General features: G+C 60.0%; 117 protein-coding genes, 2 tRNA genes and 1 pseudogene (2 of these 120 running past the window's edge). 65 read left to right on the forward strand and 55 right to left on the reverse strand.

Going from position 1 to position 111918, the window contains the following annotated elements; translation table 11 throughout:
- Positions 1–426 carry the 5' portion of a methylated-DNA--[protein]-cysteine S-methyltransferase gene (locus tag KUA11_RS07920; protein WP_217409780.1) on the reverse strand. The gene continues 27 nt to the left of window position 1, outside the view, so 426 of the gene's 453 nt are visible here — the first part of the coding sequence; the start codon lies at positions 424–426; its stop codon lies off the left edge, out of view.
- A 117-nt stretch (positions 427–543) separates the two neighbouring features.
- Between KUA11_RS07920 and mnmE the strand changes: the two genes are divergently transcribed.
- From mnmE to KUA11_RS07960, 8 genes are all read left to right on the forward strand, one after another.
- Positions 544–1881, forward strand: coding sequence for a tRNA uridine-5-carboxymethylaminomethyl(34) synthesis GTPase MnmE (gene mnmE / locus KUA11_RS07925; protein WP_368040971.1), 1338 nt, complete (start codon positions 544–546; stop codon positions 1879–1881).
- Positions 1882–1900: 19 nt separating this feature from the next.
- Complete coding sequence (gene mnmG, locus KUA11_RS07930; RefSeq protein ID WP_217409782.1) at positions 1901–3769, forward strand: tRNA uridine-5-carboxymethylaminomethyl(34) synthesis enzyme MnmG; 1869 nt, start codon at positions 1901–1903, stop codon at positions 3767–3769.
- 4 nt (positions 3770–3773) lie between these two features.
- On the forward strand, positions 3774–4376 hold the full coding sequence (gene rsmG, locus KUA11_RS07935) for a 16S rRNA (guanine(527)-N(7))-methyltransferase RsmG (RefSeq protein WP_217409783.1): 603 nt from the start codon (positions 3774–3776) through the stop codon (positions 4374–4376).
- On the forward strand, positions 4369–5202 hold the full coding sequence (locus KUA11_RS07940) for a ParA family protein (RefSeq protein WP_217409784.1): 834 nt from the start codon (positions 4369–4371) through the stop codon (positions 5200–5202). Before rsmG ends, KUA11_RS07940 begins: the two co-directional genes overlap by 8 nt.
- The gene (locus KUA11_RS07945; RefSeq protein ID WP_217409785.1) at positions 5199–6122 is read left to right on the forward strand and encodes a ParB/RepB/Spo0J family partition protein; all 924 of its coding nucleotides are present in this window, start codon (positions 5199–5201) and stop codon (positions 6120–6122) included. The genes KUA11_RS07940 and KUA11_RS07945 overlap by 4 nt, the downstream gene beginning before the upstream one ends.
- 79 nt (positions 6123–6201) lie before the next feature.
- A tRNA-Lys gene (locus KUA11_RS07950) sits at positions 6202–6277 on the forward strand.
- A gap of 178 nt (positions 6278–6455) precedes the next feature.
- Positions 6456–6992 carry a heme NO-binding domain-containing protein gene (locus tag KUA11_RS07955; RefSeq protein WP_217409786.1) on the forward strand — a complete coding sequence of 179 codons (537 nt, stop codon included), beginning with the start codon at positions 6456–6458 and terminating at the stop codon, positions 6990–6992.
- Entirely contained in the window at positions 6989–8155 is a 1167-nt protein-coding gene (locus KUA11_RS07960) for a GGDEF domain-containing protein (RefSeq protein ID WP_217409787.1), read from the forward strand. The genes KUA11_RS07955 and KUA11_RS07960 overlap by 4 nt, the downstream gene beginning before the upstream one ends.
- 16 nt (positions 8156–8171) lie before the next feature.
- Here the strand turns inward: KUA11_RS07960 and KUA11_RS07965 are convergent, their stop codons facing one another.
- Positions 8172–8735 (reverse strand): NifU family protein, encoded by a 564-nt coding sequence (locus tag KUA11_RS07965; RefSeq protein ID WP_217409788.1) that lies wholly within the window; start codon positions 8733–8735, stop codon positions 8172–8174.
- Positions 8736–9100: 365 nt separating this feature from the next.
- Between KUA11_RS07965 and KUA11_RS07970 the strand changes: the two genes are divergently transcribed.
- The 3 genes from KUA11_RS07970 to KUA11_RS07980 all read left to right on the forward strand — a co-directional run bounded on the left by KUA11_RS07970 (position 9101) and on the right by KUA11_RS07980 (position 13775).
- The gene (locus KUA11_RS07970; RefSeq protein ID WP_166315902.1) at positions 9101–9625 is read left to right on the forward strand and encodes a YjjA family protein; all 525 of its coding nucleotides are present in this window, start codon (positions 9101–9103) and stop codon (positions 9623–9625) included.
- 112 nt (positions 9626–9737) lie between these two features.
- Positions 9738–12179, forward strand: coding sequence for a helicase-related protein (locus KUA11_RS07975; RefSeq protein ID WP_217409789.1), 2442 nt, complete (start codon positions 9738–9740; stop codon positions 12177–12179).
- A 336-nt stretch (positions 12180–12515) separates the two neighbouring features.
- The gene (locus KUA11_RS07980; RefSeq protein WP_217409790.1) at positions 12516–13775 is read left to right on the forward strand and encodes a class I SAM-dependent methyltransferase; all 1260 of its coding nucleotides are present in this window, start codon (positions 12516–12518) and stop codon (positions 13773–13775) included.
- Positions 13776–13847: 72 nt separating this feature from the next.
- Here KUA11_RS07980 and rimI read toward each other — a convergent pair whose 3' ends face one another.
- From rimI to hmpA, 4 genes are all read right to left on the reverse strand, one after another.
- Positions 13848–14321, reverse strand: coding sequence for a ribosomal protein S18-alanine N-acetyltransferase (rimI, locus tag KUA11_RS07985; RefSeq protein WP_217409791.1), 474 nt, complete (start codon positions 14319–14321; stop codon positions 13848–13850).
- Complete coding sequence (gene tsaB, locus KUA11_RS07990; RefSeq protein WP_217409792.1) at positions 14318–14998, reverse strand: tRNA (adenosine(37)-N6)-threonylcarbamoyltransferase complex dimerization subunit type 1 TsaB; 681 nt, start codon at positions 14996–14998, stop codon at positions 14318–14320. The genes rimI and tsaB overlap by 4 nt, the downstream gene beginning before the upstream one ends.
- Positions 14995–15576 carry a malonic semialdehyde reductase gene (locus KUA11_RS07995; RefSeq protein WP_217409982.1) on the reverse strand — a complete coding sequence of 194 codons (582 nt, stop codon included), beginning with the start codon at positions 15574–15576 and terminating at the stop codon, positions 14995–14997. The genes tsaB and KUA11_RS07995 overlap by 4 nt, the downstream gene beginning before the upstream one ends.
- 91 nt (positions 15577–15667) lie before the next feature.
- Positions 15668–16879 (reverse strand): NO-inducible flavohemoprotein, encoded by a 1212-nt coding sequence (hmpA, locus tag KUA11_RS08000; protein WP_217409793.1) that lies wholly within the window; start codon positions 16877–16879, stop codon positions 15668–15670.
- A gap of 186 nt (positions 16880–17065) precedes the next feature.
- Here hmpA and KUA11_RS08005 point away from each other — a divergent pair, with 186 nt between their 5' ends.
- The 3 genes from KUA11_RS08005 (at position 17066) to KUA11_RS08015 (ending at position 20084) form a co-directional block, all read left to right on the forward strand.
- Complete coding sequence (locus KUA11_RS08005; RefSeq protein ID WP_217409794.1) at positions 17066–17515, forward strand: Rrf2 family transcriptional regulator; 450 nt, start codon at positions 17066–17068, stop codon at positions 17513–17515.
- A gap of 132 nt (positions 17516–17647) precedes the next feature.
- Positions 17648–19327: a Hint domain-containing protein gene (locus KUA11_RS08010; protein ID WP_217409795.1), complete on the forward strand. Its 1680-nt coding sequence runs from the start codon at positions 17648–17650 to the stop codon at positions 19325–19327.
- Positions 19328–19361: 34 nt separating this feature from the next.
- Positions 19362–20084: a helix-turn-helix domain-containing protein gene (locus tag KUA11_RS08015; RefSeq protein ID WP_217409796.1), complete on the forward strand. Its 723-nt coding sequence runs from the start codon at positions 19362–19364 to the stop codon at positions 20082–20084.
- 292 nt (positions 20085–20376) lie between these two features.
- Here the strand turns inward: KUA11_RS08015 and KUA11_RS08020 are convergent, their stop codons facing one another.
- The 4 genes from KUA11_RS08020 to KUA11_RS08035 all read right to left on the reverse strand — a co-directional run bounded on the left by KUA11_RS08020 (position 20377) and on the right by KUA11_RS08035 (position 24862).
- Complete coding sequence (locus KUA11_RS08020; RefSeq protein WP_217409797.1) at positions 20377–20973, reverse strand: hypothetical protein; 597 nt, start codon at positions 20971–20973, stop codon at positions 20377–20379.
- A 187-nt stretch (positions 20974–21160) separates the two neighbouring features.
- Positions 21161–23089 carry a threonine--tRNA ligase gene (gene thrS, locus KUA11_RS08025; protein ID WP_217409798.1) on the reverse strand — a complete coding sequence of 643 codons (1929 nt, stop codon included), beginning with the start codon at positions 23087–23089 and terminating at the stop codon, positions 21161–21163.
- An 83-nt stretch (positions 23090–23172) separates the two neighbouring features.
- Positions 23173–24111, reverse strand: coding sequence for a glycosyltransferase family 9 protein (locus KUA11_RS08030; protein WP_254454774.1), 939 nt, complete (start codon positions 24109–24111; stop codon positions 23173–23175).
- Complete coding sequence (locus KUA11_RS08035) at positions 24095–24862, reverse strand: tetratricopeptide repeat protein (protein WP_217409799.1); 768 nt, start codon at positions 24860–24862, stop codon at positions 24095–24097. The genes KUA11_RS08030 and KUA11_RS08035 overlap by 17 nt, the downstream gene beginning before the upstream one ends.
- A 265-nt stretch (positions 24863–25127) precedes the next feature.
- Here KUA11_RS08035 and KUA11_RS08040 point away from each other — a divergent pair, with 265 nt between their 5' ends.
- Both KUA11_RS08040 and KUA11_RS08045 read left to right on the forward strand, forming a co-directional pair.
- Positions 25128–26315 (forward strand): glycosyltransferase family 4 protein, encoded by a 1188-nt coding sequence (locus KUA11_RS08040; protein WP_217409800.1) that lies wholly within the window; start codon positions 25128–25130, stop codon positions 26313–26315.
- A 105-nt stretch (positions 26316–26420) separates the two neighbouring features.
- Positions 26421–27152 carry an SDR family NAD(P)-dependent oxidoreductase gene (locus KUA11_RS08045; RefSeq protein ID WP_217409801.1) on the forward strand — a complete coding sequence of 244 codons (732 nt, stop codon included), beginning with the start codon at positions 26421–26423 and terminating at the stop codon, positions 27150–27152.
- A gap of 137 nt (positions 27153–27289) precedes the next feature.
- Here the strand turns inward: KUA11_RS08045 and KUA11_RS08050 are convergent, their stop codons facing one another.
- Positions 27290–29305 carry a prolyl oligopeptidase family protein gene (locus KUA11_RS08050; RefSeq protein WP_217409802.1) on the reverse strand — a complete coding sequence of 672 codons (2016 nt, stop codon included), beginning with the start codon at positions 29303–29305 and terminating at the stop codon, positions 27290–27292.
- A 280-nt stretch (positions 29306–29585) separates the two neighbouring features.
- Here KUA11_RS08050 and KUA11_RS08055 point away from each other — a divergent pair, with 280 nt between their 5' ends.
- Both KUA11_RS08055 and KUA11_RS08060 read left to right on the forward strand, forming a co-directional pair.
- On the forward strand, positions 29586–30782 hold the full coding sequence (locus tag KUA11_RS08055; protein ID WP_217409803.1) for a tyrosine-type recombinase/integrase: 1197 nt from the start codon (positions 29586–29588) through the stop codon (positions 30780–30782).
- A gap of 549 nt (positions 30783–31331) precedes the next feature.
- On the forward strand, positions 31332–31610 hold the full coding sequence (locus tag KUA11_RS08060) for a hypothetical protein (RefSeq protein WP_217409804.1): 279 nt from the start codon (positions 31332–31334) through the stop codon (positions 31608–31610).
- Positions 31611–31696: 86 nt separating this feature from the next.
- Here KUA11_RS08060 and KUA11_RS08065 read toward each other — a convergent pair whose 3' ends face one another.
- From KUA11_RS08065 to KUA11_RS08075, 3 genes are all read right to left on the reverse strand, one after another.
- Positions 31697–32065, reverse strand: a complete 369-nt coding sequence (locus tag KUA11_RS08065) for a hypothetical protein (RefSeq protein ID WP_217409805.1) — start codon at positions 32063–32065, stop codon at positions 31697–31699.
- 27 nt (positions 32066–32092) lie between these two features.
- On the reverse strand, positions 32093–32608 hold the full coding sequence (locus tag KUA11_RS08070; RefSeq protein ID WP_217409806.1) for a plasmid recombination protein: 516 nt from the start codon (positions 32606–32608) through the stop codon (positions 32093–32095).
- Positions 32609–33065: 457 nt separating this feature from the next.
- Positions 33066–33314: a helix-turn-helix domain-containing protein gene (locus tag KUA11_RS08075; protein ID WP_368040972.1), complete on the reverse strand. Its 249-nt coding sequence runs from the start codon at positions 33312–33314 to the stop codon at positions 33066–33068.
- 130 nt (positions 33315–33444) lie between these two features.
- Here KUA11_RS08075 and KUA11_RS08080 point away from each other — a divergent pair, with 130 nt between their 5' ends.
- The 20 genes from KUA11_RS08080 (at position 33445) to KUA11_RS08175 (ending at position 43367) form a co-directional block, all read left to right on the forward strand.
- Positions 33445–33615 carry a hypothetical protein gene (locus KUA11_RS08080; RefSeq protein WP_217409808.1) on the forward strand — a complete coding sequence of 57 codons (171 nt, stop codon included), beginning with the start codon at positions 33445–33447 and terminating at the stop codon, positions 33613–33615.
- Positions 33612–33893 carry a hypothetical protein gene (locus tag KUA11_RS08085; RefSeq protein WP_217409809.1) on the forward strand — a complete coding sequence of 94 codons (282 nt, stop codon included), beginning with the start codon at positions 33612–33614 and terminating at the stop codon, positions 33891–33893. Before KUA11_RS08080 ends, KUA11_RS08085 begins: the two co-directional genes overlap by 4 nt.
- Before the next feature lie 44 nt (positions 33894–33937).
- Entirely contained in the window at positions 33938–34285 is a 348-nt protein-coding gene (locus KUA11_RS08090) for a hypothetical protein (RefSeq protein ID WP_217409810.1), read from the forward strand.
- A complete protein-coding gene (locus KUA11_RS08095; RefSeq protein ID WP_217409811.1) occupies positions 34239–34589 on the forward strand; it encodes a hypothetical protein in 351 nt (116 codons plus the stop codon). Before KUA11_RS08090 ends, KUA11_RS08095 begins: the two co-directional genes overlap by 47 nt.
- A 65-nt stretch (positions 34590–34654) precedes the next feature.
- On the forward strand, positions 34655–34849 hold the full coding sequence (locus tag KUA11_RS08100) for a helix-turn-helix transcriptional regulator (RefSeq protein WP_217409812.1): 195 nt from the start codon (positions 34655–34657) through the stop codon (positions 34847–34849).
- Positions 34850–34990: 141 nt separating this feature from the next.
- Positions 34991–35278 (forward strand): hypothetical protein, encoded by a 288-nt coding sequence (locus KUA11_RS08105; protein ID WP_217409813.1) that lies wholly within the window; start codon positions 34991–34993, stop codon positions 35276–35278.
- Positions 35275–35694: a hypothetical protein gene (locus KUA11_RS08110; protein ID WP_217409814.1), complete on the forward strand. Its 420-nt coding sequence runs from the start codon at positions 35275–35277 to the stop codon at positions 35692–35694. The genes KUA11_RS08105 and KUA11_RS08110 overlap by 4 nt, the downstream gene beginning before the upstream one ends.
- Positions 35691–35924 carry a hypothetical protein gene (locus KUA11_RS08115; RefSeq protein ID WP_217409815.1) on the forward strand — a complete coding sequence of 78 codons (234 nt, stop codon included), beginning with the start codon at positions 35691–35693 and terminating at the stop codon, positions 35922–35924. Before KUA11_RS08110 ends, KUA11_RS08115 begins: the two co-directional genes overlap by 4 nt.
- Positions 35921–36736, forward strand: coding sequence for a bifunctional DNA primase/polymerase (locus KUA11_RS08120; protein ID WP_217409816.1), 816 nt, complete (start codon positions 35921–35923; stop codon positions 36734–36736). Before KUA11_RS08115 ends, KUA11_RS08120 begins: the two co-directional genes overlap by 4 nt.
- A complete protein-coding gene (locus KUA11_RS08125; protein ID WP_217409817.1) occupies positions 36733–37971 on the forward strand; it encodes an AAA family ATPase in 1239 nt (412 codons plus the stop codon). Before KUA11_RS08120 ends, KUA11_RS08125 begins: the two co-directional genes overlap by 4 nt.
- 867 nt (positions 37972–38838) lie before the next feature.
- Positions 38839–39057, forward strand: a complete 219-nt coding sequence (locus KUA11_RS08130) for a helix-turn-helix transcriptional regulator (protein WP_217409818.1) — start codon at positions 38839–38841, stop codon at positions 39055–39057.
- The gene (locus KUA11_RS08135) at positions 39044–39262 is read left to right on the forward strand and encodes a hypothetical protein (RefSeq protein ID WP_217409819.1); all 219 of its coding nucleotides are present in this window, start codon (positions 39044–39046) and stop codon (positions 39260–39262) included. The genes KUA11_RS08130 and KUA11_RS08135 overlap by 14 nt, the downstream gene beginning before the upstream one ends.
- Entirely contained in the window at positions 39262–39777 is a 516-nt protein-coding gene (locus KUA11_RS08140; protein ID WP_217409820.1) for a hypothetical protein, read from the forward strand. Before KUA11_RS08135 ends, KUA11_RS08140 begins: the two co-directional genes overlap by 1 nt.
- Entirely contained in the window at positions 39762–40367 is a 606-nt protein-coding gene (locus KUA11_RS08145; protein WP_254454775.1) for a hypothetical protein, read from the forward strand. Before KUA11_RS08140 ends, KUA11_RS08145 begins: the two co-directional genes overlap by 16 nt.
- Entirely contained in the window at positions 40360–41133 is a 774-nt protein-coding gene (locus tag KUA11_RS08150; protein ID WP_217409821.1) for a terminase large subunit domain-containing protein, read from the forward strand. The genes KUA11_RS08145 and KUA11_RS08150 overlap by 8 nt, the downstream gene beginning before the upstream one ends.
- A gap of 40 nt (positions 41134–41173) precedes the next feature.
- Positions 41174–41557, forward strand: coding sequence for a hypothetical protein (locus KUA11_RS08155; RefSeq protein WP_217409822.1), 384 nt, complete (start codon positions 41174–41176; stop codon positions 41555–41557).
- Positions 41557–42273, forward strand: a complete 717-nt coding sequence (locus KUA11_RS08160; RefSeq protein ID WP_217409823.1) for a hypothetical protein — start codon at positions 41557–41559, stop codon at positions 42271–42273. Before KUA11_RS08155 ends, KUA11_RS08160 begins: the two co-directional genes overlap by 1 nt.
- The gene (locus KUA11_RS08165) at positions 42270–42743 is read left to right on the forward strand and encodes a RuvC family protein (protein WP_217409824.1); all 474 of its coding nucleotides are present in this window, start codon (positions 42270–42272) and stop codon (positions 42741–42743) included. The genes KUA11_RS08160 and KUA11_RS08165 overlap by 4 nt, the downstream gene beginning before the upstream one ends.
- Positions 42744–42783: 40 nt before the next feature.
- Positions 42784–43038, forward strand: a complete 255-nt coding sequence (locus tag KUA11_RS08170; RefSeq protein ID WP_217409825.1) for a type II toxin-antitoxin system HicA family toxin — start codon at positions 42784–42786, stop codon at positions 43036–43038.
- Entirely contained in the window at positions 43035–43367 is a 333-nt protein-coding gene (locus KUA11_RS08175) for a type II toxin-antitoxin system HicB family antitoxin (RefSeq protein ID WP_217409826.1), read from the forward strand. Before KUA11_RS08170 ends, KUA11_RS08175 begins: the two co-directional genes overlap by 4 nt.
- 124 nt (positions 43368–43491) lie before the next feature.
- Here KUA11_RS08175 and KUA11_RS08180 read toward each other — a convergent pair.
- Positions 43492–43567 (reverse strand) — tRNA-Ala (locus KUA11_RS08180).
- Between the two features lie 93 nt (positions 43568–43660).
- Positions 43661–44269, reverse strand: coding sequence for a Maf family protein (locus KUA11_RS08185; RefSeq protein ID WP_254454776.1), 609 nt, complete (start codon positions 44267–44269; stop codon positions 43661–43663).
- Between the two features lie 435 nt (positions 44270–44704).
- Here KUA11_RS08185 and hemE point away from each other — a divergent pair, with 435 nt between their 5' ends.
- The 4 genes from hemE (at position 44705) to KUA11_RS08205 (ending at position 47575) form a co-directional block, all read left to right on the forward strand.
- Complete coding sequence (gene hemE, locus KUA11_RS08190) at positions 44705–45793, forward strand: uroporphyrinogen decarboxylase (protein WP_217409828.1); 1089 nt, start codon at positions 44705–44707, stop codon at positions 45791–45793.
- The gene (locus tag KUA11_RS08195; protein WP_217409829.1) at positions 45793–46491 is read left to right on the forward strand and encodes an HAD family hydrolase; all 699 of its coding nucleotides are present in this window, start codon (positions 45793–45795) and stop codon (positions 46489–46491) included. The genes hemE and KUA11_RS08195 overlap by 1 nt, the downstream gene beginning before the upstream one ends.
- Positions 46488–46937 (forward strand): protoporphyrinogen oxidase HemJ, encoded by a 450-nt coding sequence (hemJ, locus tag KUA11_RS08200; RefSeq protein ID WP_217409830.1) that lies wholly within the window; start codon positions 46488–46490, stop codon positions 46935–46937. The genes KUA11_RS08195 and hemJ overlap by 4 nt, the downstream gene beginning before the upstream one ends.
- 146 nt (positions 46938–47083) lie before the next feature.
- The gene (locus KUA11_RS08205) at positions 47084–47575 is read left to right on the forward strand and encodes a Spy/CpxP family protein refolding chaperone (protein ID WP_254454777.1); all 492 of its coding nucleotides are present in this window, start codon (positions 47084–47086) and stop codon (positions 47573–47575) included.
- Between the two features lie 136 nt (positions 47576–47711).
- On the opposite strand, the gene KUA11_RS08210 is transcribed toward KUA11_RS08205, so the two are convergent.
- The 8 genes from KUA11_RS08210 to KUA11_RS08245 all read right to left on the reverse strand — a co-directional run bounded on the left by KUA11_RS08210 (position 47712) and on the right by KUA11_RS08245 (position 54588).
- Positions 47712–48020 carry a hypothetical protein gene (locus tag KUA11_RS08210; RefSeq protein WP_217409831.1) on the reverse strand — a complete coding sequence of 103 codons (309 nt, stop codon included), beginning with the start codon at positions 48018–48020 and terminating at the stop codon, positions 47712–47714.
- A 108-nt stretch (positions 48021–48128) separates the two neighbouring features.
- Positions 48129–49157 carry a CorA family divalent cation transporter gene (locus tag KUA11_RS08215; protein ID WP_217409832.1) on the reverse strand — a complete coding sequence of 343 codons (1029 nt, stop codon included), beginning with the start codon at positions 49155–49157 and terminating at the stop codon, positions 48129–48131.
- A gap of 161 nt (positions 49158–49318) precedes the next feature.
- Positions 49319–50590 (reverse strand): ATP-binding protein, encoded by a 1272-nt coding sequence (locus KUA11_RS08220; protein WP_217409986.1) that lies wholly within the window; start codon positions 50588–50590, stop codon positions 49319–49321.
- Positions 50591–50679: 89 nt separating this feature from the next.
- Positions 50680–51468: a response regulator gene (locus tag KUA11_RS08225; RefSeq protein ID WP_217409833.1), complete on the reverse strand. Its 789-nt coding sequence runs from the start codon at positions 51466–51468 to the stop codon at positions 50680–50682.
- A gap of 97 nt (positions 51469–51565) precedes the next feature.
- A complete protein-coding gene (mnmA, locus tag KUA11_RS08230) occupies positions 51566–52645 on the reverse strand; it encodes a tRNA 2-thiouridine(34) synthase MnmA (protein WP_217409834.1) in 1080 nt (359 codons plus the stop codon).
- 42 nt (positions 52646–52687) lie between these two features.
- Entirely contained in the window at positions 52688–53002 is a 315-nt protein-coding gene (locus KUA11_RS08235) for a ferredoxin family 2Fe-2S iron-sulfur cluster binding protein (protein ID WP_194303360.1), read from the reverse strand.
- A 14-nt stretch (positions 53003–53016) separates the two neighbouring features.
- On the reverse strand, positions 53017–54192 hold the full coding sequence (locus KUA11_RS08240) for a cysteine desulfurase family protein (RefSeq protein ID WP_217409835.1): 1176 nt from the start codon (positions 54190–54192) through the stop codon (positions 53017–53019).
- Between the two features lie 189 nt (positions 54193–54381).
- Positions 54382–54588 carry a hypothetical protein gene (locus KUA11_RS08245; RefSeq protein ID WP_217409836.1) on the reverse strand — a complete coding sequence of 69 codons (207 nt, stop codon included), beginning with the start codon at positions 54586–54588 and terminating at the stop codon, positions 54382–54384.
- Between the two features lie 309 nt (positions 54589–54897).
- On the opposite strand from KUA11_RS08245, the gene KUA11_RS08250 reads away from it, so the two are divergent.
- The 5 genes from KUA11_RS08250 to KUA11_RS08270 all read left to right on the forward strand — a co-directional run bounded on the left by KUA11_RS08250 (position 54898) and on the right by KUA11_RS08270 (position 61239).
- Positions 54898–56091 carry a hypothetical protein gene (locus KUA11_RS08250; RefSeq protein WP_217409837.1) on the forward strand — a complete coding sequence of 398 codons (1194 nt, stop codon included), beginning with the start codon at positions 54898–54900 and terminating at the stop codon, positions 56089–56091.
- Positions 56092–56450: 359 nt separating this feature from the next.
- Positions 56451–57407 carry an alpha/beta hydrolase gene (locus KUA11_RS08255; protein WP_217409838.1) on the forward strand — a complete coding sequence of 319 codons (957 nt, stop codon included), beginning with the start codon at positions 56451–56453 and terminating at the stop codon, positions 57405–57407.
- Between the two features lie 181 nt (positions 57408–57588).
- Entirely contained in the window at positions 57589–58215 is a 627-nt protein-coding gene (locus tag KUA11_RS08260) for a sugar dehydrogenase complex small subunit (protein ID WP_217409839.1), read from the forward strand.
- Between the two features lie 23 nt (positions 58216–58238).
- Positions 58239–59876, forward strand: coding sequence for a GMC family oxidoreductase (locus KUA11_RS08265; RefSeq protein WP_217409840.1), 1638 nt, complete (start codon positions 58239–58241; stop codon positions 59874–59876).
- A complete protein-coding gene (locus KUA11_RS08270; protein ID WP_217409841.1) occupies positions 59869–61239 on the forward strand; it encodes a c-type cytochrome in 1371 nt (456 codons plus the stop codon). Before KUA11_RS08265 ends, KUA11_RS08270 begins: the two co-directional genes overlap by 8 nt.
- 65 nt (positions 61240–61304) lie before the next feature.
- Here the strand turns inward: KUA11_RS08270 and KUA11_RS08275 are convergent, their stop codons facing one another.
- From KUA11_RS08275 to guaA, 6 genes are all read right to left on the reverse strand, one after another.
- The gene (locus KUA11_RS08275; protein WP_217409842.1) at positions 61305–62561 is read right to left on the reverse strand and encodes a dicarboxylate/amino acid:cation symporter; all 1257 of its coding nucleotides are present in this window, start codon (positions 62559–62561) and stop codon (positions 61305–61307) included.
- 136 nt (positions 62562–62697) lie between these two features.
- Positions 62698–63615 (reverse strand): transporter, encoded by a 918-nt coding sequence (locus tag KUA11_RS08280; protein ID WP_254454778.1) that lies wholly within the window; start codon positions 63613–63615, stop codon positions 62698–62700.
- A gap of 99 nt (positions 63616–63714) precedes the next feature.
- The gene (locus KUA11_RS08285; RefSeq protein ID WP_217409843.1) at positions 63715–64806 is read right to left on the reverse strand and encodes an asparaginase; all 1092 of its coding nucleotides are present in this window, start codon (positions 64804–64806) and stop codon (positions 63715–63717) included.
- Between the two features lie 100 nt (positions 64807–64906).
- A complete protein-coding gene (locus KUA11_RS08290) occupies positions 64907–66496 on the reverse strand; it encodes a bifunctional aspartate transaminase/aspartate 4-decarboxylase (RefSeq protein ID WP_217409844.1) in 1590 nt (529 codons plus the stop codon).
- A gap of 26 nt (positions 66497–66522) precedes the next feature.
- A complete protein-coding gene (gene aspT, locus KUA11_RS08295) occupies positions 66523–68217 on the reverse strand; it encodes an aspartate-alanine antiporter (RefSeq protein WP_368040974.1) in 1695 nt (564 codons plus the stop codon).
- 358 nt (positions 68218–68575) lie between these two features.
- The gene (gene guaA, locus KUA11_RS08300; protein ID WP_166314275.1) at positions 68576–70171 is read right to left on the reverse strand and encodes a glutamine-hydrolyzing GMP synthase; all 1596 of its coding nucleotides are present in this window, start codon (positions 70169–70171) and stop codon (positions 68576–68578) included.
- A 178-nt stretch (positions 70172–70349) separates the two neighbouring features.
- On the opposite strand from guaA, the gene KUA11_RS08305 reads away from it, so the two are divergent.
- Both KUA11_RS08305 and nagA read left to right on the forward strand, forming a co-directional pair.
- On the forward strand, positions 70350–70769 hold the full coding sequence (locus KUA11_RS08305) for a hypothetical protein (RefSeq protein WP_217409845.1): 420 nt from the start codon (positions 70350–70352) through the stop codon (positions 70767–70769).
- A gap of 43 nt (positions 70770–70812) precedes the next feature.
- Positions 70813–71928 carry an N-acetylglucosamine-6-phosphate deacetylase gene (gene nagA / locus KUA11_RS08310; protein ID WP_217409846.1) on the forward strand — a complete coding sequence of 372 codons (1116 nt, stop codon included), beginning with the start codon at positions 70813–70815 and terminating at the stop codon, positions 71926–71928.
- A 12-nt stretch (positions 71929–71940) separates the two neighbouring features.
- Here the strand turns inward: nagA and KUA11_RS08315 are convergent, their stop codons facing one another.
- On the reverse strand, positions 71941–74091 hold the full coding sequence (locus tag KUA11_RS08315) for a M1 family metallopeptidase (protein WP_408744172.1): 2151 nt from the start codon (positions 74089–74091) through the stop codon (positions 71941–71943).
- Between the two features lie 233 nt (positions 74092–74324).
- On the opposite strand from KUA11_RS08315, the gene KUA11_RS08320 reads away from it, so the two are divergent.
- The gene (locus tag KUA11_RS08320) at positions 74325–75911 is read left to right on the forward strand and encodes an adenosine deaminase family protein (RefSeq protein ID WP_254454779.1); all 1587 of its coding nucleotides are present in this window, start codon (positions 74325–74327) and stop codon (positions 75909–75911) included.
- Complete coding sequence (locus tag KUA11_RS08325; protein WP_217409847.1) at positions 75908–77005, forward strand: purine nucleoside permease; 1098 nt, start codon at positions 75908–75910, stop codon at positions 77003–77005. The genes KUA11_RS08320 and KUA11_RS08325 overlap by 4 nt, the downstream gene beginning before the upstream one ends.
- Positions 77006–77027: 22 nt before the next feature.
- Here the strand turns inward: KUA11_RS08325 and KUA11_RS08330 are convergent.
- Positions 77028–78051: pseudogene (locus KUA11_RS08330) on the reverse strand (NAD(P)-dependent alcohol dehydrogenase).
- Positions 78052–78262: 211 nt separating this feature from the next.
- Here KUA11_RS08330 and KUA11_RS08335 point away from each other — a divergent pair.
- Together KUA11_RS08335 and KUA11_RS08340 are read left to right on the forward strand one after the other, a co-directional pair.
- The gene (locus tag KUA11_RS08335) at positions 78263–78910 is read left to right on the forward strand and encodes a peroxiredoxin (RefSeq protein ID WP_217409848.1); all 648 of its coding nucleotides are present in this window, start codon (positions 78263–78265) and stop codon (positions 78908–78910) included.
- Positions 78907–79332 carry an ArsR/SmtB family transcription factor gene (locus tag KUA11_RS08340; RefSeq protein WP_217409849.1) on the forward strand — a complete coding sequence of 142 codons (426 nt, stop codon included), beginning with the start codon at positions 78907–78909 and terminating at the stop codon, positions 79330–79332. The genes KUA11_RS08335 and KUA11_RS08340 overlap by 4 nt, the downstream gene beginning before the upstream one ends.
- 18 nt (positions 79333–79350) lie before the next feature.
- Here KUA11_RS08340 and KUA11_RS08345 read toward each other — a convergent pair whose 3' ends face one another.
- The 7 genes from KUA11_RS08345 to KUA11_RS08375 all read right to left on the reverse strand — a co-directional run bounded on the left by KUA11_RS08345 (position 79351) and on the right by KUA11_RS08375 (position 86567).
- Positions 79351–80292 carry a hypothetical protein gene (locus KUA11_RS08345; RefSeq protein ID WP_254454780.1) on the reverse strand — a complete coding sequence of 314 codons (942 nt, stop codon included), beginning with the start codon at positions 80290–80292 and terminating at the stop codon, positions 79351–79353.
- A gap of 108 nt (positions 80293–80400) precedes the next feature.
- Positions 80401–81468, reverse strand: coding sequence for a hypothetical protein (locus tag KUA11_RS08350; RefSeq protein WP_217409850.1), 1068 nt, complete (start codon positions 81466–81468; stop codon positions 80401–80403).
- A gap of 46 nt (positions 81469–81514) precedes the next feature.
- The gene (hslO, locus tag KUA11_RS08355) at positions 81515–82489 is read right to left on the reverse strand and encodes an Hsp33 family molecular chaperone HslO (protein WP_217409851.1); all 975 of its coding nucleotides are present in this window, start codon (positions 82487–82489) and stop codon (positions 81515–81517) included.
- A gap of 47 nt (positions 82490–82536) precedes the next feature.
- Positions 82537–82872, reverse strand: coding sequence for a hypothetical protein (locus KUA11_RS08360; RefSeq protein WP_217409852.1), 336 nt, complete (start codon positions 82870–82872; stop codon positions 82537–82539).
- The gene (gene argF / locus KUA11_RS08365; RefSeq protein ID WP_217409853.1) at positions 82869–83876 is read right to left on the reverse strand and encodes an ornithine carbamoyltransferase; all 1008 of its coding nucleotides are present in this window, start codon (positions 83874–83876) and stop codon (positions 82869–82871) included. The genes KUA11_RS08360 and argF overlap by 4 nt, the downstream gene beginning before the upstream one ends.
- Positions 83873–85078: an aspartate aminotransferase family protein gene (locus KUA11_RS08370; protein ID WP_217409992.1), complete on the reverse strand. Its 1206-nt coding sequence runs from the start codon at positions 85076–85078 to the stop codon at positions 83873–83875. The genes argF and KUA11_RS08370 overlap by 4 nt, the downstream gene beginning before the upstream one ends.
- Before the next feature lie 172 nt (positions 85079–85250).
- Positions 85251–86567: an Nramp family divalent metal transporter gene (locus KUA11_RS08375; protein WP_217409854.1), complete on the reverse strand. Its 1317-nt coding sequence runs from the start codon at positions 86565–86567 to the stop codon at positions 85251–85253.
- A 75-nt stretch (positions 86568–86642) separates the two neighbouring features.
- Between KUA11_RS08375 and KUA11_RS08380 the strand changes: the two genes are divergently transcribed.
- Positions 86643–87707: a cellulase family glycosylhydrolase gene (locus KUA11_RS08380; RefSeq protein ID WP_217409855.1), complete on the forward strand. Its 1065-nt coding sequence runs from the start codon at positions 86643–86645 to the stop codon at positions 87705–87707.
- Positions 87708–87716: 9 nt separating this feature from the next.
- Here the strand turns inward: KUA11_RS08380 and KUA11_RS08385 are convergent, their stop codons facing one another.
- The 5 genes from KUA11_RS08385 to KUA11_RS08405 all read right to left on the reverse strand — a co-directional run bounded on the left by KUA11_RS08385 (position 87717) and on the right by KUA11_RS08405 (position 93495).
- Entirely contained in the window at positions 87717–88688 is a 972-nt protein-coding gene (locus KUA11_RS08385) for an Lnb N-terminal periplasmic domain-containing protein (protein WP_217409856.1), read from the reverse strand.
- Positions 88685–90637 carry an esterase/lipase family protein gene (locus tag KUA11_RS08390; protein WP_217409857.1) on the reverse strand — a complete coding sequence of 651 codons (1953 nt, stop codon included), beginning with the start codon at positions 90635–90637 and terminating at the stop codon, positions 88685–88687. The genes KUA11_RS08385 and KUA11_RS08390 overlap by 4 nt, the downstream gene beginning before the upstream one ends.
- Before the next feature lie 121 nt (positions 90638–90758).
- Positions 90759–91979 (reverse strand): O-antigen ligase family protein, encoded by a 1221-nt coding sequence (locus tag KUA11_RS17850; RefSeq protein ID WP_217409858.1) that lies wholly within the window; start codon positions 91977–91979, stop codon positions 90759–90761.
- Entirely contained in the window at positions 91976–93022 is a 1047-nt protein-coding gene (locus KUA11_RS08400) for a glycosyltransferase family protein (protein ID WP_217409859.1), read from the reverse strand. Before KUA11_RS08400 ends, KUA11_RS17850 begins: the two co-directional genes overlap by 4 nt.
- Positions 93023–93153: 131 nt before the next feature.
- Complete coding sequence (locus KUA11_RS08405; protein ID WP_217409860.1) at positions 93154–93495, reverse strand: hypothetical protein; 342 nt, start codon at positions 93493–93495, stop codon at positions 93154–93156.
- 96 nt (positions 93496–93591) lie between these two features.
- On the opposite strand from KUA11_RS08405, the gene KUA11_RS08410 reads away from it, so the two are divergent.
- From KUA11_RS08410 to KUA11_RS08420, 3 genes are all read left to right on the forward strand, one after another.
- Positions 93592–95049, forward strand: a complete 1458-nt coding sequence (locus KUA11_RS08410) for a sodium:solute symporter (RefSeq protein ID WP_217409861.1) — start codon at positions 93592–93594, stop codon at positions 95047–95049.
- 54 nt (positions 95050–95103) lie between these two features.
- Positions 95104–95355 carry a GNAT family N-acetyltransferase gene (locus tag KUA11_RS08415; RefSeq protein ID WP_217409862.1) on the forward strand — a complete coding sequence of 84 codons (252 nt, stop codon included), beginning with the start codon at positions 95104–95106 and terminating at the stop codon, positions 95353–95355.
- Between the two features lie 239 nt (positions 95356–95594).
- The gene (locus KUA11_RS08420) at positions 95595–96095 is read left to right on the forward strand and encodes a GlcG/HbpS family heme-binding protein (RefSeq protein WP_217409993.1); all 501 of its coding nucleotides are present in this window, start codon (positions 95595–95597) and stop codon (positions 96093–96095) included.
- Positions 96096–96170: 75 nt separating this feature from the next.
- On the opposite strand, the gene KUA11_RS08425 is transcribed toward KUA11_RS08420, so the two are convergent.
- Both KUA11_RS08425 and KUA11_RS08430 read right to left on the reverse strand, forming a co-directional pair.
- Positions 96171–96833 carry a helix-turn-helix domain-containing protein gene (locus KUA11_RS08425; protein ID WP_217409863.1) on the reverse strand — a complete coding sequence of 221 codons (663 nt, stop codon included), beginning with the start codon at positions 96831–96833 and terminating at the stop codon, positions 96171–96173.
- Complete coding sequence (locus KUA11_RS08430) at positions 96830–97048, reverse strand: hypothetical protein (RefSeq protein ID WP_217409864.1); 219 nt, start codon at positions 97046–97048, stop codon at positions 96830–96832. The genes KUA11_RS08425 and KUA11_RS08430 overlap by 4 nt, the downstream gene beginning before the upstream one ends.
- Positions 97049–97172: 124 nt before the next feature.
- On the opposite strand from KUA11_RS08430, the gene ahcY reads away from it, so the two are divergent.
- The 4 genes from ahcY to KUA11_RS08450 all read left to right on the forward strand — a co-directional run bounded on the left by ahcY (position 97173) and on the right by KUA11_RS08450 (position 100139).
- Complete coding sequence (gene ahcY / locus KUA11_RS08435; protein ID WP_217409865.1) at positions 97173–98474, forward strand: adenosylhomocysteinase; 1302 nt, start codon at positions 97173–97175, stop codon at positions 98472–98474.
- 69 nt (positions 98475–98543) lie between these two features.
- Positions 98544–98936, forward strand: coding sequence for a DUF3597 domain-containing protein (locus KUA11_RS08440; RefSeq protein ID WP_217409866.1), 393 nt, complete (start codon positions 98544–98546; stop codon positions 98934–98936).
- A 121-nt stretch (positions 98937–99057) separates the two neighbouring features.
- Positions 99058–99408, forward strand: coding sequence for an ArsC family reductase (locus KUA11_RS08445; protein ID WP_302480877.1), 351 nt, complete (start codon positions 99058–99060; stop codon positions 99406–99408).
- A 161-nt stretch (positions 99409–99569) separates the two neighbouring features.
- A complete protein-coding gene (locus KUA11_RS08450) occupies positions 99570–100139 on the forward strand; it encodes an NADPH-dependent FMN reductase (RefSeq protein ID WP_217409868.1) in 570 nt (189 codons plus the stop codon).
- A 144-nt stretch (positions 100140–100283) separates the two neighbouring features.
- On the opposite strand, the gene KUA11_RS08455 is transcribed toward KUA11_RS08450, so the two are convergent.
- The 9 genes from KUA11_RS08455 to queA form a co-directional block, all read right to left on the reverse strand.
- On the reverse strand, positions 100284–101801 hold the full coding sequence (locus KUA11_RS08455) for a complex I subunit 4 family protein (RefSeq protein ID WP_217409869.1): 1518 nt from the start codon (positions 101799–101801) through the stop codon (positions 100284–100286).
- A 204-nt stretch (positions 101802–102005) separates the two neighbouring features.
- Positions 102006–102635 carry an MlaC/ttg2D family ABC transporter substrate-binding protein gene (locus KUA11_RS08460; RefSeq protein ID WP_166314196.1) on the reverse strand — a complete coding sequence of 210 codons (630 nt, stop codon included), beginning with the start codon at positions 102633–102635 and terminating at the stop codon, positions 102006–102008.
- A 32-nt stretch (positions 102636–102667) separates the two neighbouring features.
- The gene (locus KUA11_RS08465; protein ID WP_254454806.1) at positions 102668–103390 is read right to left on the reverse strand and encodes an MlaA family lipoprotein; all 723 of its coding nucleotides are present in this window, start codon (positions 103388–103390) and stop codon (positions 102668–102670) included.
- A gap of 335 nt (positions 103391–103725) precedes the next feature.
- The gene (locus tag KUA11_RS08470) at positions 103726–104553 is read right to left on the reverse strand and encodes a TerB family tellurite resistance protein (protein ID WP_217409871.1); all 828 of its coding nucleotides are present in this window, start codon (positions 104551–104553) and stop codon (positions 103726–103728) included.
- A 52-nt stretch (positions 104554–104605) separates the two neighbouring features.
- Positions 104606–104788, reverse strand: a complete 183-nt coding sequence (locus KUA11_RS08475) for a hypothetical protein (protein ID WP_217409872.1) — start codon at positions 104786–104788, stop codon at positions 104606–104608.
- A 193-nt stretch (positions 104789–104981) separates the two neighbouring features.
- Complete coding sequence (locus KUA11_RS08480; protein WP_217409873.1) at positions 104982–105251, reverse strand: ribbon-helix-helix domain-containing protein; 270 nt, start codon at positions 105249–105251, stop codon at positions 104982–104984.
- Positions 105248–106318, reverse strand: coding sequence for a tRNA epoxyqueuosine(34) reductase QueG (queG, locus tag KUA11_RS08485; RefSeq protein WP_217409874.1), 1071 nt, complete (start codon positions 106316–106318; stop codon positions 105248–105250). Before queG ends, KUA11_RS08480 begins: the two co-directional genes overlap by 4 nt.
- Positions 106318–107481 (reverse strand): tRNA guanosine(34) transglycosylase Tgt, encoded by a 1164-nt coding sequence (gene tgt / locus KUA11_RS08490; protein WP_217409875.1) that lies wholly within the window; start codon positions 107479–107481, stop codon positions 106318–106320. Before tgt ends, queG begins: the two co-directional genes overlap by 1 nt.
- 97 nt (positions 107482–107578) lie before the next feature.
- A complete protein-coding gene (gene queA / locus KUA11_RS08495; RefSeq protein WP_217409876.1) occupies positions 107579–108637 on the reverse strand; it encodes a tRNA preQ1(34) S-adenosylmethionine ribosyltransferase-isomerase QueA in 1059 nt (352 codons plus the stop codon).
- 127 nt (positions 108638–108764) lie between these two features.
- On the opposite strand from queA, the gene KUA11_RS08500 reads away from it, so the two are divergent.
- The 4 genes from KUA11_RS08500 to KUA11_RS08515 form a co-directional block, all read left to right on the forward strand.
- Complete coding sequence (locus KUA11_RS08500; RefSeq protein ID WP_166314180.1) at positions 108765–108983, forward strand: hypothetical protein; 219 nt, start codon at positions 108765–108767, stop codon at positions 108981–108983.
- Between the two features lie 30 nt (positions 108984–109013).
- Complete coding sequence (locus tag KUA11_RS08505; RefSeq protein ID WP_217409877.1) at positions 109014–109514, forward strand: kinase inhibitor; 501 nt, start codon at positions 109014–109016, stop codon at positions 109512–109514.
- Between the two features lie 89 nt (positions 109515–109603).
- Positions 109604–110398, forward strand: coding sequence for a DUF2076 domain-containing protein (locus tag KUA11_RS08510; RefSeq protein ID WP_217409878.1), 795 nt, complete (start codon positions 109604–109606; stop codon positions 110396–110398).
- A 154-nt stretch (positions 110399–110552) separates the two neighbouring features.
- A protein-coding gene (locus KUA11_RS08515; protein WP_217409879.1) for a hypothetical protein crosses the window boundary here: on the forward strand, positions 110553–111918 show its 5' portion. The gene runs 929 nt beyond the window's last position; only the first 1366 of its 2295 coding nucleotides appear in the window; its start codon is at positions 110553–110555; its stop codon lies beyond the right edge, outside the window.

A 111918-nucleotide genomic window follows, 5' to 3' on the forward strand; every position in this document is an offset into this window, starting at 1 on the left:
TTCCAGCAACCACACCTTGTCGTCCACGCCGCCGTCACCGGAATAGCCTCCCAGTCCGGCCGCCGCCACGACACGATGACAGGGGATGAGGATGGGAACGGGATTACGCCCTACGGCCTGCCCCACCGAACGGGGAGAGCCCCCCACTTCGGCGGCGATCTGCGCGTATGTCCGGGTCTCGCCCACCGGAATGCGCAGCAGGGCGTCCCAGACCTTTTTCTGATAGGTCGTGCCGAACGGCGCGAGCGCGAACGGAAACTGTCCCTTTGGAGTGTCGAACCACGCATCCAGCCAGTCCCGCGCCTGACACAGCAGCGGCGTTTCCGTCTGATCGCGGCCCCAGCCCCAATCGAGCGAAATGATCGCACCGTCCTCTTCGGTGAGCGTCAAAGGCCCGAGTGGTGAATGAAGCGAAAGTTGCGGCATGACGGAGTCCTCATTACGCGCGAACAGCCTGCTGACGTGCTACACGCTGTTCCAGCTTGCCTGAACCGTCCGCACTCTGCGGATGACAGCCCCGCCACTAACCGGAAACGCAAGACCGTGTCCACGCCGTCCGCCCTTCGCACCCAACCCCTTGAGCCGATTTTCGCGCTCGCCACCGGCACTGCTCGCGCCGCCATCGCCGTGATGCGCGTCAGCGGAACCGGCAGTGATGCGATCCTGCGCCGTCTTCTCGGCACACTCCCCGCCCCCCGCAAAGCCAGCCTGCGTCGTCTGTGGCGCGATGCCGCGCACCGCACGGATGCGCTGGACGATGCACTGGTACTGTGGCTCCCCGGTCCCGCCAGCTACACGGGTGAAGACAGCTTCGAGCTTCATTTGCACGCCGGACCTGCCATCGTCTCGGCCGTGGCAAGCGCATTAGTGGACGCCGGAGCGCGTCCCGCCGAACCGGGGGAGTTCACGCGGCGTGCCTTTCTGCATGGCCGTATCGACCTGACGGAAGCCGAAGGCATCGCCGACCTGATCGAAGCCGAGACCGAAGCGCAGCGGAAACAGGCGCTGGCGCAGTCCGAAGGCCGACTGGGCACGCTCTATCGCGGCTGGGCCGACCGTCTGCGTAACGTGCTGGCGCGACAGGAAGCGCTGATCGATTTTCCCGACGAGGATTTGCCGCCGGAAGTGGAAGCCGCCCTTCTGTCCGAAACCACCGCCCTTCGTGACGAGATCAGCACCCATCTGGCGGATGGCGAACGGGGCGAGCGCATCCGGCGCGGCCTCACCATCGCCATTGTCGGACCGCCGAACGCGGGCAAATCCACGCTGCTCAACCATCTCGCCGAACGTCAGGCCGCCATTGTCTCGCCCGTGGCAGGTACGACGCGAGATGCCATCGAGATCGTCACCACGCTGGCCGGCGTACGCGTGACGCTGGTGGACACGGCGGGACTGCGCGAGACCACCGATCCGATCGAGGCGGAGGGGGTGAAACGGGCGATGTTTCACGTGGAACATGCCGACTGCGTGGTGCAGATGTTCTCCGCCGAAGACGTGCCTGACCATCTGCTACCGGGCGCCTTGCCCGTATGCAATAAGATCGATCTTGCTCCAGCCCCTCTCTCCATCGAAGATGTGCCCGTGCTCGGCATCAGCCTGCACGATGAAACCGGGCTGGCCGCCCTGCAGGAAAATCTGGAACGGCGCGTGCGGGAACTGACAGCCTCCAGCAGCAGCGCCCCTCCATTGACCCGCGCCCGCCACCGTGCGGCCGCCGTGGCCGCGCACGAGCATCTCGATGCCGCGCTCGCTGTTGACTGGCCGGAAATGCGCGGCGAGGAACTGAGGCTTGCCATGCGCGCGCTCGGTCGCCTGACCGGTGAGGTGGGTGTGGAAGATCTTCTGGACACTGTTTTCGGACAGTTCTGCATTGGAAAATGAGAAAAAGGGAGGCCGCGTCATGAAGAATCAGTTCGATGTCATCGTTGTGGGCGGCGGCCATGCCGGATGCGAGGCCGCCGCCGCCGCCGCCCGTTGCGGCGCGCGGACAGTGCTGCTCACGCACCGGATGGAGACCGTGGGCGCGATGTCCTGCAATCCGGCCATCGGCGGGATTGGCAAGGGTCATCTCGTGCGTGAAATCGATGCGCTGGACGGTCTGATGGGTCGGGCGGCTGATGCGGCGGGCATTCACTTCAAACTGCTCAACCGCTCCAAGGGGCCAGCCGTGCATGGCCCCCGCGCACAGGCTGACCGGGGACTGTATCGAAACGCCATTCACGCCCTTCTCCACGCCACAGAAAACCTGACACTTCTTGAGGCTGCCGTGGACGATCTGAATCTCGCACCGGATGGCAGCGTCAGCGGCGTAACCTGCGAAGATGGACGCACATTCACCGCACCATCCGTCGTCATCGCCGCCGGCACGTTCCTGCGCGGCGTGATTCATTTCGGACACGATATCCAACCGGCCGGTCGTGTGGGCGACCGACCAGCCAACGCGCTGGGACGTCGACTGGAAACCCTCGGTCTGCCTATGGGTCGATTGAAAACCGGCACGCCCGCGCGCCTCGATCGCGCCAGCATCGACTGGGAATCTCTGGCTGAAGACGCAGGCGACGCGCAGCCCGAACCCTTTTCGCGTCTGACGGAACGCATCACCAACCCGCAAATAAGCTGCCGGATCACGGCCACAAATGAGCGTACTCACGACATCATTCGTGACAGCCTACATCTTTCCGCAGTCTATGGCGGCGCCATCGCCGGACGCGGACCGCGCTACTGCCCATCGATCGAAGATAAGGTCGTGCGCTTTGCGGAGCGTACATCGCACCAGATTTTCCTCGAACCCGAAGCTCTGCCGGGCAATCCGGGTGGCGATCTGGTCTATCCCAACGGGATTTCCACCAGCCTTCCTCCAGTGGTGCAGGAACGCATGATCCGCACGATGGCAGGGCTGGAAAACGCCCGTATCGTACGCCCCGGTTATGCCGTGGAATATGACTACATCGATCCGCGCGCGCTCACGCACTCCCTGGAACTGCGTGCTATTCCCGGTCTGTTCATGGCCGGCCAGATCAATGGCACAACGGGCTATGAAGAAGCCGGTGCGCAAGGACTTCTCGCCGGCGTCAACGCCGCGCATCGTGCGGCAGGAAATGCGCCCGTTACGCTCTCACGCAGCGATGCCTATATTGGCGTCATGATCGACGATCTGGTGACGCAGGGCGTTTCCGAACCCTACCGCATGTTCACCTCCCGCGCGGAATATCGCCTGACCCTTCGTGCCGATAACGCGGATCTTCGCCTGACACCCATTGGAGAGACATGGGGATGCGTGGACACCATGCGCGCCACCCTGTTCGAGCAAACCCGCGCGGCAATCCAGAATGCGACGGAGCGTGCCGCGCAGGAAACATGGCTTCCCGCACCTTTAATAGCCGTGGGCGTCTCCGTCTCACCCGATGGGCGACGCCGCTCCTTGCTGGATGTGTTGGCAACGGGAGCAAAAGCCGACGCAATCGGACAGCTTGCGCCATGGTTTACGACGCTACCTCCACGTATTCGGCAGCATGTGGAAACAGAAGCCCGTTACAGCGGCTACCTCGCCCGCCAAGAGCGCGAGATCCGGCAGCTTCACAATGAATCCTCCATTATCGTGCCGGAAGATTTCGATTTCAGTCGCGTCGGCGGCCTGAGCGCGGAAATGCGTGAGCGTTTCGAGCGGGCACACCCTGCCAACTTCGCGGCCGCCCAACGTATTCCGGGCGTCACACCCTCCGCGCTGATGGCGCTTCTCGCTCACCTGAAACAGCAGCAGGCCGCCTGACCCAATGCCGACTCCTCCACACCCCACATCGCTGCCTGATGTTCCACGTGAAACATTCGAACGCCTTACCTGTTTCGCGGACCTCCTCACGCGCTGGACACAAAAGATCAATCTGATTTCACCGCACGACCTTCCGCATCTATGGCCTCGCCACATCGAAGACTGCCTCCAACTCGTGCCTCTGGTGGAACGCGGAACGCACATCACCGATCTGGGGTCGGGAGGCGGATTTCCCGGTCTGATCCTCGCCATCGCGGCCGACGCGGACGTCACGCTGGTGGAATCGGATCGACGGAAAGCCGCGTTCCTGCGTGAGGCCAGTCGCACAACGGGTTGCCGCACGCGCGTGATCGACCAGCGCATCGAAACGCTTGATCTGCCGCCCGCCCCCGTCGTGACAGCGCGGGCTCTGGCACGCCTCGATCAACTGCTGGACTGGTCCGCTCCCCTGATCGCTCCGGGCGGTTTCGCCTTCTTTCTGAAGGGGCAACATGCGCCCGATGAGTTGACCGACGCGGAGCGCCACTGGCACATGACGGTTGAACGCATTCCAAGCCGCACACCCGGCGGCACCATCCTCAAGATAAGTGACATCCGGCGTGTCTGAATCGCAGAAAATCACTCGTAAAAACCGAGGCAGAGGGCGAGGCCCCATCGTCCTCGCCATTGCCAACCAGAAGGGTGGCGTGGGCAAGACCACAACGGCCATCAACCTCGCGGCGGCCCTTGCCCAGAATGGCAGCCGCGTCACACTGATCGACCTGGACCCGCAGGGCAACGCCTCCACGGGGCTGGGCGTGGACTACAACGCCCGCACACGCGGCTCCTACACGCTGCTCATGGGCGAAGCCCCGGCGCAGGATTTGTTGCAGGAAACCGCGGTGGACAATCTCGACGTCATCGTCGCTAGCACGGAACTGGTGGGAGCCGAGATTGAGCTGATCGCGGAAGAAGGGCGCGAGCAGCGTCTCAAGACGGCCATTGCGGGGCTGAGCGATCAGGCGGATTACATCATCATCGATTGCCCACCCAGCCTCGGACTGTTGACGCTCAACGCGCTGGTGGCGGCAGACGGGGTGGTGGCACCTCTCCAGTGTGAGTTCTTCGCGCTGGAAGGCATCAGTCATCTCACGAAAACCATCGAGCAGGTGCGTCGCCAGTTCAATCCCGCGCTGTCCACCGCGGGCATCGTGCTGACCATGTATGACCGCCGCAACAACCTGTCCGAACTTGTCGCCGCCGATGCCCGAAGCTTCTTCGGCGATGCAGTGATGCAGACTGTCATTCCCCGCAACATCCGCATTTCGGAAGCGCAGAGCCATGGCACGCCGGTCATGACCTATGACCCGCGTTCGAGTGGCGCCGCATCCTATACGGCGCTTGCCAAGGAATTGCAGACACGTCTGGACAACCACAAGGGAGGCACACCGTGAGCACGAAGAAAAAGGCCGCCGCACGTCCCCGCCTCGGGCGCGGTCTGGCCGCTCTTCTGGGCGAACAGGCGCCTGTGCAGCATTCGACACCCAACACAGACGCGACACCGGAGGCTCCTCGCAAGCTGCCCGGGACGCATGTCAGTTCGCTGCCCATCGAAACCTTGGAGCCAAGCCCCTTCCAGCCCCGGCAGAACATGGAGCCGGAGGCTCTGACGGAACTAGCCGAATCCATCCGTGCCCGCGGCATTCTCCAGCCCATCCTTGCCCGCCCTCATCCGGACAAGCCCGGCACATGGCAGATCATCGGCGGAGAGCGTCGGTGGCGCGCCGCGCAGCAGGCGGGCCTGCACGAGATTCCCGTGCTGGTGCGCGAACTGGACGACACCAACGCCATGGCAGCAGCACTGGTGGAAAACCTCCAGCGCTCCGATCTCAACCCCATGGAAGAGGCCGAAGGCTTCAGTCGTCTGATCGAGGATTACCACCTCACGCAGGACGAGTTGGCGCGCGCAATCGGCAAATCACGCCCTCACATCACCAACACCTTACGCCTGCTGCGGCTGCCCGCGCCTTTGCGCCGGGACGTCACGGAAGGCAAACTGTCGGCCGGTCACGCCCGTGCCCTTCTCGGTCATCCTGACCCTGTGGCAGCCGCACGCGAGGTCATGGCGCGGGATCTTTCCGTTCGTCAGACAGAAGCCCTCGTGCAGCGTGCGGCGAAAACAGCGACCACAAAAACGGAAGGCAAGCCCGTCCGCGAAAAGCGCGATCCGGAAATCGCCATGCTGGAGCGCGATCTCTCTGCAAAGCTTGGACTGCGGGTTCAGATCAAGTTTGACGGACGGGGCGGTGCGATCAGCTTCAATTACAACTCACTCGACCAGTTCGACGCTCTTCTGGCTCTCCTGAACAGATAAGGCGATTAACCCTCTTGCACCTGTAACTCTCCCCTGCTAAAAGGCGCCCATCGCGACACGGTCGTGATCCTGAAATCCTGGGCGCATAGCTCAGTTGGTAGAGCAGCTGACTCTTAATCAGCGGGTCCAAGGTTCGAGCCCTTGTGCGCCCACCAGGATTTCCTCTTCTTCCCAGAAATCTCGAGTATCTCTCAGAGCGCAAAATCTTGTCTCTGACGTGTTTGAGCATCACTCAAGCGAGAATACCCGAGAAGCTCGGCTCCACTTAACGGCTTGTGAAGACAATCGGATTACCCACATTCAAAGTGTCATCGCGGTCAGATCGGAAGCATCATGAAAGGCATAGTCTTCAATCTTCTGGAAGACGTGGTCAGCGAACAGTTCGGCATCGAGACCTGGGATCTTCTTTTGGAAGACGCCAAGGTGGATGGTGTCTACAGTTCTCTGGGCAACTATCCGGATGCGGACATGCTGGCCCTCGTAAAAGCGGCCTCACAACGCCTGAAGCTGCCTGAGGGTGAAGTGTTGCGCTGGTTTGGTGAGAAGGCGATGCCCCTTCTCAAGCAAACCTATCCTGAACTGTTCGAACAGTTCCCCACTGCGCGGACGTTCATCCTGTCCGTCAACACGATCATCCATCCCGAAGTGATGAAGCTCTATTCCGGAGCATGCTGCCCGTATTTTCATTTCACGGAACAGCCGGACGGCGCGCTGGAAATGCGCTACCAGTCCTCCCGTCATCTTCTCGATCTCGCACATGGCTTCATTCTTGGAGCCGCCGACATCTGGCATGAGAACATCTCCGTGGAGCGTTATCCATCCGGCTCCCCGAAAGAGAATGACATGACCATCCGCTGGCAGGGTCCATGAACGACCCAACAGCAGACGAAACAGACATCGACTACAAGGCCCTCTACCTCCAGTTACGCAAACGCTTCGAGAGGGAAAAACGCATCCGCCGCGAAGCGGAGGCGATTGCCGAACGTGGGCTGCGCGAACTCTATGGCCTGAATAACCAGCAGAAACTGCTGGAAACGATCGTCAGTTGCGCCAACACGACCTCCTCTGCCACCCGCGTGCTTGAGGTCACGCTGGAGGAAACCTGCCACCGCATGGGGTTCATGGGCGGTGTTGCCTTCACTCGCCGCGAGGATGGAACCTATGATCGGATCAATCCGACGCTGTGCTTCCCGGACACACCTCCCTCACGTCAGATACTGCTCGCCGCCTGCCGCGCTTCGCGACTGTTCGAGCCGGACGGATTGGCCTTTCAGATCAAACGCCAGCAGAAGATCGTAAGCTGGAAGATCGACCCACAAGAACATGCAATCGGAGCCAGTCTGCACCATGGGCTGGGCCTGCCTGTCATCGCGGGAGGCTGCGTCGATGTCGTTCTGCTGTTTTTCTCATGTAAGGAAGTAAAGGCGGAAGAACCGATCGTCGGCCTGTGCATGAATATCGGCGGCCATATCGCCCGCGTGATCGAACGTGAAAAAGCCGAGCGTAAACTTCGGCATGACGCCACTCACGACGCCCTGACCTGCCTGCCCAACCGCACCCTTTTCAGTCAGACCGTCACCGACGTTCTGGCAGCATGGAAAAACACCGATACGCCGCCAGCGGTCTGCCTCATCGATCTCGATCATTTCAAGCACATCAATGACACGGCCGGTCATCTGATGGGCGATCGGGTGCTGTGTCAGGCAGCGCACCGTCTGACCCATACGCTCGCGAAACATCCCGCGCATATGGTGGCCCGTCTGGGCGGCGATGAGTTCGTGATCCTCTTTCACGGCACGGAATCACCAGACGAGGTGATGACCATCACCGAACGTCTGTGCGATGCGTTTCGACAGCCTTTCGAAACGGAGGGCCATCACCTGACCTCCACCGCCAGCATCGGCCTTGCCTTCTGGTCCCCACGTCATGAAAGCGCCTCCTACATGCTGAAGGAGGCCGATCACGCCATGTATGAAAGCAAAAGGGCAGGTGGAGGCCGTGTGACCCTCGCCCGCCCTCTGCACGCAGCCTAATAGGGCCGCTTCTCCGTCAGGCCATGACCTGTTCCACAGAGACGATCTCCGGCACATAATGGCGCAGCATGTTCTCCACACCATGCTTGAGTGTCGCGCCTGAGGACGGACAACCCGAGCACGCTCCCTGCATGCTCAGCCGCACAATGCCGTCACGGTAGCCACGAAACACGATATCGCCGCCATCGCTGGCCACCGCCGGACGGACGCGGGTCTCAAGCAGTTCCTTGATCTGCTTCACGATCTCTTCATCACCCGGCATCACCGGATCTTCCTGCACGGCAGCACCTTCCGTCACGACCGGACGGCCCGAGACGAAATGATCCACCAATGTGGAGAGCACGCGCGGCTTGAGTTCGGCCCAGTCTTCCGCATCCGTTTTGGTGACGGACACGAAGTCCGACCCCATGAACACACGCGCAACCCCCGGCAATTCAAACAGGGCGTCCGCCAGCGGCGAGCGTCCCGCGACACCATCCGCGTCGATGAAGTCGATCGTGCCGGCCTCTCCCGTCACATCCCGCCCCGGCAGGAACTTCAGCGTGTTCGGGTTGGGTGTACCTTCGGTCTCAATGAACATTGTGGCCCCACTCCATCAAAGGCATCGGTCCGCGCCTTACGCAAACCCAACACCGGCCATCGTCAAAAGAGGACGCAAGCGGTCCTGTATGGATTCAGGAGATGAGGCAGGTGCGCCCGAAAGACAAGCCCCCCGGCAGAATGTCAGGGCTCCGTCTCCTTCACACCCGGCCCATGCCCTACGCGCTCATCGTGCCACGGGATGCACCCAGAAGTAACCATCGCACCGAACCCCAGAAATAAACGACAGGGAACTTTCCATTGTCGTGCGCTTTGTTAGGGCACGACGGTCATGACCGTCAGCAAAGGGTCATGTTCCTTCAATAGGGAGCATGCAGACCTTTGGCTTTTGTGAAAGGTTATTCAATGCTTGGTAACAGAACTCTCGCGCTGGTCGCCACAACGGGTCTCGCTCTCGCCTCAATAGGCGCTGCCCACGCCCAGACCGCAGCCCAGCAGATTCCGGCCGGCACCACCATGTCCGCGCCGCCGCCGGGCGGTATCCCCGTGACGAATCCCGCCGATCAGGCATCCGCTCCCACGCAGGGCGCACAGGTTGTTCACGGCATCACCGGCGCGACGACGGCCGCAACACCGGGCGCACTGGGTGAAAACGGCCTGCCGCCCATCGACAATGCAACACCGGGCAATGTGGCGGGACTGCTCTCCTACTGCATCCACAAGGACTACACCTCCGGCACGACGCCGCGCAGCGTGGCCCGCAAGCTCGCCAAGCGCGCGGATGTGAAGAGCGATCAGGCCTATTCGCTGGGCGGTCAGGGTCTGCTGACCAATGGCACATCGACGCCGTTCGACGTCTCCACGCTCAAGAAGTCCCAGCGCGTCAAGCTGTGCAGCGACCTGACCAAGAAAGGCCAGTCACTCGACTGATCCCTCACTGACCAGTGCCGTCGAGTAAGAAAGACCGTCCGGTGACAAACCGGGCGGTCTTTCCGTTGGTGTGGGGATTGTTCCATCACGGCCAATCGCGCACACTTGGGGCATGAAAACGCCAAGCGGCTCCCGCCTGACACGTTCTTCTCCAGCACCTCTGCCGGAGAACGCTTCCCACGCCCCGTCCTCTCCCGCGCGAGCCGCCCTCGAGGCGGTTCTTGCGCGTACGGGCCTGTCCATCGAACCGCGCGAGGAATCCGCCCTCCTGCGCCGCATCGGCCGCGCCTTGGAGCCCGGCGCGCGCGATGTGCCCGATGAGGTGTTCCGGACAGCCCTGTGCGCGGTGCGCCGCAAACGCTGGACCTCGCGGCTGATGGACCTGACGCGCCGTGAAGGGCGCATCTGGATCTCACGCGAAGACATGGAACAAGCCACCGCCGCCATAACGGACCCGGTGGCACCCGATCCGGTTCTTCTGGGTGCTCTTGAGACCGTCATGGCGGCGCGTTTTCGCGAACTAGGCGACACGCCGCAGGCCGCACTCGACGCCATGCAGGCCGACGTTCTGGACACGGGCCGCGTGCTGTCCGCAGCCCAGACAGCACGGCTCGCCGAAGCGATCGCGGACGCTTTCGATGTGCGTGAGCGCGAGCGCTTCATTGGCGGTGCACGTGAAACGGAGGAAAGCCGCGCCCGCCGCGAGGAATCGCTGGCCCGCACAGCCCAGTCCCGCCGGGAAAACGAAGAGCAGCGCCTGCGCGCATGGGAAGCCAGCCTCGTGCGGTTTGCCGACGTGCCACGCCTGCTGCACTGCTCTCACCGTGAGGCCCTGCGCTGGATCGCGGAAAACCGCATCCCCGTCGCTCGCCGTATCCGCCAGAAGGACGGGCAGGAGCTTTGGGAGTTCGATCCGACCGAACTCGCCAGCCTGCGTCACAATCTTTCCGAATGGCGCAAAGGCAGCGCGGAAGGGTTCGAGCGTGGGGAGAAGCGCGGACGGGACCGCCGCGACGCGCACGAACTGCCGCCGCCGCCCAAGGTCGGCAAGAATGTCGCCAACTCCGTCATTGCTCGCGTGGCGGCACTGGACCGCTATGCCGGACATTTCCGCACCGCGCGCGCGCTGGAACGTCGCATCACACTGGTGACGGGACCGACCAACAGCGGCAAGTCGCACACGGCACTCGACGCCCTTGCCCGCGCCGAAAGCGGGCTGGCGCTCGCTCCCCTACGGCTTCTGGCGCATGAGTTCCGGGAATCCCTCGCAGCCCGTGGTGTGGAGGCATCGCTCTCCACGGGTGAGGAGCGCATCAAGGTGCCGGGAAGCCGGCATCTGGCTGCAACCGTTGAAATGTGCCCGTTTTCCAACCCCGTCGATGTCGCGGTCATTGACGAAGCGCAGATGCTGTTCGACCCGGATCGTGGCGCTGCTTGGACCGCCGCTATCATGGGCGCGCCCGCCCGCCATCTGTACATCCTCGGCGCACCCGAATGCATCCCGATGGTGCGCCGCATCGCTGAACTGTGCGGCGACCCGGTGGATGAAATCTCTCTTCAGCGCAAAAGCCCGCTCAGAGCCGCGTCATCCTCTGTACGCCTGCACGACCTGAAAGCGGGGGACGCGCTGATCGCCTTCTCACGACGCGAAGTGCTGGATCTGCGCGCGGCTCTGATGGAGCGCGGACGCCGCGTGGCCGTGGTTTATGGAGCACTCAGCCCGGAGGTGCGGCGTGCCGAGGCCCAGCGCTTCAATGACGGACAGGCCGATATCCTGATCGCCACGGACGCCATCGGCATGGGGCTTAATCTCTCCATCCGGCGTGTGGTCTTTGCAGCGCTTCGCAAGTTCGACGGGCGCCAGACCCGCGATCTGACCGTGCAGGAGGTCAAGCAGATCGGAGGACGGGCCGGACGTTATGGCAAGCACGAGGACGGCATCGTGGCCGTGCTGGCTGACGCCGGGAGCCCGCGCTTCATCCGCCAGCATCTTGAGGCCGACCCGGTGGCGCCCGATGAACTCAGACCGCTCGTACAGCCCGATGCGGACATCGTGCGCGCCATTGCCGAGGAAATCGGCTCGGACAGCCTGTACGGCGTTCTGGCGCGCATAAAACGCGCCGTCCTGCGCCCCGATGACCCGAACTACCGTCTGTCCGACATGGAACAGCCCTTCGCCATCGCCTCGGCGCTGGAAGGCGTGGAAGGACTCGATCTCAGCCAGCGCTGGACCTACGCCATGTGCCCCGTGGATGACCGTGACAACGGTATCCGCCGACTGGTGGGTTGGGCTGCCGATCATGCAATTGGTGTGCGTGTGCTGCCACCCGGCACGGGCCGACTGCCGCCCCCCGAGCGCGCAGGGCGCGAAGAGTTGGAACGGGCGGAGAAACGCCACAAGCGGCTAGTGGCATGGCGCTGGCTGTCCCTGCGCTTTCCGGAAATCTACCCAGACCGTGAGGAAGCCGAGGACACCACACGCCGTCTCAACGACTGGATTGAGAGCGTGCTGCGCCAGCAGAGCCGAACACGCACGCGCAAGCGGGGGGAGTGAGGGCTTTTATCGAGCATTGGGAGGAAGCTTCGGGCTCTGCCCGAACCCGGAAGGGATCGCAGATCCCTTCACCCTGTTGCGTTGATAACTTATTCCGTCTTGTGGCCTCAATATATCGGACTCAAGGCCCAGTGTACTGATAATAAACGGTTTCCAAAGGCGCGCCTTTGGCGGGGTTCGGGGCAGCGCCCCGCTGGACCACCGTCTGGCAAAGTCAATCATAAGGGGCGCAGGTATAAGGCACCGCGGGAAACAGTCCTGCCGGATGGGAAATGGACATGAGAAACATCCCGTCGCATAGGGAAAACCTTACATCCCGCGATTGAGGAGCCCATCATGACCACGCCATCCGGCACCGACGCCCGGGATACGGAACTTGCCGCCCAGTACGAAGCCTATCCCTACCCGGAGCGCGACCCACGCGATGAGGCAAAGCGGCTGCTGATCGGCAGTCCCAGCCATCTGCGTGAAATCGATTACTGGGTGTTCGGCGCGCGGCGTGCGTGTCATCAACCGTTGAAGGCATTGGTGGCCGGGTGCGGCACGGGCGATGGCGCGATCATGCTCGCCGTACAGATGGCACGCGCCAACCGCCCCGGAGAAGTGGTGTGCGTGGACCGTTCGCGTCATGCTCTCGACATTGCACAGGCACGAGCGAAGGCTCGGGCGCTTTCCAACATCCGCTTTATCGAGGGTTCGATCACCGATCTCGAACGTCTGGATCTTGGACTTTTCGATTACATCGACTGTTGTGGCGTTCTCCACCACCTGCCCGACCCGGATGCAGCACTCAAAGGGCTGGAGGCGCATCTTGCGCCCGGTGGCGGTATGGGACTGATGGTCTATGCACCCTATGGTCGCACCGGCGTGTACATGATTCAGGAAGCCCTTGAAGAGCTCACGCCATTTTCGGATTCTCCTGCGACACGTCTGGATGTGGCCAAACGTGTGATGCGACATCTCCCCGTCACGGCGTGGCTGCGCGAGAATGGCAATTTCGGAGATCACCTGAGTGGCGGCAATGCCGGTCTGTATGACCTGCTGCTGAATCCACGCGATCGGGCCTATGACATCGGGGCATTCCTCGATCTGATCGACCGGGCCGGACTGGAATCCTCCTGTCTCATGGAACCTGCCCGCTACGATCCTGAGTTTTTTCTTCCCGACCCAAAACTGCGCGCCCGTGTGGAAGGTCTCGACTGGCGCGAAAAAGCAAAGGTCGCTGAGTGTCTGACCGGCAACATGGCAACCCATGTGGCCTATGTCGTACGCAAGGGAGAACATGTGACACCGCCGGATTACATGGCGGCCGATGCCGTTCCGATCATGCGTGAGATTCCCGGCGCCGAACTTGCGAAACATATTGGCCCGGACGGCATTCTTCCATTCTCGTTTGGAACACTGGTCGTGCCGGTTCCGCTTCCACAGCAGTCCCGAAGCATTCTTCCCCTTATCGACGGTGAACGAACGCTGGGGGATATTGCTGCGTGCATGGCGGAACGGGGTTTATCGGAAAACCGTTTTCACAAGACATGGTCGAAGATATTCCCCATCCTCGAACGCCTCAACCGGGTGCTGCTTCGTCCGCCTGCGTAATACCAACAGTCCTTCTTCTGGGCGACAGATAAGCGGGACTCTGTCCCACCACTGGTATAAAAGGCCGTTTCGTCAGAGCGTTGGCGTAATCTCAGCCGCCATGACCTCCGCGTCCGACCCGTCCGGGTAATACCGACGCCGGAGGCCCATGGTGACAAGGCCTGCCGCCACGTACAGAGCGCGTGCTGCCTCATTTCGTACAGAAACCTCAAGGAATACCCGGATTATTTCCTGTTCGCGGAGAACGTGAAACAGTTTTCCCAAAAGCGCTCGCCCCACACCTCTGCGCTGAAAAGCCGGATCGACGGCAAGGGTCAGAATCTCCGCCTCATCGAGAACCGATCGCACAAGAACGAAACCAACGGGCATTTCATCATGACAGGCGAGAAGAGCCGATACTCCTGATGAGCGAAGAAGATTTTCAAACACCTCGGCATTCCACCGCTCTTTCACAGGGAACGCGCGCTCATGGAGAACTTCCAGCACGGAAGAAAAGGCTTCACCAACTTCCGTAATACTCAGACGCTCACAGGGAAAATCCGTCATACCGGTTCGGAGCGAAGACCGGCTGCCGGTAGTTTTGCCTCGGGTGCATCCACATAAAGAGGGAGCGCCGCACGCCATGGCACACTCCCCTCTCCGCGCGCCCATCCATAGCGTGCGATTTCCGCAAGCGATGCCTCACCAGCGGCAGCTTTCACTACACGATCGGGAGCTGCGAGAGCCGCATCTTCCGCAGCATCCCCCGCCAGAAGCCAGCGTCCTTCCGGTGGCTGCCAATGCGCGCTTGCAACAGCCTGCACATTCCCACTTGCATCTTCCACGAACCAACGCCCCCGTCGCGCCGTGGTCACACACAGCCAGCCAGTCAGCCTGTCCACCCGCACCCGTTCGTCCAGTGTGCGCGACAGTGCCTCCCCACGCGTCACGCCAACGGCCGGGCAATCAAACCCGAAGGCCAACCCGGCCGCGAGAGCGCAGGAGGTCCGCAATCCCGTGAAAGAACCCGGCCCCACAACGGTCACGACCAGATCCGGTGCAACCCAACCCGTAGCAGCAAGGCACCGTTCCGCCATGACCGCCATCGCCGCGATGCCATCGTGGCCGTCCGCCTCTTCCTGAGTCACAACGTGTAGATTGCCGTCCACGCACTGAAATGCGCCCACGCGGGCGCGCACTGCTGCAGGAGCCGCATCGAGCACGAGAAGACGCGAGATGCTCACAGCACGCGGCACGCTTCGTCAAAGGACAGGCGCGGCGCCCGTGGGGTTTCCACCGGCTCGCCATGTCCCAGACAGATGAGAAAATTCGCCCGCCAGCCTTCGCCCAGAAGGAAGGTGTCCTCCACCAGCGTCGCATCGAAGCCCGACATCGGTAGCGCATCCAGCCCCAGTGCGCGGGCGGCCAGGATCATGTAGCCGCCTTCCAGCGTGCCATTCCGAAAAGCGGTCTCTTCCGCCAGCCCGACATCGGCGGCAAACCACGAGCGCAGGTCGGGCTCGGGATTGAGCTGCGCGAAACGGTCGAAAAACAGGGGATCGTGCGCCACGATGACCACCACCGGCGCGGTCATCGCTTTTTCGACATTACCTTCCGAGAGGGCCGGGCGAAGCCGCTCCTTCGCATCCTGTGTCGAGAGAAACACAAACCGCGCGGGTGAGCCATTGCCCGAAGTCGGGCCGAGTTTTACCAGATCGTAAAGCGCGCGCACTGTGTCGAGATCCACCGGCCGGTCTGTCCAGCGCTCCGGTGTCCGGGCCGTGTGGAACAGGCAATCCAGTGCAGTTTCATCAAGCGGCATGACGCACCCCCTCGCGGTCTTCATGCCGTTCCTACCGCGCCATGTGGTGGCGATCCAGAGCGGATCGCCATCTCACAGCCACGAAGACGGATCAGGCCGCCGCCAGTTCCGCGTCCGCCGCCGAGCCAAAGAACTCGAAATGGATACGGTTTTCCGACACACCGCTGGCTTTCAGCGTTTCGATCATATCGCGCATGAACCCATCGGGGCCGCAGACATACCATACGGCGTCCGGATCGACCTGAGCCGCCAACCAGTCTTTCGTCACGCGGCCTTTGTGAACCGTCACACCCGGTGTGTGCGCATCAGCGGGCAGTTCGCCTTCGGTGTAGAAGACATCCGCACTGATCTTCCCGGTACCTGCCAGCGCGCGAATATGCGTGCCGAATGCGTCCATCTGCGGATTATGCGCCCCATGGATGAAACGGATATCAGGCACCCCTTTCGTCGTCAGGGGACCGAGAGCTGCAATGAAGGGTGTGAGGCCGATGCCCGCGCTGAGAAAGACGATTTTCTTCGCATCCTTGGGCGCGATGGTGAAATCTCCCGCAGGCGCCGAGACAGAAAGCCTCTCACCTTCCTTCACCGTGTCATGCAACCAGTCGGAGACGACACCGCCTTCGGCGCGACGCACGCTGATGCGGTAGTGATCGCAACCCGGCTCGGACGAGATGCTGTAATTGCGGCGCTGCGAGCCATGACCGGGCACCTCCAGCCGGAAGCTGAGATATTGCCCCGGCGTGTGCATCATGATGGCCTTGCCATCCATGGGCACCAGTTCGAAGGACTTCACAACGTCACTTTCGCGGAGGACACGGTGCACCGTGAAGTCCCGCCAGCCTGTCCAGCCGCCCGGCGCGTGGGCGTGCTCTTCATAGATCTGATGCTCGCGTCCGATCAGCACATCCGCGAGGAACCAGTAGGCTTTCCCCCACGCATCCAGAATCTCAGGAGTGGCCGCATCCCCCAGAACATGCGCGATGGCGCCCAGAAGGGCGTCCGCCACGTAAGGGTAATGCTCGGGCAGGATGTTCAGGCCGACATGCTTCTCGGCAATCCGCTCGATCATGCCAGCCAGCGCGCCCGGATTGTCGATGTGACGGGCATAGGCCAGCACCGCGAGCGCGAGCGCCTTGGGCTGCTCGCCATCCTTCTGATGCGACATGTTGAAGAGATCGCGGATTTCAGGTTTTGCCAAAAGGCGTTGATACATCTCCCGTGTAATGTCGAGGCCATGGGCCTCCAGCGCGGGGATGCAGGCTTTCACGATGGAGCGGGTCGCGTCAGTGAGCGGTTCGGCCATGCGTCTTGTCCTTCTCTCGTCAGATTAAGGTTAACACATCTTAACGACCGGACAAACAAAGGTGTCAATGACACACATCTTTATTCGTCGCACAATCTTCGCATGGCTGTTTCCCTGTAATGGCTCCTCGGATCACAGATCACCGTTCTGCTGGAAAAAATGGCTCCCCCGGCTTAGGTTCCGAAAATGCAGCTGACCCTCCACACCGACTATGCACTCCGCACACTTGTCTTTCTGGCGTGCAACCCGGAGCGATTGGCCTCCATTCGCGAGATTGCGGAAGTCTACGGCATCTCGGAGAATCATCTCATCAAGATCATCCACCGGCTGGGTCAGGGCGGCTTTATCGAGACAATCCGAGGGCGTAACGGCGGCCTGCGTCTGGGACGGCCAAGCGAGGACATCCGATTGGGCGATGTCGTGCGTTACACAGAGGAGGAACTCGGGCTGGTGGTGTGCATGCAAACGGCCAAGGAGAAGGGGAGCACCTGCCGCCTGATGCCCAACTGCCGTCTGCGCGGCGTGCTTGGCACGGCGCTGTCGGCCTTCATGAATGTTCTGGACCAGACAACACTGGCCGATGTCGTGTCATCGGATGAGTGGCAGGCGCTGCATGCGTCCCCCATCACACCGTGACATCCTCTTCGTTGTTTTTCTTGTCTGTTACTTTCTGGAATCATTGGATGTAATTGGAAAGAAAATCACATATTTGCGTCAATTCTTAATGATTATGATGGGGCACCATATCTTAATCATTAAGAGGCTTCGATGAGCTCAACCACAACGTGGACGGGTGCCGTTTCCAATGACTGGGACAATGCCGCCAACTGGACCAATGGCGTTCCCACTTACGACATAACCCCGGTCATCGATACAAGCAGCGGCAACGTGTCCATCGACCTCGATGGATCGGAAGCCAGCAACGCGTTGACGGTCAACGGAAGCGGCACTGTCACGTTAACGGGTGGAACGCTGGCTCTCAACGGCACGGCGACACTTGCCAGCAGCAGCACCGTAACCCTAAACGGCTCAACACTGACCGCCAGCTACGTCAACGGAGGTTCGGTCACACTGACAGATGGCGCCACCATGACAGTGGGTTCCACCACTTCGGCCATCAATTTTGGCAGCACGTCTCAGGGCGCCAACACTCTGTCGATCACCTATACTGGCTACAGCGTCCCGAGTGTCACCAATCTTGCTCCGGGCGACGAGATCGTTTTCCCCAACGACAGTTGGAACACAGGCATCCAATGGGTGGAAAACTCGGACGGTAACTACACCATCTACGATGCCTTTTCGACCACCAACAGCGGAGACGCTCTTGTCAAAAATGTTACGCTGGCACCCGGGGTTTCGACATCGGACTTCAGCTGGAACAACACTGGTTACGCCATCGTCTGTTTCCTGAGTGGCACAATGATCCGCACTCCCGATGGTGAGAGGGCTGTGGAAACACTGGAACTCGATGACATCATCACCGTGCTCGACCCCGGAACCTCCACCGGCACCGCAGGGAAAATCACATGGGCGGGCCATCGGCACGTCACAGTCCGGCGCGATTTGCCAGACGATGAGGCGGGATATCCCGTGCGCATCCTTGCCGATGCGATCGCGCCCGGCACACCTCGCATGGACCTTCTGGTCACACCAGAGCATTGCCTGTTTCTCAACGAACGGTTCGTACCCGCCCGCATGCTGGTGAACGGTTCCTCCATTTTCTACAATCATGCCATTACGCAGTACACCTGCCATCATGTCGAAACGGAGCGGCATGCCGTCATCTGGGCCAATGACATGCCCACTGAAAGCTATCTCGACACGGGCAATCGCCGTTTCATGGAACGGGAAGGGAAAATAAGCCGGCTGACGACCACGCCCCCACGCTCATGGGAGCAAGACGCCGCCGCTCCTCTTGCGGTATCGCGTGAACAGGTCGAGCCACTTTTCCGACGGATTGCGGAGCGGGCAAAAGTTGCCGGTCGCACGTCCCGTTACATAGCACCGGAACTGACCGAAGACCCATGTCTTCAAATTCTGACGGATAAGGGAGTCTCCCTAACCGTAAAGGATATAGGCCATGGTTGGTTCCAGTTCCCGGTGCCCGCTGGAACACAATCCGTACGCCTTCTTTCCCGCTCCAGTCGCCCCTGCGACGTCATTGGACCGTTTGTGGATGACCGTCGCGCCTTGGGAGTGCTCGTTGGCGATGTCCTGCTTCATGTCGGCGCCATGAAAAAGCGTCTCACACCTCATCTGAGAACAGACGATCTTTCCGGCTGGCATGATCGCGAGCAGGGAGAGCATCGATGGACAACAGGAAGTGCCGTTTTTCCTCTTTCCGAGAAAACAGATGAAGAGGGCGTAATGTTCGTGAAAATTCTCTCCTCCGGCCCCTATATCCTTCATGCGGGACACGGAGCGGAGCAGCTTCCCCTGTCGGCCTGAAAACAGCCGTCATGCCCGCAGCCCTGTAGCGGGCATGACTTCCGATTTCAGGATCGGAGAGTGTCTTATAAAACATGCAGATTTCATAATCTGGAACAGACCTCTTCAATTACCGAACAAAATGAAACAAAAAATACAAAAATATCATGATGGTATCGTTATCTTTCATCCGATCCGACCTCAGGTTACGTGGGAAATGAATACCCCACCCAGCACACAGCTCTTTCCCGGCCAAGTATGGTGTTCTTCTCGGGCACACATGCGTCAACGCATCATTGTATCCGTGGATAAAACCTCCATCACATTCCGGCTGGAAGGAGAGTCGGAAGACAGTCCGCTACATTATTCAGAAACAAGCCTGTTTCTTGCGTGGGTCCGACGGCATAACGCCTCTCTACTTTCCTCGACTTTCATTTCTGTGGAGAAGCGAATATCCGATCAGGAAACCGGATTACGCCTCCGACAAGCGCGTCTGGCAGCCAATCTTTCGCAGGTCGAACTTGCACAACGCGCCAATATCTCGCGCTCTGCCATTGCTCTATGGGAAACTGGAAGAAAAGGGTGCTCTCTCAAACGCCTCACTCAGATCGCCCATGCGCTCAATCTCGATATCGCGGATCTGATTTCCAAAGACCCCTCATTCGTTGAGAAAAATCCCCGAAAAAGTGAGGAACATTACCTTCTGTCCCTTTTTCGCAAGGCTGATGAATGCTCACGCCATGAAATACTGCGATGGCTGTCCACGCGAGTTCGTTGAAATATTTCTGAATTTTTCAAATATTTTCACAATAGACAAACATCCATAGATGCAAGAATTGTTCACTGTCCACATGACGTGAATAATCATATCCGAATTCACGATGAGACGTTTTCGAAAGAGAAAGGTCTCGGAAAAACGAATGATTTTTATAATCTTATTGAAGCATATTAAAAAGACGATGATAGAAATGAACCTTTCAGGATAATATCCCGAAAGGCTCATCACAGATCGAAATCTGCAGGTGATCTTCACAGAACGCTATGTCCCGGAAGATCATTGACAATTTCTATTACTTTTTCTGCGGAGCAACCGATGCAGCAGCCCCGGTCGCAGCAGGTGTAGCGGCTGGGGTTGTGTCTGTCGGAGCCGTTACAGTCGGTGTTGCCGTAGTGTCCGGCTGAGGCTGCCTGAAAGCGGATACCCAGCCCTTTGTCGACGATTCAGTGGGAACAGAGCGACGGACACAGCCACGAATGATGGTGGAACAGACACCATCCGTGCCAACCAGCATGTCGTTGTCACCGCTGTAGTAAACGTCATGTATTTTTCCATCGACAAGTCGGAAATCCGCCACACAACTATTGCCGGCGCCACCACCGATGTCCTTGACGATGTTTACGATCGGTTCCACCGGGATGAGAGTGGAACCCGACGAGGTCTCGATGTTACGGCCACGCTGATATTCAGCAATCGTTACATGATCGTTGACCTTCTGGGTCTTGGTCGGAATGCCGGCACAGGCCTGCATGTCCTCTTCCGTCATCCCGATCATGGTTTGCTGCGCCTTATGCGCAATGCGCGATGCGTAATACCCGCATCCACTCAGTCCCAGCAGTGTTGAAAGCGCACCGACCCGCACAACGGAGACGACAACCGACATATTCATCCACAAAACCCTTTCTGCTTCTGGCTATGCTTCTAACAGATCGATGCTCTTCTGTCATAATTGACATAAAGTAACAGAGAAGAATATTCGTCAATTCCTATTCTTCTCTGAACATCACTTGCACAAAAAGAAAACCCGGCACGAAATCTCATGCCGGGTTTTCTCATATTCTACATTCTGGAGATATTCAGGCTCGCCGGATATCCGGCGCTTTGGCCTCTTCACTCAGTCGTGTCACAGCCTCATCCAGCGTCAACATTTCCTGATCCGCCCCGCCAAGACGACGCATGGCGACAGTGCCCGCCTCCGCTTCCTTGCGGCCCACCACCAGAATGACCGGCACACGCGCCAGACTGTGCTCGCGGATCTTGGCGTTGATCTTGTCCGCGCGCGTATCGGCCTCAACCGTGAGACCGGCCTTGCGCAGCCGCGTCACAACCTCTTCCGCATAGGGTGCCGCATCGCTCACGATACTGGCCACGACCACCTGCGTAGGTGCCAGCCACAGCGGGAACTTACCGGCGTGCTGCTCGATCAGGATACCGATGAATCGTTCGAACGAACCAAGAATGGCACGGTGCAGCATGACAGGACGATGTCGTGCGCTGTCCTCACCGATATAGGTGGCGTCTAGACGCTCAGGCAGCACAAGGTCCACCTGCAACGTGCCGCACTGCCAGTCACGCCCGATGGCGTCACGCAGTACAAATTCCAACTTGGGACCATAGAACGCGCCTTCGCCGTGGTTGTATTCATACTCCACGCCCGCGATCTCGCACGCCTCTTTGAGCGCAGTCTCAGCCTTGTCCCAGACCTCATCGGAACCGGCACGCTGTTCCGGACGGTCCGAGAACTTGATACGGAAATGCTCAAAGCCGAGGTCTTTATACACCTCCGAGAGCATGGCCACGAAGCGCACGGTCTCGTCGGCGATCTGGTCTTCGGTGCAGAAGATGTGCGCGTCATCCTGCGTGAAACCACGCACCCGCATGATACCGTGCAGCGAGCCCGACGGCTCGTAGCGGTGACACGCGCCGAACTCCGCCATACGCAGCGGCAGTTCGCGATAAGACCGCAAGCCGTGGCGGAAGATCTGCACATGGCACGGACAGTTCATCGGCTTGAGAGCGAGGGTTTTGTCCTCGTCCTCCACGGTCGCGATGAACATGTGGTGACGATATTTGTCCCAGTGACCGGAGGCCTCCCACAGAGCACGATCCACAAGCTGCGGCGTGCGCACCTCTTCATAGCCCGCGCGTGTCTGGGCACGACGCATGTAATCCTGCAATGCCGTATAAAGGCGCCAACCCTTGGCGTGCCAGAACACCTGCCCCACAGCTTCTTCCTGAATATGGAAGAGATCCATCTCCTTGCCGATACGGCGATGGTCGCGGCGCTCTGCTTCCTCAAGCTGGTGCAGATGCGCTTCCAGTTCCTTCTTGTCGCGCCATGCCGTGCCGTAGATACGTGTCAGCATCGGGTTGCGATGATCACCGCGCCAGTAAGCACCCGCCACTTTCATCAGCTTGAAGGCATTACCGACATCGGCGGTGGTGCGCAGATGCGGGCCACGGCAGAGGTCGAGCCACTCCCCCTGACGGTAGATCGAGATTTCCTCGTCCTCGGGCAGATCGCGGATCAGCTCGGCCTTGAAGCGCTCGCCGCGATCCTCAAAAAACCGGATTGCCTCATCACGCGGCCAAGCCTCACGGGTGAACGGTGTCCTGGCCGCCACGATCTCGTGCATCCGCTTTTCGATCGCCGCGAAATCCTCGGGCGTGAAGGGTTCGTTGCGGTAGAAATCGTAATAGAAACCGTTCTCGATGGATGGCCCGATGGTCACCTGTGTGCCGGGAAACAGTGACTGCACGGCTTCCGCCAGCACATGGGCGGCATCATGACGGATCATCTCCAGCGCTTCTTCATCCTTGCGGGTGATGAAACGGATGGAGGCATCGTGCTCGATAGTGCGGTCCATGTCGCGCAGCTTGCCATCCACCTCGATGGCAAGAGCGGCCTTGGCCAGACCGGGGCCGATGGACGCGGCAATCTCCGTGCCCGTCACCGGCCCATCAAACGGGCGAACGGAACCGTCGGGCAGGGTGATGGCAGGCATGGGAGCACTCCACAGCAGGGGTAGGGTGTGAACAGGCAGCCCTCATTGGCTGTCCTTGAAGGAAAAAGCCGATCTTAATGGCGTCAGCCAAGGATCGAGACAACCCTGTCCACGCAAAGAGTTGCCATATCGTGTACCCGTATCACGTCCACCTGCCCTGCCGCGAGACCAAGGGGGGCGGTCAGAGCCGGATCGCTCTCGGCTGAAAACAGCACCACGCAGCGACAACCCATAGCGGCGGCCATATGCATGGGGCCGGTATCGTTGCCCACGGCCAGTGCCGCGCGGGCGCACAGACCGCCCAGATCGAGCAAGGACGTGCGCCCCGTCAGATCCAGCGCCTCGGGACAATTGGCGCGGATCACGGCCGCCAGTTCCGCATCGCCCTTCGCGCCGACCACCACAGGCCGTATCCCACGTCCGGCCAGTCGCGACGCCAATTTTCCGAACTGCACTGCAGGCCAGCGCTTGGCCGGGCGATGAGGTGCCGCCCCCGGAACGAGCAACGCATAAGGAGCATCGAGAACCGGACCGCCTGCCGTGAGCCATGTCAGATCCGCGTCCGGCACGGTGCCAATCCCCGCCATGCAAAGCTGATCGCGCTGACGCATGCGCGTGTGCATTTCATCGCGCCACGGATTGGCGTGCGGCAGAGAGGCGCCTTTCGCAATGCCGGACCAAGCGGGTTTTCGGGCCACGCGATAATACCAGCTCGAACGACTGGAGGTCTGGAGATCGTAGACAAGATCATACCCACGCAACTGCGCCCGCAGACGTTTCATGCCCGCAAGATCCGTCAGACGTGGGCGTGCATCGATCTCCACGCGGTCGAACCACGGGCTGGCTTCGGCCAGTTCGCGAAAAGGTGCCGTGGTCAGCAGTGTGATCTCTGCTTCGCAATGGTGAGCGCGAATGGCCGCGAAAGCCGGAAAACTCTGCACGAAATCGCCCAGTGCCCCCAGTCGGATGACCAGAACACGCCTCGGATGAGCCTTCATGCGCGTATCACGGCGTGGCCGCATGAGCGGCTGCCGCCATGCCTGAGGACACCGTTTCATGACTGGGCGGCAACGCATCCGGATCGGCGGCAAGCACGTCCAGATCCTGCCGGGCAAGATCCGCTTCATGGGAATCCGGAGCGAGGTCGATGACGCGCTGCCAGTCGGCCTGAGCGCCCACCAGATCGTTCAAGCGCTGCCGGATGATGCCTCGATCGAGCAGGGCTGCCGGATCATCCGGATCGGCCGCCAGTGAGAGGGCCACATCACGATTGGCCTGCTCAGGCTGGTTTAGCGCCAGTTCGGCGGAAGCGCGCAGGCGATGCGTCTCGGACGCGAGGATTGGATCGTTGCCAAGAGCGGACAGAACCCGCAAGGCCTGTTCCGGTTCTTTCAGACGCAGGAACGCACGGGCTTTCAGGAGATGCAGGACAACCGACTCAGGCTCAAGTTCCAACCCGTAATCGCTGGACGCCAAGGCCTTCCCGGGCTGGTCTGCCGCCAGCCATGCGCGTGCGGCATCGGCGGCCACATCGGCCCGCTCTTCGGGTGAACTGTCTTCCGTTTCCTGCGGTCCCCGTCTCCTATCCCGCGCCAGCCGGTCAAGCTCTTCCGCAGCCAGCGGCGCATTGCCAAGCAGCACGTTCGAGAGGGCCGAGCAATGGCGAACTGCCCGTTCATCGCCCGCAGAGGCGTGCGACGCCACATAGTCCTCCACGTCCGACGGATCCTCATCCAGCAATGCCAGACATTCGGAAAAGGAGAAGGACGGCAAGATGTTTCGCGTGTCTGCCGGCTTGCTGGAAGTCCGTGCCGCCCATCCCGGTGAATTGGACAAAAAGAGGCCCAGAGTCAGGAACAGAAGACCCAGACATACTCCTCTCTTGCTCTGTGCCCACGCCTTCGGTGGCATTCGCAACAGAACCGGGGACACTGAGAATGGAAGAGCAACAGACATATCCGCCATTGACCGTCCGAGACCATGATGGGTCAACCCCTGCGGATGCAGTCCCTGACAGAGCATGCTATCCGGATTCATCATGCATGTGCCGTCTCACTGCCCTACCATCCTTCAAGTCCTGCCTGCGCTTGAGAGTGGCGGGGTGGAACGTGGCACCATCGAGATGGTTGAGGCGATTACGCGCGGTGGTGGACAGGCACTAGTGGCCAGCGCTGGCGGCAGGCTCGCACCGATGGTGGAACGCGCGGGCGGCCGGCATGTCACACTGTCCATTGGGCGAAAATCGCCACTGGCCGTTCTGTCCAACACTCTGCATCTCAAACGCCTGATTCGACGGGAAAAGGTCGATCTGGTTCACGCCCGTTCCCGAATCCCGGCATGGGTGGCGCATCGCGCCTGCAAGCAAACCGGCACACCGTTCGTGACAACATGGCACGGCGTTCACAACGCCACGACACGCGCCAAGAAGTTCTACAATTCCGTGCTCGCCGCCGGAGACAGGGTGATCGCCATCAGTCGCTTCATCGCCCATCGGCTCCGCAGTGAATATGACGTTCCGGAAGACCGTCTGCGCGTGATCCCACGGGGCGCGGATATCCGGCAGTTCGACCCAAGCCATGTGAGTGGCAATCGCATGCAGGCTCTTCTGGACAGTTGGGGCATCGAGGATGATTCCGTTCTGATCCTCATGCCCGGACGACTGACAGAGTGGAAAGGGCAGGGGCTCCTGCTTGACGCCCTCGCACTCATGACCCGCGAAAGGATGACCCACACACCATGGACCTGTGTGTTCGTTGGCACAGCGCCTGAGCGCTCGGACTTTCCTCAGATTCTGGCCGCACAGGCACGGGAGCTGAGCGGGCGCATCCGTTTTGGCGGACATTGCGCGGACATGCCTGCCGCGCTGCTGCTGGCAGGACTGGTCGTAGTGCCCTCGCTTCGCCCCGAACCCTTCGGTCGCGTGGTGGTAGAGGCGCAGGCCATGGCCTGTCCGGTCATTGTGGCGGCCCATGGAGCGGCCATGGAAACCGTGACCCACGGAGAAACAGGCATCCTCTTTAGACCTGGAGACGCGGCCGATCTTGCACGCATGATCGCCGCCACGCTGGAAGCCAGCGATGACCAATGCGCGGCCATGGGGCAGCGTGCCCGCGACAATGTGCTGGCCCACTACACCACACGCAACCTGCAACTGACGACACTGGGGGTGTATGATGAATTGCTGGGCACGCATATGCGCGAGCAGGCCCTTGCCTCGGAAAGTTGAGCGGCCTGCCGGTCGCGGCCTCTTCTCATGCGTGTTAGAGGCACACAGTGACGGCAGGCCTGCTGTTGGCCCCGCTTCGTTCGCGAACAGGACAGGATATTTCCCATGACAGATCGTGTTGCCATCATTACCGGCGGCAGCCGCGGCATCGGTGCTGCCATTGCCGAACGTCTTGCCAAGGACGGCTTCAACATTGCCATTACCTATGCCCGCAATGCGGAGGCCGCCAAGCGCGTGACCGACATGGCAGAAAAACTCGGTCGTCGCGCCATCGCCATCCGCTCCGATGGCGGCAATATCGAGGACAACAGTTCTCTGGTGGGCAAGGTCGTGGACGCTCTGGGGCGGGTGGATGTGCTGGTCTGCAATGCTGGCGCCTATCCCTATGGCGGTCCCGACACCATGACACGTGAGGACATCGTCAAGACGCTCGATCTGAACATGCGCGGCGTGATGATCGAAGCCGTAGAGGCTGCGCGCGTGATGAAATCCGGTGGACGCATCATCCTCATGGGATCGGCCTTTGGCGAGCGCGTGCCGGTGCCCGGTATCTCGATCTACGCCGCGACCAAGGCGGGTCTTGTCGGTTTTGCCAAGGGACTGGCCCGCGATCTGGGCCCAAAGGACATCACCGTCAATGTCATCCAGCCCGGTCCGATCGACACTGACCTCAATCCCGAAGACGGCGCCGCCGCCGATGCCCTGCGCGCCGTTCTTGCCATACCGCGTTATGGCAAAGTGGCGGACATCGCCAGTTTCACAGGTTTTCTTGCCAGTCCGCAGTCGTCCTACATTACAGGGGCGGCGCTGAGTGTGGATGGTGGACTGACAGCCTGATCCGGAGCGCCCTGTTCTACTGCCTTTGACCCGCCAAAGGTTGCGGACCTTTGGAAACCATTAGGGGATCTACGATCTCTTTCGGGTCTGGGCAGCGCCCGGACACTCCACAACATTACGAAAACCGTCGTCTTTATTCAGTGCGTCTCAGCAAGCCGTTGCATCAGATAAACGGTTTCAAGCGCCTGTTCACGTGCCGTCTTTTCAGCATCGTTCGTATCAGATTCTTCATTCCTGCTTCCATTGTCATAAAAGAATGGAAGAGACAGCGCATTGAGATGCGCAACAAGAGAACGAACTCCTACCGGATTGGTCGCATCATCCAACAAGGAGGACACAATAAAAGGTTCCGGATAATGGACACCCTCCTTCATTCCATCAAAAATAGTGTCATATTCAGAGTGTTTCGTGTCTGTTTTATCCGGTGATGACATGTTCATGACAACCGCGTTCCACAAGGAAGGATAACGGACAAAAGCCTGGCTCATCAGCAACCCTTCTGTCGGACGCCCTTTTATTCCCAGATGTGCAGCGGTTGTTATGTGGCGTGCCGACAGATCGCGCCCAACAGACGCAAACCTCTCCACTTCATGTCCATCTTTCCCGATATCGGCCACGGCCAGTACACCGCCTCTTTCCAGCCAGAGACTTCCCATAACAGAATCATAAGCAGAAGGTTGCAAAGACCCGACATCTCCAGAAGTCATAAGAATAACTGGATTTTTCTCATCCTTTTTCATGCCCACTGGGTGCACGAGAAAATATGGACTCTGTAAACCATCTGCGGAAGCGGTGGTGAAATGTTCCACAGTCAGCGAAGTGCTTTCAAAGAGTGGTGGTGACTGTCTGATAACAAAAGGCTGCGCCATATCTGGCTGCATGAGCCAGATATGGGGTGGATCGAGAAAACCTTCCGTCTCGAGAAGAAATTGACCCGACGCGACATCTGACGCCGCGATATGAATCGCTTCTTGCTTTGGTAACGGAATATCCCGATGCGTCCATGTCACATGTTCGGTAGGTGATGCCAGAAACAGAACAGCGTGAGTGTCACCATCATGACGAAAAACAGCGACAATTCCATCATGTATAACGGATGTTTCAAGAATATCCTCTTTTTCGCCGGCAGAAAACAAAATCGAAATGATCTTGTCCTTGCTTTCAGGATCGACCGATATGAGGCTTCCCGTACGAACACGTCCTCCATCTGGAGAGAACCAGTCCTGATGCAGCGAAAAGACCAACTGTCCCCGCATCATTCCCACAAAATCAATCCGTTCGGGAAGATCCAACCACTTCACATGACCGGAACCGTCCCCATGAAATGCCGTGTCCATTCCATCGAGTAGACCAAACTTCGTCGCATTTTCCGGAAGACTCTTCTGGAGAAGAAGAAGACTTTGTCCATCGCTATCCACCACATTCAGCGGATGGAACATACTGCCAGCCGATTGAGCGCGCGCAATTTCCAGCGCCTGCGAAAAATTCTGGTTTCTTATGATACGACGAACAACAGAAACCGAATTCTCATTATCTTTTTTCGATGTTTCCTCATTTTGTGAAACAAGAAGCGTGTCACGGTCTACCCAGGCAACGGACAGATTTTTCCCGTAAAACGTGAAACCATTCGAGATGAACAGACCCGCCTGTGTGTCATATTCCCGCAGGGTGCGATCTTCACGCCCCTTTTCGGAAAGTTCTATCAGACAATAGCGTTCTTTTGGTTGCAGACAGATCGCGCCATGAAAGACCCAGTCCCGGTGCTCGTCCTTCGAGAGACGGTCCAGATCGAGCTTCGTCCGCCATCCCGGAAGCTGCGTGCGAAACGACGCCAAAGTCGTCTGGCGCCATATGCCGCGTGGATGACCGGCATCCTGCCAGAAATCCCAGATATGGCCCGCAAGGAATGTGGGATGCTCCAGCCGGCGTGGATCGCGCAGCACTGTCAGGGCCTTCTGATAAAGAGCCTCAAACAGCATGGAACCACCGAGCTGCTGCTCGGTTCGCAGGCTTGGATCGGTCGGATCCTTCGGGGTGTCTTTGCCATGCCCGTCCTGTTGAACGGGGGGAACAGTCGCAGCCTGTGCAAAGTTGTCGCCTGTCAGGCATAGACCCGCACACATCGTGGCCAGAATGAGAAGCTGGCGCTTCATAAACGTCTCCACGTCTGGGAAAAGACAGCGACAGCCCTTAGTGCGCGGCAGTGTCGTTCATTCACCTTGACGGAAGAATAACGCAGAGCAGGATTATGTAAGAGAAAAAGGGAACTGGTGGAGCCAATCTCCGCCTAACCCGCATCTCAGGGCGTTTCAGAAAGCGTCACGAATCGTGATAAAACACAGATAGTTATCGAATAACATTTCTCTGTACGTTTCTTCGCGACTCTGCTAAACGCATGTTTTAAGAGGGACACGAAACAGGACACGCAGGGTTATGAGTCGGCTCGCACCACACCGTCTGACAGCTCGTCAAGTTGCCGCCCATAAGGAGGGTGATCTTGCAGACGGCGGAAACCTCTGGCTGGTCGTCCGGGGAGCTTCCCGCATCTGGACCTTCCGCTACAAGTCGCCAGTCACGGACAAGCGCCGGGAAATGAGCCTCGGATCGGCCTATGATGTGTCTCTGGCCGAAGCCCGGACTCTTGCTGCCGAAAGCCGTCGCCAGGTCAATCAGCGGATAGACCCTCTCGAACAGCGGCGCAGCGACGATGCCGACCGCAAGCGTGAAACCACCATCAGCTTGCAGGCCGTGGCTGAGCGCTACATCGAGTCACAGAAACCCGGCTGGCGTGATCCGCGAGCAGCATCAGTCTGGACCAGTTCACTCGAACAATACGTCTACCCCACATGCGGGGAGAAACCGGTCAAACTGATCGACACGGCAGACATTGAAGCCGTGTTGAAGCCTATCTGGACAGAAAAGACAGAGACCGCCACCCGTGTTCGAGGCCGCGTCGAGCGGATCCTCGACTATGCTCGTGCACAGGGCTGGCGAACCGGTGAGAACCCGGCCCGCTGGAAAGGTCATCTGTCAGCCATTCTTGCTCCACCGTCCAAGGTGATGAAGAGTGGCCATTTCGCTGCCGCCGATCGAAAAGACATTGGCCACGTTATGGCCGCTCTGGCTGAATCTCAGGGCGTGGCTGCCAAGGCCGTGCGATTCACCTGCCTGACTGCCGCCCGCTCTGGCGAAGTCCGTAACGCCACATGGTCAGAGATCGACCTGAAGGCCCGCGTGTGGACCGTACCAGCTCACCGCATGAAGATGGGCCGGGAGCATCGCGTGCCATTGTCTGAGGGAGTTGTGGCTGTCCTGCGGGAAGTGTTGCCTCTGCGCGATGAGAGAGCCGGTGACTTGGTGTTCCCCGGCCAGAAGCGGGGCAGGCCACTGTCAGATGTGGCTCTATCCAAGGCGCTTCATATTGCAGCGGGCACGAAAGACGTCACCGTGCACGGCCTGCGCTCCACATTTCGCGACTGGGCAGCCGAAGAGACGGATTACCCGAATGAGGTGGCTGAGATGGCGCTGGCTCACGTCATCAGCAACAAGGTGGAAGCCGCTTATCGACGCGGGGATCTGTTCGAAAAGCGACGGGAGATGATGGGGAAGTGGTCGAGTGTCATTATTTAATAAAAAATTCTATACACATCGAAGTATTTATGTGAACTTTTACCTTGCATTTAAGAGATCTACCTGAATAGTGAAGTGTGCTACAATATTTACCGATTAATGCGACGTAGGCTGTTGAACTTAATGAATTTGTAACACATGTTGTCAATCGGAACCTGTGAAAATCGATTTCGATGAATCCACCGAAGAATCTTGGTAAAATTACGCCGGATCTAGTAAATGTTAATATACCTCCACGCGCTCTCCTTCTAGTTGCTCCGTGATGAAAATTAGTTACGGTTCCCATCGCTACATCTTTTCCTTAAGTAATTCAGAATGGTTGTCATTTCCGCCGATAAAATCTGGCTTCCCGACGCGTGTACTTTGCGTCCCTAACACAGTATTCATCTGTCCGCACCTATGCCCACCGCCTTGAAACGGCAGTGCTCTACCTCCTCAGATTTGAGGGAGTTGGGACAGGCCTGCAAGTCGGTAAATAGTGCGTGAAAGCCCGTTAATCTTAACCATTCGTTTACCATGTTGGCCGACGATTGGCGGCGGAGGTGCACGATGATGGATTCAAAGGAAAAGGCAGACTCACCAGAGACCGAAGCGGGACAGTTAGTCGGGCTTTATGGTCTGGCGGCGCGCACCGTTGCCGGAGATCGTTTGGAGCGTGCTCACCAGCTTGGGCTGACCGATGCAGTAGATCACTGGTACCGTGTGTATCGGCTGCTCTCAGAGAGCATGGGCAGTCGTCCTAAAGCTCCGCCATCTGGCGTCGGTCGCCGAGGCAGAAAGCGGGTGTTGCCGCGTCTGCGTGTGGTCGAGGCTGAGACATCAGTCTGACCGGCGCTGTCGTCCGGTGTATCGCTGCAAATAGAGGTATGTCCAAATTTGGGCAGACCCCCATCATAGGCCGGGGCTCTCTGTGATCATGGCGGGTTTACCCCTTCTTCCGGTGGAGGAGGCTTTTCTTCGACGGACGAGAGAAGAACGGCGAGGCGGCTCTCGGCGTCATCGGCTCTTTTGGCTTCGTTCTGTAGCTGTTGGATGAGCCGTTCGATCTGCCCGCGATATCTTCGTTCGAGATCATCTCGGATGTCTTGGAGAATCAGGTCGAACCGCGGCAACATCTGGGATTTGTCACGCTCAATATCGGCCTTCAGGCGCTGAATCTTGATAGCTTCTTCCTGTCGCGCCTTCCATTCGGCTCGTGTCAGACGTTCGCGTTTTGGACCGCTGCGTGTGTGACCGTACTTGCAGCTGACCGTACTCCAGAAATCGTCCTGCCACGCCCGCATTGCACGCCGGTACGCGATATCTCCCTCTCAGTTGGCAGCTCCCTGTTGGCGGGCCTCGTTTTTGGCCCGAGCGCCGGGATGCAATGAGCGCGCTTTCATCTGTGGGTCTGTGGGGAGAGCGAACGCGTGGAGATGGGGATACCCCTCGTCTGTGTGCAGTACCACGCTGAGCAGCGCGTCTCCGAACTGCGCCAGCAGCCACGCTATCGTGTCTTCAAGCCATTGCCATACCGCTTGCGGCCAGCGATCGGATTTGCCCGTGGCAGGAAAACTGGCCACCACAGTCAGAAGAGTGTGCTGGTTGGTGCGGAGCCTGCGAGGGCCAGTGGAAGTCGCCAGTCGGGCATCCTCTACACGCCGGTTGTGTTCCCGCTCCACGTCGGCCGGCGATAGTCCGTAGAGCACCCGTGGCGGCTGAGGCCGTCGCACGTGAGCGCAGGCCCACTCGGCCCTTCCCGCTTCTGCGAGGACGAATCTGACTGACTGCCCTTGTGCGTTGGGGGCTCTGCCGTAGGTTTCCGCGTGGATGAATTGCATCGTCATGGACGATTCTGTGCCACGGAACCTATGCAAGAGAGACTGAGTTTTCCCCGAGTCGGGAGATTGCCCCTCAGCAGATTGCTAACCCTTAGTAACCGACTAAGGGTTGGATCGGACGAAAAATGGCTGTTTTCGGCCATTTTTCTTGAAAATGCGGTATTGTTTGAATCGAACAGACGGCCTTCGACGCCAGCATGTAAGAGGGAAAACGAGCCGTGAACACTTTATGGGAATGTCGCGATTGCGAGTGTCTGAAGGTGTGGGCCGAGCAACAGCAAAAGCGACCGACGCGGGCCACTCTGCCATCGAAACTGACCACGGCCACTCAACGACGTGCGGCAGTGCGTCGAATATTGAGCACGGCCAGAGGAAAGAAAATGACCCTGCGACAAGTGGCTCAGAAGATCGGTGTCGCGCCGTCAACGGTAATGAACATCAAGAGACGAATGGAGTGGGGGGTTTAGGCCTCACCGCGTTCTTTCTTCAGTCGCACTCCGGCGCCGCCGCCATTCTCAGCAATGAATTCCACGCCAGCGGATTCTAGGGCAGTGCGTATGGCAGAGAGGGTACGTGGATGGGGAGTGCGTTTGCCAGCTTCAAAGTCCGCTAAAGTCGCCACTGCCACCTGAGCTGCGTCTGCCAAATCGCCACGCGTCAGTCTCAGCATGGCACGCGCTCCAAGGCATTGCTCAGGTTTTATATCCAACATTGGTTCTCACAGTTGACTTTGGGCTATGTCAGTTATTATATCTGACATTGGCTGAAAGGCCAACATCGGACGGACAGAGAGTTGCAGCTCTCTAGCCCGGCCTAACCACAACCGAAGGATGAATTCGGCAATGGCTAAAAACGCCCATAGCACACCCGCCGTGGAGCGGGCAGCGGAGACATGCGCCAACATTGTGGCGGCGATCCTCGTTCCTTTCCTCATCGTCCTGTCCATCGTCGGGTTGGGCTCATCCGATCCTGTCACGTCCGGCCATGCCTATGCAGTGGAGGCGTTACGGTGAGCGCGCTGATCCCGGCCAAGATGGAGCGCAGCGAGCGTATCCCGGACAACGAGGCGAATTGGATGCTTATCCATGCCGGTGCCGCGCCCTTCAACGACGATCTCTCCATTGAGGAGAAAGAGCAGCGCTTGCGTGAAGGTGCGCGTGCACTGGTCCAATTCTGGGATGACGTGCAGGCGGAGAAGGCCAAGCGCGCTAAAGCCATAGCGCAGCCAAAACAGAAGGTTTTGATTGATGCCAAAAAAAGCCGATCATCCCGCGGTGGTTGGGGGCAGTGAGGTATGAGTGCTTCAGTTCAGATTGAAGATGAAAGGAAGACGTAATGAGCAAAACAGATCTTCCCTCTTACGTGTCTCTTGTCGTGTCGTGGTTTTCTACCGAAGGAATCAATGTTGATCCAAACTCTGACGAAATATTCAATTTGGCTCACTATATAATGGCAAAAAAACACCCGCCAGAGTTGCCGAATTTTGTGCCGGAAGAAACAGTCCGTCTAAAAAATCTAGAGTCAAAAAAAGTAAAAATAGCAATTTCAACAATACATGATGTATTCCCTCGGTGGATAGAAAATGGAGAGAAAGTTCTTTTGGATTTACGAAAAGATCCAATGAAAGACATGTTGGTTGAGGATTTTGAAAAAAAAACAAGAAGCATTAAAGGTTGTTTTTGATGCGGTTCAGAAACTGATTAAAGCAAGCGAATTGTTTCAGTCCGCCATTCAGAATCCAGTAAATCCAAGAGGATATTGGCACGGAGAGGCGCTTCTTGTGGCTCATTATACACTTGAAATACTTAGAAAATTTCAACCAAGAAGCAAGCATGGGGCTGGAAAGCCGACTTCTCCTGCGGTGACAATAACATGTCGAAGCTTAGATGAAATCTATGCAGATATCGGTAAAACATTCGAACCTGAAGCGGTAGTGAAAGCCATTAGAAGCGAAAAAAGGAAAAACTCCAATCTCAAGTTTGTCTGACTTTTGGCGGTTCGTGTTGGATTAAGAACGCCACGACACATACAGTGCAACGGAGGCATCTCACAATGAACATTCCCCATCCAGACAGTCAGGGACGCCGCTTCCTGCGAATTGAAGACATCATGCACGAGACGTGTTTGAGCCGAGCCACTGTTTATCGGAACACGATGCTTGAGCGGGTGAAGGTTGGCAGCCGGACGCTGATCACAGTCGAAAGCTATGAGAAATGGCTCGCATCTCTGCGCCAGAGTGCTGCCTGAAAACAGAAACGCCGCCTGCGGTTAAACAGGACGGCGATCCAAAACATCCAGCATCGTGAGGCAACTAACACCCTCCTGATAGCGGACTTTGGATCGGTCTGTCCATAGAAAAATCGTAGCGCGTGCCATGGAGTACGCAAAATGAACCCTGAAAAACGGGAACGGTCCCCTATTGCCAAACGAGATCATCTTTCTCTGGAGATAATCGGCGAAACCTTGGCTGAAGTGATGCAAAAAGCCGATCTCACCATATTGGAGTTTGCTCACACTCTTCCTCTTATGATCGAAGCTTCTCGGCTTTTCATGGAACGCCATTCCATTGATCAAGATGTAATCGAAGTTGAGCTGGAACGCACTTTCCTCATTGCTACACGACACTTTTCTGTCCTGAACAAAGCTTCGTTTTGTACGCAAGGAGGCAACGCATGATCGAGCCTCTGTACACTGGTCAGGTGAATGGCCGCGCTATCCGCTTCTTCCGTGCGCCCAATGGGGTTCTCGCATTTCCGTGGCACGCCTGCGCCGATCTCGTGTCAGCCGCGGCTTTGCCGGAGGATGCGCAGGAAGTATTCCTCAGCATGACGGCCTCAGGTCAATTTCAAGATGATGTCCGCACTATCCAGACCTCTGCTGGAGCGGTGCTAATTGCGCCGCATTTCGTGGCGCAGGGAGCGATCAGGGCTTTTCAGCGCCTCGGTCTCGTCCGGCAGGACTTTGAAGACGCCTACTGCATGGCGCTCACGGGTGCCTGTGACGTGCTCCATGAGGGCATGACACCTGAGGAGCGATTCCAGAACCTCATCTCCATGGGGCGTTATCACCTTGGACGGGAGGACGACGTATGAGCGACGTCCTCATCCCCGGGTTGCTGATTGCAGCCGAAATTTGTGACCAGTTCCAGAGCGAGAATACAAGAATCTCCTTTGATGAGATCCAGCGGATTTGTGCGACCGATGCCTGGAAAGACATTGATAACCACGAAGTAGCCCACATCCACGGCTGTAAGGCACGCGCAGCAAGCGAGATCGCAGCATTCCTGCGTCGGATGGCGGTCGAGAAGGGAGGTGCGAAATGAGCGCCTCTCTGAAAATGCCTGAACGCAGCAGTAATCTCGTTTACGAAGAGGTTGCCTTCAAAGCAGAACGCCTCGCACGGCATGGTCTGATCGTCTTTCCCTGTGGCGAGGACAAGCGCCCAACCTGCAAATGGGGTGAGTTGGCCACAAGGCATCCTGAGGACGTGCTGATCCTCTGGCGCACATATCCCGGCCCCCTGATCGGAGTGGTGACAGGATCAGCGTCAGGCTTTGATGTTGTGTATCTCGACTGGGGCAAGGGCGGAGACGACTGGTACGCTGAGCATTGCACTCGCGTCCCGGCAACACGGACCCACCGTACGCGCTCGGGCGGCCTGCATCTTCTGCTCCGGCACCGTGAGGGAACACGCAACAGTGCCAGCCGGATCGCGCCCGGCGTCGATGTGCGCGGCAACGGTGGCTTCATCATCTGGTGGCCGGCGACTGGCCTGCCAATCGTGGACCGTTCGCCCGCTGCCCCATGGCCTGCGTGGCTGGCAGGGATGGCGCTTCCACCGCCCCCGCCTGTCGCTGATCTGCGAAAGGTCGAAAACGGATTGCGGGATGCGGGCCGGTATATGCAGGGCGCCGTGCGGGCTGCTGTTTCTGCTGTCGCATCTGCCCCTGAAGGCGCGCGGAACGCTACCTTGAATGGTGAAACCTTCGGTCTCGCTAAATACATTGCCAGCGGACATCTGACGGCTGGACAGATTGCCGAGGCTATGGCCGCTGCTGGGTTGCAGGCTGGGCTTGCCAAGCTGGAGATTGAAGCCACCATCAGGTCCGCGCTGCGGGCGGCGATGGCGGGATGAGCGAAGCCGTGGATATCGGCGCAGCCGTCGAAAGCGGGTTTCGCAAAGTGGAGGAGCGTCCCACCAAGGCTCCTCCTTTCGAAAACATCTCCGTAACGGGAACACCTTTACTGATCGATGCTGACGAATGGGACGAGAATGACATCGCCCCTCGTCCCTGGATCGCGCCGGGCCTGCTTCTGCGCGGCGCCGTCACGGTTGTGGTCGGTGAGCCTGCGGCGGGCAAATCCATGCTGATGGTCGGCTGGGCGACATCTCTTGTGCTGGGCGAGCGGTATGGGCGTCTCAATCCGGTCCAGTGCTGCAAGGTCGTCACCTACAACACGGAGGACGACAACGACGAGCAGAAGCGGCGTTTCTCGGCAGCCCTGCGTCCCGTGGGAAAGCAGCCGTCAGACCTGACGAATGGTCTGTTTCGTGTCAGCACCGAAGGCATCGGCACACTGCTTCGCACGGCGGAAGGTGGGGGCATAATCGCCACACCTGCGATGGAGCAGCTTCAAGCCCTGATTGAGGAACAGAAGCCCGACGTGCTCATCCTCGATCCCTTGGTGGAACTCCACGAGATGGAGGAAAACGACAATACTGCCATTCGTGCGGTGATGGCTTACTTCCGAAGCCTTGCGATCCGTTACGACATGGCCGTGGTCCTGTTGCATCACACCCGCAAAGGATCGGCGGGCATCGCTGGAAACCCTGATATCGCACGTGGTGCGTCCTCGATCATTGGAGCGGCCCGTGTCGTTGTCACCGTTGCGGTCATGACCGAGCAGGAAGCGGACAGTTTCAGCGTGCCGGCTGACCATAGGCGTTATTTCTCGCGGGTCGATACGGGCAAGATCAACGCGGCACCGACCGGGCGTGAAGAATGGTTTGAGCGTCAGGCCTATGAACTGCCGAACGGGGACAGTGTGGCGGCGATGCTGCCGTGGGCACCGCCTGATGACACTGTCGGGCTGGAGCAACGTGTGGTGATTGAGGCCGGGATTGCGAAAGGCTCTTCAGAGGGGCCATGGAGTCCGAAACTGTCTAATGACACGCGATCGGTTCGGCGCCTGTTTGTCGAGAACGGCATTACCTCACAGAAGGCACAGAGAGCTGCATTAGATCATTTGCTGGCATCGGGATGCACAGTTGAAACTTTCAAGAGGTCCAACAATGCGAAAGCCCAAGGCATTAGGTCTCATGATGGACACCCGTCATCGGCGAAATGGCTCTCGGGCGACGGGGAATGATCCGTGTAACTTCCGTGCATAATCCGTGCACGCATGGATCTCAGAACCCTATAGGGAAATAGACCATCCGTGCGGTCTATTTTCCCGTGCAGGTTCCGTGCAAGTTCCGTGCGGGAGGTGGTCCAAATCTGGACCATGTGAGGAGGGATTCCCCAAACTTGGGGAATGAGTTTGCGGCGAGGTCATAAAACAGGGGTGAGACTGTTTTCGGTCTCAGGGGGTCGTTTCTGAAAACGATACCCAGATGGATCAGATCGGGGTGGCGCGGTTTTCGGGGTTACCTTTTGAGGTGAACGGAAATTCCTGTTTACCCTCAAGCTCTCAGAAATCGACTAAACGCGCGTCCGTGCCTGCGCGACAAAAAGGTGCCTGATGTGGTCAGCTTTAATTCTTGCCACGGTGGCCGGAAATTCCCTGTCACGAGGCGCTTCTCACATCTGAGGATGTGATACCGGAAAGCCGGTAGCACCTGGCGGTTTCCTCCACGCTGGAATTGACCCTCCAATGGCCAGCCGAATACTTGCCGGACACATGCGCCGCATCGGGCCGAAACTGAGGTTCGGTTCCTATATAAGTCTCCGAACCTAGCCTAAAAACTGGCGTAATTTAGCCAATTATCGTTCATATTCTTCCTCGCGCCCTGTTTATTGTCCCTCTTAACGACGCAACGAGCCCAAATCTGAACCTTTGGCGGTGATCGCGGCTGATGACCGTCGATCTGTATTGATTGGATGTGTCTGCAATAAATTGTGATAACGCTCTGAATTTATCTGTCTGTTTCTGGGTGTTTCCCTGTGCTTCAGTCGGGGAATGTAAGAAATGTCGTTTTCTGTACTATATCATTCACTTTCATTGTATTCTGATGACATGAACGCACCCGATATTCCTGCTCCGCTGTGTCTGACGACGAGGGAGGCGGCGCGTCGGCTGGGGATCAGTACCCAGACCCTGCGACGCATGGCCAAAAGAGGCGATGCTCCGCCGTCCATCCTGTTGGGGCAGGCATGTGTCATGTGGCCTGAAGAAGCTCTGGTTGCATGGGTGCGTGCCCGAACAGATAAGGAGCGCGCCCGTGAGCACGCTTGAAGAAACCGCCCGCTCAGCCGGGTTGAAAGACCTCTCTCTGCTGAAAATTGCCCGCACAGATCTGTCGGTAGCTGGTCAGGTGGCCGATCTGAAGCAGCGGTATCCACAGGCCTTTGCGCCTGCCTTCAATGCACGCACAGCCACGAAGGCTGACTTCGAAGCAAGGCTCAAGCAGATGGGCTTCCGCAAGCGAGGTCTGATGTGATGCCGACTGTCACTGAAGAAAAACCAATCACCGTTCTCGTTCAGGATATGATGCAGGCGCATCAAGCAGCCCGCATTCGGGATGGTGCGCCTTGGAGCGTCCTCGATGGACTGGCTCAGAAAGCTCGCTTTGCGGCGGGCCGATATAATCAGACCGGAGCCAATGCAAATTCGCTTGCGGACAGAGAGGCCAAGGCCCGCATCCGCAAGGTAGTCGAGGATGCAATCGCTGAATTCGTTCGCTGGCGGGATATGCCGCGGGAAACCATCGCACGTGAGGCGGCTCAGGCAATAGCTCCTGCACCTCGGAGTGCTCCCACACCTGAGCAGGCAGCACACGCTTTCCTTGAAGAACTGGGGCGTCGGGGTATTCGCCTTGAGATTGGGTCGAAGAACCGGCTCAGCGTGCGCCCAGCCCACCTTCTGACTGACAGCGACAAGACCCGTCTCACGACCTTGCGTGTGCCCTTGGCAGCGGCATGGCTGGAGCGGAACGGGGTATGGGTCTGCGAGTGAAAATCCCTCCCGAAAACGCCGCAGAATCGTCGGACGAAAATGATGGCGAAATTGCTCCTGCCGTGGTGAGTGCGACGAAAAAAACGGCGGGCAAAAGAGGCCGTCCATGCAGCATCTGCACCCACACTCTGGCGCGGGAGATTGATCGGGCACTCATCAACCCGGACACGTCCTGCGCCTCAGTTGCGGAGGCTTTCCCCGGCATCACAGCGCGTGCTCTCCAGCGTCACTATGCGGACCATCTCCTTCCGCGTCTTGAGAAGGCGACCGGTCTCGCTGTTGACGATATTGAGCCGACCCTCGGCATCGTTGCTCAGCTTGAAGAACTGCGCGGCCGTGCGATGGCTCTTCTGGACCGAGCTGAGAAAGCGGGGAAACTCAAAGACGCCATTGCGGCCATCCGAGAGGCCCGTGGCGTACTGGATAGTCAGGCGCGTGTGACGGGTGAGGGCTCTCGCGCAGGGGTGCAAATCAACATCGTCAACGCTCCCGGCTGGACAGTGGTGCAAGGCAGCATCCTTGCCGCCCTTGAGCGCTTTCCTGACGCACGTGCTGCGGTCGTGCAGGCGTTGGGGACGATTGATGGCTGATCTGGTCAGAGACATGGCCCGCGATCTTCGGCACGCTCTCGATCCGGTGCTGTTTGCGCGGGAACGGCTCGGGTTTGAACCTGATCCGTGGCAGGCCAATGTCCTTGGTTCGACCAGAAACCGGATACTGCTCAACTGCACCCGGCAGGCCGGAAAGACGACCACAACATCCGTGCTCGCACTCCATACGGGGATGTATCACGCGAATTCTCTGATTTTGCTGTTCTCGAAGGCCCAGCGGCAGAGTTCAGAACTTCTGGCCAAGGTGCAGACACACATCAATACGATGGATGGGCCGCCGAAGCTGCTGAAGGAAGCTGCCACCGAGATCAAGCTGGCCAATGGTTCGCGCATTGTCAGTCTGCCGGGCGATGGAGACAACATCCGTGGGTATTCTGCTCCGAACCTGATCGTGGAAGATGAGGCGGCGTTCGTACATGACAGCCTGTACGAAGCATTTTTGCCGATGCTGGCCACCTCGAACGGCCGATTGGTGCTGATGTCCACTCCAAATGGCAAACAGGGGCATTTCTATAATGCCTGGGCGGGTGGAGATCCCAAGTGGCAGCGTGAAAGCGTCACCGCCGAACAGGTTTCGCGCATCAGCCCCGAATATCTTGAGGACATGCGTTCTGAGTATGGCCCGTGGAAATTCGAGCAGGAATTCCATTGCAAGTTTGTTGAGGCCGACGATCAGTTTTTCAGTGATGAGGCAATCGAACGCGCATTCTCGCGTGATGTGCCTCTCCTCGAACTCAATTTCTGAGGTGACCATGCAGATACGACGTCTTTTCTTATCCGGTGCCATGAATCTCGCTGCGACTGAAACCGGTCCCGGTGGTGTGAGCGGTGCAATTGCGGTGCCAGCGGCGCCCATTCATGGATTAGCCAGTGTGACTTTTCCTGAGTGTGACGCCGGTGCTGGCCTACTGGTCAGCAATGACGGCTCTTCTCCGCTTTCTCTTTGGTACGTCTCTGGAGAAACTGAGCCTCCCGTTGTTCCGGATGGAGCACGTGCGAATGGCGGCCGGATTACTATTCAGCCCGGTGCACAGGAGGTGCTGACCGATTGTGTCGGGGCTGTAGGCGTCACTTATCAGGGCGGTCCTTTTGCAGTCGTGCCGGGCACGTTGCATTACGCTGGCTTCGAGGATCCGGCTGATCATCCGGCCGCCACGGTGATGCTTTGATGACCCGACCTTACACGGAGATTGTCGAAGATCGGCGTGTCATCACTGATGGCGAGCTAGAAAGTTACTCTGTGGGTCTGGATCTTGGGAAAAGTCAGGATTTCACGGCGCTCTGTGTGACGGAGGTTTTGGCGTGCGAACGTCAGCGCTGGCAGAGAACCAAGTTTGATGCAAAGGCAGGGATCGTGGAGCGCCGCGGTGTGCGTCGATACCGGGTGGTAAATCTGCACCGCTATCCACGCGGGACATCGTATCCCGACATCACACGCTCGGTTCAGAGCATCCTTCAGCAGCTTCCGGCCTCACCCTATGGCGCCCATCTGTTTGTGGACCGAACGGGTGTTGGCGCACCGGTTGTGGATGCCATGCGTGAGATGGAGCTGAGACTGACAGGAATCTCGATCACGGGTGGGTCAAAAGTCAGCCGTCCAAAGCCAGGGGAAGCCAATGTTCCCAAATCTGTTCTGGCTAGCTTGCTTGATGTCGCATTCGCGGAGGATCGCCTTGCATTGACCTCTCATGCCAGTGCTTCAGATGCCCTTCGACACGAGTTGCAGAACTTCCGTGTGAAGAAAACGGCACATGGCAACGAGACGATGGAGGCATGGCGCGAAGGCATACATGACGATCTTGTGCTGGCCACAGCCCTCGCCATTTGGGGCGCTGAAAACCGACCGTGGCCGCGACCTGCCATACAATGGAGTATGGGCCGTTGAGTATCGCTGCCATTGATCCGGGCAACTCTGGCGCCATCGCCATCCTGTCTGCGGACGGTCACCTGATCGAAGTTCTCGACATGCCCACCGTCACCATCACGGTGTCTGGGAAGCAACGTAGGATCGTCTCTGCCCCATTGCTGGCGACGATGCTGCGTATCCACGATCCATCGGAAATCTGGCTGGAGCAGGTGAGCACGCGCCCGGGCGAGGGAAGCGTGGGAGCGTTTGCCTTTGGTCGTGGAGTTGGCGTGATCGAGGGAGTGACGGCGACCCTTGGTAAGCCTCTCACCACAGTGCGACCGAACGTGTGGAAGAAAGCGATCTCCTGTCCGGCCGACAAGGGCGGAGCGAGGGCGCGCGCGATGCAGCTTTTCCCGACCGCCGCCGACCAGTTCAAGCGGGTGAAGGATGACGGGCGAGCTGAGGCAGCATTGATCGGGGCTTATGCCTGCCGACTCAGCCGATAAATACGTTGCCTGTGATACTGAAAAATAGTATCACCTATCCATGAAAGCCAAACATCGCCGCACGCTGGAGCTGATCTTCAAGCGTCCCGTTTCTGGCAATGTGCCATGGTCCGACATCGAAGCTCTGTTCATTGCTCTTGGTGGTGAGGTGTCGGAACGGGAAGGCTCCCGCATTGGCGTGTTCCTGTTTGGAGAAATCCGGGTGTTCCATCGCCCGCACCCCAAACCGGACACCGACAAGGGCGCTGTTGCAGCGGTGCGAAAATGGCTTGAGCAGAATGAGGTGACGCCATGAACAACATGATGGAGATAAGCGGCCATCGGGCCGTCATTCAGTTTGATCCTGAGATTGGCCTGTTCCGGGGCGAGTTCATCGGTCTCAATGGCGGGGCTGACTTTTATGCCGATAGTGTGGAAGGCCTTCGGCAGGAAGGGGAAACGTCCCTGCGCGTCTTTCTGGAGATGTGCGCCGAGAAGGGTGTGGAGCCAATGAAGCACTATTCCGGCAAGTTCCAGGTGCGTCTGCCGCCTGATGCGCATGCCCGAGCCGTCGAGATGGCCGCGGCTCGTGGCGTCAGTCTGAATCGTCTTGTTCAGGATGCACTGGAGCAGGCTGCTGGCTGAGAATCGTCTCTCCAAGCCCCAGAACGGCGCTCAGAATGTCAGTCCTCAAGAGGGACAACATGCAGGGCGAGGTTGTACTTCTTGCCCACAACACTTTGATTTTATTGGATAAATACCAGGTAACTGGTGGAGCCAATCGGGATCGAACCGACGACCTCCTGAATGCCATTCAGGCGCTCTCCCAACTGAGCTATGGCCCCCCACAACGCGAGCCATACGACTCTCGTTGAAGTGGAAGGCCGTATAACCCGCTCGATGACACCTGACAAGCCTTTCCTGCCAACCAGCGGGAATTATTTCCGCAGCATCTCCATATCCCGCAAAGCTGCCAGAAGCGGCAGCATGGGCAGCCCAAGAATGGCGTCGTGCGTGCCTTCGATCCGCTCGAAGAACTGGATCCCCGGTCCTTCCAACCGATAACTGCCCACACAGTGCAGGCATGCTCCACCATCGGCCGCGAGGCATGTCTCCATCGCAGCATCGGAAAAATGCCGCATAGTCAGGGTGGGGGTCGAGACATGCCGCCACAGGATATGCCCATCCCGGCACAGGACCACCGCGCTGTGCAGGTGATGCGTCCGGCCCCTTAGAGCCACAAGCTGTCCGCGCGCCGCCGCATAGGTAAGAGGCTTTTCGAACCATACGCCGTCACAGGACAGCATCTGGTCGGCACCGATCACCAGAGCACCGGGATGATCTCTGCTTACGGCAAGAGCCTTGGCCTGCGCGAGTTCCAGCGCCACGGCCTGCGCGCTCTGCCCACTAGCTTTTCCATGATCGCGAACCGGACTTTCCTCCACCTGCGCCGGACAGACCGCAAAGGGCAGGCCGCTTGCTTTCAGCAGCGCCTGCCGGGCGACTGAACCGCTGGCCAGAATCAACCGCACTCCAGATGCAAGCAAAGACGACTCCGGTACTTCTGAAAGCAAAGAATTCGAGTCGGCCATTCTTTTGTCCTCTTCACACGTGCCTGTACGTATGGGCGCTCTCAGGATCAGCACCCGTTGGTACTTCTGTGAGTACCATATCCAGTACCTTGTACCGCCCTGGGGTACATGGGGATGGTACGGACATCCTCAGCCTGAAGTACCGAGTACCGTGGACAGAGGGTACATCTTCAGAAACTGTGAATTGTACACAGCCCCCTGCGGAGGATTTCTGGATAACCCGAAAAAACCCTGTCTTTCCAGATGCCTGAAATCTGTACACATCGGGGGAAAAGCGGGGTACTTTTTCGGAAAGATGGGTACCCCGTCATCCACAGGCCCAAGTACCTTCTCATCATTTCCTTATCTTTCTTTATTCGTTAGAGATGATGACGATCACTCAAGGCAGGAATGGCAGGACACACGGTGACCACAACGCACGGGACAGACGAACGCAGACGGCTCCTTCGCACGCTCAGGGGCGAGGCCACCTGGCCGCCTCCAGTGTGGCTCATGCGTCAGGCGGGTCGCTTTCTGCCCGAATTCCGTGCCCTCCGCGCCAAAGCCGACTTCATGACGCGCTGCATGACGCCAGATATGGCCACCGAAATCACGCTCCAGCCCGTCCGACGTTTTGCAATGGACGGCGCCATCCTGTTTTCGGACATTCTCGTCCTTCCATGGGCCATGGGCCAATCTCTCGAATTCATCGAAAAACGCGGTCCTGTTCTCACACCGATCCGTAGTGAGGCCGATCTTGCTCGGCTCGATCCGCAAAGAGTGGCCGAACGCACGGAACCCGTGATGGAGACCTTGCGTCGTCTGCGAAAGACATTGAAGGAGCCGGTCGGGGCGGCCGCGGCGGAAACCGTGACGCTGATCGGTTTTGCCGGCGCTCCCTTTACCGTCGGGTGCTATATGGTCGAGGGCGGTGGCTCGAAGGAGTTCGCCCAGACGCGCCTGATGGCGTATCGTGATCCCGCGCTGTTCGATCGGCTCATGGCCACGCTCACGGAAAGCACGGCTCAGATGTTGTCAGACCAGGTGGATGCCGGGGCGCAGGCGATCATGCTGTTCGACTCATGGTCCGGCCTTCTGCCACCCAACGAGTTTCGGCGGCATGTCATCGCCCCCACGCGCCAGATCGTCGCTTATCTGAAAAATCGTCACCCGAATGTGCCTGTAATCGGGTTTCCCCGACTGGCGGGCGTGATGGCACCTGAATATGCCCGTGAGACGGGTGTGGACGCCATGGCGCTCGACACGGGATCGGATCTGACCATTGTGGCGGAACAGGTGCGTCCGGATCTGGTGCTTCAGGGAAATCTCGATCCGATCTCCGTCCTTGCGGGAGGAGAGTCCATGCGTAGGGAAGCACTTGCCATTCGTGATTCCATGAAAGGCCGTGCGCATGTTTTCAATCTCGGCCATGGCGTTCTGCCTGAGACGCCGACTGAGCATGTGGGTGATCTCGTGAACACAATCCGGACTATTGGCTGATGGTATCAGCACTTTCCGCGCAGGGTTCCTTGCGGCTCGTCATTTTCGATTGCGATGGTGTGCTTATCGACAGCGAAGGCACGAGTTGCCGTCTCGTGGCACAGGCGGCGCGTGAAGCCGGTTATGACGTGCCGGAGAGGGACGCCGTCGCTACATTCGGTGGCAAGGCTCTTGTCGAGATCAAGAAAGAAATCGAAGCCCACACAGGCCATCGATTGCCCGATAATTGGGCCATCAGTCTGCGTGATCGGTTTGTCGAGGCTTTCCGGTCCTCGGTCGAAGTGATCGACGGTGTGCATGACATGCTCAAGGCCATAGATCGGCTGGGTCTACCCATGCGTGTCGGATCGAATTCCTCCATGCTGGAGATGGAGGCGAAGTTTACCCCTACCGGTCTGGCCGATCGGCTGGCGGGATGTATCCATTCGGCCGCTGACATGCAGGCGCCCAAACCTGCGCCCGATGTCTATCTCCATGCTGCGGCCGAAGAAGGGGTGCTGCCTGAACAGTGCGTCGTGCTGGAAGACAGCGATACCGGTGCCCGGGCCGCCCTGCTCGCGGGTATGACGTGTGTGCTTTTTCGTCCGGCGCATGAACCGGCTCCCGAATGGCCCGGACTGGTGCGCATCAGCCACCTTTCCGAGTTTGCGCCCTTGTTGAAGAAGGCTCTTCAAGCGCAGGGGCGTCTGCCCTCATGATGATGGCGCTTCTGCCGTGGTATCCTTGGATCAAGGCGTTTCACGTCATTTCGATCATCGCCTGGATGGCGGCGATGTTCTATCTGCCACGGCTGTTCGTCTATCATTGTCAGGTGGCGGCAGGCTCACCGGAGAGTGAGCGATTCAAGATCATGGAGCGCCGACTTCTGCGCGCGATCATGACGCCGGCCATGCTGTCTTCGCTGTTTTTCGGAGGGCTTCTGGCTGCCCTGCCGGGTGTCATCAACTGGCACTCTGGCTGGTGGCATGTGAAACTTCTTTGCCTTGTCGGAATGTTTGCCTTTCATGGCGGCTGCGCAAAATGGCGCTCAGCTTTTGCGCGTGATGCAAATGTTCATTCCGAGCGATTTTACCGAATGATGAACGAAGTTCCGACGCTTTTGATGATTGTCATTGTCATCATGGTGATCGTTAAGCCTTTCTAATTTGTAATAAAAATTACATCATAGAGTGCATAAGTCTTACATTTCGTAGCAATGTTGCAGTTTTCCTGCCACGAATGGGTGGTGATGTTGGGAGCAGACAGTGATGAGGTCTCAATCCTCGTCGCTCAATACAAGGACAGGATAATATGAAGCGCAGCTTTCTTGCTATGATTCCCATGACCATGCTTGCGTTTGGTGCTGTGGCATCAGGCAATGCCATCGCGGCACCGGGGAACCCGCCTCCGCCGCCGATGTGCGGCGGTTCGCATGGTTTCCCCATGTTGCATGGAGTTGATCTAACAGCTGAGCAGAAAACGTCACTGAAGAAAATCTTCAAGGACGGCCATGAAAGCGGCAAGGCCCTTCACGCTCAGGAACGCACCCTGCACGATCAGATCGCAAACCAGCTCATGACACCGGGAAAGATCGATCGCAGCCAACTCGACAGTCTGGTGCAGCAGCAGTCTGCCCTGCACGCGAAGGAAGAAGCCGCACGTATCGACACGGCTGTAAAGATCCACGACCTCCTGACGACCAAGCAACTGACGGAAGCCAAGGATCGGCAGGACAAGATCAAGGCTCTGATGGATCAGATTCACCAAATCGATCATCCCGAGCACGACGATCAGGACGACTGATTGGTTGTTCCTTCATTCATGAGGGCGTGACAGAAGAAGGCTCTTTCCATCCCGCAAGATTTGGAAAGAGCCTTCTTTCTTTTCAGACTGATATTGTCGTAAATGTTCGCAATTTCTTGTTCATGATATGTTCAGTCTACGATCCGTGCGTCTCCTTTATGTCGCTGCCTTTTGCGTCCGATGCTGGAGGGGCAGGTGATGGGTCCTGACCTTCCGAGGGTTTGCGATCGACCGGAAAAGAGTTGGCGTTCCATCCCCGTGCCTGTGCCAGAGCGCTGACGATCCGGTAAAACCCGGCCCAGCGTGAGGTGGAAGTCGGGGGCTTCCAGAACCGCACGGCCAACGCACAACTGGCGATGATGAACGATACGATGGCCGTTGCCGTGGCAAGCTCGGACGATGGAATCAGTTGAAGAATGAAAGTGATGGCGCTGGTCACGTCCATTGACGAAAGAATGCTCCCCGAAATTGTGTGCGCAGCCCACATGGCCACCGCACCCGGAAAGCACGTCTAGCTGTCCTCGTCCGCAATTTCCGTCGGGAAGAGATGAGGTCAGAGGAGTTTCGTCATTTTCAGCAGAAACCATGTCCCTACCATGATGAGAAAGCATAATCCGCCAGCCTCGACCGTGCCCCATTGGCCAGCGGCCAGAAACATGCCGCCTGTGTTCATGCCGAAGAAGCCGGTCACAAAGGTTGCTGGCAGCATCATCGTCGTTCCAACCGAGACGATGTAGAGGCGTCGGTTGGTCTCTTCCGCCTGATTGGATGTCAGCTCGTCCTGCAGCGAGCGTGCCCGGTCCTGAAGAGCGAGAAGATCGTCCAGTGCGCCATGGATTTGACGCTCCGAGCGGTCACGTAGATCATCCTCCGCCCATTCGGGCAGTTCCAGTTCCTCGTCCTGAAAGATGCGGTTTACCGGCGAGATCACGCGCCGCAGTTCCGTCGAGCGACGACGCACCTGACCCAACATGCCGCCCATCCGGCCCAGATCCGTGTCACGATCCAGCAGCAGCAGCACGTCTTCGGCACGATCGAGCTGGTCGTCCAGTCGCGACATGGTCCGTCGGGCCGTATCGGCAAATTCCAGAAGAGCGCGGTCCACGAGGCCGGCGGGATTGTCCGGTACCTGTCTGCGCTGGATTTCGCGATACACCACGCCAAGCGCTGGAATGGGGTGACGGCGTGTCGTCACCAGCAGCGTGGGCAGCATCGCAAAGCGCCAGACGCACACGTCCCGGTCATCTTCCGAGGCCGCATCGTCGAAGGCGGGCAGCGCGCCATAGACAAGATCCCCTTCGGCTTCCAGCCGGGCGCCCTTGTCGGTGTTGGTCAGCGTCTGTTGTGCGTCTTCCGTCAGACAGGGGATAGCTTCCACCTGCGCGCGTGAGCGTGTGTGCACGATGTCGAAATGCAGCCAGACCCAGCCACCTTTGGCAGGAGGGTCTCCCGCCAGAGCGCGGACGATTTCATCGCTTTCCAGTTTCTCCGGCGGTTCGCCGGGCAGAAGGCGAATGGCCCAGACCAGCCCATCGGCAAGAGCGTTGTCCGGATCGGGAAAGGGCGGACGGATGTCGTTCATCGCGGTTCCTTCCTTTCCGGAACTGTGGAAGGGGGCTGGAAGACGGGGGTGACACCATTTGCGTCACAGGTTTCGTGATCTTGCACAGTCCGCGTTGGCTGGCAATGCAGCTCCAAGGCACACTGTGCGGCAGATGATGTCTTCAATACCATGCAAGAATGTCAGCCGCGTGGCAGCACCACGCGCGCGCGCAGACCGCCTTCGGGGCGGTTGGAGAGTTCCAGTACGCCATTGGCGCGTTCGACCTCACGCTTGACGATGGCAAGACCCAGCCCCAGCCCGCCCGTGCGCCGTGAACGCGAAAGTTCAAGCCGGTGAAAGGCGTTTGTAATACGCGGCATCTCATTTTCAGGAATGCCGGGGCCGTTGTCCTCCACATCGATCATCACGCTTTCCGCCTTGGGAGTCAGGCGGATGACGGCGGAGCCCGCGTAATGCAGCGCATTTTCCACCAGATTGGTGAACACCCGTTTTGTGGCCAGTGGCGGCAGGACAATCGAGAGACGGTCCGGCCCTTCATACGTGACGTCACCCCCGCGGTCTGTGGCGTCATCAGCAATGGTGGAGAGGAGTGTTGCCAGATCGAGGGTACGGCACGCTTCGCGCGCCTTTTCGCCCGAGAGATAGGCCAGAACACCATCGACCATCGCTTCCATCTCGTCGATATCGGCTTCGATGGAATCCCGTGCTTCCTCGTCGGTCAGGAAACCGGCCCGTAGGCGCAACCGCGCCAGCGGCGTGCGCAGATCGTGCGAGACAGCGGCCAGCGCTTCGGTCCGGTCATCGATCAGATGCGCGATGCGGCCCTGCATGGCGTTGATGGCGTGCGCCAGTCGTCGCACTTCGCCCGGTCCCTTTTCCGCCAGAGGTTCCCATTCTCCTGCGCCGACCGTGTCCGCCACGGTCACGAGGGCGCGCAGGGGAAGGCTGAGCGCACGAACCAGCATCAGAGCCACGAAAAGGACAGCCAGTGCCACGATGGCCGCTGTCGCCACTCCACGCGTGACGAGGTGGCTGCGCAGGATGTCAGGTGCTGTGAAACCGATCAGGCTGCCATCGGAGAGATGCAGCGTGCCGCTGATGTCGGTCCAGCGACCCGGGCCGCCGGGATGAAGCTGAAGATGCGTCTGGGCGAGTGTCGGGTTGGCGTTGACAAGCTGCTGGTGCAACTGCGCCAGTCCCTTCGGCTCCGGATGGGTGTCGAGTTCCGCGTCGGCCGGTTTCCAGACGATCTGGAGGTCGCCCGTGGACAGCATGGTGGCCAGCACAGGTCGCGTCGTGGGCGCAGCCCCGTCGATGACGCGGACATCCGTCGCCAGTCGTTCTCCAATCAGATCGAAGCGATCCGTGTCCTCGATGACGGCTTCAGCGTGCTGGTAGAGCGTCCAGCTGGCAACGAACACCATGCCAATGGAGGCAAGCAGCACCAGCATGACGCGCCCGACCAGCCCGCGCGGCCAGAGCCGGATGAGCCGTTCCCTGCCCTGCCCCACCACCTGCCGCCTGTTTCCGGCATTGACGATCACACGCGCTCGATGGGCGCAGTGAAGATGTAGCCCTGTCCGCGCACGGTGCGGATCAGGTTGTCCGCTTCCGTTCCGAGCTTGCGGCGCAGGCGGCTGACCAGAACATCAATGGAGCGGTCCGATACATCGCCCAGACGGGTGCGCGAAAGTTCGAGCAGCCGGTCACGCCCGATGACACGCTGGGGATGGTCGAGGAAGCTGACCAGCAGATCGTGCTCGGCTCCTGAGATGTCCACGATGGCGCCGGTGGGATCGGTGAGTTCGCGACGCCGGAGGTCGAGCGACCAGCCCGCGAAGTTGATGATCTCGCGCCGTGTGCGTCCCGCTGGCGGCGTAGCCAGCGCGGATTGTCCCCGCCGGAGCACGGCCCGCACACGGGCCAGCAGTTCCTTCTGGCCGAAGGGTTTGGCCACATAATCATCGGCGCCCAGTTCAAGTCCGAGCACGCGATCGAGTTCCTCACCGCGCGCGGAGACCATGATGATGGGAACATGCGTGAAGGATTCGTCCTCCACTTCCCCGCGTATGCCGCCCTGACGGAGTGTCCGGCACAGATCCAGCCCGTTCATGCCGGGCATCATGACATCGAGAATGATGAGATCGGCCGGGTCCGTCTTCAGGGCGTCCCACATGTTCTTCGCGTCCGGCACGGCGCGGATGCGGTAGCCATCGGATTGAAGGGTGCGACTCAGGAGCGTTCTCATTCCCGGATCGTCTTCCACGATCAGGATGCGCGTGGGGAGATCCTGCAAAGAGGAAGGGCTGGGCGAAGAGGTCTGCGTCATCGTCGGCATCACCACGCTCTAAGGTCAGGGCACTGAAAGGAAAGTGTAGCTGGGAGAGCGGATGGCGTCGAGAACGGACCGCAGAAGTCCTCTTTCCTCAGCTCCGGCAGATTACCCCACCACCCAGCACGCGCGATCCGTCATACAGAACGCAGGCCTGACCGGGGGCGGGCAGGGCGGCCTCGTCCAGCACGACCTCCGCTTCTCCCGACGCCAGAGAACGCACGGACGCCAGTCGCGGTTCCTCACGTGCGCGCAACTGCACGCGGCAGCGCACCGCGTCTCCGCTGGCCTCGTCAGGCGGCGTGATGAGCCAGTTCATGTCGCGCAGACGACAGACCGTCACTTTGGCGCGTTCGCGGGGACCGACGACGATGCGTCGCATGGCGGGTTCGATGTCCACCACCATCTGCCGTTCGCCACCGATCTGGGCGGCGTTGCCCAGCCGGCGCGTCTGCCCGACCGTGAAACGCGTCACCCCTTCATGATGGCCCAGCACGTGCCCCTCACGGTCCACGATCTCGCCCTCACCACGCATTTCAGGGCGAAGCGTTTCCACCAGTTCGGCATAGGAGCCGTTGGGCACGAAGCACAGATCCTGACTGTCCGGCTTGTCCGCCACCAGCAGCCCGAAGCGTTCGGCCTCGGCGCGGACAGCCTCCTTGTCGGGCATTTCGCCAAGAGGAAAGCGAAGATAGTCCAGCTGCTCGCGCGTGGTTGCGAAGAGAAACCAGCTCTGATCGCGTGAAGCATCGACGGGACGATGCAGTTCCGCGCCCTCTGGTCCTTCCATCCGGCGCACATAATGCCCCGTGGCCATGGCGTAGGCTCCGATGTCGCGGGCCAACCCCAAAAGATCGGTGAACTTGACGCCCTGATTGCAGGCCACGCATGGAACGGGTGTCTCGCCTTTGGCATAGGAGGCGGCGAAACGGTCGATCACGCTTTCGCGGAACCGCTGCTCGGCATCGATGACATAATGCGGGATGCCCAGTCGCTCACACACTTCGCGAGCGTCCTGAATGTCGCGCCCCGCGCAGCACGCGCCCTTCTTGGCCGCGCCGCGCGTGTCATAAAGCTGGAGCGTGGCCCCGATGACCTCGTGTCCCTCTTCCACCAGCTTTGCGGCGACCACGGAACTGTCCACGCCGCCGGACATGGCCACGAGAATGCGCATGATGTTGCTCCTCCCGGCCGGGCGGCGTGACCCGCCCCGGCTTCAGCTCTTGCGTGGAAGACGTACCTTCAGTCCGTCCAGTGCTTCGGTCATGATGATCTGACAGCCAAGGCGCGACGTCGCTTCCAGCCCGAAGGCGAGGTCAAGCATGTCTTCCTCATCGTCCGTGGGGGGTGTCAGTTTGGGCGCCCAGGACGGATCGACGATGACATGACAGGTGGCGCAGGCCAGCGAACCTTCGCACGCGCCTTCGAGATCGACCCCGTGCTTGTGGGCGATCTCAAGGACGGACAGACCCACCGGCGCATCGACCGTGCGTTCCGTACCATCGGGCTCGACAAAGATCATGTTGGTCATTTCGGGCTTCCCGCTCAGGCTGTCTCGCGGGCCGGAGCCTGTGCCCGGACCCGCTGCGCCGCTTGGGCCAGAAGGCCCGCCGCACGCACAATATCGGCGGGGGTGGTAAAGCGTCCGGGCGAGAGACGCAAGCTTTCGGCGGCCTCCACGGCGCTCAGCCCCATGGCCGTCAGCACCGAGGAGGCCGCCAGTTCTGCCGAGGAACAGGCCGAGCCAACCGAAAGCGCCAGTTCGGGCGCCTCTTTCATTACCGCCAGAGCGGGGGCACCCAGCAGCCGCAGATTCAACACGCCCGGCAGGCGTGGCGCGTCCTTGGCATTAAGCGTGAACGCCACCTGTCGCTGTGCCAATTGCGCGCACAGCGTTTCCGCCAGCCGTGCCAGATGCCGTGCGTCCTTCTGGCCCTCTTCATGCGCAATGCGCGCCGCCATGCCGAACCCTGCGATGAGGGCCGAGGGCAGTGTGCCCGAGCGCAGTCCCCGTTCCTGCCCTCCACCGGAAAACAACGGCTCCAGCCGTACGCGCGGGCGACGACGCACGAACAGCGCGCCGACACCTTTGGGACCGTACATCTTGTGTGCGGTGAGGGAAGCCAGATCGAGATCTAGCGCCCCTACATCCAGCGCCACCTTGCCTGCTGCTTGCGCGAGGTCGGAATGGAACAGCGCTCCTGCGTCTTTGACGATGCGCCCGAGTGTGCGCAGATCCTGCAAAACGCCGGTCTCGTTATTGGCCGCCATGATGCTGACGAGTGCCGTGGGTACCTGCAAGGCTTCGTGCAGTTCATCGGGGTTCACCAGACCATTACGGTCCACTCCCAGCACCACAGGGTCGAACCCTTCCCGCGCCAGATCCCGCACACTTTCAAGGACGCATTTATGCTCGGTGGCGAGGGTGATGACCCGTTTGCGTCCATCGCCCTGTCGCGCCCGGAAGCGCGCGGCTCCTTTGATGGCGAGGTTGTTGGCTTCAGTCGCCCCGGAGGTGAAGACGATCTCGCGGCTGTCCGCGCCGATCAGCGCCGCCACGTTACGTCGCGCTGTCTCCACCATGTCCGCCGCGCGGTGGCCGGGTGCGTGCGTATCGCTGTGCGGGTTGGCGAATTCCTGCGTGAAGAGAGGCGTCATATACGCCAGTACACGCGGGTCGCAGGGCGTGCTGGCCGCATTGTCGAGATAGATCTCGTCCATTCGGTGGTCCTCCCCGCGTAATGTGTGTTTCCGCAAGGTGGGGATTACCACGAGGGAAGGCAAGGATGCATCGCTACAGGATGCCCGCCAGTTGAGTACGAGGCGCGGATGCTGCGATCAGATGAGTGATAAGGCGCTGTGAGGTGTCGCCGCCGTATTCAGGCTTTTTTGGAAAGGATGATCGTCGCCTTATCCGGCTTCTCCATCATTCGGGCCAACACCCTTGAGAGCGTTGAGCACCGTTTCGGGAATATCAGAGGATGACACATTCAGATAGCGGCAGACGGCAATCGCGACGGAAGCGGAGACGGCTTCAGGTGTTTCCCCTGAGGGCGTCAATGCGTATTCCCTGATAGCGCTTTCCACTTTTTGAACGAGGGTGGGCTTTGCATTCATGGTGGCATCGTCCCTGCGTGAGGAGTGTCCTTTTCAACGTCTCGATGAAAGAGAAGATGCATGTCGGAAAAAATTGACGGATGACTTGTATCGACAGTGAAAGTTTCTGTTACAAAGTGGCGTTCATTCTTTTTCTGACGTGAAAAAATCAGGTTTCTGTCTATTTTCCGGAATACTTCCAGACCTTTCCAAATATAGAAAAATACGTTTGCATCAGAACCTTTTCTAAACCGGACTGGAAGCCGTAACGCAATCCCGCTAAGATCGAGTCGAAATATTTTGTTATGATATTGTAACGCGAGGTAAAGCATGTCCGATATCGATCTGACACAGAATAACAGTCAGACCACCCTGTCAGGTGGTGGCAATTCCGTGCAGGTGGCGGGAACGAATGAAAGCGTGCTGGGTGTTTCCAGTGGTGACAGGATTTTCCTCGGAACCGGCGCTTCCGCGAATGTCTATGGCACCTACGGCACCGTGAACGCCACGAATGCCAGTGCCACGGTCAATCTTTACACCGATACGGCGTCTGGCACCGCGCCCGAATACGACAATGTTCTTGTCGCGGCTTCCAACGTCACGGTGAAAGATGTTTCGGGGGCGTCTGTGCTGGCGGACAGTCCGCTGTTCAAGCGGAACATGATCTATGTGGCCAATGACCTGACGAATATTACTCTCTCGGGAAATAATGAAGGCATCCGGATCGGGAGCAACGTCACGGTCACGATCAATGGCAGCAACGAGACCATTCTTGCGGGCACAGGGGACACCATCATCGTCAATGGTGCCGATGATTATGTGAAAGCCATCAACTCAACCGTAACATTCAGCGGCAGTGGTGGAACGGTCGGTGGCGCAGGCGACACGGTCACGCATGGTTCCTACGACAAGGAAGACATGTGGCACGCGGTACGCGATACGACCATAAATACCAAGGGTTATGAATGGTCCTCGTCTTCCGACACCATGACCGATCTGAGCGGACTTGCGATGCCGGAATTCGCGGCAGGTAACGCCACCACTGTTGATGCCGATTATTACGCCTTCAAGAAAGGCGAGCAGGACACCAGTCATGACAGGCGGCGTCATCACAAACATCACCACCATAAGCACCACCACAAACATCATCATGACACTCAGACGGCTGCAACCAGCAGCACGACATCCACTGAACAGACATTACCCACATTCATTAGCAGTGCCGCTGATACGGGTACGCAGACCGTCGCCGCAACCAGTGCGCTTCTGACGCAGGCGTCCACCGCAACCTCCACGCCCGCGCTCACTTCGACGGCTTCCAGTTCACTGGCCCTGCATGCGTTGTCACAGGCGGCCGGACTGTCAGCGGGCACTCTGTCGGGAACCAGCACTCTTCCCACAACGGCTACGACCTACGCGGCGACGGACATCACACAGGCCAGCAATCATCATGCTGTCACCATGGTGCCGACCGATAGCAGCACGTCGGCCCTTTCTTCTGCTGTTCTGAACTCCCAGTCATAGAAAATTCATGATCGTTTCAGGGGGCGCTGATGATCTGTATTCAACAGTGTCCTCTATGGACTGGGAAATGAGGGAAAAGTGAGTGATGTGATGAACCATCGTCACTCATTTTTCTCTCTATCATTTCGATAGGATCTTCAGATCCAGATATCATGTATGAAGTTCATTTATAAATCGGATCATACATATATTACATGAGATACATTCACAAATAAAAATACACACGTTCTATCTGTCATATTGAACATATGCGCCATATATATTGATACTGGTCACGGACTCCCGGGCGTTGTTTGGCGTTCACTACGGACAGCGCAGGCATATGAGGCCTGCCACCTGTCTCAGGGAGATATTTCATTATGCCCAAATCCGTCGTTAATCCGGAATTTCTACCCATCCTTGAAAAAATGCCGTCGTTCGATGGCCTGTCCGGGCGTTCATTGCCTGAAGTCCGCGAAGTCTTTCTCACCTCCGTGCGTCTGATCGAAGGCCGGCCTTTGCCGGGTGTTGTGACGCGGGAGGAATATGTTCCCGGTCCTGCCAATGCGCCGGATGTCCGGGTTCTGGTCTATTCTCCCGAGAAGGACCGATCGGATGCCCCCGCCATGATCTATATCCATGGCGGAGGGCTCGTCTCAGGACATCCGGAAGTCGATGATCCCAAATGCCAGATGCTGGCCTCCCGGTTGGGATTCAAGGTGTTCTCGGTGGATTATCGCCTTGCACCGGAAGTGAAATATCCCGGTGCGATCGAGGATTGTTACGCGGTGCTCAAATGGGTGCATGAGAACGAGCAAAAGCTCGGTATCCGGCGCGACAAGGTGGTCGTGGCTGGTGAAAGTGCGGGTGGCGGTCTGAGCGCTGCGCTCTCGCTTATGGCGCGTGATCGCAAGCAGTACAAACTCGCCTTCCAGCTTCTCATCTATCCCATGTTGGATGATCGCACCGCCACAAAAACCGATCCGGGACCGAACTTCGGTGAATTCGTCTGGACACGTTCCGCCAATGACTATGCTTGGCATGCCTATTTGGGTGATGCCGCCGGTGGGGCGTCCACGCCAGCTTATGCCGCTGCCGCGCGTGCCACCGATCTGACCGGCCTGCCGCCCACTTTTATCGGCGTCGGGTCGATGGATCTGTTTCTGCGCGAAGATCTCGATTACGCCGCTCGTCTGATGGGCGCTGCCGTGCCGACCGAGGTCATGGTCGTGCCGGGTGCGTATCATGTCTTTGACATGTATGTGCCGCAGGCCGAACTCAGCTTGCGGTTCGTGGACGCCTACTGCGCGGCCCTGAAGCGTGCTCTCGCTCTTTGAAAGAGCCCCTGTCCGGCCTGAAGAAAGGGCCGGACAGGGATATGACACACAATGTCACGTCATGGCAGCCTTCGGCCTACCGGCGTTTCCAGAAACACGCTCCTAATATTAAGGTCTGCCATAATCTTGTACGGTTCATCCGTCACTCACCGAACGATCGATTGTGTAAGGACACTGGATCATGGCAACGGACCGAAACGACCAGCCTCCTTCGGGATGGTGTGCATCACCAAACGCCATACGGCTCCGCTCGGCCCTGCGCCTTTCCCGCCGTAACACATTGATGGGCGTCGCAGCGGGGGCTGCGCTCGGAGGCTCCGCGTGGGCGGATGCGCCAGTGGCGGGCGTTGTGCCTGCGGCACCCCTGATGGCACCCGATCATTTCATGGCGCTCTCGCGGCGGCTGACGGATCGGCCTACGCTCGACGCTCGTATCGGGGCGGCGTTGCTGGACGAACTGCTCAAGGTCGATGCGAAACGCCCGCAGCAATTGCGCAAGCTGCACGCGCTGATGGAGAAAACCCGACCGAAGTCAGGAAGCGCGTTTGCCCGCGAAGCCGAAAAGGCTGATCCCGCTTTCCGTGATGTCATCCGCGAGATTCTGGCGGGGTGGTATCGCGGTGTCGCAAACGGACGCGTCGTGGTCTATCGCTCGGCGCTGATGTTCGACATCACCAAGGACGCGATCTTCCCCAAGACCTATGCCGCTGGCGGCCCATTTTATTGGACGAGCAAGCCGCCCGAAGTCGCGCCACCGACCGGCACGCCCGCGCTGCCTCCGATCAAGCTCGTCATTGAGCCGACCTGACCACTTCCGGGATTTTCCTTTCCATGCCTTCCGAACAGACTCTCTCCGCCGACGTTGTCATCGTCGGCTCCGGCGTGGCCGGCAGCTCGATTGCCAATGAACTGGTGCGCGCGGGCATTTCCGTTATCGTGCTGGAAGCCGGTCCCCGCGTGGATCGTCAGCACTTTGTCGAGAATTTTCGCAATCTGGAAAACAAGCCATCCTATCAGGGGCCTTTTCCCGCCGTGCCGTGGGCCCGTCATCCCCCCGATCAGGTAACGCCCAACGACTATTTGCACACCACGGGGCCGGATGCTGAAGCCTATCAGCAAGTCTATCTGCGGATGATGGGTGGCACGACATGGCATTGGGCCGGTTGTGCGTGGCGCTATCTTCCCTCTGACTTCGAACTGAAAACGCGCTACGGGCAGGGCCGCGACTGGGCGCTGAAATACGACGATCTGGAGCCGTTCTATTATCAGGCTGAGGTCATGATGGGCGTCTGCGGTCCGGACCCGGCCAAGGAAGATCTCGGATCCCCACGTAAGCAGCCCTATCCGATGGACGCTCTGCCCATTTCGTATGCCGCGCAGGAGTTCCGTAAAATGATTGCGGAAAAGACGCCGTGGCGCGTGGTGCATGAGCCGCAGGCGCGCAACACGCGGCCTTATGATGGTCGCCCGACCTGCGAAGGCCACAACAACTGCATGCCCATCTGCCCGATCGGGGCAATGTATAATGGCAGCTATTCCGTCTATCACGCGGAAGCCGCGGGTGCGAAGTTTGTTGCCAACGCCGTGGTGTATCGCATTGAGCGTGACGCTGCGAACAAGCGCGTCACCGCCGTGCATTACTACGATCCTGAGAAGACCTCGCACCGCGTGACGGGCAAGTATTTCGTCATTGCTGCGCATTGCATCGAAACCGCCAAGCTGCTGCTCGTCTCCGCCGATGAGCAGTCCCCCGACGGCGTGGCCAACAGTTCGGGTCATGTGGGCCGCAACATGATGGACCACACCGGCGTGCAGGTGACGTTCATCAGTGGCGACAAGGCGCTGTGGCCGGGTCGCGGCCCGCTCGAGACCAACGTGATCGACAATTTCCGGGATGGCGACTGGCGCAATGAGCGCGGGGCTTATCTGGTGCATATGGTGGACGACAATCAGGTCGATCTTGCCACCCAGATGGCCATCGCCAAGGGTTATGTCGGGCGTGAACTGGAAGAGCGCATCCGCTATCTCGCCGCACACACCGTGCGTCTGTTCAGCCATAACGAGGCACTCCCCGATCCGGAGAACCGCCTGACACTGAGCAAGACGAAGAAAGACATCCTCGGGATCCCGCATCCGGATGTGTATTACAAACTGCCCGAATACACCGTGAAAAGTTGTGAGCACACGCGCAAGGTGTTCCGCGAACTGATCGGTCTGATGCATGGCACGGACGAGCAGTGGACGCCGGGTTACTTCCCGCAGGACCATCCCTCCGGCAGCACCATCATGGGTGTCGATCCCAAGGATTCCGTCGTGGATGGAGAGTGCCGCACGCATGACCACGACAATCTGTTCATTGCCAGCTCGTCCGTTTTCTCGACGGTGGGAACCGGCAACATCACCCTGACGGTTGCAGCCCTTGCGCTGCGCGTTGCCGACACGCTGAAAAAAGAATTCGCGCATGCCTGAGATCGGAAAACTCCTCCCTGCCCTTCTGGTCGCGGGCACCATGGGCAGCGGCTCGGCCTTCGCGCAGGCGCAGGCTCCCACGCCGCTCGCACCGACACCGACAACGGCCGTTCCGGCCTCGTCTCCGGCGCCATCCCCGGATCAGGCAAACGACCCGGAGCTTGCGCGTGGCGCCTATATCGCCACCGCCGCCGACTGCGTGGCCTGTCACACGGCGTCCGGTGGCAAGCCCTTCGCGGGTGGGCTGAAAATCTCCACGCCCATGGGTGACGTGGTGTCCACCAACATCACACCCGATCCTGAGCACGGCATCGGCAAGTATTCGGAAAAAGACTTCGAGCAGGCGGTGCGGCATGGTGTGCGGCGCGACGGGTCCAACCTGTTTCCTGTCATGCCCTACGTGTCGTACGCAGGCATGACCGATCAGGACGTGCAGGCACTCTATGCGTGGTTCATGCACAAGGTTGAACCGGTTCCTGTCTCACCGCCTGAAGACGCGACCACGCTGCCTGCGGGGATGCGTTCGGCCATGATGGCGTGGAACTACGTCACCACAATGGAAAAGCCCGAAACGGGTGATTCCGGCACCTTCGATCCCGTCCGGCGCGGGCGTTATCTCGTCAATGCGCTGGAGCATTGCGGCACCTGTCATACCCCGCGCAACTTCATGCTCAGCGAGAAGCAGGATCGCTTCCTTTCGGGCGCAAGCCTGACCGGCTGGTATGCTCCGAACGTCACGTCCAGCAAGACGAGCGGCATCGGATCCTGGAGCGAGGATGATATTGTCACCTATCTCCGCACCGGACGGCTGGACGGTCATGCGCAGGCGGCCGGACCCATGGCCGAAGCCGTGGAGCACAGTCTGAGTCATCTAACGGAATCCGATCTGCACGCCATCGCCACCTATTTGTTGCAGGTGCCAGCGATGGAGGACGATCTGGACGTCAAGCCGCGCGACAGCTTCGGCAAGCCGCAGGAGGTGGCTGATATCCGTCATGACGTGCTGAAACGCATCGATGATCTGACGGAAATGGACGGCGCAGACATCTATGACGCCAATTGCGCAGCCTGTCATGGACATGACGGAGCCGGCACGCGCAACCACTACGCACCCTCTCTGTTCAACAACACGACAGTCGGCAGCGCACGGCCTGACAACCTGATCATGACGATCCTCAAGGGTGTGGATCGCACCACGAAAGATGGACATGCGCTCATGCCGGGCTTTGGCGCGACATCCGATGTGGAGCGTCTGACCGACACCGAGATTGCCAGTCTGGTGAATTATCTCACCGCCACCTTCGGCAGTGGAGATCATCACGTGACGGCGCAGCAGGTCGCAGATTTCCGCAACGCCAAATAACGAAAAAGGGGGCGTGGCCATGGCGGCCCGCCCCTTTTTTTCCTGCCAGCATTGTGGCGCAAGGATTATAGCGTTTCTTCCGCTGGCCCTTCTGACAAGACCCCTTCCCATTTGGCTGAAACGGCGGCGGCATAACCATTGCCGAGCACGTTGGTCGCCGTGCGCGCCATATCGAGAAAATGGTCGATACCAAGGATGAGTGCGATCCCCGCTTCCGGCAGCCCGAACTGTGGGAGCACTGCCACGAGCGTCACCAGTGAGGCACGCGGCACGCCCGCGATCCCTTTGCTGCTGAGCATCATCACCAGCACCATCAGGAACTGCTGCGACCAGCTCATCTGGATGCCATAGGCCTGCGCAATGAATAGCGCGCCAAAGGACTGGAACAGGATGGAGCCGTCCATGTTGAAGCTGTAGCCCAGTGGCAGCACGAAGCCCGCGATGCGTCCCGGCACGCCGAAGTTTTCCAGCTTCTCCAGCAGAAGCGGATAGACCGCCTCGCTACTGGCGGTCGCAAACCCCAGCACGACCGGCTGTACCATCTCGCGGATCAGACCCGTGATGCGACGACCGAGGAACAGGCAGGTAATGCCGGTGAGCACACACCACTGGAACAGGATCGTGCCGTAGAATTCCGCGAGAAACCGCCCGAACAGCAGCAGCACACTCGCGCCGCTATGCGCCAGTGTGCCCATGATGGAGCCAAACACGGCCATGGGGGCGAGGACCATCACCATATCCGTCATCCGCAGCATGACGTGCGCGAGTTCCTCGGTCCATTTCAGCATCGTCTGACCGGCAGTTCCTGCGGCCGGAAGTGCCACGCCAAACAGGACCGCGAACACCACGATCTGAAGAATGTCGTTGCGCGACATTGCATCCAGAATGCTGGTGGGCACGACGTGAAGGATGAACTCCACTGGCTGGAACGGATGCTTCAGCCCCGAGACATCCGCAGGCAGGGGCGCGGAAAAGCCGCTGCCCGGCGTCAGCACATGCGCGGCGAACAGTCCGATCAGCAGGGAAAGGAACGACATGGAGATGAACCACACCAGCACACGACCACCCACGCGCAGGACCATCGTGTCATCGCCAAGCTTGCCGATGCCGCTGACGAGCGTGGCGAAGACGAGCGGTGCGATAATCATACGGATCAAGCGCAGAAAGATCTGCGTGAGCAGGGAGCCTGTCTGTTCCGCAAATGTTATCCACTCGGGCGTCAGATCATGAACGCTCAAACCGCACACCACACCCAGAACAAGCGCGACCAGAATGGCAATAGTACGCCGCTTGGTACTGGTGGGTTTTCCTACGACTGCCATCGCACCTCTCGTTTCACAGATTATCCGGCAAGGCTGGCACCTATAGGGAGGAGAGTCGTTGCGGTCAAAGCGCGGGTTGTCGCGGGCCAGCGCGCTTGGGATCCGTTTCCGTCGAGGTGCGGTTGCTCAGGACGATTCAGAACATCGCGTTGATGGCAAATTGCGGCGAAACCTGAATGCTCTTGTTGTGACCAGCGAAATAGAAAGCCGATCCTACGATCACACCCCAGCGGGCATTCCAGTTATATTCAAACGCGGGGGCGATCTGCCAGTCCGAGCCGGCGCTGCCGACCTTTTTCACATATTGCCCGCTCGCGTCATGTCCGTGCATGCGCGATCCATCGGACCAGTCGCGCGCCAGATCCATGGCCAGCACCCATTTTTGGCTCAGGGCATATTCAAGCGAAAAGCCCGTCTCGCCACTCATGCCGGGCTGGCCGCGCCCACGGAAACCGTGAGCCGTTCCATAGCTGGTGGTGTCGACAAGTTTGGCCGAAGTCACGGCCCGGCGGAACCAGTTCCACACGCGCAGACGCAATTCATGGTTGCCGGGCAGCGTGTAAGTGGATTGCTCCGTGATGGCAAAACGGAACACGTAGGCACCGCTGCCGACACCGTCCTGCGTATCGCCCAGTTTCCTGTAGTCGCCGGTCGGAAAGATCATACCCACGAAAAGATTGAAGGCAGGGATGTAGCGTTTCGGATCGGGACGCACGAAACGGTAGATCAGATCAACCGGTACGTCGCCGGTCTTGGGGCCGTGAGAATGTCCGGTGTCATGCTTCCAGCCATAATCCACGATCGTATGCACCTGCACGCTGAAATCGGACAGGATTCCGTATTTCCACAAGGTGGAATTGGAAAACATCCGCTGCATCGGATGCGTGACAGGACGTGATCCGCCACGGGCGTCAAAATATCCCACTGGCTGGCTATAGGAATAGTAAGGCTCGACGTTGAGCACGCCCACGCGCGTCGTGCCCGAGGGCGAGACAAGGGAGCCTGTATACCATTGGTCCGCATGTGCCCACGAACTGGTGCCCATCCACGTCATGAGGACGGCAAAAGCCTTTCCTGCACGACGTTTTCCATGAGTGTGCGCTTTCCGTTTCAACCTGATTTTACGCACCGTTTCGACCGCGCCTCATTTTGTTCAATAGTCCCCGCCAAAGGTTTTCTGGATGTCCGTAGGCGCGTTCCGGCCATCGGCAAGAAGAAGCTGAAGAAGGATGCGCGCTTTTTGCGGATTGAGATCAAGGGACGCCACCAGTCCGTGCCGGTCGTCGTCGATCTCTACATTCCGGTTCACGAACCCGTCACCCACACGCGAAGAACGCACGACCACAACACCTGCTTTCACAGCACGGTCCAGACCCGAAAGCGCTTCCTCCGACACGTTGCCGTCTCCCATTCCGGCAATCACGATGCCTCGTGCCCCATTTTTGACGGCTTCGTCAATCTGAGCGCCATCCATATCGGCGTGCGCGTAGATAATTTCGACCCGTGGCAATACGGGGTTGTGAGGCAACGGCAGATGGATTTCAGTGCGCGGAGGAGCAAGGAAACGCACATTTGCGGGGTCTGCCATTCCCACCGGTCCCGCATTGCGTGAGCGGAAAGTCTCCAGCGCCGTGGTGTGGGTTTTGCTTACCCAGCGCGCGGCATGAATGGTGTCGTCCAATACTACCAGAACGCCCCGATTTCGCGCTTGCGGGCTGGCCGCGACTTTCACAGCCTCATACATGTTTGCCGGACCATCCGCGCTGATGGCCGTGCTCGGGCGCATTGCGCCGGTCAGGACCACGGGGCGGGAATCTCTAGTCACGATATCGAGGAAAAAGGCGGTTTCTTCCATCGTGTCCGTGCCATGCGTGATGACGACGGCATCTGCCTCATTCTTTGTAAATGCCTCATGGATACGTTCGGCCAGACGGAACCAGACCTGACTGTTCATGTTCTGGGACGCAATGTTGGAGATATGCTCCACTTTCAGGCGTGCCAGTTTTTCTATACCGGGTACGCCTGCAATCAGTTGTTCACCCGTGACGGCGCCAGCGTCATAGCCAATGGCCGAACGTGTGTCGGCTTTGCCCGAGATGGTTCCTCCGGTGGCCAGAACAAGCACTCGGGGCAGCGATGTCTGAGGCTGGTGCGCCTGCATGTCTGAGGCACGAGCGCAGGTTGGCGGCATCGTCACTACACTCAGAGCAGCAAGGAAAAACGGTAGGATACGTAGGAAAAACATAAGGCAGAACAGTCCTTCGGTGGCTGGAAATAGGTGAGGGTGTTGCTGCCTCTTGTGTTTGGTCTGGAAGCGACCGGTGTTGCTTCCAGACCGACTGCATTCAGCCCTGTGTTTTCACGAACTGATCGTGGTATTCCTCAACCATGTGGCGGAGCGAGCGTCCGATCGCCGCATACTGGAACTCGTTGAGGTTGGCCAGAGAGGCGCGTGCCGTAGGGCGGGTGGCGCCAAAACCCGCTCCGGGCAGAAGCACGATTCCGGTTTCATCCGCGATACGGAACAGGATTTCACCCGTGCTGGCCCGCTCCAGCATCCATTTTGCGAAGTCCTCGCCATAGAGAGCACGGCAGGTGTCCTCAAGGTCAATGAGAGTGTAGTAGTCCACCGCATTCGCATCTTCCTTGGGTTTTAAACCCAGTTCCCGATACAGAGCGGCTTCGCGGCGACGGATGACACTCTTGAGAGTGGCTTTGTAGCGGCCTTCCTGATCCATGAGTGCGAACAGGGAGAACAGCACCATCTGGACCTGCTGCGGTGTGGACAGGCCGGCTGTGTGATTGAGCGCTACCGCACGGCTGTCCGCCACCAGGCGGTCGATGAATTTCAGAGAGGATGCATCCGTGGTCAGGCTGGTATAACGCTTTTCCAGCGCTGCCTTTGCATCCACCGGAAGCTGTGCCAGGCGTGCATCGATCTGATTGTCCTTGTGCATGCCAATGACGCCCAGACGCCAGCCGGTCGCACCGAAATACTTCGAGAAGGAATAGACAAGGATCGTGTTGCGCGGGCAGACCGCATACAGCGACCGGAAGCCGTCGGCAAATGTGCCGTACACATCGTCGGTCAGGATCATCAGATCCGGACGGTCCTTGACGATGGAGGCGATCTTCTCAAGCGAGGCATCGTTCATCTTGACCGATGGCGGGTTGCTCGGATTGACGCAGAAGAACATCTTCACTGCCGGATCGCGCAGCTTCTCAAGTTCGCTTTCCGGATACTGCCAGTCCACTGAAGGGTCGGCCTGAATGGCAACGACTTCGAGGCCATATTCCTCAAGCTGCGGGATCTCGATATAGGGCGAGAAGATCGGTATGCCGATCGCCACCTTGTCGCCCTTGCGGATGAGATCGTTCTGCTTGAGCGAATTGAAGACATAGGCCATGGCGGCCGTGCCGCCCTCGGTCGCGAAAAAGTCCGTGGAATCGAGAGAAAGTTCGCCCCCCACCATCTCGCGCAACACGTACTGGCCCACGACTTTCTCGCTTAGCGTCAACATGCGCGGCGGCGTCGGGTAATAGCAGCCGAGGATGCCTTCCACCATTTCCAGCAGGAATGTGTCAGCGGGCAGCCCCATCTGGTCACGCACATAACTGACGGCATGACTGAGAAGGGCGGCGCCTTCTTTTCCGTAGTTATCGGCAACGAAGCGGTCAAAACGCCCTTCAATCCCTTCCACGCGCACGGTCCCACCAAGCCCCGGAGAGAGATAGGACAACGACAGGCGTGCTTCCGAGAGCGCGAACTGACCGAGGAGAAAAAATGCATCGCGGGGCAACGTGGCCAGAAAATTGGGATTGCCGCGACCGGCGTTCAGCATCATGCGATCCGCCTTTGAGAAGGCAAGGGCGATCAGCGTATCCTTCAGTTCGAAGGGGCTGAGATCACGATATTTCGAGTAATCGATGGACATTGTCCGGTCTCCTTGCCGTGAAATGTTCAGGAAAATGCGACCACAAGCGGCCCGAGCAGCGTCAGCAGCACATTCGCTACCGCATAGGTGATGGCGAACGGTGTTGTCGGAACGGCATTGCCCGCCTTGTTCAGAACCTCACCGAATGCAGGATTGGCGCTGCGCGAACCTGCAAGCGCTCCGGCAAAAATGGCCGTATTGTCGTAGCGCAGCACGTAACGGCCAAAGAACATGGTGAGGATGAGCGGCACCAGCGTCACCACCACACCCAGGAGAAAGAGCGTGATTCCGTGTTGCATGATGGTCGCGATGGCCTGCTGGCCGGTCTGAAGCCCTGTGACGGCGACAAAGCCTGCGAGACCCAGATCAACCAGAAGGTTCGAGGCTGCGGAAGGCATGTTTCCACTTGCGCGGTGACGGCTCTGATACCAGCCGAACAGCAGCCCCGAAAGAAGAGCGCCGCCGCCACTGCCGAGCGTGAGCGGAACAGACCCTATATGTACGACGGCCAGACCGATCAGCAGACCAAGAGCGATACCGAGGGAGTGGAAGACCAGATCGGTCTTTACGGAGGGGATCAGGATCGTGCCGATCTGGTTCGCTACACGTTGCACATCTGCCGATGTGCCGAGCAGCGTCACCATATCCCCGTCTTTTACCGCCGTGTCAGGGGTGACAGGAAGCGTCGTGCCCGCGCGGGAGAGGGCTACGAGATAAACGCCATGACGGGCTGCAGCCGACAGGGATTGTGCGCACTGACTGACGGTCTTCCCGGAAAAGTCCTTTCTGGACAAGACAACATCGCGCCGTAGCAGTGCGATATCCATGCCCGGGACTTCGCCGCATTCCTGCCCGATCTTCTGTCCTATGGTGAGGATGTCCGCGCGCTGTCCCACAAGCAGCACCTGATCGCCAGACATCAGTGCGACGTCAGCACCCACGCCGACATCCTTGCCCTCACGGAGGATCTGTTCCACCGTCACGCCGCGCGCCAAGCTCTCCACACCGGAAACGGTAAGGTCGGATTTGGTAATTCGGTAAGCCCGTCCAATAAGGTTTGGCAGTGCGGACACTTCGCCTTCACCCGGAACATGCACGCCTCCGGCCTGTGCGGTTTCGGCTTTGATTGCGTCTTCCCGGATGCCGCGCTTCATGAACCACGGCAGGACGTTTACGCACAGGAGGATCGGGCCGATGGATCCGAAAATGTAGGTCACGGCGTATCCCACCGCGACATTGCCCTGAAGCTGCTGCACCTGCGCGAGCGGTAGATCAAGCTTTTCCAGTGAAGAACCGGCCGTGCCGATGATGGCTGATTGGGTGAGGCCGCCAGCGGCCAGTCCGGCCGCCAGTCCTTTGTCGAGATGGAACATGCGCGCGACCGTCACGACCGTGATCAGGCCCGTAATGGCGAGCACCACGGCCATCAGGATTTCCCGTAGTGACTGCCGTCCGAGTGAACGGAAGAACTGCGGGCCGCTCTGGTATCCCACCGCATAGATGAAGAGTGCGAACAGAACGTTCTTGATACCTGAGTCGATATGCACGCCCACCTGACTGAGCAGCACAGCGGCGAGCAAAGACCCGGCCACGCCACCAAGCTGGAATGAGCCGAAGCGGAATCGACCGATCCAGCATCCGATCACGAGGGCGAGAAAGAGAGCGATTTCCGGACACGCACTAAACAGGCCGGCCAACGGGGCAGTGAATGCGTGCAACACGAAATTCCTTGGGTTCGTTCTGGTTTTCGTGGGCGACCATCGTGGTCGCTCACATTTCCGTCATTGATAAAGATCAATGGAATAAATGTTTAATACTTTAATTATAATCGTATTTATCTCGTAATATTTATAATTCGAAATGAAAATGATTTCGTGTGTAGGTTATGTGTGGATTTTGGAGTTTAAAGTGCATTTAAAACTGACTGTGGCGCGGAAATGGGTCTCATTTTCTTCTTGTCTTGGAATAAGATGAGAAAAGAAATTTTTGCGTGTCAGTCTCAAGGCAAAGAAAAACCCCGGCTTTTTCAAGCCGGGGTAAACGACAGAGTCATCCGCTGATGGGTCTACCGGGTGAGTGTCATTCCCACTCAATAGTACCGGGCGGCTTGGATGTAATGTCATAGGTCACACGATTGATGCCGCGTACCTCATTGACGATGCGGCTGGCTACGCGGTTGAGGAAGCCCATGTCGAACGGGAACACTTCCGCCGTCATGCCGTCGGTGCTGGTCACGGCCCGGAGTGCCACGGCTTGATCGTAGGTGCGGCCATCGCCCATGACGCCCACCGTGCGTACCGGCAGCAGCACCGCGAAGGCCTGCCAGATGGCATCATAGAGACCCGCATTGCGGATTTCCTCAAGATAGATGGCGTCCGCCTTGCGCAGCAGGTCCAGTTTCTCGCGGGTGATGGAATCACTGGGAATGCGGATGGCCAGACCGGGGCCGGGGAACGGATGGCGCCCGACAATGCTCTCGGGAATCTCCAGTTCGCGCCCGAGATCGCGCACCTCGTCCTTGAACAGTTCACGCAACGGTTCGACCAACTGCATGTTCATACGCTCGGGCAGGCCGCCGACATTGTGATGCGATTTGATGGTGACGGAAGGACCGCCCGTGAAGCTGACGCTCTCGATCACGTCGGGATAAAGCGTGCCCTGAGCGAGGAACTCTGCCCCCCCGATCTTGGCGGCCTCTTCCTCGAACACCTCGATGAACAGGCGACCGATGGTCTTGCGCTTCACCTCCGGGTCCGTGACGCCTTCAAGCGCAGACAGGAACAGATCGGACGCATCGCGGTGAATCAGCTTGATGTTGAACTGGCCACGAAAGGTCTTGACCACCTCTTCCGCCTCACCCGCGCGGAGCATGCCGTGATCGACGAAGATGCAGGTAAGCTGGTCTCCGATGGCCTCATGGATCAGCACGGCGGCGACCGAGGAATCCACACCGCCCGATAGACCGCAGATCACGCGCTTGTCGCCCACCTGCTTGCGAATCTTTTCGATCTCGACATCGCGGAAACGGGCCATGGTCCATGTGCCGGTGCAACCCGCGACATTGTGCGTGAAGTTGCGCAGAAGGGCTGCGCCATGGGGCGTGTGCACGACCTCGGGGTGGAACTGCACGCCGTAGAGCCTGCGTCCTTCATCGGCGATGATGGCAAATGGTGCGCCCTCGGACGTGGCGACGGCGCGGAAACCGGGCGGCAACTGCGTCACGCGGTCGCCGTGGCTCATCCACACTTGTTCACGACTGCCGCGTGCCCAGACGCCACGGAACAGGGCGCAGTCTTCGGTGATGTCCACGAAGGCGCGCCCGAATTCGCGGTGATCGGAGCCTTCGACCTTGCCGCCGAGCTGGTTGCACATGGCCTGCTCACCGTAGCAGATGCCCAGCACCGGAATGTTCAGCGCGAACACCACCTCCGGGATGACCGGCGCTCCTTCGTCATGCACACTGGCCGGACCGCCGGAGAGAATGATGCCGCGAGGAGCGAAGGCGCGGATACGTTCCTCGTCCGCCGTAAACGGCCAGATCTCGCAATAGACACCGCTCTCGCGCACGCGGCGGGCAATGAGCTGCGTGACCTGCGAGCCGAAATCAAGGATCAGGATCCGGTCGGCATGCAGGGCGGTGTCGGTGATGGTGGCGTCCTGGGCGGTGCCGGACATGGCAGGCTCCTCTCGGGTGGGTGCGGTGCGCTTCCGCCGGACGGCAGGAAAGCGGTACGCATACATTGCGGCGTTCTCCTCGCGGGGTATAGGACGAGGCAGGGGGTGTCGTCACCCGTTTCCCGCGTGTTCCGTCCCGGTTGCGCGCGGTCCGCTACTGCTTCGTGGAGGTCTGCCGATGCGCGCCCGTCTCCTGCCCTGTCTGTGTCGCGCCTTTTTCCTTTCGGCTGGCATGTCGGCTGCCGCTCTTCCCGCGTTTGCGGACAAACCGACCGGCGAATGGGTGGGCATGCTGGTGACGGATCAGGGCACCTGCCCCGATCATCAGGACTCCATTTTGCAGGTGGAAACTGACCGCGTGGCCTTCACACCCGCCACAGGGACGCTCGTGCTGCGCGGAAAGCCGGACAAGAATCTCAAGCGGCTGCACGCCCAGCTCATGCTCAAGGACAAGGACGGCAAGCCATTGCCCTGGGTGTTCGAAGGGCAGCCCGATGGCGACAGCATCAAGGGGGTCTTTGGCACGCCCAACTGCCGCGCCCACATCGTCCTGCATCGTCCTCAGGGCAGTGCATGGAAGAACTTCATGGGAGACTGACCCCAAGGGTCGTCTTGCCGCCGCATTACGGAATCTGTCTCTTATGGACCTGACTGGCCAGATCGTTCTTCCTGATCGCATTCTTCCCGGCACGCTGACGCTTGAGGGGGAACGCATCCGCGCTGTCACGCCGCTGCCGAAAGCGCCCGCGCGCTATATTCTGTCGGGTTTTATCGATGGCCACGTGCATGGCGGTGACGGCGCGGACACGATGGATGGGGTGGCGGCGATCCATCGCCTTGCGCGTTTCCACCTGACGCATGGCACGACCACCATCCTGCCCACGACTATCACGGCCCCATGGCCGGATGTGATGAACGCACTGAAGGCCGTGGCGGAAGCACAGCGCAACGCGCCCGGAGGTGGACCGATCCTTCACGGCGCGCATCTTGAGGGGCCGTTCGTCAGCCCGCACCGACTGGGCGCACAGCCCCCGTTTGCCATTCCACCGTCACCCGGGCTTGTGGCTCAGGCTCTTGAAACCGGCGTCGTGCGTGTGGTGACGCTGGCTCCTGAACTGGAGCACGCCGATACGGCGATGGAGAGCTTCGCGCGCGCTGGCGTGCGTGTGAGCCTTGGTCATACAGTGGCGGGTTATGAAGAGGCCGAAGCGGCAATCTGTCGGGTGTGCGCGGCGGGGGGCACTGTAGGAGGCACGCATCTCTTCAACGCCATGCCTCCCATTGAGGGGCGGCGTCCCGGTCCTGTCACGGCGCTGATGTGCAGTGATGAAGGCCATGCGGAGATGATTTTCGACACGCATCATGTCCACCCAGCCACTTTCCGGCTGGCGGCCCGGGTGATGGGGCGCCGGTTGCTTTTCGTGACTGACGCCATGCGTGGTACGGGTCAGCCGGAGGGGCCAAGTCAGCTTGGCGGTCAGGATGTGGAAATCCGCAATGGGGCCGTGCGTCTGCCGGACGGGACGTTGGCAGGGAGCATTCTCACGCTGGACGTGGCGCTGCGCAACGCCGTGACGGTGGGAGGCATGTCTCTGCCCGAAGCTTCACGCCTGGTCTCGGCCAATCCGGCCGCATGGCTCGGGCTGCATGACCGCGGGCGGATCGCGTCGGGGCTACGGGCCGATCTGGTGGTGATGGATGCCGGGTTCTTTGTGCGGGAGGTATTTGTCGGTGGGGCGACGGTGTTCAGAGTTTAAATGTTGCTCCTCTCACGGCCCCGCCTTCGTCGGCGGCGTCACTGTCAAAATCGCTCCAAAACTGTTGTTGCTGCGGTCAATGTCGGGAATGGTGAGATCGGGATCGACGATCGCCGTGCGTACGGGCTGATTGCCGGCCACTTCCACCGTCAGTTCGTTATGCTGCACCCACGCTTCGGTGGGGATACGTACGCGTGCCGAACTGCCGTCTTTCCATGTCACCTGCAATGTTACGGGCAAAGGCAGCCAGCCGCGGTTTACCACTTTGACGAGCGCCCCTTTCGCAGGGTCGTCATCGGGATAGGTCACGGGCGCCACGGCATAGTCGGGGGCCCAGTTGTTGAAGAACCAGCCACGCCAGAACCATGAGAGGTCTTCTCCGGTCTCGCTGCTCATAAACCGGAAGAAATCCGATGGCGTGGGGTGATGATACGCCCATTCCATGATCCATGCGCGGAAGGCGCGGTCGAAGCGTTCGGGGCCAATGATCTGCTCACGCAGAAGGGTCAGTCCGTAAGCTGCCTTGAAATAGGTGAGCGGGTGACGATACGTCTCCGGCACCGTGTCGCTGGGAGCCATCAGCACGGGGGCAGCCGGGTCGCGCAGCAGGGCAGTGATGTCGGTCGCGGGTCGTCCACTCGTGGGAGCGAACTCCGCATCCCGCTTGGGCGCGAATTCACCCTGATTGAAATCGGGTGCGGCCAGAGTGCCAAGGAACGTGGCGAAGCCCTCATCCATGAAAGCATTGCGCCGTTCGTTGCTTCCCACCAGCATGGGGAACCACTGGTGCGCGAATTCATGCACCGTCATGGCGAAAAGCTGGCCGTCCTTCTCGTCCTTTCCCTCAAAGGCCAGTCCCGGATACTCCATGTTCGCACCATGGCCGCCGACAGCCACAGCATTGGGCCAAGGGTAGGGAAAGAGGCGGGTGGAGAAGTCCTCGATGGCGTGTTTCACATAGGATACGGCGCGGTCCCATCCATGCGAGCCCATGGCTTCCACGGGGTAGACCGCCATGGCCAGACGGGGTGTTGCGTCGGACTTGCTGGCCACCGTCTGGGTTCCGATGTCCAGTCGGGCGGCGTCCCACAGGAACGCGGCGGAGGCGGCAAACGCCACGTCCCGCGTGTCGTTCATGTGAAAACGCCATGTTTTTGTTTTAGGTGCGGGAGGCGTGGACTTGGCTGGCTCGTTCTTGTGAGCGGAAGCCTTGTCCACTGTTTTGGGGGCCGGAGACGGGGCGGGAAGTTCCGCCGTGACAGCCGCCAGAACCTCGTCGCGGGTACGGATCATCACGCGCTGTTCGCTTCGCGCTGCCTGCGTGAGCCGGTCCCGCTGTTCGCGTGTCAGCACGTCGTCGGCGTTCACCAGCGCACCGGAGCCTGCAACGATGAAATCTGAGGGTACTGTCACGCTGTAATCGAAGTTTCCGGTCTCCAGATAGAACTCCTGACCCAGTCCGGGCAGTGTGTCCCACCCACGCAGATCGTCATAGACAGCCATGCGCGGATAGAACTGCGCCACTTCGTAAATGTCGCCATTCTGGCTTGGAGAAACGGCGGTGCGGCCGCCCCAGGCGCCGGGCAGGGTGAGATGCCAGACGATGCGCAGGCGATATTTTTCGCCCTTGTGCAGCGGCCGCACGAGGGGAAGCTGCATCCGTGTGTCCGAGATGACAGGCACGATGGGCGTATCGTGCTCTTCCTGTTCGATCGTGACACTTTCGATGGTCACGCCGTCCGTGTGGTGCGTGTGCCAGGCGGGCGTTGCGAAGTTGGCGCGCGCGCCCTCACGGTAGGCGTTCTGGTCCAGATGCACCCACAGCACATCCAGATCGTCAGGACTGTTGTTGGTGTAGGTGATGGTTTCATCCCCACTCAGCACGCGACTGATAGGGTCGATGGCCACGTGGATGTCATAGTCCGCGCGGTTCTGCCACGCCTCCGGTCCACGTCGACCGCTGCCCGAGCGGAAAGCGTTGACCGGATCGGGCCACGCCAGAGGTGCAAAGATACGCGCCGGATCGGGGGGCGGCATCTGGAGGACAGGTGGCGTGGGGGACGGGCTTTCCGTCGGGGCGTCGGCCGCGCGGGCGAAAGGGGACAGCACGGTCGTCACCAGCAATCCGGCCAGAAGCGGGACAGTGAAGCGTCGTCGGGTGATCCCTTCCCTTCCCCTTGAAAGACCGGCGGAGCCGGACGGGGCGGGGCGGAAGGGGGACCGGGCTCTCACGTTTCCTGACTCCTGACGACGAAACTCGAATGCATGCACGCCTTCTTCTGCTACTCCAGCATCAGAGGGCGTCAAGGACGGGCAACCATGCGTCAGGGGAAAGCGCAGGGCCGCGCCGTTCGTTCCACCTGATGCCATTGTCATCACCCAATCAGGGGCACACCATGCACGGTATGACCTTCCGTTTCGTTTACACTTTCTCCGTTTTGTCTGCTCTTCTCCTGTCCGGTGTCGCCCACGCGGCCCCGGAAACCGCGCCGGATCGCACCGGAGAGGCGGTCTCGCGCCGTTTCGAGGCCATCCGCCATGACCCTGCCGCGCGCTCGGTTTTTCTGCGCGCGTTTCCCAAGGGCGCGGATCTGCACAACCATCTGGTGGGCGCGATTCCGGCCGAGCATCTTCTGGAGTGGGCCGATCAGGACCAGCGCTGCGTGAATCCGGACACCGGCGCCATCACCGCGACGCGCTGCCGCTTCGGTTTCCATCCGGCGCGGGATGCAGACCCGGTGCAGGCGGTCATGGCCGATCCAAAACTGGCCGCGCGGACCATCGATGCACTCTCCACACGCGATTTTGTGCCCACCGCGGACGATCGCTCGCTCCACGATCACTTCTTTGCCACCTTCGACAAGTTCCTTCCCGCCACGGTGGGACGGGATGCCGATATGCTGGCCGATGCCCTCACGCAGGCGGGGCAGGATCATGTGACCTATGTGGAACTGATGGTGTCCCCGCAATTACTGGAGGCGGCGCGGTTGGGCGCATCTTCAACCATACGCGACGAGGCCGGCATGACGGTGGCGCTGGGGCGTATCACGCCTCATCTGTCTCATCTTGTGAAACTTGCGCGTGAGGAAACGGACCGGATGGAGCACGGCGCGCGCCAGAAGATGAAATGCGGGACGCCGCAGGCATCGCCCGGGTGTCAGGTGGCTGTGCGGTATCTGTGGCAGTCGGTGCGGATCATGCCGCCGGGTATGGTGTTCTCCCAGTTGGCCTTCGGTTATGCGCTGGCGCAGGCGGATACCCGTTTTGTGGGGCTGAACATTGTGGGGCCGGAAGACAACCCCGTCGCCATACGGGATTACGCGCTGCATATGGACATGTTCCATGTGTTGTCCGAGCGCTGGCCTCATGTGAAACTTTCTTTGCATGCCGGAGAACTGTCTGGAGGACTGGTGCCGCCGGAAGGTCTGCTCTCGCACATCCGGCAGGCCGTGGAAGTGGCTGGCGCGCGCCGCATCGGACATGGCGTGGACATCATGCAGGAGACAGACCCGTATGGTCTGCTCACGGAGATGGCCAAACGCAACGTGCTCGTGGAAATCAACCTGACCAGCAACGAGCAGATCCTCGGTGTGAAGGGCGCGGACCATCCTTTCCCGGTTTTCCGTGCGCATGGTGTTCCCGTGGCCCTGTCCACGGATGACGAGGGTGTTCTGCGCAGCACGCTCACGGACGAATACATCCGCGCTACCACGCGCTATGGCCTGTCGTACACCGATCTTCGCGATCTTTCCCGTATGGGTCTTGAACATGCCTTTGTGCCCGGTGACAGCCTGTGGGCGTCTGTGTCCCCCTTCACCATCGCGGATGCTTGTATCGACCGTGTACCGGGTGACGCGCCCACTGATGGGGCCTGCCACGATCTCCTGAGCCGCAGTGAGAAAGCGCGTCTGCAATGGAAGCTGGAGGCGGACCTTACCCGTTTCGAGGAGGCGGTGATGAAGGGGGAGGTGGTGCCGCAATGAACAGGACATTGGCCCGTGCTGCCCTGCTCGGCGCAGCGCTTCCCCTCGTGCATCTGGTTTCCCTCGCTCGTGGTGCAGAGGCACCGCTTCCGGTGCGCGTGGTTGTGGTCACGACATTCGAGCTGGGCGCGGATACGGACGACACGCCGGGCGAGTTCCAGCATTGGGTGGAGAGACTGCCTCTGCCCACCGTTCTGCCGGCGCCGGGCAGCGATCATGGCACGCTGCGTTACAATGCCACCATGCAGGTACTTGGCATCGTGACGGGCGAGGGGCCGTCGCACATGGCGTCCGCCATGACGGGACTGGCGCTGGATACACGCTTCGATCTGCGTCGTGCCTATTTCATTCTTGCCGGAATCGGCGGGATCGATCCGAATTTCGGTTCCATCGGTTCGGCGGTCTGGGCACCGCATGTGGTCAATGGCGGGCTGGCGCATATGGTGGATGCGCGTGAGATGCCCGCGTCATGGCCGGACGGTTTCACTCCCGTTCAGGGAGCGGTCCCTGAACCCACGCCGGTCCCACCGCTTCATTCGCAGTGGGGCGACATGGCCTACACGCTCGATCCGGGACTGGTGGGCTGGGCGTGGAATCTGACACGCGACATTTCACTTCCCGATACGGATAAACTTCGTGCAAATCGCGCGCGCTACACAGGGTTTGAAAAAGCGCAGAAACCACCCGCCGTGATGCGTGGTGATACACTGTCCTCCGAGACGTTCTGGGTGGGGGCGCGCATGAACGCCTGGGCGGAGCGCTGGGTGCGATACTGGACGCAGGGGCAAGGTGTTTTCGCGACCACGGCGGAAGAGGATGTCGCGTTCATGCAGGCGCTCTCAGCGCAGGCAAAAGCGGGCCGCGTGGACATTCGGCGCGCACTGGTGCTGCGCGCTGGCAGCAATTACGACATGCCGCCGCCGGGTGGGGCGGCGGCACAGCTTCTGCGCGACGAACAGACGGAGAACGGTTTTGCCGGTTTCCTACCGTCTGTGGAGGCGACGTACCGTGTGGGCAGTGTAGTCGTGCGCGAACTGGTGCGGCACTGGGATCGCTACGCCAACACCATGCCGCAGGAACATGCGCGGCCTTGATGCCGGAGTTTTTCTTTCGCGATCAGAGTTTTTCAGGGAGCGAGGCCATGTCGATGACAAAGCGGTATTTCACATCCGAGCGCAGCACGCGTGTGTAGGCGTCATTGATCTGATCGATGCGGATCAGTTCGATCTCACTGGTGATGCCGTGCTTTCCGCAGAAATCCAGCATCTCCTGCGTTTCCTGAATCCCTCCGATGGCAGAACCTGACAGACTGCGGCGTTTGGCCACAAGGCTGAACGCTCCCACGGCTATCGGCTTCTCCGGCAGACCCACCAGCACCATATGCCCGTCCTGACGCAGCAGGCTGAGATAGGCGTTAATGTCGTGATCGGCCGAGACAGCATCGAGAATAAAGTCGAAACGATTGGCTTCCGACGCCATGGCGGCCGCGTCCTTCGAGATCACAACGCGGTGCGCGCCCAGTCGCTTTCCGTCTTCGATCTTTCCGGGCGATGTCGTGAACAATGTCACCTCCGCCCCGAGAGCGACCGCGAACTTGACGGCCATATGCCCCAGTCCGCCCAGCCCCACCACACCGACACGTCGTGATCCCTGCGCAGAGCAGCGGGGCGGCGGCAGCCGGATCGAGGTTTTCGGGCACACGCAGCACGAAATGCTCATCGACCACGATGTGAAGGGCATAGCCTCCGAACGTGTGGGCGCCAGTCGTGGGAAAAGCGGGGTCCGGACTGTTGTAGGTCCATGTGGGCGTCGCGTCGCAGTATTGTTCCAGTCCGTTTTGACAGGAGGGGCACTCCCGGCAGGAGTTGACCATGCACCCCACACCCACCCGTTCACCGACGCGAAAACGTGTCACGTCATCTCCCACCGCCGCGACACGTCCGATGATCTCGTGGCCGGGCACGCAGGGATAGGAGGACTCACCCCATTCGCTGCGGACGGTGTGAATATCGGAATGACAGACGCCGCAATGCGTGATGTCGATCTTTACGTCGAGCGGGCCGCAGTCACGGCGTTCGAAGGTGAAGGGTGCAAGCGGTGCGGTCGCGCTGGAAGCGGCATAGCCGACACAGGAAAACATGAGGCGTTCCTTATCTTTTAAGGGAGAATCTGGCGCGTATCCTCCGGCAGAGAGGTGGGCGGGTCAACGAACGCTGTTGTGAGAAACATTGCTCGGAAAGAGCTGTCGTTGAGATTTCTCACAGGGAGCGTTACGGAAGGGCAGGCTCTGACCGGGGCCAGTCTGCGCCCTGCCAGCCGGAGGACACGGCCATCTCGATGGAAAACGGATCATGAACGACACGACCGCACCTGCGGTGGAACCGATGACCCTGAAGATCGGTGATCCGGCTCCGGATTTTACCGCACGCACCACACAGGGCGCGTTGTCCCTCAGTGGCCTGCGCGGGGGATGGGTGGTGCTGTTCTCGCATCCGGCGGATTTCACACCCGTCTGTACCAGTGAGTTCATGGCGTTCGCTAAAGCGGCTGACCGGTTTGCCGCGTTGGACTGTCGGCTCGTGGGTCTGTCCATCGACAGTCTGCCCTCCCACCTTGCGTGGGTGGAAGCCATCCGCTCCTGCTTTGGCGTGGATATTCCCTTTCCTATTATCGAAGACCCGTCCATGGCCATTGCCCGTGCTTATGGGATGCTGGATGCGCACGCCCATAGCAGCGCTACGGTGCGTGGTGTGTTCGTGATCGACCCGCAGGGGTTCATTCGCGCCATCAACTGGTATCCGGCGTCCGTTGGCCGCTCGGTGCCCGAACTTCTGAGGTTGGTTACGGCCTTGCAGGTGGTGGACCGCGAAGGTGTGATGACCCCCGAGGGCTGGACGCCCGGGGCGGATGTGGTGGTGGCGAGTGATCTGACGCAGGACGCCGTGAGCAAGGCCGGTCCGGCGTGGTTCCTGCAATACGCAAAGATGCCGCGTTCATGAGCGCACTGACAGCGGACGAAGCAAAGACTCTGAGTGAGCGACTACGGCTTTTCGCCCAGCCGCAGCGTCTGCTCATTCTCTCCACTCTCTTGGAGGGGGAACTGGCCGTCAGTGACATCGAAACGCGGACCGGCGTGACCCAGCCCACCCTGAGCCAGCAGATCGGCACGTTGCGCCGCGCAGGCGTTCTGACGGCACGGCGGGATTCCCGTTCGATGTATTACAGTTTTGCCAGTGAGGACGAGCTGAAGCAGGCGCGATTGCTCATGGGGGCGTTGGACATGCCCGTACCAGAGGGACCGCCGCTTTCGCGTACCCCCAGCCCTCCTGTCGTTCAGCCACAGCCCTCGCCACGAACGACAGTCGGCGGGGGAGCGTGTTTCGCACAGGTGACTGGCCGCTCTCCCGGTGGTTCCCGCTGAAAAGCGAGTATTTCCGGATCAGTTGGAAGTGCCGGGCAGCTTGAGATAGCCCGTTGCGGGTGAGCGTTTTTGTGTGGATGTCGCGTTTGTGTCGCTGCTGGTGTCGGAAGACGGCGCGCCACCAGGGAAGATGGCGTCCGGTTCATCGTCGTTTGTGGCGGGCGTGCTGGACGTCGTCGAAGGCGCTGCGGCGGTGGACGCTGGTGCTGTTGTCTTGGTTCCCGTGTCAGCGGAAGACGGGCTTGTCGGGGCTGCATCTGCTGCGGGGACGGCGGCTGTGTCAGCAGGAGGGACCGCGGCCTGCGGTTTGGCTGGCGTCGTGCCATCAAGGGACTGGCTCTGGATGGCGTCCTGCGTGGGGCGTCCGCCCGCGTCCACCAGCCAGTCCTTGAGATTGTTGCGGATCTGGTATTCCAGCTCCACGTTCATGTCCTGCATCATCTGGCGCGTCAGCTCATACAGGTTGGCGCGGCTGTCCGCATCGCCCTTCGAGAGATCGGGCTTCATGTCGCGTTTTACATGCGCTTCCACGACGCCGACTTTCTGTCCGGTGGCGGAGGTGATGTCGAGATGCGTGTCCATCTGTCCCGACAACGTGCCGCCTGCGTCATGCAGGATGGAGGCGCGGTCGATGGTGAACACGGCCGAACCGCTCTGTCCGGCGGCGATGAGCCGATCCTGCGCCATCTGCGTCAGAGCCTGCGCGGGGGGAATGGGCGCATCAGTGGCTTCATCGCCGGGCACGGCACCCGGCGTTGCGTCGTTCACAACCCGCATGGTGGCGACGTTCAACTGAAGCTGGGAGAGATAGTCGTACTGGTAAGGCGGGAACGAGGTCACGGCGGTGGTGTCGGACGAACAGCCGGGAAGTGCTGAGACCGCGGCCAGAGAGAGCACCAGAAAGGACAGACGCGGCAGGCGCATCAGCATGCCGACGACCCGGTTGCGATCACGTTTCATCCCATCACTCCGTGTCTCACGCCCCTCGAAGGGGCTTTGTCTTGCCTGTCGGTGATGCCACATTTCCGTGCCTTCGTCATGACGCACGGAACACGCGGTCCTCACAGGTCATGGAGCATCGGCAGGGGGCAGCCCGTGATGGGTGGAAAACTCGTCCGATAGTTCTGCGGGAGGGATGTCTTCGGAACTGTCCGCGCCCGTCGCGGTAGAAGTCCGTCCGGGAAACTCCGGCAGGGACGTGGGTAGGGATGACGCCGCACCCAGCGTGAACCCTTTCCCGGCGACATCGGACAGACCGAACTTCATGACCGGATCTGCGGGGGCTTTCCCGATCGCATCCGGATCGCTGATGAAACGGGCCAGCAGACGGAAGGGAATGGTCGCGGCCTGTTCCGCCGGGCGCTCGCTGAGGATCAGATCCATCTGCGGGCAGTAAAGCACCGCAATGCCATGACTGTCGTCGAGTTCCGGGGCAGGGCGAACCAGTCCGGCATAGAACACATCGCCCGCATTGGGATCGGCAAAGCGCATGAGCACGAGATCGGGATCGTCGAGCACGCGGTAGCCCCGCAGCACCAGGCTGCCATGGGGCGAGAGAATGACGGGCATAGCCCGGTTCGCCAGCCCCTTCGCGGTTTCCAGAAGCTGCACCAGCGTCGCGGCGGGCAACGGTGGCCGATCGGCGCTGAAGGTGATCCCGTTTTGCGGCAGCATCGGTGGCGTAAGGCAGCCCGGCGGCGGCGAGCGTTCAAGCCATTCCCGCAGAAGCTCCTCGCACAACTGACGGCCCAGATTGCGCACGCTGTCCATTTTCTGGGGTTCCACCGGGCGGATGGCGGACAGGGTCTGCTGTGTCAGGGAAAGAAAAAACGGCGCAATGGCCGTCACCATTCCTTCACGCTCTGAATCTGGCAGATCATCCAGACAACTGGCGAGATAATCGAGACTCCCGTCCAGTATCCAGTAGGCCTCCTGCCCGCTCTCGTTGCGCATCCGCAGGATCGGGGTGGACAGCAGGCTGACATGCAGCGCGAAAGGCTGCCACCCCGGGTAAAACTCATAGATCGGCTGTCCGCGCATACGGATCGGCCGCATCGTGCCGTCAATACGCACGGCAATGCAGTTCTCATCCGGTGCGGCCGGGGCAATATCCCGGGAAGGAGAGGTGTTGGTCATGGTCGTGTCCGCTGTCAGGGCACCGGCTGGAAAGAGGCGCTTAGTGTCATGTCGGGCGGGTTCCCACCTCGTCACGGCCGAAATGGAAGTCGTGGTTGCAGAACTCGCATTTCATGGTGATCTGCCCATCTTCGGCCATGTGATCGAGATCGTCCTGAGGAAAGCGCGCGAGGATATCCGAAAGTTTCGCGCGTGAGCAGCGACAGCCATAAGCCAGTGCACGCGGTTGCCCCAACTGGAGGGATTCCTCATGGAACAGACGGTGCAGCAGGGTGGCAGGCGGCAGCGTGTCATCGAGCAGTTCGTCCTCGGTGAGCGTCGCGGCCAGCATGCAGGCTGTCTGCCAGGAGTCTTCCTCGTGCTCATCGAGCGCGTCGCGGGTCTCGGCATCCTGAATGCCGTCTTCCACGCCGCCACCATGAGCGATGCGCTCCAGAATCAGCGCTCCGGCCCGCCAGCCTTCCGGCCCCTTGCGGGCGGCCAGCATGATTTTGCAGGCGTGCTGCTCGCTGGTGTCGAAGTAGTGCATGGCCATGTCGGCGAGCGTGTCGCCCGTGATTTCCACGATGCCCTGGTGCCGATCCGTGTCCGGTCCCTGATCCACCGTCAGCGCAAGATAGCCCGCTCCGGTCAGCAGACGGTCGGTCGGGGCTGGGTTGGTGGCAAGCAAGGCTTCAAGCGCCTTCTCATCCGTGCGGGCGTAAAAGCGCAGTCCCCCCGTGTCCGTGCAGTCGGCCAGCAGCATGCCAACCGGCCCATCCCCCTTGATCTGGAGCGAGAAGGAGCCCTGAAACTTCAGGGCGCTCGCCAATGCCGCCACCAGCGCGAGCGCCTTGCCGCCAAGAGCGGACACGACGGTGGCGTTCTCATGACGGGTCAGCAGCACATCGGCCAGCCGCCCCAAGCGGACCAGTCGCCCGCGGACGGGCCGTCCTCCCAGATAAAACGGCGTCACACCGCCGGGCACCACCACGTCAGGAACGGCTGGGCGGTCGCGGTCGAGAAAAGCTGGTGCGTCCATGGCTCGGTCTCCTGACGGGGGCATATGGATAGGGAAAACGAAGCGTTTTAGAGGTCGGCCGTCAGGCGCGCTTCCAGCGCTTCAAGATCCTTCTCGAAGGCACGCCACTGCGTGGCATCGAGCGTGAAGGCCGCCTTCATGGCTGACAGCAAGCCCATCCGGCAGCTGTCATGCGCGCTGTCCAGATCTTCCGAGCGTGGGGCGCCAGCCAGACAGTCGATATAGGAATCGCGGAACCGCTGCGTTTTGTCGGCAGGCAGGCCCAGCTTTGCAAACACCTTGTCGGCCTCGGGTTCCAGCCAGCCGGGGGCGGCGGGCACGTCCTCCGTGGAGGTCATATGGATCGGGCCGCCTTCGGGGCCGTCCTGCGGGATGTCGCTCATGCCTCTTCCTTTCCGAACCGTGTCCAATCCTTGCCGCCCAATGCCCAGACGAGGAGACCTTTCTGCGCGTGCAGACGGTTTTCGGCCTCATCGAACACCACGGAATGGGGGCCTTCGAACACCTCTTCCGTCACTTCCTCTCCGATATGGGCAGGGAGACAGTGCATGAACAGGGCATCACGCGCGGCGAGTTTCATCAGGGCTGCGTCTACCCGGTAAGGTTCCAGCAGCGCGATACGTTCGGCGGCGGCCTCGTCGGACATGCTCACCCATGTATCGGTCAGCACGCAGTCAGCGTTGGTCACGGCCTCTTTCGGATCGTGCGTGAGCATCAGTTCCGCGCCCTGCCCGCGTGCCCACGCCACGACCTCGGCATTGGGCGCAAGCTGCGTGGGGGTGGCGATGTTCAGGCGGAAATCGAAAAGGGCAGCGGCCTCGATCAGGGACGAAGTGACATTGTTGCCGTCGCCCACCCATGCCAGCGTGCGTCCTGCGATCGGGCCGCGATGCTCTTCGAACGTCATGATGTCGGCCATGATCTGGACCGGATGGGACGCAGGCGTGAGACCGTTGATGACCGGCACGCTGGCCCAACGCGCCAGTTCGTGCAGTGCGGATGTCCGGCCCGTGCGCAGCACGATGGCGTCCACGAAGCGTGACAGCACGCGCGCCGTGTCCTTGACGGACTCGCCCCGACCCAACTGGGTGTCGGCCGAGGACAGCACCACGGCGTCGCCACCGAGCTGGCGCATGCCGACCTCGAACGAGACGCGCGTGCGGGTGGAAGGCTTGGAGAGCAGGATACCCAGTGCGCGGCCTTCCAGCGGACGGGCCGGATGAATCGGCCGACGGCGTCCGTGCTGCATCTTCTTGATGCCCGAAGCGACGTCGAGAATCTGCCGCAGTGTCGCCCGGTCCAGATCGCGCAGGTCGAGGAAATGGCGGATCGCGCTCTGCCCGACGGGTGCCGGAGCGGTGAGTGTGGAAGCGGCTGAGGCGGTCACGAGGTGATCTCCGGCGTTTTGGCGCCAGATGCGGCGCGCAGATGAGTAGCGGCCTGCCGGAGGCGGGATACGCCTTCCTCACAGTCCTGTTTCGAGATGATGAGAGGGGGCACCAACCGCAGCACGTTGTCGCCCGCCGCCACGGCCAGCAGGCCAGCGTTGCGGACGGCGTTCAGCACATCGCCCACCTTGGGCACGCAACGCAGACCGATCAGCAGACCAAGCCCTCGCCGCTCGGTGAAGATGTCGGGAAACTCCGTAATCAGGGTGTCGAGTCGTTCGTCGAGCAGGGCCGCGCGCTCCTGCACGCGCTCCATAAAGCCCGGTGCCAGCAGCACGTCGAGTACGGCATTGCCCGCAGCGCAGGCCAGCGGATTGCCGCCGAAGGTGGTGCCGTGCGTGCCGGGTGTCAGATGTTTCGCCACGGCTTCGCGGGCGAGGATGGCCCCGATGGGGAAACCGCCACCCAGCCCCTTGGCGGCGGACATGACATCGGGTTCCACACCGGCCCATTCATGCGCGAACAGTTTGCCCGTGCGGCCCACACCCGTCTGCACCTCGTCAAAGCCGAGGAACAAGCCGAACTCGTCGCACATGGTGCGCAGTTCCTTGAGGAAGCGCACGTCCGCGGCCTTGATGCCGCTCTCGCCCTGAATGGGTTCAAGCATCACGCCCGCCGTCTCGGGTGTGATGGCGTCGCGCACGGCGTTCATATTGTTGAGCGGCACGTGATCGAAGCCCGGCGCACGTTCGCCAAAACCATCGAGATAGGTCGGGTTGCCGGTGGCCGAAAGCATGCCCAGCGTGCGGCCGTGGAACGCGCCCTCAAAGCACAGAATGCGCGTGCGCTCGGGGTGGCCGCTCTTGGCCTGCGCGCGGCGCATGGCTTTCACCATGCCTTCGTTCGCTTCCGCGCCGGAATTGCAGAAAAACACGCTGTCGGCGAACGTCGCTTCCACCAGCCGCGCAGCAAGGCGTTCGGCCTGTGGCACGCGAAACAGGTTGGAGACGTGAATGACCTTCGCCGCCTGCTCGGTGATGGCCTTTACCAGATGCGGGTTGGCGTGACCGAGCGAGCAGGTGGCGATACCTGAGGCGAAGTCAAGAAATCGTCGTCCGTCCGTCGTGTACAGCCAGGCGCCTTCGCCCCGCTCGAAAGCGAGGTCGGCGCGGTTGTAGGTCGGCATCAGGGCGGAGATCATGGAAAGCGGTGCTTCCTGCTGGAATGAATGGGCTGAAACAGACATAGCCCGCTCCTGAAGGGAAGCGGGCGTCCGGTCCATTACCATGATGAACGCGGGCATGTGTCCAAGTCAAACGGCACGGGGATGAAAAGCGCGGTGGACTGCCTTTCGCAGGAGGCAGAGCAGTCTTTCAGCCCCCCATTATGGCGTCGTGGAGCAGTTTGAAATTGAGCGCCAGAATGACGGTGGCCACGATCCAGGCGAGCGCTGCGAGAGGACGTGAAATCGCGAAGTTGCCCATCATGTCACGCCGTGTGGTGAACCAGATCAGCGGGATGACGGCAAAGGGAAGCTGCATGGACAGGACGACCTGACTGAACACCAGAAGATCGTTCACATGGTCTGCCCCTAACACCAGTGTGACGAACACAACCGGCACGATGGCGAGACTGCGTGTAAGCAGCCGCCGCATCCAGTCCGGCAGACGCAGATCGAGGAAGCCCTCCATCACGATCTGACCCGCCAGTGTGCCCGTGATGGTGGAGTTCATGCCGGCTGCGAGTAGTGCCACGGCGAACAGGGTGGAGGCGATGCTCGCCCCGAGCACAGGCGACAGCAGGTGATAGGCGACGTCGATATCGGCCACGTCCGCATGGCCGGTGGTGTGAAAGGCCGCGGCCGCCACGATCAGGATGGCGGCGTTGATGAACAGCGCGAATGTGAGTGCGATGGTGCTGTCGAGCGTGCTGAACCGGATGGCCTCACGCAAACCGTTGGACGTGCGCTCGAACGCCCGCGTCTGCACGATGGAGGAATGCAGATAGAGATTATGAGGCATGACGGTGGCGCCAATGATCCCGATGGCGATGTAGAGCATGGTCGGATTGGTCACGATGGCGGGCTTCGGCACAAATCCCTTCATGATCGCCGCGACCGAAGGATCGGCCATTATGATCTGGGCGCCAAAGCACACCGCGATCACGACCAGAAGCCCGATGATGAAGGCTTCGAGATAACGAAACCCGCGCCCCATCAGAAGCAGCACTACAAAAGCGTCCAGCGCCGAGAGGAGAGCGCCGGCCACGAGAGGAAGGCCGAAGAGAAGCTGAAGCGCCACCGCCGTGCCGATCACCTCTGCGAGGTCACAGGCGATGATAGCCAGTTCGCAGGTGATCCACAGCACCATGTTGAGAGCTTTCGGACACCGTGCCCGACAGGCCTGCGCCAGATCGAGACCCGTGACGATGCCCAGCCGGGCGGACAGGGCCTGCAGCAGGATTGCCATCAGGTTGGACAGGAGGATGACGCTCAGCAGCGTGTAGCCGAACTGCGCTCCGCCCTGCAGATCGGTCGCCCAGTTGCCGGGATCCATATATCCCACCGAGACGAGGTAGCCCGGTCCCACGAAGGCCGCGAACCGCTTCAGCCATGGCGCGTCCGGGCCGGGCACACGGATGCTGGCGAAGACTTCGGGCAGGGAGCGGCGGACGACGGGTGTGTCGGACACGGGCGGGCTCTTTCTTCGGGTGCAATAGGGCGATCAATAAATATGCACAGTGCTATACTTTTTGGTGGAAGGAAAGTGGTTTCAGAAGATGCTGATCTGGCCATCGTTGTCTTCCACTCCTGGCCGATAAGGACATTTAGGATTGCCGCGCGCCTGAACACCGCAGGCGTCATTTTCTCATTGCATTATCATTTCAGGAGAACGACGATTCTCATCGGTGTAAATCTTGGCGGTCTTGAAGACGGCAGCACGTTTTCGACACGCGCTTATTACAATTACAATGTTCCCAACGCATCGCGTGCTGAAGGTTGGATTGCGCTTGGCTGCACAGCCGCGCGTATCCCGCACAATCTCTACCGCATGCAGCCCGGCGGCATGGGAACCGACTTTGACCCGACCTATTTCGGTTATTCCACGGCGTTGGCGCAGCCTTATCTGGATGCGAAAGGCTTTGTGTTCTTCGATCCGCATGGCTTCGGCAGCATCCAGACCAGTGGTGCGACTGTGGACATCACCACGACAGCGGGAGAGGCGCAGTATCTCGATTACATGACGCGTCTGGCGACAAAGGTCGCGGCGTGGATGGGCGATGCCAGCCCGTCATGCGTGGGCATCGGCCTGATGAACGAGCCGTCCCAGCACGACAACGCGACGTATCAGCCGCTGTGGAACAAGGCCATCGCGGCCATGCGCGGCGCAGGTTACAAGGGCACGATCCTTGTGCCATGGACCAATTGGCAGGCGGTCTCGCAGTTCAGTGCGACCAATCCGCCTTCCGCCGTGGTGGATGACGTAGGCCCTTGTGTGCTGGATGTTCACTGTTATCTCGATCAGTACAATACAGGCTCGGGCGCATCGGCCGCCAGTGCGACCATCGGTGTCGAGCGTTTCGCCGGGCTGTTCGCCTCCCAGTTGCCGTCGTGTTATTCTGGGATCGTCCTGAGCGAGACGGGATGTCCGAACGATGACATCTCGCGCACGGCATTCTCCAACATGCTCACGGCATTGGCGGCGGATTCGCGCATGATCGCCACCACCGTCTGGTGTGACGATGCGTGGCTTGCGAAAAACGCCAATTACATCACGGCGGATACGACCGATCCTCGTGTGCAGATCATGCTGGGCTGTCTGCCGAAATAAGGTGATGGGCTATTCGTCGGGAAGCCCTTTGCGGATCTCCTGCGAATAGCCCGCATCCGGAACGGCGCCTGCAGGGCGATGGATACGACTCATGCGCTTGAGAGTCGGAAAATCGTAGTGGCGGTCAAGAAAATCCATGTCATAGGCCAGAGACGCCGTATATCCGCTGAGCAGAACGCGCCAGTCCAGGCGGTAGCGCCATTGCGCCTGCGCGCGCGTGAGAATTCCGGTCGTACAGTTGTCCGTCAGAGTGTTGTACCACTGAGGCGTGTGAGTGAGAGAATGGATCTCGGCCAGATAGCTCAGGAACAGGCGCTTTTCCGTCGCCGGTGAGAGATCGAGGTGGTAGAGATAGACACGCTCTTTTCGGAAATCCGTGCGCACACCAATCAGATCGCGCTCATCCGCCGTGACGTAGAACAGTTCGTAATGGTGGAAGAACCCGGCAATGGCGGAATAAGGAAAGCGCTTCTGCCTCCGGGTTTCGATGGAAATGGCCAGATGCTGTCCAGTGTTGAAGGCGAAGGACAGAAACACATGGGCGATGCTTTCACCCGCCCAGTAGGATGTGATGAGGTCCACTCCCGAGAGAGTGTCCACATCGTAATCCGCGTCATACCATGCGGGCGTGCAGGTGCTTTCCGTATGCCATGCGAAATTCCGGATATGCTGAATATGCGCGATATGACCCTTAAGAACCGCATCGGCCGGAAGAGAATATTCCCCGGACCAGTCACGGTCATTGCGGGGGGGATCGGTCAGATACCATCCCCAGAAACCCAGCAGAAGAACGGAAGATGCGCCACGCCGCACGGTCTGCCGTTTCTGGAGAAAAGCGGCCGCCAGTAACAGGGGATAAGCAATCGAGAGCGTTGTGCAGAGCCAGATGGGCAGGATGGTCGAGTAATGGAACGCCGCCGCCGAGAAGGCGACCATGAGAACGGCAGCGATGACGCAAAGAATACGGAAAAACCGTTTCATTCCGAAGGTCTTTCCGTGGGGACATACAGCCCGCCGATCCGTGCGATATTGCGTTGCTCCATGTCGCCGGGCGGGGGCGTATCGCCGGTCAGACGATGGATACGATTGAAGAGAATACGCCGCACTTCGGCAATCGTCACCGGGTTGGACTGGGTGGAATGGGCCGAGTGCTTGACCACCAGTTCCGAGTTTACATACGGCACATGGGCGCTTTCATATTCCACCACCCCGTCGGTGGCATCCGGTCCGGGCCTGTCCCCGAGAACGGGAATGATGGAGTGGGCCTCCACTTTTTCCGAGACGGGAATGGCGGCCAGCGCACGGATAAAGCGGCTTTCGGGCGACATGCCATAGACGCTGCCCACCCGCCACGCGCTCATGTCCAGTCGCAGTCCCTGATTGTCGGAAACAAGCTCCTGCATGACATGCGTGACGGACAAAGGAAATGTCATCATCCGTCCCAGAACGCGTGAGACGGACAGTGTAGCGAGGTAGCTGCCGTGCTGGGGGGTGGAGATGAAGACCACATTGTCCACCACCGGCATGGGCGCGGGGAAGAGGGCTTCGTGCAGAAGATCGCGTGCGTCCGGCGTGAGGCGTAGCTTGTCGAACGGCGTGGAGAGCAGTCCATCCCACAGAAGATCTTTTGCGTCGATTACAAGCATTTTGGAAAGAAGACCACCCTGACTGTGGCCGATGAGGGTGACATGGGCGAGCGCTGGATCGGCCTGCGGACCGCCAAGGCTTTGCACCGCCTCATTGATCGATTCCCTGAGTTGCAGAGCGGAATAGGGGATCGGATTTCCCGTGCCGTACGAGAACAGCCAGAATTCGTAATGACGGCGGATTTCCGGGTCGGACAGAAGATCGTTCACCATGTCCGCCCATCGTCCGGGGCTGGACGCCGTGCCATGCACCAGAACGACCGGCATACGTCCCATCCGATGCGGCTCGATGGCGGCAAGACGCAGGCGATGGTGCTGATCGAGGAACTGCCCGTCGAGAAAACCCTTGTATTCGGCAGACCAGTCCACCGATTCACTCAGGCTGATGGCGCGCGCCGTGGTCGTGTCGTACTGAAGCGGAACATGAACATCACCCGCAGGATGCGCCTGTTGCTCATCTTCGGCGGACAGGAACAGGTGGCCGGTCAGGGTGTCGGAGAGGATCTGTTCACGGGCGGAGGGAAGATCCAGAAACAGGCTTACCGGCACACGCTCGCGGTCCGTAATCTGGAAGGCCGCACTCTCTCCCGTGGTCATCCTGGGGATCGCGGCAAGAGGTTCCCCCAGACCCGGCGTGATGTAGGTGTTGTTCAGGCCGTGGATCTTCAGCCGTGCCGTGGGGCGGAAATCCGTCAGTTCGTGTCCGTGCCATTGCCGGTCGGTCGGATTGGCGGAAAGGTCGAGCGTGCCGAAGGGAAGCTGCCAGCGCTGGGGGCCGACATTGACGGGAGAGCCGAACGCCTCCGTAAGGGCAAACATGTAGAGATCGCAGGCCTGACGGAAATGCGCGTCATAGGGGCTGGGGCGGTCATCCACCGGCGCATCGGGGGCGAGATAGGCATAGGCGTAGAGAGCCGCGGCCATGAAAATTGTTCGGTCGTGCGTCTGGCGCGCACGCAGCCACGACAGTTCCGCCAGAGCGAACAACTGATCGGACAGGTTCTGGGCAAAGAACCCGGCCTGCGTCATCGTGCGCAGCGAAGTGATGGCGCGATCGGGGTCGTGCCGCCACGTTGTCTCAAGGTTCTGGCGTTGCAGCACGATCCGCGTCGAGTTGCTGGGCGTCTCGCTCCACAGGGCGCTGATATTGCGCTGCCTGTAAGCATCCACAAGGCCGAGTTTCTCGATGGAGACAGGAGAGCAGGCGGAGAGCGCCAGTAACGCGGCGGCAATCAGTGCGCCTTTGCGGCCCTGCTGCCGTCGTAATGTCGCGCGTTGGCGCATGTAGTGTCGGTCTCCGGTTACTGGAAGGCCGCAGATTACTGTCTCGAAACGATGCGGCAACCCTCGGTGTGGGAAAACAGATGTGTCGGAAAGACACGGTTCGTTCTTACCGAGGTCATCCTTATGGCGTTGATCGGAAAGTTTTGTCTGGCTGGAGCCGTGCGACGGGGCAGGCCGCCACAAGCGTCGTCAGCCAGAACATGTACCACATCGGCGATGGCCCCTTGATGACCTGCCCGAAATCCGTCATCGCGCTGAGAAGCGTATGGACCACCAGCGCCAGCCCTAGAGGCCGCCTCGTCCGGTTCCGGGGGGCGAGCACATCGCCCAGCACGCAGGCCAGATAGGCTCCCAGAAGGGCCACGCCGATCACGCCCGCATAGAGCCATGTGGAGAGCAGCAGGTTGTGTGGGAAACTCTCTCCCGGCACGCTCAGCTTGTAGCTCGGGCCATGCCCCACCCAAAACGCCTGCCCGATGGCGTCCCATGCTTCGTGCCAGATGCGCAGACGATGGGAATCTCCTCGTCCTAATTGTTCGCGGATCATGCGCGCGGGCAGGCTTGTGGGCGAAAGCCACGCCAGTCCCGCCATGGCGACCGATGCGGCCACGGGAACAAGCAACACTTTGGGGCGCAGCAGACCGAACAGCACAAGGCTCGCCACACCGACGGCCAGCAACGGTCCCCGGCTGCCGGTCAGCACGATGAAAGCAAGCACCGTCAGCCCCGCCAGCCAGTAGCGACGCTGGCCGGTACGGAGCGCCTCTGCCAGCGCCATCAGCAGAACGGCGCCCATGATGGTGGCACCGAGGATCTGGTGTTTCGTCTCCGCCCAGCCCTCCATGCGTAGGACACTGCCTTCCCATTCCCTCTGCATGTGAAATGGCAGACGCGCGAACGCGATGACGGCATTGAGCGTGGCGGCGACGATTAACACCTGCATGAGCCGTTCGCGGAAGTCCGGCCGCGTCATCAGCGCATCCGTCAGCACCAGCACGTAAACGATGGTGTTGAGCATGTTCCACAGCCAGAAACACGCGCTCCCGGCTTCGTGCCAGCTGGTCGCATGTATCAGGATGCCGACAGAAAACCATGCGATCAGGGCTACGCCTAAACCGAGGACGGGTGGCCATGTGTGAAGTGGCGGCACTCCTCTGCCCTTTGCGGTTTCATAGAGAAACAGCGGCAGGATGCCCGCATAGAAAATGTCGGACCACAGCGGTTCGGGCGAGACGAGAAAGCCAAGCCCTACCACGATGAGTAAGAACTCGTGCAGGAAGCCGCGGGGGTGTTCCCGCCATAACCACCCCATCTCACGCGGCGAGGCCAGCGGGCCGCTCACCACGGCATGTCCTCGGGCGCGCGGATGCCCATGATGACCTCGACCATGAACTGCGTCACCGCGCGTTCGTTGAAGCGCTCTACATATCGTGCACGCCCAGCTTCACCCATCCGCATGCGTTCCTCCGGGTGAGCGACCAGATGTTTCAGCTTATCCACCAGTTCGTCGAGAGAGGAGAAGAACAGCATCGCGTTTTCGCCGAAATAGTCCGCATAGCCCGTGGCGCGCTCGATCGCGACGACACAACCGTTTCCGGCCAGATGGGCGATGCGGTCGGAGGTGTAGAGATAATAATCGGCGCGTCGCGAGATGTTCAGACCGATGGCGCAGGATTCCAGCACATCCTGATAGCGTGCGCCGTGAAGATGCGGCCTCCCCCCGATGCCCGCCAGCGCCATGCGCAACGTGGGCGCGCGACGTGCGAGATCGGCGATGAAGTCGTCCATGTTCCATTCACGCCCGCAAATCTCACGCAAAGGACGTGCCGGGTTGCCGCAGGCGTAGAACAGGTCATGCGCAAGGTCGCGCGCGTGATCGGCCCGCCCCGTTTCCACAGAAAGATCCACCGGATTGGGCAGGAAGCTCATGGCGTGGCCGCCCTCTCGCATCTTCTCCAGCGACTGTCCGGCTGTGGAAATGAAGGTGTGGGCCACAACGTCGAGCTTGCTGCGTATGCGCCGGACATTATCGGGCTCGAACAGGGGGTCCACGTTCCATTGGGCGATGCGCACACCGGGCACGGCCTGTTGCACCTCGGCCAGTGTGGCGGGTTCGATCATGTCCGCATGACCGAGCAGAAGGATGTCGGGGCGGTGCTGACGGCAGAACGCGAGCAGAGCACGATTGACCGCGCGGCGTCCGAACTTGCGGCTGCCGAAGAAGGAGGAGGCCCGCGCCACGTCCCGGTCCGAGAAGTTGAGCACAAGATGTCCCTGTCGGATCAGGCCGTTGGTGAGCTTGATCTGGACCGAATGTTTCGGCCCTTCGCGCAGGCCCGTCATGAACGCCCCGACATGGACGATGGTAAGGGGAGGAATGTGCATGCGGAGAACGCGGCCTTGCCTGAATGCGGTCGAATAGAACGATCGATACTAGGACAGTCCCGCAGCCTGTGCACCCTGCGTCCGGTATCCGCATTGCCATGGGCATCCAGTGCAGCTCGGAAGTATTGGCCTCAGTGGCGATCGATGACCAGACGTGGTGGGGGAATGACGGTCGCGACCGGCTCGGTCATATGGGGGGACGGCAAGGGACGGATCGGCACATCCATCTTCCAAGGCACGATGCTGACGGAAATACGCGCGGGCACCAGAGGGATGCGGATGGTTCCCGGCCGGGAGATGATCGCGATGCCGCCTGCGTACACCACGATCAGCGCGCCCAGAACGCCAAGTTTCCAACCCCGCCGCTTCGGGCGTTTGGGAAGATCGGGCGGGTCGGAGCGCAGCAGCCGGTTCATGCCTTTGCGCGCTAGCGGATTGGCGAGGTGGGCGCAATCGTCTCTTTCGTAGGCCATGAGGTTTACTTCATCGGCCGATGAGGCACATTTCTCTTTTCTTTTCCCATTCGAGACGCCCGTGCCCTCCTTCGATCCGGCTTTTCTTTCCCTTTCATGACGGTGTGGCTCGATCCTCTCGTCATCGTGCTGTGGCTCATCGCCCTTGTGGCCGGTTCGCTGCATCTTTCCGGTGCAGCGCCGTGGTCGCGCACCCGGCCGCGTTCGGCAGAAGATGTGCTGGATGCGCATAAAAGCCTGCCGGCCTGGGCCATCTGCCTGTCCATCGTGGCCACGGAAACCTCCACGCTGACAGTCATCAGCGTGCCGGGCATCGCGTGTGCTCGGGGAATGGTGTTCGTGGGGCTGGGCGCGGGGTATTTTCTGGGCCGTCTGATGGTCGCCCGTGTGCTGTTGCCGCTCTATATGCGGGGGGATCTGGACAGCGCCTACCAATATCTCGGCACGCGCTTCGGACGCCGGATGCAGCGGTTGGCGGCCCTTACGTTTCTTCTCACGCGGCTGTTGGCAGAGGCGGTGCGTCTTTTCGCCGCGACCCTGCCTATCTGCGCTCTTCTGGCGGCGCGTGGGATGGGTGTGCCCCCTTTGGCCGTGCTGCTGGGGATGACCGGACTGACGGCTCTCTATACGGCCATTGGCGGTCTGCGCGCCGTGGTCTGGTCGGATGCCGCGCAATTTTTGCTCTATACCATGGGCGCGGCTGTGTGCTGCGGGATTCTGGCTCATGAGCTGACGGCTGTGGATCTGGCCGCTCTGCTCTCTTCCGGGATGCTTTCGCCTTTTGACTGGCATGCTTCGGCCCTCACCAGTCCGTATGCGCCGCTGACCGCCCTCATCGGAGGCGCCATTCTGTCCATGGCCTCTCACGGTACGGATCAGCTTATGGTGCAGCGTGCGCTTGCCGCCCGCAGCCTGCGCGACGCGCAACGCGCGATGGTGGGAAGCGCCGTGGTGGTGACGGGCCTGTTTGCGCTTCTGTCTCTCGTGGGCATCTTTCTGCGCCTACGGGCAGGCGGGCTTACACAGGCGATGAACGGCCTGAAATCGCCGGATGAGCTTTTTCCGCAGTTTATCGTTCACGATCTGCCGCCCGGTCTGTCCGGGCTTCTCGTGGCGGGGATCATCAGCGCCACGATGGGGTCGCTTGCCTCTGCTCTCAACGCCATGACCGCCTCGACCTTTACCGACATCGTGGGCCAACCACGTCCGGCCAGCCGGAGTCTGGTCGGAGCGGTGACCGCGCTCTGGGCGCTCGCGCTCATTGCGGTGGCCTGCGCCTTTTCGGCATCGTCCACATCCGTGCTGGTGTTCGGGTTTCAGGTGGCCGGATATTCATGGGGCGCGTTGCTGGGCGCGTTCCTGCTGGGGCTGTTGCGGCCTCGTGTGACGGAAATCCGTGCGATGGTGGCTTTTCTGGTCACGCTGGCGGTTATGAGTTGGGTTGTGCTGGGTGTGCGGATCGATGGGGCGCCGCTGGCTTTTCCGTGGTTCGTGCCGCTGGGCGTGGCGATCACCCTTGCTGTCGGATGGTTTCCCGTTGGCAGGACAAGGTGATCTTTCAGCGCTCCTGCTGCGTTGAACATGGCATCTTCACGGGAGACAGGTTCGATGGATATCCGGCACGACAGCGCGGCGCAGCGTTTCGAAACTGAGGAAGACGGGCAGGTGGCACGGCTCGATTATGAACGTGGGTCCGATGGCGCCATCACGATCACACACACGATTGTGCCCGATGCGCTCGGAGGGCGGGGCATTGGTTCCGCGTTGGTGCGGGCTGCGTGGGACTGGACGCGGGAGATGGGTGCGCCGTTGCATTCGACATGTTCGTTCGCGACGGTTTGGTTGAAGCGGAATGCGTGATCTGAACTCGGTCTGATACCGTTTCCTTATGATGGGACCGATATCCACGAATGCGTATAATTCCATGTGCTGATGAAAACAAAAGACTGGAACTGTCAGGAAATATTTTCGTTATTGAAATGGCGATCTGTACAGTGGTGGAGCCGGGCAAAGTAAGGCGCGAATTGAAGGGTGTTATAGTGATGAGAAACACATGGTGGGCGGTAAGCTTGTGTCGGTTTCTGTCGCTGTTTTCCATTATGGTAGGTGCATCGGCCTATGCGGAGACTCCACAGAGCCTTCAGTCGGTTGGCAATCTTGTGACAGTGAAAAAGCTCAACTGGCGCATTGCGGAGAGTCTTGCTGTCGAGGCGGTGAATGTCTGCGAGAGGCAGGGATATTCCGTAACAGCAACAGTTGTCGATCCATCAGGGCATCAACAGGCGGTTATCAAGGGTGATATCGTGCCGCTTCAGTCTCTTTCGGTTTCTTATCGCAAGGCTTACACGGCCTTCTCTTACGGAATGGTCTTCAACAAGAATTCCACGAGTGAACTGATAGCCGCAAAAGTAACGGGACCGCTCGACGGCGCTGTTCTGGCGACTGAACCCGAAATCATTTTCATCGCCGGTGGTGTGACGTTGCGAACCGCAGACGGCGCCGTCATTGGCGGGATTGGTGTTTCAGGCGCGCCCGGTGGCGACAAGGATGAGGCGTGCGCAAGGGCGGCAGTCTATAAACTGCAAGCCTCTTTCAGATAAGAGTCTCGTTTTTCTCGTGGTCCATGGTGTTGGCGCAAACACATGATCGGCACAGATGCAGCCTGCGTGAGGGTTTCAGCACGTTGCGGCGATGATCCGGTGAATCCACGTCTCCGCAGGCTGGATGAAGACCGCGTCTTGTCCGATTTTACGGACTTCCTGACCATGGCCTGTCCGGAGTCCGGCAATGCCGGGAAATATTTCCGTTCCCCGTACCAGCACCCGGTCATCCGCCCGGATCGGACTGTCCGGGCTGACAAGCAGCAGACTCTCGGATCGGAAGAGGGGTTCGGCGGCGTCAGTGTCCAGACGCACTCCGTAGTCATTGGGGCCGATCTCGGCAAAGGGAGAGGAGACATCCAGCCAATCCGGTCCCACGGGCAGGCCCGCGCGGTTGAATAGTCCCGTAGCATCAAGCGCTGAGAGCGGCAGGATGCGAAGGCGCAAACGGTTTTCCGCATGAGGCGTTGGCGCGGAAGGGTGCGTCATTCCGAGCGTGAGGCTGGCGAAATCGGTCAGGGACAGTCCGGTGGCGTCCAGAAGGTCCAGCAGGGTTTCCATGCGGGGCAGGCGGATATGTCCGTCATGTGAGAGACGGCGGGAGGGATTGAGTGCTGTGGGATCCAGTCCCGCCGCGCGCGCCAGACCGGAGGGAGTGAGCCCGTGTTCCGCCGCCATGTGGTCGATCGTGTCCCAGATGGTGCGGGCAAGCGCGTAACGACGGTTGGAAATCGTCATGCTTTTTTCCGCAGCACTTCGCTGCGGTGACGCGCTTCGCCTTCGGGGGTAATGTGAAACCGCCCGTTCTCCTCCGTGCAGGCGAATCCCCGTTTTTCCAGACGCTCCAGACAGGGTTCATCCACCAGTCCACGAGGGCGACCATGCGCGCCCGAAAGACGCAGTCGGTGCAGCGCCGAGCGACAGCAGGTTTCGAGATAGGGTTCGTTCCACATGAGCCGACTGTCCGCAATCGGATGCCGTCATGCAACTGCCGCGTCCGCTTTCCGTCGCGTGGGTGGCATGAACACCGGCCTCACTGTATAGGACATGCAGCTTTTTTCGCGAACGAGGCAATTCATGAGCGCAGACTTCACCGACTACAAGGTCAAGGACATCTCTCTCGCTGAGTGGGGCCGCAAGGAAATCTCCATGGCCGAGGACGAGATGCCCGGCCTGATGGCGCTCCGTGAGGAATACGGCAAGAGCCAGCCGCTCAAGGGCGCGCGCATTGCCGGCTGTCTGCACATGACGATCCAGACCGCCGTGCTGATCGAGACGCTGGTGGCCCTTGGCGCAACCGTCCGCTGGTCGTCGTGCAACATCTTTTCTACGCAGGATCACGCTGCTGCCGCTATTGCTGCTGCGAAGATTCCCGTCTTCGCCTGGAAGGGCCTGAACGAGGAAGAGTTCGACTGGTGCATCGAGCAGACCATCAAGGGACCGGACGGCTGGACGCCGAACATGATCCTCGATGACGGTGGCGATCTGACCGTCATGATGCACGACAAGTTCCCCGAGCTTCTCAACGATGTGCGCGGCCTGTCCGAAGAGACGACCACGGGTGTGCATCGTCTGTGGAAGATGCAGAAGGAAGGCACGCTCAAGGTTCCGGCGATCAACGTCAACGACAGCGTGACCAAGTCCAAGTTCGACAACCTGTATGGCTGTCGCGAGAGCCTCGTGGACGCGATCCGTCGCGGCACGGACGTGATGATGGCGGGCAAGGTTGCCGTCGTCGCCGGTTATGGCGATGTGGGTAAAGGTTCGGCGGCTTCGTTGCGCAACGCGGGTTGCCGTGTGCTCGTGACCGAGATCGATCCCATCTGCGCGCTTCAGGCCGTGATGGAAGGCTATGAAGTGGTGACGATGGAAGACGCGGCTCCGCGCGGCGACATCTTTGTGACCGCCACGGGCAACGAGGCGGTCATTCGTCTGGAGCACATGCGCGAGATGAAGAACCGCGCCATCGTGTGCAACATCGGTCACTTCGACTCAGAGATCGAGGTCGGCGCGCTGCGTAACTTCAAGTGGGACAACGTCAAGCCGCAGGTGGATGAAGTTCTCTTCCCCGATGGCAAGCGCCTGATCCTACTGTCCGAAGGTCGTCTGGTGAACCTGGGCAACGCAACGGGTCATCCGTCCTTCGTGATGTCGGCGTCCTTCACCAACCAGACGCTCGCGCAGATCGAACTGTGGACGGCCAAGCCCGGCCAGTATGAGCCGAAGGTGTACACGCTGCCCAAGAAGCTCGACGAAAAGGTCGCGGCCCTTCATTTGGCCAAAGTTGGCGCGCATCTGTCGAAACTCTCTCAGACGCAGGCCGATTATATCGGTGTGCCGGTCAACGGTCCCTTCAAGCACGAAGAATACCGTTACTGAGATCGTCTCCCGCAGAGCGGCCCCGTGCGGGTGGTTCTGCGGCCTGAGCAAACAGAAAGGAGCTCTTTCATGAGCATCTTCGGTTCCATCGTTTCCGCTATCTTCGGCCATGCAAAGGCGGCTCCGGCCACCAACACGACGCCGGCTGCCGCTGGTGCCGCTGGCGCTCCCGGTGCGGCTCCGCCGGCTGCCGGTGCGGCGCCCACCACGCCGGTTGATGTCGATGCGGTGCTGGCCGATCTGGCCGCGAAGTCCGGTCAGACGCTGAACTGGCAGACCTCCATTGTCGATCTGCTTAAGCTGCTCGGTCTCGACAGTTCGCTGGAAGCGCGCAAGCAGCTTGCCACCGAACTGCACTACACGGGCGACCAGAACGATACGGCCACGATGAATGTGTGGCTGATCAAGGAAGTCCGTCAGAAGCTGGCCGAGAACAACGGCAAGATTCCCGCCGGTCTGTAAGGTCGGATGGTAAGGGCGGCTTTGGTCGCTCTCGCCAGAAATGCCCCGGAGATTGCCCCTTTCAGGGGTGGTCTTCGGGGTTTTTCATGTCTGGTTCCACGAGGAAGAAGGGGATGGTCAATTGAGTGTCACGCTTTATGGCATCCGTAACTGCGACACGATGAAGAAAGCGCGTGCGTGGCTGGACGCGCATGATGTCGCCTATGTCTTTCATGATTACCGCAAGGACGGACTCGATCCGGACCGACTGAAGGCGTGGATAAAGAACGTGGGGTGGGAGGCGCTGCTCAATCGGGCGGGCACGACGTTCCGCAAACTGCTCGACGATGCGAAGGCCGATCTGAACGATCAGAAGGCTATGGCGTTGATGGAAAAACAGCCCGCCATGATCCGTCGCCCCGTTCTGGAGACGGCAAAGGGACTGGAGATAGGCTTTCGCCCTGAACGTTACGAGTCCCTCTTCGCGGGGTGATCGGAAGGAAGATTTTGCGCGTTCGGTAACGCTTGCCGACAGTCTTCATGCTGGAACGGCAGGCCGACTCTCTTGCGTCCGCCTGTCTCTCTGGTGAATGCTTCAGGCGTGCGGAAAATTCTGATTGCGAAGAGTTCGTCACGGACGGGAAAGAGCATCGCATGAATGCCGAAAAACCGCTTCATTTCGTCACGCTTTTGGGCAGCCTGCGTAAAGCGTCCTTCAATGCCGCCGTCGCTCGCGCGCTTTCCTCGCTGGCGCCGGACGGTGTCACGGTCACACCGCTGGGTTCCGTGGGCGAGTTTCCGCTCTACGATCAGGATATACAGGATGCGGGTTTTCCCGCGCCTGTGTTGGCCATGGCCGATCAGATATGGGCGGCCGATGGCGTTATCATCGTCACGCCGGAATACAATTATTCCATTCCCGGCGGCCTCAAGAATGCGATCGACTGGCTGTCGCGCATTTCACCGCAGCCTTTGGCGGGGAAACCTGTGGCCATCCAGACAGCCTCGCCCGGCATGATCGGTGGCGCGCGAGCGCAGTATCATCTGCGGCAGTCTCTGGTGTTTCTTGATGCCTTCGTTCTCAACAGGCCGGAAGTGATGATCAGTCAGGTGGCCGATAAGGTGGGAACGGACCCGCTGGAACTTACGGATGCGGCCACCCGCGACTTTCTGACGCGTCAGCTTGGGGCGCTCGCGACGCTGGCTCGGAAAGTGAAAGGCTGACGAGGGCGTTCCGCACTTTGGTGAAAGTCTGCGGAAGAGAGCAGTCAGAAGTCCTACAGAGGACCGCGCAGGGCTTGGATCTATAACAAAAACGGAGAGAAAGGCATCCTCAACCGAGGGAATCTTTCTCTCCAGAGATATGATTTACCGCAGAGCCAGAAGGTGATGCGCGGCTCCCGTGTGCAAAGCTGTCGCCGGATTGGTGGGGCCGAGAGCATGGACCACCACCGGATCGAACAGGCGGATGAACGTGTCGGGGTGAATGCCCATCCACAGCGTGACGATGGCCAGTGGCGCGAGCACCGCGATCTCGGGGCCGGAGAGGTCACGCAGCAGGCTCACCGTGTTCTTTACGGCGCCGAAGATAACGTGGCGATAGAGAGCGAGCATATAGACCGCGCCCATGATCATCGTCGTGCCAGCCAGAAGCGCCAACCAGAACGAGACATGGATGGCTCCCATCAGCACAAGCAGTTCGCCCACGAAGGAACCGGTGCCGGGAAGACCGATATTGGCCATGGTGAACAGCATGGCCAGCGTGGCGAGGGTCGGCATTTTGAACGCCACGCCGCCCATGGAGGCGATGTCGCGTGTCTGGGTACGCCACGCAATGGCGGCAACGCAGAAGAACAGCGCCGAGATGACCACGCCATGCGAGAGCATCTGATAGATCGCCCCGTCCACGCCTTCCGCATCCAGCGTGAACAGACCCACGGCAATCATGCCCATGTGGGAAAAGGAGGAGTAGGCCACCAGCCGCTTCATATCCGTCTGCGCGAAAGCGATGAAGGCGGCATAGATGATGGCGATCACGCCCAGCGGCAGGATGAAGGGCGCGAAGGCATGCACCGCATCCGGAAACATCAGCACGCCAAAACGCAGCAGGCCGTAGGCGCCGGTCTTCGACAGGACGCCGGAAAGCAGCGCGGAGGTGGCGGTCGGTGCTTCGGTGTAGGCGTCCGGCAGCCACGCATGCAGCGGGAACAGCGGCAGCTTGACGCCAAAGGCGAGGATGAAGGCCACCAGCAGCCAGCATTCCACAGCATAGGAGAAGTGGGACTGCATCAGCGTGGGAATGTCGGTGGTGCCCGCCATGGACCACATGGCCGCCATCGCCACCAGCATGGCCAGCGAGCCACCAAATGTGAACAGGAAGAACTGGAGCGAGGCCCAGACCCGTTTCGGACCGCCCCAGACGCCGATCATCAGGCTCGCGGGGATCAGGGTCGCCTCATAGAACAGGTAGAACACCAGCAGATCGCAGGCCGAGAACAGGCCCATGAGCGCGGTTTCCAGAAACAGAACGGCGGCCATGAAATCGCCCGCGCGACCGGTCACGCTTTTCCACGCGGCGCCGATGGAAAGGGGTGTGAGGAAGGCCGTCAGCAGCACGAAGACGAGGCTGATTCCGTCCAGACCGGTGTGATACGAGATACCAAAAGACGGCATCCACGCCAGTTGCTGCTCGTACTGGATGCCCGGCATCTGGGGATCGAAACCCGCCCAGATGACCACGGACAACGCCAGCGTCAGCAGGCTTGTCCACAGGGCAATCCAGCGGCTGGTGCGATCCGCCGTGTCCGGCGCTCCCTTGAACAGGAGAATGGCCAGTCCACCCAGAAGGGGGAGATAGGTGACGAGTGACAGAAGGAACGGATGCACGGCGTACTCTCGGGTCCGGTACCAATTACACGGACCTTAGCGCTCTCATGCTCTCACGACCACCCGTTCCTGTGCTCACAACATGCGGATGACGCAGGGGTGATGGCGCAATTCCGTCTTTTTCCTCTCGTTCGCACATGAAAAGCCGGATACGGGAGCGTATCCGGCCCAGTCATAGCCATCGTTTTTCGATGGAGAGGACGATCAGTTGGCGGAAGGTGTCTGATGATGCGCAAGCTGGCGCTTCAGCGCGGCCAGAAGTGTCGCAACCTGGCCGCCATTACGCTGGATATAGGCGGAGTAATCCTGACGCTGGGTCAGACGCAGGCTGGCGCCTTCCCCGATCACGTCCACGATCTTGGGGGAGCCGCTCTGCGTGCTGACGATCCACTGCATGGCGGCGTCGGGCTGCTGCGGGCGGTGCAGCACGGCGGCGACGGCCTGATCCTCACCCTGTGGCGTGGTCGTGCCGATGGTGAAGCTCACGCCGCGATAATCTCCCAGCTTGTCGGTGATGGCATTGACCAGAACCTGATGGAAAAGCGAGAGATATTCCGTCTGCTGCTCAGGAGTTGCCATACGCCAGTAGCGGCCGAGGCAGTAGCGGCCAATGGCGTCCACATCCACGTCGCTCTGCAGGATGGGCAGGACGTGGGCTTTTTTCTCGTCCGGCGAGAGGTTGCTGTTGACGATGGCCACGAGCCGGTTGCCCAGCGAACGGACGAACTCGGCGGCAGGCTGTGCGGCAAGAGCTGGAAAGGCAGCGACGGGCAGCAGGGCTGCGGCGGCTGCGGTTCCGAGCACGAAACTGCGGCGGCTTGCGCGGATGGTCATGATGTTCGCCCTCTTGTTCTTCTGGAAATCGATCAATTGTACCAGTCGGGCACGGTGGCGCGATGGTCGTCCTTGATCGCTTGCGCGAGCGCCTTGCGCTGTTGCTGATAGGCGCTGCGAATGGTGGCATACGGATCGAGCGCGTCACGCTGGACCTGATCGAGATCATCGAGATGGTCGGCACGGGCGTTGATGACGCCCATGATGTTGTACGCCCAGTTGAAGGTCAGCAGACCATAGCCACGCGGCACGTAGTTCCATGGCGAGAGGCCCTGATCCATTGCATAGCCGATACCGTCACGGATCGAGGAGGGGCCCATCATGGGCAGGAACAGATAGGGGCCGGACTCCACGCCCCATGTGGCGAGCGTCAGACCCGCGTCATTGTCGTGATGCGGATAACCCGCATATTTCGCGACATCGATGAAGCCACCGACGCCTGCGACCATGTTGATGCACCAGCGCACGAAGGCGTCACCCGCGCGGCGAGGCTTGCCGGCTCCCACATCGTTGAAGAACACCGACGGCTCGTTCATGGTCCGCACCATGTTGCCGATGGATTTGCGCACCGGCACCGGCACGGCCCAGACATAGGCCTTGGCGACGGGCCGCATGGAGTATTTGTCCACCTTGACGGACAGATCGTACATTTTGCGGTTGAGTGGCTCGTAGCGGTCATTGGCCTCGTTGTATTCGGCCAGCGCTTCGGGATCCTTGGGTTTGGGCGCGACCATGGAGGAACACGCCGTCAGCATCAGTGCTCCCAGCACGAGCGTACCGCTCCTGAGGGCCGTGCGATTCTTCCTGCAAGAGGCAACGTCGGGAGAGGGTGCCGTGTGCCGTTCGTCCGTAAGTGAGCCCATGCCCGTCCGAGTCTCCGTTGTCCAACCACCAGCCCCGCCGGGCTCTCTTTCCTGCCGGAGGAGGAAAGTCTTGCGCCCGCAGGAAACGGGCAATCCCGGTCTTCTCTAACATGTCGGGTTACGGATGCAATCGGCATGGGCGCGACACAGACCTTCCCTTCCGTAACGTGATCGATACGCAACGGGTTCATCGGGAAGGCAGAAAATGCGCAATGAATGCGGTGTGTCTAGAACTTGCGGTCGCGCTTGATGACGTCCCAGGCCGCGTTGATGCGCGCGATGGTGGCGGCCGCGTTCTCGATCTCGGTCGGGCTTGCGTTGCGGGCCGCGAGGGCGTCGGGATGATGCTTTCGCACCAGTGTCCGCCATGTGGCCCGCAATTCGTCGTTCGACGCAGTGATGGAGACGCCCAGCACGGCGTAGGCATCGTTTTCGGCCATGGCGGGACGTGAGCGGCCGCCCTCGGCCCGATCCCATGCGCCCGCGCCCAGCCCGAAGGCTTTGTGGACGTTCTTGAGGAATTTCAGTTCGGCCGGATGCAGCGGCTCATCGGTGCGCAGATCCGCCCGCGCGATGAAGAACAGCGTGCCCAGCAGTTCTTCCAGCATGAGATGATCGCTGCGGAATGTCTGTCCCAGTTCGCGGGCAAAGCGTTCGTAGTCGTCCGTACGTTTGCGGGCCATGTCGAACAGTCGCCCGACTTCGGTCGCGTTCTCGGGTGGAATCCGCAGGCGCGACTTGAACGCGTCGATCTCGCGGCGGTTTACGGGGGCGTCGCATTTGGCAAGTTTGGCGGCGAGGATGATGGTGCACAGCGCGTAAAGCTGGTCCTTGCGGCCCGTGACGGCTGCCACCTTGGCGGCTACGAAAGCTGCCGCTCCGTTGGCGTCAGGTGCTGCACGCGCGGCCCAGCGGTCGCTCCAGCCACCCGTAGGGGCTTCGAGCAGCGTCCCACGGTCCGCCGCATGTCCGAGAGCCGCGCCAAGCAGCGCGCCCATTCGTCCGCCCACCGCGAAGCCCGCCACGGTTCCGAACATCTTGCCCCAGATAGCCATGGCGTGAGTCTAGCACCCGGACACGGCGCACCCAAGCCCATGCTCCGGGGGCTTAGTGGGCGGGCGTGTCAGGGGTGTCATGGTCGATGGCCGAATGGGCAAGTCCCACCAGATCGGTGGCAAGACCGGGCAGACCGGCGTTCCAGACCACATCCGCGAGTTGCAGCAGCGAGTGCGAGATCAGCAGCGGGCTGGTCTGCGGACAGTGGGGGAGACGAAGGATTTTGGACGGCATGGCTTCCTCGTCCTTGGTGGGACTCCGTTTGGCAGCGGGATGCTGCGGGGCGGACGCTAGAGGATCGGTAGTTTCCGATGCGTTAACAAGTCGAAGTTTGGTTAATGGACGATGCATTTCGCAGGAAAAGCCCTGGTTCGAGGGAGATGTCTCCCGGTTGGGCGAACCGGCTCTGGTTCGATAACCGGCTGGTTCACCCGGGAAAATCAGGTGACTCCGGCACTTTAGGCTGTCCCAACTCATTCCTCTCCTGATTTGCATCAAGCAGTGCCGCCACACGCAGGGCCGAGGCCAGTGGGCGGGATGCCCCGCGCTTGCGGTCGATGTCTTCTACGAGATGCGCCACCGAAATGCCCCGCTTTGCGGCCATGCGGTCGAGCGCGTCCCAGAACTCCGGTTCCAGCGCCACGCTCGTACCGTGTCCCGACAGCACGAGGCTGCGTTTGAGCAGATGGCGGATCATGAGAGGGGCGACTCCAGTTGTCCGCAGGCCCACGCAGCGGCTTCGGCCACGATGGGATCGGCGTCGATCTGACGGGTTTTGGCCGCAGGCAGCAGGCACGGATCGCCTGAATTGCCGATGGCGATCAGGACATTGCGGACAAAGCGGTTGCGTCCGATGCGCTTGATGGGCGAGCCGGAGAACAATTGGCGAAAGCCCGCATCGTCCAATGCCGCCAGATTGGCCAACCGTGGCGCGATCAGTTCGGGGCGAGGGCGCAGTTTCATCTCGCGCGCTGTCGCCGCGAACCGGTTCCATGGGCAGACGGCCAGACAATCATCGCAGCCATAGATGCGATTGCCGATTGCCTTGCGGAAGGATTCGGGGATCGGGCCGTCATGCTCGATCGTGAGATAGGACACGCAGCGGCGCGCATCGAGTTGCCATGGTGCCGTAATGGCCTGTGTGGGACAGGCCGTAATACAGCGCGTGCAGGTGCCGCAGCTTCCCGCCCGGTGCGGGGTGGGTGGCAGGAGGAGCGTGGTGTAGATTTCTCCCAACAGGAGCCAACTTCCCTCATCGCGGGAGACGAGGTTGGTGTGCTTGCCCTGCCAGCCAAGTCCGGCTTTTTCCGCCAGCGGTTTTTCGGCCACGGGTGCTGTGTCCACGAACACCTTGACGTCGCATGCCATATCCAACCGTCTGGCCTCGGCTACGAGAAACTGAGCCAGATGCTTGAGGCGTCCTTTGATGATGTCATGATAATCGCGGTTGCGGGCATAGACGGAGATGTTGCCACAGTCCGGCTTGTCCAGCGTGGCGAGTGCATCGTCCTCGGGGGCGTAGGACAGGCCGAGTGCGATGACGGACCGCACTTCGGGCCATAGTCCTGTAGGACTGGAACGCTGCTCCATCCGTTCGGCCATCCATGACATGGTGCCATGATGACCCGCTTCCACGAACTCCCGCAGGCGGAAGGCGACGTCCGGGCCGAGATTGGCCTCGCAGATGCCGAAATCGTCAAAGCCGAGCGCGTCGGCTTTCTCGCGCAGACGCTCGACCAGACGGGCACTGGTCGCGGGCGTCATCAGGGCACGGGAGGAATGAAGGGGCGCGGCATCTCGTCCTCGCTCCAGTCGCCTGCCGCCCATTCGGCGCGGAGGTGGTCGGCATGGGTGTCGAGTGTTCTGTCTACGATGGCGGCGCGGATGCCGCGCATCAGCCGCTGATAATAGGCGAGATTGTGCCATGTTAGCAGCATCGGGCCGAGCAGTTCATTGGCGCGGAACAGGTGGTGCAGATAGGCGCGTGAGTGTCGGGTGCAGGCAAGGCAATCGCAATGCGGGGAAATCGGTCGCGAATCCGTGGCGAAGCGGGCGTTGCGCATATTGAGATGCCCGCGCTCGGTATAGGCGCGGGCGGTGCGGCCGGCGCGGGTTGGCATCACGCAGTCGAACATGTCCACGCCGCGCTGCACGCTGCCCAGCAGGTCATCAGGCGTGCCGACCCCCATCAGATAGCGCGGCGCGTCGGCCGGCATGAGCGGCGTGGTGACGTCCAGCGTCGCGAACATCAGTTCTTGCCCTTCACCTACGGCGAGACCGCCGATGGCGTAGCCCTCGAAGCCGATATCGGTCAGCGCTTTCACGCTTTCAGCGCGAAGATCCGGTTCCACGCCGCCCTGCACGATGCCGAACTGGCCATAGCCTTCGCGCTGTACGAATGCTTCGCGGGAGCGTCCGGCCCAGCGCATGGACAGCCGCATGGAAGCGGCGATGGCTTCCGGGGCGGCGGGCAGGGCCGGACATTCGTCGAAGCACATGGTGATGGTGGCGTCGAGCGCATGCTGGATGGCGGTAGAGCGTTCCGGATCCAGCCGATGTTCCGAGCCGTCGATGTGGGAACGGAAGGTCACGCCGTCCTGATCGAGCTTACGCAGCGCGCCGAGCGACATGACCTGAAACCCGCCCGAGTCCGTAAGGATCGGTCCCGACCAGTCCATGAAACGGTGCAGGCCGCCAAGCTGCTTCACCCGTTCCGCGCCGGGGCGCAGCATCAGATGATAGGTGTTGCCTAAAACGATGCCCGCGCCCGTGGAGCGCACGGCGTCCATCGTCATGCCCTTGACGGTGCCCACCGTGCCGACGGGCATGAAAGTGGGGGTCTGCACCGGGCCGTGCGCCGTGTGCAATGTGCCCGCACGCGCCGCGCCGTCCGTGGCTTCGCAGATCCAGCGGAAGGAACGGGTCATGATGGTTCTCCTGTGAGGGGATGCTGAGGTGTCACCTCACGTCCCGGCAGAGGGCGCGACCTCCTGCTTTTCTTTATAAAGGACGCCAATGCCGTGTTCATATGTCGGCCGCTCGCCGTAGCAGGCAGGCGTCTCCATACGAATAGAAACGGTATCCGCTGGCGATGGCATGGGCATAGGCCGCTTGCATCCGCTGCGTACCCGCGAAGGCGCAGACCAGCATGAACAGCGTGGAGCGCGGCAGATGGAAGTTGGTCATCAGCACATCCACGGCGCGGAAGCGGAAACCGGGATGGATGAAGATGGAGGTGTCACTGTTAAAAGGCTGGACCTGCCCGTCTTCGTTCACCGCGCTTTCCAGCAGGCGCAGCGTGGTGGTGCCGACGGCTACGATCCGTCCGCCGCGTGCTTTGGTGGCGTTGATGCGCTCCGCCGCCTCGGGCGTGATGATCCCGCGCTCGGCGTGCATTTTGTGGCCTGAGAGTGTCTCGGTGCGAACGGGCAGGAATGTGCCCGCGCCGACATGCAGTGTGAGCGTCTCGCGTCCAATACCGGCCTCATCCAACCGCGCCAGAAGATCGGGCGTGAAGTGCAGGCCTGCCGTGGGAGCGGCGACCGCGCCACGATGTTCCGCGAAAATGGTGCGGTAATCGCGCTCGTCCTCGGCGGTGGGGCCTTGGGGGCGGGCGATATAGGGCGGGAGAGCCAGTGCACCGGCGGTACGCAGGAAGGCGTCAAACGCATCCCCTTCCGTGCTGAAGCGCAGGGTCGCGCCGCCCTGTCCGTCAAGGCTTGCGACTTCCGCCGTTTCCTCCGTGCCGGGAAAGGTCAGTGTGTCGCCCGGACGCAGGCGTTTGGCATTGCGGATCAGTGCGCTCCATGAGCCATCGGCCTGATGCTGATCGAGCGTGACACCGATCTTTGCCTCTCCGCGTCGGGCATGAAGCTGTGCCGGGATGACGGCGGTGTCATTGGCCACCAGCAGATCGCCCTCGCGCAGCAGGCCGGGCAGATCGCGCACATGCCGGTCGATGAAGGGGGCCGTTGGATCAGCAGGCACATCCAGCAGCCGCGCGCTGTCACGCGGGCGGGCGGGGTGCTGCGCAATCGAGGTTTCGGGCAGCGGAAAATCGAAATCGGCGGTGCGGTCGTCCATGTGGCGCAGCGTTTACGGAGTCCGGCGCGCGAACGCCAGCCCTGCGGTGAGGCACACTTGAATGGCGGAGGTGGGAGCGCCATCTTGGCAGAGACGTAATGATCTGGACAATTTCGGGAGAATATCAATGTCCTACGCTCTTCTTGACGCTGCCCGCGTGGCCAAGGCCGCCAAGACCTCACTGGATGTTCTCAAAGCGGCCAATGAGACGTCGGAGGCGCATCAGCGCAAGACCATCATGGTTGAGCGGATCGCGGCTCTCGCGCAGGCGGCGTCCGAGTCGCCCAAGAATGACGGCGTGACGCTGACCTCCGAGGAGTTCTGGCTCATCAGCCTGAACTGGTAAGCGGATCGCCTAGAAAGTAAGGAGCCTCCCATGGCGTTCATCCTGACCAGTCCCGCGTTTTCCAATGGCGATGTCATGCCTCAGGCGCAGGTCTATTCCGGCATGGGTCAGCAGGGAGGCAATCTCTCCCCACCTCTGAAGTGGGAGGGCGCGCCAGCGGGGACGAAAAGTTTCGTTCTCACGCTCTACGATCCCGATGCGCCCACCGGCTCTGGCTGGTGGCACTGGGTCGTGGTGAATCTTCCGGCCAGCACGACATCGCTGCCGGAGGGTGCAGGTTCGGGGCGGGGTGGTCTGCCAGCGGGCGCGCTGGAGGTTCGCACCGATTTTGGCACGCCGGGCTATGGCGGGGCCGCACCGCCGCCGGGACGCGTGCATCGCTATGTGTTCACGATCACGGCGCTGGACGTGCCCAAGCTGGAAGTGTCAGTGGACTCAAGCCCCGCGCTTGTGGGGTTCATGGTCAATCACCACAGGCTGGCTTCGGCGCAGATTACGGTGCTCTATGGATCGGGCACGAAATCGCCCTGATCGGTTGGCATGGTGAAGATAAACCGATCCGATACTCAGAGCGGATAAGGACGAAGGCCCTCAGACGGGCCGGCGTGGAGTGAAGCAGGATGAATGACCAGGAACGCGATCTGATCGCCAAGTTTATCGCCCGTGTGGGTGGCGCACCGCAGGCCGGGTTCGGCAGCGTGCCGTCTACTCAGCAGGCGCTTCCGCCGATCGACCCGCAGGCCGATCAGTGGATTGCCCATAACTTCCAGAAATATCCCGAAGCCCGCTATCGCATCACGCAGATGGCCGTGGTGCAGGAAGCTGCTCTGGTGGAGGCGCAAAATCGTATCCGCGAACTTCAGTTCCAGCTTCAGCAGGCGCAACAGGCGCTCCAGCAGGCCCAGCAGCAGCCAAAGAGCGGCTCGGGTGGCTTCCTTGGTGGTCTGTTCGGTGGTGGTCAGCAGCGCCCGCAGGCAGCGCCCCCGGGATGGGGCGGCGCTCAGCAGGGCTATGCCCAGCCACAGGCACCCCAGATGCAGCCTCTGCCTCCGGGATTTCAGCCGGGGATGTTCCGTCAGGGTGGTTCGGGCTTCCTTGGCTCCGCATTGACCACGGCGGCAGGTGTTGCGGGCGGTATGATGGCGGCCAACGCGCTCGAAGGTCTGTTCAGCGGGCATCATGACGCTGGAGCCGGTGATGCGGCTGGCGGCTGGGGTGCCCCGAGCGAGACCATCATCAACAATAATTATGGCGATGCCGCTGCCGGTGGAGCCGATCCGTTTGCGGGAGCAGGCACCACCGCCGATCCGAACTTCGATGCCGGCGGCAATGACGCTGGCTGGGGCGATGGTGGCGGTGCCGATTTCGGTGGCGGCGGTGATGACTGGGGCGGTGGCGACGATCAGTCATTCTGACGTTTCCATTTTGACGTGCGAGAAGGCCCGGCTGGATTATCAGCCGGGCTTTTTTGTTGCCGTAACGACCGCATGACAAGGAATGTTAAAATTCTGTGAATAGAGGTGTATTGGAGCGGTTGGCGGATATCTTTCCCACCGCTATACGTGTTTTATGCGTGAATACTTCTCTCATTCCCTGCGTGATCGTGGGACTGTTCTTTCCTGGCTCGTCCTTTTCTTTCTTCCTATCGTCGTGCATCTCCCGGAATTGATAGGCGGTTTGCAGGCGAATGGTCTGACTTCGGATCCCATGAATGTGCTGTCTGTCGGCACCGCGATTCGTAGAAACTGGCTGATGGGAGGATTTATTCCAGGGCTCCCGGGCTGGATTGACGGATGTGCAGGCGCAATCGTGCAGGCGCTTGGACGACTTGTCGCTCGGGACTGGTTGCAAGGTATTCTTCCCTTATGGAATCCTTACAGTGGCGTTGGTATGCCTTTGGCTGGAGAATATCAACCCGGCGCGTTCTTTCTCCCTTTCGTGCTTTTACTTGGGTTGCCCTGTGGTCTTCTGCTTCTGAAAATTTCACTGCAAATTGTTGCCGGCTTCGCGATGTACGCATTTTTGCGTGCTCTGGGTATAGGGACCACTGCGACCCTCATCGGTGGCATATTGTGGGCTTTTAACGGCACCTTTGCTTGGGCGTCCGATGGACCCAGCCAGCCTCTTGCCTTTTTGCCGCTGGCGTTGCTGGGAGTGGAAAAGGTTCGTCAAGGTAAGGGATGGCATGGATGGGAATGGCTTGCCACAGGATTAGCAGGACTTCTTCTTTGCAGTTTTCCTGAAACGGCGTTTCTGGAAGGGACGCTCGTCTTGTGCTGGGCGCTCCTGCGCTTTGGTCAAGAAAAGCCGTCGGAGCGCATCGGTTTTACCCTTCGTATTATTGCGGGAGGAGGTGTGGCGCTCCTGATTGCCGCGCCACAACTTGTTTCATTCGCTACCTATCTTCCATCAGCTTGGGTTGGTAACCATAATTCCGTAACAGATGAGGCTCTTCCACTAGCTTCATGGATCATGTCATTTTTGCCCTATGTGAACGGCTCGATGTTTTATGGAGCCGCCAATCAGTATGCGGCGTGGTGGGGAATGGGAGGATTTTGGGGTCTCACAGTAACATGGATGGCGCTGTTTTCTGTAATAACAGCACTATGTGGACCTTCTTCACACAGGACGGAGCGTTTTGTTCTGGCAGCCTATTTTCTGGCCTGTGTCGCTAAGCAGGCCAACATTCCCGGTCTTGCATCCATGGTGGATCTTATACCTGGTGTAGGGCGCACTGTTTTTTACCGTTTATGTTATCCAAGCGAAGAAATGGTTATTATAATTCTAGCCGTTTTTGCACTTGATGACCTAAAAAAAGCGCCGCGAGATCAATCGTTTTTTGTCCCTTTATTGGGGGCTTGTGTCGTGTTGGGGACTGCGCTGTGTGTGGCTTGGTCTCTCGATCATGCAACACGAGAGGATCTGGCGCATTTCC

The sequence above is a fragment of the Acetobacter estunensis genome, assembly GCF_019083805.1.
Classification (GTDB): Bacteria; Pseudomonadota; Alphaproteobacteria; order Acetobacterales; family Acetobacteraceae; genus Acetobacter; species Acetobacter estunensis_A.

What these genes read in the sequence shown, in the direction of transcription:
- mnmG (WP_217409782.1), top strand. Translation starts at nt 1,901, where the DNA reads ATGAAGAATCAGTTCGATGTCATCGTTGTGGGCGGCGGCCATGCCGGA.
- rimI (WP_217409791.1), bottom strand. Translation starts at nt 14,321, where the DNA reads ATGACGGATTTTCCCTGTGAGCGTCTGAGTATTACGGAAGTTGGTGAA.
- KUA11_RS08145 (WP_254454775.1), top strand. Translation starts at nt 39,762, where the DNA reads ATGGGTCTGCGAGTGAAAATCCCTCCCGAAAACGCCGCAGAATCGTCG.
- KUA11_RS08050 (WP_217409802.1), bottom strand. Translation starts at nt 29,305, where the DNA reads ATGAAGCGCCAGCTTCTCATTCTGGCCACGATGTGTGCGGGTCTATGC.
- KUA11_RS08060 (WP_217409804.1), top strand. Translation starts at nt 31,332, where the DNA reads ATGATGGATTCAAAGGAAAAGGCAGACTCACCAGAGACCGAAGCGGGA.
- KUA11_RS08290 (WP_217409844.1), bottom strand. Translation starts at nt 66,496, where the DNA reads ATGTCCATCGATTACTCGAAATATCGTGATCTCAGCCCCTTCGAACTG.
- KUA11_RS08220 (WP_217409986.1), bottom strand. Translation starts at nt 50,590, where the DNA reads ATGCTGGTGCTGCTTGCCTCCATTGGCATGGTGTTCGTTGCCAGCTGG.
- KUA11_RS08225 (WP_217409833.1), bottom strand. Translation starts at nt 51,468, where the DNA reads ATGACGCAGACCTCTTCGCCCAGCCCTTCCTCTTTGCAGGATCTCCCC.
- KUA11_RS08400 (WP_217409859.1), bottom strand. Translation starts at nt 93,022, where the DNA reads ATGCACATTCCTCCCCTTACCATCGTCCATGTCGGGGCGTTCATGACG.
- KUA11_RS08335 (WP_217409848.1), top strand. Translation starts at nt 78,263, where the DNA reads ATGAACGACACGACCGCACCTGCGGTGGAACCGATGACCCTGAAGATC.
- KUA11_RS08260 (WP_217409839.1), top strand. Translation starts at nt 57,589, where the DNA reads ATGGCAACGGACCGAAACGACCAGCCTCCTTCGGGATGGTGTGCATCA.
- KUA11_RS08510 (WP_217409878.1), top strand. Translation starts at nt 109,604, where the DNA reads ATGAATGACCAGGAACGCGATCTGATCGCCAAGTTTATCGCCCGTGTG.
- KUA11_RS08070 (WP_217409806.1), bottom strand. Translation starts at nt 32,608, where the DNA reads ATGACGATGCAATTCATCCACGCGGAAACCTACGGCAGAGCCCCCAAC.
- hmpA (WP_217409793.1), bottom strand. Translation starts at nt 16,879, where the DNA reads ATGGCCGAACCGCTCACTGACGCGACCCGCTCCATCGTGAAAGCCTGC.
- KUA11_RS08240 (WP_217409835.1), bottom strand. Translation starts at nt 54,192, where the DNA reads ATGGACGAGATCTATCTCGACAATGCGGCCAGCACGCCCTGCGACCCG.
- KUA11_RS08140 (WP_217409820.1), top strand. Translation starts at nt 39,262, where the DNA reads ATGCCGACTGTCACTGAAGAAAAACCAATCACCGTTCTCGTTCAGGAT.
- KUA11_RS07970 (WP_166315902.1), top strand. Translation starts at nt 9,101, where the DNA reads ATGCTTGGTAACAGAACTCTCGCGCTGGTCGCCACAACGGGTCTCGCT.
- KUA11_RS08245 (WP_217409836.1), bottom strand. Translation starts at nt 54,588, where the DNA reads ATGAATGCAAAGCCCACCCTCGTTCAAAAAGTGGAAAGCGCTATCAGG.
- KUA11_RS08470 (WP_217409871.1), bottom strand. Translation starts at nt 104,553, where the DNA reads ATGGCTATCTGGGGCAAGATGTTCGGAACCGTGGCGGGCTTCGCGGTG.
- KUA11_RS07965 (WP_217409788.1), bottom strand. Translation starts at nt 8,735, where the DNA reads ATGTTCATTGAGACCGAAGGTACACCCAACCCGAACACGCTGAAGTTC.
- KUA11_RS08345 (WP_254454780.1), bottom strand. Translation starts at nt 80,292, where the DNA reads ATGAAACGTGATCGCAACCGGGTCGTCGGCATGCTGATGCGCCTGCCG.
- KUA11_RS08170 (WP_217409825.1), top strand. Translation starts at nt 42,784, where the DNA reads ATGAAAGCCAAACATCGCCGCACGCTGGAGCTGATCTTCAAGCGTCCC.
- KUA11_RS08250 (WP_217409837.1), top strand. Translation starts at nt 54,898, where the DNA reads ATGTCCGATATCGATCTGACACAGAATAACAGTCAGACCACCCTGTCA.
- KUA11_RS08195 (WP_217409829.1), top strand. Translation starts at nt 45,793, where the DNA reads ATGGTATCAGCACTTTCCGCGCAGGGTTCCTTGCGGCTCGTCATTTTC.
- KUA11_RS08120 (WP_217409816.1), top strand. Translation starts at nt 35,921, where the DNA reads ATGAGCGCCTCTCTGAAAATGCCTGAACGCAGCAGTAATCTCGTTTAC.
- KUA11_RS08465 (WP_254454806.1), bottom strand. Translation starts at nt 103,390, where the DNA reads ATGCTGACGGCGTGTTCCTCCATGGTCGCGCCCAAACCCAAGGATCCC.
- guaA (WP_166314275.1), bottom strand. Translation starts at nt 70,171, where the DNA reads ATGTCCGGCACCGCCCAGGACGCCACCATCACCGACACCGCCCTGCAT.
- KUA11_RS07975 (WP_217409789.1), top strand. Translation starts at nt 9,738, where the DNA reads ATGAAAACGCCAAGCGGCTCCCGCCTGACACGTTCTTCTCCAGCACCT.
- KUA11_RS08030 (WP_254454774.1), bottom strand. Translation starts at nt 24,111, where the DNA reads ATGCGGCCACGCCGTGATACGCGCATGAAGGCTCATCCGAGGCGTGTT.
- ahcY (WP_217409865.1), top strand. Translation starts at nt 97,173, where the DNA reads ATGAGCGCAGACTTCACCGACTACAAGGTCAAGGACATCTCTCTCGCT.
- KUA11_RS08105 (WP_217409813.1), top strand. Translation starts at nt 34,991, where the DNA reads ATGAACCCTGAAAAACGGGAACGGTCCCCTATTGCCAAACGAGATCAT.
- KUA11_RS08270 (WP_217409841.1), top strand. Translation starts at nt 59,869, where the DNA reads ATGCCTGAGATCGGAAAACTCCTCCCTGCCCTTCTGGTCGCGGGCACC.
- KUA11_RS08275 (WP_217409842.1), bottom strand. Translation starts at nt 62,561, where the DNA reads ATGGCAGTCGTAGGAAAACCCACCAGTACCAAGCGGCGTACTATTGCC.
- KUA11_RS08280 (WP_254454778.1), bottom strand. Translation starts at nt 63,615, where the DNA reads ATGACGTGGATGGGCACCAGTTCGTGGGCACATGCGGACCAATGGTAT.
- KUA11_RS08430 (WP_217409864.1), bottom strand. Translation starts at nt 97,048, where the DNA reads ATGTGGAACGAACCCTATCTCGAAACCTGCTGTCGCTCGGCGCTGCAC.
- KUA11_RS08100 (WP_217409812.1), top strand. Translation starts at nt 34,655, where the DNA reads ATGAACATTCCCCATCCAGACAGTCAGGGACGCCGCTTCCTGCGAATT.
- queA (WP_217409876.1), bottom strand. Translation starts at nt 108,637, where the DNA reads ATGGACGACCGCACCGCCGATTTCGATTTTCCGCTGCCCGAAACCTCG.
- KUA11_RS08460 (WP_166314196.1), bottom strand. Translation starts at nt 102,635, where the DNA reads ATGACCATCCGCGCAAGCCGCCGCAGTTTCGTGCTCGGAACCGCAGCC.
- KUA11_RS08505 (WP_217409877.1), top strand. Translation starts at nt 109,014, where the DNA reads ATGGCGTTCATCCTGACCAGTCCCGCGTTTTCCAATGGCGATGTCATG.
- rsmG (WP_217409783.1), top strand. Translation starts at nt 3,774, where the DNA reads ATGCCGACTCCTCCACACCCCACATCGCTGCCTGATGTTCCACGTGAA.
- KUA11_RS08420 (WP_217409993.1), top strand. Translation starts at nt 95,595, where the DNA reads ATGGTAGGTGCATCGGCCTATGCGGAGACTCCACAGAGCCTTCAGTCG.
- KUA11_RS07995 (WP_217409982.1), bottom strand. Translation starts at nt 15,576, where the DNA reads ATGCCGCTTGATGAAACTGCACTGGATTGCCTGTTCCACACGGCCCGG.
- KUA11_RS08500 (WP_166314180.1), top strand. Translation starts at nt 108,765, where the DNA reads ATGTCCTACGCTCTTCTTGACGCTGCCCGCGTGGCCAAGGCCGCCAAG.
- KUA11_RS08340 (WP_217409849.1), top strand. Translation starts at nt 78,907, where the DNA reads ATGAGCGCACTGACAGCGGACGAAGCAAAGACTCTGAGTGAGCGACTA.
- KUA11_RS08320 (WP_254454779.1), top strand. Translation starts at nt 74,325, where the DNA reads ATGCACGGTATGACCTTCCGTTTCGTTTACACTTTCTCCGTTTTGTCT.
- KUA11_RS08480 (WP_217409873.1), bottom strand. Translation starts at nt 105,251, where the DNA reads ATGATCCGCCATCTGCTCAAACGCAGCCTCGTGCTGTCGGGACACGGT.
- KUA11_RS08215 (WP_217409832.1), bottom strand. Translation starts at nt 49,157, where the DNA reads ATGAACGACATCCGTCCGCCCTTTCCCGATCCGGACAACGCTCTTGCC.
- KUA11_RS08210 (WP_217409831.1), bottom strand. Translation starts at nt 48,020, where the DNA reads ATGGACGTGACCAGCGCCATCACTTTCATTCTTCAACTGATTCCATCG.
- KUA11_RS08115 (WP_217409815.1), top strand. Translation starts at nt 35,691, where the DNA reads ATGAGCGACGTCCTCATCCCCGGGTTGCTGATTGCAGCCGAAATTTGT.
- KUA11_RS08325 (WP_217409847.1), top strand. Translation starts at nt 75,908, where the DNA reads ATGAACAGGACATTGGCCCGTGCTGCCCTGCTCGGCGCAGCGCTTCCC.
- KUA11_RS08110 (WP_217409814.1), top strand. Translation starts at nt 35,275, where the DNA reads ATGATCGAGCCTCTGTACACTGGTCAGGTGAATGGCCGCGCTATCCGC.
- hemE (WP_217409828.1), top strand. Translation starts at nt 44,705, where the DNA reads ATGGCAGGACACACGGTGACCACAACGCACGGGACAGACGAACGCAGA.
- KUA11_RS08005 (WP_217409794.1), top strand. Translation starts at nt 17,066, where the DNA reads ATGCAGCTGACCCTCCACACCGACTATGCACTCCGCACACTTGTCTTT.
- hslO (WP_217409851.1), bottom strand. Translation starts at nt 82,489, where the DNA reads ATGGACGCACCAGCTTTTCTCGACCGCGACCGCCCAGCCGTTCCTGAC.
- KUA11_RS07980 (WP_217409790.1), top strand. Translation starts at nt 12,516, where the DNA reads ATGACCACGCCATCCGGCACCGACGCCCGGGATACGGAACTTGCCGCC.
- KUA11_RS08045 (WP_217409801.1), top strand. Translation starts at nt 26,421, where the DNA reads ATGACAGATCGTGTTGCCATCATTACCGGCGGCAGCCGCGGCATCGGT.
- KUA11_RS08065 (WP_217409805.1), bottom strand. Translation starts at nt 32,065, where the DNA reads ATGCGGGCGTGGCAGGACGATTTCTGGAGTACGGTCAGCTGCAAGTAC.
- KUA11_RS08440 (WP_217409866.1), top strand. Translation starts at nt 98,544, where the DNA reads ATGAGCATCTTCGGTTCCATCGTTTCCGCTATCTTCGGCCATGCAAAG.
- KUA11_RS08040 (WP_217409800.1), top strand. Translation starts at nt 25,128, where the DNA reads ATGCATGTGCCGTCTCACTGCCCTACCATCCTTCAAGTCCTGCCTGCG.
- KUA11_RS08015 (WP_217409796.1), top strand. Translation starts at nt 19,362, where the DNA reads ATGACTTCCGATTTCAGGATCGGAGAGTGTCTTATAAAACATGCAGAT.
- KUA11_RS08305 (WP_217409845.1), top strand. Translation starts at nt 70,350, where the DNA reads ATGCGCGCCCGTCTCCTGCCCTGTCTGTGTCGCGCCTTTTTCCTTTCG.
- KUA11_RS08175 (WP_217409826.1), top strand. Translation starts at nt 43,035, where the DNA reads ATGAACAACATGATGGAGATAAGCGGCCATCGGGCCGTCATTCAGTTT.
- KUA11_RS08055 (WP_217409803.1), top strand. Translation starts at nt 29,586, where the DNA reads ATGAGTCGGCTCGCACCACACCGTCTGACAGCTCGTCAAGTTGCCGCC.
- KUA11_RS08385 (WP_217409856.1), bottom strand. Translation starts at nt 88,688, where the DNA reads ATGAAACGGTTTTTCCGTATTCTTTGCGTCATCGCTGCCGTTCTCATG.
- KUA11_RS08125 (WP_217409817.1), top strand. Translation starts at nt 36,733, where the DNA reads ATGAGCGAAGCCGTGGATATCGGCGCAGCCGTCGAAAGCGGGTTTCGC.
- KUA11_RS08255 (WP_217409838.1), top strand. Translation starts at nt 56,451, where the DNA reads ATGCCCAAATCCGTCGTTAATCCGGAATTTCTACCCATCCTTGAAAAA.
- KUA11_RS07960 (WP_217409787.1), top strand. Translation starts at nt 6,989, where the DNA reads ATGAACGACCCAACAGCAGACGAAACAGACATCGACTACAAGGCCCTC.
- KUA11_RS08405 (WP_217409860.1), bottom strand. Translation starts at nt 93,495, where the DNA reads ATGGCCTACGAAAGAGACGATTGCGCCCACCTCGCCAATCCGCTAGCG.
- KUA11_RS08390 (WP_217409857.1), bottom strand. Translation starts at nt 90,637, where the DNA reads ATGCGCCAACGCGCGACATTACGACGGCAGCAGGGCCGCAAAGGCGCA.
- nagA (WP_217409846.1), top strand. Translation starts at nt 70,813, where the DNA reads ATGGACCTGACTGGCCAGATCGTTCTTCCTGATCGCATTCTTCCCGGC.
- KUA11_RS08360 (WP_217409852.1), bottom strand. Translation starts at nt 82,872, where the DNA reads ATGAGCGACATCCCGCAGGACGGCCCCGAAGGCGGCCCGATCCATATG.
- KUA11_RS08010 (WP_217409795.1), top strand. Translation starts at nt 17,648, where the DNA reads ATGAGCTCAACCACAACGTGGACGGGTGCCGTTTCCAATGACTGGGAC.
- KUA11_RS08425 (WP_217409863.1), bottom strand. Translation starts at nt 96,833, where the DNA reads ATGACGATTTCCAACCGTCGTTACGCGCTTGCCCGCACCATCTGGGAC.
- tgt (WP_217409875.1), bottom strand. Translation starts at nt 107,481, where the DNA reads ATGACCCGTTCCTTCCGCTGGATCTGCGAAGCCACGGACGGCGCGGCG.
- thrS (WP_217409798.1), bottom strand. Translation starts at nt 23,089, where the DNA reads ATGCCTGCCATCACCCTGCCCGACGGTTCCGTTCGCCCGTTTGATGGG.
- KUA11_RS08235 (WP_194303360.1), bottom strand. Translation starts at nt 53,002, where the DNA reads ATGACCAACATGATCTTTGTCGAGCCCGATGGTACGGAACGCACGGTC.
- KUA11_RS08090 (WP_217409810.1), top strand. Translation starts at nt 33,938, where the DNA reads ATGAGCAAAACAGATCTTCCCTCTTACGTGTCTCTTGTCGTGTCGTGG.
- KUA11_RS08205 (WP_254454777.1), top strand. Translation starts at nt 47,084, where the DNA reads ATGAAGCGCAGCTTTCTTGCTATGATTCCCATGACCATGCTTGCGTTT.
- KUA11_RS08370 (WP_217409992.1), bottom strand. Translation starts at nt 85,078, where the DNA reads ATGATCTCCGCCCTGATGCCGACCTACAACCGCGCCGACCTCGCTTTC.
- KUA11_RS08075 (WP_368040972.1), bottom strand. Translation starts at nt 33,314, where the DNA reads ATGTTGGATATAAAACCTGAGCAATGCCTTGGAGCGCGTGCCATGCTG.
- KUA11_RS08020 (WP_217409797.1), bottom strand. Translation starts at nt 20,973, where the DNA reads ATGAATATGTCGGTTGTCGTCTCCGTTGTGCGGGTCGGTGCGCTTTCA.
- KUA11_RS08080 (WP_217409808.1), top strand. Translation starts at nt 33,445, where the DNA reads ATGGCTAAAAACGCCCATAGCACACCCGCCGTGGAGCGGGCAGCGGAG.
- queG (WP_217409874.1), bottom strand. Translation starts at nt 106,318, where the DNA reads ATGACGCCCGCGACCAGTGCCCGTCTGGTCGAGCGTCTGCGCGAGAAA.
- KUA11_RS08285 (WP_217409843.1), bottom strand. Translation starts at nt 64,806, where the DNA reads ATGTTTTTCCTACGTATCCTACCGTTTTTCCTTGCTGCTCTGAGTGTA.
- KUA11_RS08150 (WP_217409821.1), top strand. Translation starts at nt 40,360, where the DNA reads ATGGCTGATCTGGTCAGAGACATGGCCCGCGATCTTCGGCACGCTCTC.
- KUA11_RS08130 (WP_217409818.1), top strand. Translation starts at nt 38,839, where the DNA reads ATGAACGCACCCGATATTCCTGCTCCGCTGTGTCTGACGACGAGGGAG.
- KUA11_RS08155 (WP_217409822.1), top strand. Translation starts at nt 41,174, where the DNA reads ATGAATCTCGCTGCGACTGAAACCGGTCCCGGTGGTGTGAGCGGTGCA.
- KUA11_RS08415 (WP_217409862.1), top strand. Translation starts at nt 95,104, where the DNA reads ATGGATATCCGGCACGACAGCGCGGCGCAGCGTTTCGAAACTGAGGAA.
- KUA11_RS08265 (WP_217409840.1), top strand. Translation starts at nt 58,239, where the DNA reads ATGCCTTCCGAACAGACTCTCTCCGCCGACGTTGTCATCGTCGGCTCC.
- mnmA (WP_217409834.1), bottom strand. Translation starts at nt 52,645, where the DNA reads ATGCGCATTCTCGTGGCCATGTCCGGCGGCGTGGACAGTTCCGTGGTC.
- KUA11_RS08350 (WP_217409850.1), bottom strand. Translation starts at nt 81,468, where the DNA reads ATGACCAACACCTCTCCTTCCCGGGATATTGCCCCGGCCGCACCGGAT.
- KUA11_RS08475 (WP_217409872.1), bottom strand. Translation starts at nt 104,788, where the DNA reads ATGCCGTCCAAAATCCTTCGTCTCCCCCACTGTCCGCAGACCAGCCCG.
- KUA11_RS08160 (WP_217409823.1), top strand. Translation starts at nt 41,557, where the DNA reads ATGACCCGACCTTACACGGAGATTGTCGAAGATCGGCGTGTCATCACT.
- KUA11_RS08410 (WP_217409861.1), top strand. Translation starts at nt 93,592, where the DNA reads ATGACGGTGTGGCTCGATCCTCTCGTCATCGTGCTGTGGCTCATCGCC.
- KUA11_RS08450 (WP_217409868.1), top strand. Translation starts at nt 99,570, where the DNA reads ATGAATGCCGAAAAACCGCTTCATTTCGTCACGCTTTTGGGCAGCCTG.
- hemJ (WP_217409830.1), top strand. Translation starts at nt 46,488, where the DNA reads ATGATGATGGCGCTTCTGCCGTGGTATCCTTGGATCAAGGCGTTTCAC.
- KUA11_RS07955 (WP_217409786.1), top strand. Translation starts at nt 6,456, where the DNA reads ATGAAAGGCATAGTCTTCAATCTTCTGGAAGACGTGGTCAGCGAACAG.